Source organism: Enterococcus aquimarinus (assembly GCF_001885765.1).
GTDB lineage: Bacteria > Bacillota > Bacilli > Lactobacillales > Enterococcaceae > Enterococcus_I > Enterococcus_I aquimarinus.
On the sequence record NZ_JXKD01000002.1, the window covers coordinates 57672 to 173014 of the forward strand.

Below are 115343 nucleotides of genomic sequence, written 5' to 3' on the forward strand. Positions count from 1 at the left end.
TAATGGCCAAGCCAGCGCTACTGATTTTAGACGAGCCTTGTACGGGACTTGATTTATTCGCTCGAGAAGAATTATTACAGCGGATTGAACAATTAGCCAGCGAACCCCATGCTCCTACAATTTTATTTGTAACCCATCATACGGAAGAGATTATGCCCTTTATCTCTCATGTCGCATTACTAAAAGAGGGACACTTTTTTAAGCAGGGTCCCCGCGAGGAGTTATTGCAATCTGCGCTCTTACAAGCATTCTACCAACGCGCCATTGAAGTGACTCCTTATACTGAAGAGCGACACATGATTACGCCAAAAGCATAAAAAAGAATCCTGATCAAAAAAATCAGGATTCTTTGCAGTCGTTTGAATAAATGATTATCAAAAGTCCATACGTTTGCTTTTCTAGGACTGCATGTTACGGCTTTTTTGAGCAGCAGCTTGAACTGCTTGGATAACGGTACTACGAAAATGATTATCTTCTAAAACTTTAACCGCTTCAATCGTCGTACCTCCAGGTGAACAAACTTGATCTTTTAACTCTCCTGGATGTTTTTTTGTCGATAAAACCATTTGCGCACTCCCTAAAACGGTTTGAGCCGCAAACTCATAAGCAGCTTCGCGTGGCATCCCTTCTAAAACGGCACCATCGGCTAATGCTTCAATAAATAAATAGACATACGCTGGAGCGGAACCGCTGACGCCAATGAAAGCATCAAATAACTGTTCCGGTAGCACACGCGCTTTTCCGACATGGTTGAATATGGCTAACACTTCTTGTAATTCATCCTCCGTGACGCGCTCATTCGTGACGACAGCCGTCATCCCTTCTAAAACGGCTAATGGTGTATTTGGCATCGCCCGTAGCAGCTTGGCCGTCCCTAGCCCATTTTCTAACTCACTTAATGAAATACCCGCTGCTAACGAAATGAGTAGTTGATCGCTTGCCAATTGCTGTTTGATTTCAGGATACAACGACCGTAAGACTTGTGGTTTGACCGCTAAGACGATTACCTGTGCTTGTGCAAAAAGTTGCTGTGCATCTGTGATAGGAGTAATCCTAAATTGTTGGACCGTCGCTTCTAACGTTGGTGCATCGCGGCGATTGTAAACCAAAATCGCTTCTTTTGAATACACACCTTTTGCTAGAAGACCTTGAATCATCCCTTGCGCCATATTTCCTGAACCATAAAAACCTATTTTTTTTGTCATGTGTGCACTCCTATTCTTCAAAAGTATAAAATTCGCCTTTCGATAACACTAACTCGCCCCTAGTTGGGGGTTGCAATTTAAGATAGACTTCCAGCGGACACGTTACTCGCCATTCTTGCTCTCCTTGTTGAAAAACAAGATAATACTGGGAATCGTGTTGATATTTTTCCACTAATAAACAATAGCCGATGCGTTGACGCGCTAACTGCTGAAAGAATTGGCGCGAATGGCGAATGATGAACACGAAAAACACTAGTACAGTGACCATTATGATGATATAACCCATTATTGATCACCCGTTCGCAACGATAAGGCCAAACTGACTTTTAGAGCTTGATCAACAGCGGTCATCATTTCAAGTGGTAACTGACAAATTTTTTCTTGCATCCGAGATTTATCGATTGTTCGAATTTGCTCAACTAAAAGCGTAGAATCTTGTTTTAAACCAGTCATTTCTTTTTTTAAGTGAATGTGTGTTGGCAAGCATTTTTTGACTTTCTTGGTCGTAATAGCCGCAATAATAATCGTTTGGCTATAGCGATTCCCCAAATCATTTTGGATAATCAAAACCGGACGAATTCCTCCTTGTTCAGACCCTCTAACAGGTGACAAATCGGCGAAAAAAATAGCCCCTCGTTTCATTCGAATATCCCCGTTGTATTCAAGTAGTGTCGGGGAATTCGTTCAGCTAGCAAACAGAGAACTTCATAATTAATCGTGCCTAAATGTTCCGCAATCGCTTCGATGGTAATGACCTCTTCTTGATTCTTTCCAATTAAAGTCACTTTAGTCCCCGTTTCAAACGAATGTGGCAGACGAATCATCAATTGATCCATGCACACACGGCCAATAATTTCACAACGTTGGCCTTCTACTAACACATAAAATCCTTGCATCCCACGAACAAACCCATCCGCATAGCCAATTGGAACAGTCCCGATCCATTCACTTTGTTTTGTCTCATAACTTTTCCCATAACCGATTCCTGCACCTGCTGGAACTTTTTTCACTTGGACGAGTTCCGATTCTAAAGACAATGCTGGTTTGAGAGTCGGACTCATGGGCAATAGCCCGCCTGATGGATTATGTCCATACATCGCGATGCCTAAACGGACCACATTGCCCACGTCTTCGCGCCAAAGCGTCGTGGCACTGTTACTTGTATGAATGTACCGAGGAACCCTAGGTAAAGTAGCAATAAGGGTATTAAACCGCTCATTTTGTTTTTTCCAATAGGCGGTATCCGTTTCATCCGCAGTAGAAAAGTGTGTAAAAATTCCTTCCCAGACAAAAGAGGGATGGTTTTCTAACCAGTGAACGGCTGCTAACACCGCCTGATTTTCTTGAAAACCAATTCGCCCCATCCCAGTATCAATCGCTAAATGAAGGTAGACTTGGCCGCTTAATCGTTCGTTTTGATAAACAGACCACGCCTCTTCTAACCATTCTTGTGTCGCTACAGGAATCGCTAAATGATACTGGATAATCAAAGGAAGCCACTGAACATCGACAAGTCCTAAAATCAAAATCGTTTGCGTAAGCCCCGCTTCTCGCAAGGCAATTCCTTCATCAATGGTTGCGACACAAAGTCCTGTTGCCCCTGCAGCAATTGCGGCTTTGGCAACAGGTACAGCTCCGTGACCATAGCCATTTGCTTTAACGGCTACAAACACGTCACGTTTTCCTTGTTGTTGAAGAACTGCATGTGCGACATTTTCTTTAATCACTGCTAAATCAACAAAAATAGCAGTTGGACGATGATAAGATATAGCCATGTTAGTTCTCCTCATTTCCTTCTAAAATAATTTGGGCAAATGCTAACGTGTCCGTATGCGTAATACTCACAAAGACAGGCCCTTCGCTAAAGGGTGATTTCGTTACAATCGGTGCCCCCTTTTCATTCACGAGCACTTCAATATCTTGAAACGTGACTTTGCCAATACCCGTACCCCAAGCTTTCGAAAAGGCTTCTTTACACGCATAGCGTCCGCCAAGAAATTCAATTTGTCTTTTTAGCGGCAAGCCATCAAACAACTCTTTTTCACGTACCGTTAAAATACGTGTAATCATTTTTGGTTTTTCTTCTATTATTTTTTTCATGCGGGGGAGTTCCACCGCATCAATCCCTATTCCTCGAATCATCTGCTTCTTCTCTTTTCATTTGAATTACTTTCATTCTACCAAAAAAACCAAGAAAAACCATCTACAAAGCAAAAGAGTCCCAAAAAGAGTCGCTAAAACTCAGATAAAAACGGTACTACCATCCTTTTAATCGGAAGTATCGCCTACAGAATCTTATGAGATGACTTTTCCTTCGCTTGGATATCGACATGATTGTCGCAGAGCCCTTTGAAAAGTCAACCAACTCAATTAAAAAAGAGCCAAAAAAAGATCAAGCAGCAAAATTAGCTACTTGATCCAAAGACTCTATTTTAAAGAGTATCGAAACTTTTTAGAGGTTAATTGTTAAAAAATAATCAATTGGTTTAGTCTTGGTTGTTACGAATCACAAAACTACGGCTCTTGTCGTTATTGCTGCGACGTTTTGGCTTACTTGCCTCTTCGTTACTGCGCGTACGACGGTCATCGCGTCCACGGTTACTACTTGCTTCACCTGAACCACTTGAACGACGATCATCACGACTACGGTTGCCGCCTTCACGGTTCCCACCACGACGGTCATCACGACCGCGGTTGCTTCCGCCACGAGGACCACCGCTACCACGACGGTTCCCACCGCCACGATTGCCACCAAAACCTTTTTTACCGCCGCCTGCTGGCAATGGTCTTTCAGGAGTGATGTTTACCGGTGCCATATCTGATGGATCTTTCGCAAGTGTTTTAAGTAATAATGCTACTAAATCTTGCGGATTGTGTGATTCTAATAATTGATCAGCACCTTCTAAGTAACGGTCTAGACCATTTTCAGCTAATTTGCTTTCTACTTGTTCTAAAGCTGCACTTAATTGTCCTTTGAAAGCTTCCATTTCACTTGGTGGACGAAGTGGTGTCATGCGTTTTTTCGTCAAGTTTTCAATAACATGTAAGTAACTCATTTCATTTGGTGTTACAAATGTCACAGAAACGCCTTCTTTACCAGCACGGCCGGTACGACCAATACGGTGAACATAGCTTTCTGGGTCTTGAGGAATATCGTAGTTGTAAACGTGAGTAACGCCTGAAATATCTAATCCACGAGCAGCCACGTCTGTCGCAACTAAGATGTCTAATTGACCTGTTTTAAATGCGCGTAAAACACTCATCCGTTTTTGTTGCGTTAAATCGCCATGGATTCCTTCTGCGCGATAACCACGAGCTTCTAATCCACGAGATAATTCATCAACACGACGTTTTGTACGACCAAAGACGATTGTTAACTCTGGTGTTTGAACATCTAATAAACGCGTCATCATATCGAATTTTTCGAAGTCTTTTGCACGTAAGTAGAATTGATCGATTAAATCAGCGGTCATTTCTTTCGTTTTGATTGCTACGTGTTCTGGGTTTTTCATGAAACGGACACCAATGCTCTTGATTGCTGGAGGCATTGTTGCAGAGAATAATAAGGTTTGGCGTTTTTCAGGGACTTGGGCAATGATTGTTTCAATATCTTCTAAGAAGCCCATGTTTAACATTTCATCCGCTTCGTCAAGGACTAGCGTTTCAACTGTTGCTAATTTTAAAGTGTTACGTTTGATATGGTCTAACATACGACCTGGTGTTCCAACAACAATGTGTGGATTGTCTTTTAATTGACGGATTTGACGGCTGATGTCTGCTCCGCCATAAACCGCTGATACACGAATGTTTTTGTCTTTACCTAAACGGTGTAATTCTTCTTGGGTTTGGATTGCTAATTCGCGTGTTGGTGCAATGACTAATCCTTGGATTTGTCTTCTTTTTGCATCAATTTTTTCTAACATTGGTAGTCCAAAGGCTGCTGTTTTACCAGTACCTGTTTGAGCTTGACCAATCACGTCTTTGCCTTCTAAAGCCAATGGAATAGTTTCCGATTGGATAGGTGTTGCTTCTTCAAATCCTGCACGTTCAACGGCTGCTAATAAATCTGGTGATAAGTTTAAATCTTTAAATTTCAAATAAATCCTCCTAGTGATGATTGAATATCAAGTCTTCCTTCATATTCATCGCTTTTTTTTTAGGGATAATCCCCCGTCAGAACGTCGTTGTTCTGACAAATTTGAAGCGTTGAGATTTTATAATGAAAGAAAGTGGTCGTCCCTGAACCAAACTTTATTTCATTTTCACACCGAAAAACCGCTTCTCGAAGGCCATTAGAAAAGACTAGGACAAATGTGATCTTGCTTTTTGTCTTAGCCTCATTTCAAATATCAAATCATTCTGACTTAAAAAAGCCATTATATGTTTATTTTTATCTTCATTGATTAATCATTCAAAGAATCATTAACCATTCACTTCATCTTTCGGTACCTGAATATTCTAACACAGATAAATCATTTCAGCAAGTTTCACGTTTCTTTTACAGAAAGTTTTCTCACTGTTTTTCATTGTAAGGCTTCTACGATTTCTGCTAACCCCATTCCGTTACTGCCTTTGAGTAATAAACTATCCGTCGGTTGGAGTGCCTCTTTAATGGCCGCAATCAGTTGTGGCTTCGCTTCTTTTTCAAAATAATGAACGGTTACAGGTCCTTCTTTGATCTTTTCATATAGGGCTTGCATATCCGACCCATAGAGAAAGACTTCATCATACGCTTCAGTCAAAAAGGCTGCCATGTTCGCATGCATCGCTTTTGAATCAGGACCCAACTCTAACATATCAGCTAGTACAGCCAATCGTCTGCCATTTAACGTTAATTGCGCGAAACTTTCTAATACTAAGCCCATTGCTGTGGGATTAGCATTGTAAACGTCACTGAGTAGATCCGCACCATTTTTTGCTTTTAACCACTGTGTCCGATTTTTAGTTAGTTGAAACGTCGCTAAACCGCGCGCAATTTGAGTGGTTGTCAAACCAAAATAGTTCCCTAAAGTATAGGCAATTAACGCGTTCATGACATTGTAACTTCCTAAAACTGGAATCGTAAACTGTTCTTCGCCTACTTTAAATTGTGTTTGTTCTTTTTCTTCAAGAATAATCGTCCCTTGAATATCTCCTTGCATGAAGCCTACTGTTTGGATTTGTTGCGTCAATGTTGTGACAAGTGGTTTTAAGAGTATTTCTTGTTCAGGGATAACCAATAATCCGTCTGCTTTAAGTCCAGCCGTGATTTCCATTTTCGCTTGTGCAATGCCTTCTCGAGAACCTAAATTTTCTAAATGAGCTTCGCCAATCATCGTAATGGCAGCGGCATCTGGTTGCGCTAAACGCGATAAAAACGCAATTTCGCCCGCATGATCCATCCCCATCTCTAAGACAAGCATTTCTGTATCATCTGGCATATGCAAGATCGTGTACGGCATCCCTAAGTCATTGTTGTAATTTCCTTGCGTTTTATACGTCCGATATCGTTGCGACAATACGCTCGCTGTCATATCTTTTGTGGTTGTTTTCCCATTGCTACCAGTAATCGCCACCACTTTCGGTGCAATCTGTGCTTGGTAATAGACCGCCAATTGTTGAAACGCTTTGGCCACGTCTGCCACCGGAAAAACAATCAAATCGCTTGGTGCTTGACTAAGCGGTCTACTCCAAAACGTCGCGACTGCGCCCTTTTCTATTGCTTGTTGGCAAAACTCATGACCATCTCTGACACCTGCTAATGGTACAAAGAGGCTTTGCGTTTGGACGAGTCGACTATCAAATTCGACACTAGTAATCACTGTATCATCGTAATTTCCTGGTATGTTCAATGCCGTAGCAATTTCTTTTGCTGTTACTCTCATAATTGCGTCTCCTTTAATTAAAAATGGAAGACATCTAAAAAGCATCTGTGCTTTTTAGATCCCCTCCGACTTTTTTTATAGCTTAACTAAAAATTTTTGACGTTGCTCGTAGCGATTCAATCCTAATTGAATCAACTCTTCAATTAAATCACCATATTGTAAGCCCGTCGCTTCCCACAGTGCCGGATACATACTAAATTGTGTGAACCCTGGCATGGTGTTTAATTCGTTTAAGAATAACTCGTTCTTACTTGTTAAGAAGAAGTCACAACGACTTAATCCACTACCACCAATCATGGTGTACGCTAACTTCGCATATTCTTGTGCTTTTACTTGAACTTCATCTGGGATCTGCGCTGGGATAGCCATTGTAATATTATTATCAATATACTTTGAATTATAATCGTAAAAAGCTACATCTTTAACAATCTCACCCGCCATTGTCGTCCGGACATCTTCATTTCCTAAGATGGCCACTTCAATTTCACGTGCTTCAATCCCTTGTTCAATCACGGCACGTGTGTCGTAGCGATACGCTTCTTCTAAGGCTAACTGTAACTCCTCACGATTCTCCGCTTTCGAAATCCCCACACTCGACCCCATGTTTGCTGGTTTAACAAACATCGGATACAATAATGACCCTTCGCATTGTTCAAAGATTTTTTTAGGATTTTCTTTCCATTGATTCTTTAAAACCGGTACAAATGGCACTTGAGGAATTCCTGCTGCTTGTAATAAGTACTTCGTCGTAATCTTATCCATGCCACAAGCACTTGTTAAAACACCCGCCCCAACATAAGGCACATCAATCGTTTCTAAAAAGCCTTGAATCGTACCATCTTCTCCATTTGGTCCATGTAACAACGGAAACACAATCGCATTTGTTTCTTTAATTTGACAAGGCATGATTAACTCACCATAAGTCTCACCTGGCTGTCCTCCATTTGAAACCGTCAACGATAATACTTCTTTTGAAGCCGGTTTTTCAGTCAGTAATGGTCCTTTAAGCCACTGCCCTTCTTTCGTAATGTAAACGAGTTGTACTTGATAGTAGTTGTAATAAATAGCATTTAAGACAGAAAAAGCCGATAAAATTGAGACTTCATGCTCTGCACTTTGCCCGCCATATAATAAGATAATTTTCAAAAACGCGTCCTCCTAATAGTTCCAACAATTTCATGAACTTGCGTGTTTAATCCTTACACATTTTATCATAGATTTAAGTTCACGAACATAGTTTAACGAAAAAATAATGATAGGGCTTTCACAAGTTGATTTTTATTCTGTTTTTTGCAGAATTTGAGATACTATTTCATAAAACTGCTCTCGATCTTGCTGCGTAAAAGCTTTTGGACCTTTCGTCCGTTTGCCCGCACGTCTGGTTTCGGCACTCAAATAACGTTGCATCAGTAACGTATCAATCGTTTCTTTTAGATACTCTTTCCCTGAGTGATGAAAAACACGTGCTTGCTTGGGTAAAACGAGCGAAGCAAGACCATAATCTTGTGTGATTAAAATGTCCCCTGGCAAGATTTCTTTTACAATTTGATAATCGGCACGATCGGCTCCTTTATCAACATACACCAATCGCACGAAAGGAGGATATTCTTTTGTCGTATAGTGATCCACACTCGTAATGATGATCACAGGCAACTGGAATCTCTGCCCTAAACGAATGACTTCTTCTTTGACTGGTGAGCCATCACCATCTACCATTAAGCGCATTTGCATTCTCCTTTATTTTATTTTTCGATTATTTCTCTACCAAACGAATAAAAGTACCACTTCCATCGTATCCTACCAACATGATATCATATTGGTAGGATACCGCGAAAGAAGGGATTATGTTGTTACGAGAAGTTCGCATAGAAGATGCAGAGGCATTACACCAGCTGAATAAAAATCAATTAGGTTATGATGTCTCGTTGACCTTTACAAGAAAGCAGTTGACGAAACTCCTAAATGATTCTGAAGAACATTTTTTCTTAGCTTGGCAAGACACAAATTCCGGTGAGCTTTGTGGCTACGTTCATGCACATAGGTATGAATCTCTTGTTGTGAGACCAGCATGTAATATTTTAGCTCTGGCCGTCTCTAAGGAACATGAAAAGCAAGGTATTGGTCGTTTACTCATGCAGGGCATTGAAAATGAAGCTACAAAAAGAGGATTCGATGTGATCCGCCTAAACTCTGGTACTTTACGGATACAAGCTCATCATTTTTATGAAAAATTAGGCTATGTTTCGCATAAAACACAAAAGCAATTCATCAAAGAACTCAAATAAAAGGATGGTATAACTTTTAGTGTTGAAGACTGATATTCGTGTCCGTCTTCAACACTTTTTTCGGATATGTTATTTTATGGAGCCTTCCTTTTACCGAAGAGCCAATAAAAGAACCTTAGAAAACAGATTTGTTTTCTAAGGTTCTTTCATTCTTCCTATCATTAATCAACATACGTCGACTTGGTATTATTTAACCAAGCGTAACCTAAACCAATAATCAATCCGCCACCTACATAATTTCCGAGCAAGGCAAATGTTAAATTATGCATCACACTTCCAAAGTCCATGCCAGCAATAGTCCCATTTGAAGCAAAATATGCTAAGGTAAAGAAAGGGAAATTGGCGATAACGTGTTCGAATCCAAGGTAAGCAAAAATAAAGATAATAAAAATAATGGCTAAAATCTTTCCTGCATCATCTTTCATCCGCATACTAACGAGTACAGCTACATTTACGACAATATTCGCAAAAATCCCTTCAATAAAAATTTGAAGTGTCGATTTACTTAATTTCGTAACCGCTGATTCAAATAAATAGCTATTATGTGGAAGATCTTGGAACGGCCCTGTTAATGAAAGTAAATAAGCAAAAATAATACCACCAATTAAGTTAAATAAAATACATGTCCATAAAATCTTTGCAGCTTTTAAAAAATTTAAACGACGACGATAATACCCAACTGTCATGTAAAGCATATTCGACGTACCGAGTTCAGCGTTCATATATAAAATCATGACAAGAGACCAACTAAACATAAAGGCATATAACATCTTTCCTAATCCTGGTACAATATGCTCACCTTTTATCGCAATACCATAAGCGACACCGGTTCCGAGCGTGAGAAAAGCGCAGGCCATAATCGAGCGCAAAGCATATCGAGCATAACTCGATTCAATCAAATCAACTTTTTTCCCGATTGAAGCATCAATTTTTTCAAATAGCGGTGAAATTGGATTCATTTTTCAGGTTACTCCTTTTTAAAATCATTTATTTTCTGAAACAAATCTGTCTTTTTCATTTTAAATAGATTTGTTCCATTTGTAAAGCAATCTTGTGAAAAAAAATATTAATTTAATAAAAGCTTTTTTCTTCATTTTCAAATTCTTATTTGACACTAAATATTAAATAATGCTATACTGTAAGTTGTGTAAAATAATGCAGCAGAAAACAAGTTCCTCGTCCCCAGTTCATCGCTTTTTCGAAAGTTCAATTGCGTAGCCACGGCTGCATAGGTGAAGATTGAAGAATGAACTACACGAAGAATAACACTTTCATCGGATTATTTTACTCCAAAAAAATCATATTTATTGGAGGAATCTCATTATGTCACGTTATACTGGACCATCTTGGAAAATTTCTCGTCGCTTAGGTATTTCATTATCTGGCACAGGAAAAGAATTAGCTCGTCGCCCTTACGCACCTGGTCAACACGGACCAACTAGCCGTGGAGCACGCTCTGAATACGGACTACAATTAAACGAAAAACAAAAATTACGTCACATGTACGGCATGAACGAACGTCAATTCCGTACGTTATTCGTACAAGCAAGCAAAGTCAAAGAAGGAACTCACGGTGTGAACTTCATGATTTTACTAGAACAACGCTTAGATAACGTTGTTTACCGTTTAGGTTTAGCAACTACTCGTCGTCAAGCACGTCAATTAGTAAACCACGGTCACATTACTGTCGATGGCAAACGCGTTGATATTCCATCATACCGCGTACAACCTGGACAATTAGTATCTGTTCGTGAAAAATCTAAAAATGTTCCTGTAATCAAAGCAGCAGTTGAATCAACAATTGGTCGTCTACCATTCGTAACATTTGATGACGAAAAATTAGAAGGTTCATTCTCTCGTTTACCTGAACGCGACGAATTACCACAAGAAATTGATGAGTTATTAGTCGTTGAGTACTACAAAAAATTAATCTAATACTGATTAAAAAAGAACGAATCCTTCTTTCGAGAAGTGTTCGTTCTTTTTTTGTTCCGCACAACTACTTTACGACTGACGATCAGCCATCGCTTGATACTCGCGATCTTCTGTCACTTCTTGATATGCTGGTCGAATGATTTTTTGAGCATTAACTAATTCTTCCATGCGGTGGGCAGACCAACCAACAATGCGCGCAATAGCAAAAATCGGTGTATAAATTTCTGGTGGCAGATCAAGCAAGTTGTACACAAATCCGCTAAAGAAATCGATATTGGCACTCACACCTTTAAACATTTTTCGTTTATTCGCAATAATTTCCGGCGCGAGACGTTCGACTAACGTATACAGTTGATATTCTTTCCAAGCCTCTTCGCCTTTTTCTTCCGCTAATTTTGAAACATAGCGTTTGAAAATGGCGGCACGCGGATCATTATCACTGTAAATCGCATGGCCCATTCCATAAATTAACCCTTTTTGATCAAAGGCTTTTTTATCGAGTAAATCTTCTAAATATTGCGCAACAGCCGCTTCATCGCTGTAATCCGTTAACTGCGCTTTTAAATCTGTCATCATTTGGGTGACTTTAATATTCGCCCCACCATGCTTTGGACCTTTTAATGAGCCTAATGCTGCTGCAATGGTTGAATATGTATCCGTTCCACTAGAAGTTACCACCCGTGTCGTAAAGGTCGAGTTATTCCCGCCACCATGCTCCATGTGTAAAACAAGCGCCATATCTAATGTTTGTGCTTCTTGTTTCGTATAAGAGCGATCTGGACGCAACATTTGTAGCAACGCTTCTGCAGTACTTAAATTTTCTTCTGGTAAATGAATATACATACTTTCTTCTTTATTATAGTGATTGTAGGCATGATACGCATAAATCGCTAATAACGGAAAAACACTAATTAACATGATACTTTGAGATAACACATTTTCCAACGAAATATCATCCGAAGCCTCATCATAACTCGCTAGCGTCAACACACTACGAGACAAACTGTTCATCACATCTGCCGAAGGGGCTTTCATAATGACGTCACGAACGAAATTCGTGGGTAACGTCCGATTACTCGCAATCAACGCTTGAAATTCAGCCAACTCCTCTTGGTTTGGTAGCTCACCAAATAACAGTAAGTACGCGACTTCCTCAAAACCAAAACGATCTTCTGAAACAAATCCTTCGACTAAATCATCAATTGAAATCCCACGATAGCGCAACTCACCGCAACCTGCAACGACTTGTCCATCGACCATTTTCTCTGGATAGACCGTTGAAATCGTGGTTAGACCCGCAACGACGCCCTTTCCTTGATCATCTCTCAATCCACGTTTTACCTCGTATTTCGAATATAACTCATTGGCAATTTGATTATTTTCTTCGATTTGCGTTAACATTTTTTCGCGATCCAAAAACATCGACTCCTTTTTATATCTTCTAACATGATTATGTTAGATTACACATTATTTGTATTTATTTCTTAAAATGTATTATAGCACGGTAAGACTAAAATGAAAGAATTTTTCATTTACTATTGGCTTTTTTTCATTTTGAACGTATAATTATGCCATATCTCTAATATTTTATAGACTGGAGGACCACCTATGAACTGGCATAAAGAACTTGTACTGTCGAATAAAACGTACAATTACCTTGATCTAGGCGCTGTCGCAGAAACTTATCATTCAAATTTAACGAATCTTCCTTATTCAATCCGAGTATTATTAGAAAGTGTCGCTCGTCAGATGGGAGAAGATATCACAAAAGACGACGTTGCTTCCTTAGCCAACTGGCAAGCGGATAATCCTCAAGGTGTCGTGCCCTTTAAGGTCGCTCGGGTTATTTTACAAGATTTTACTGGGGTTCCAGCTGTTGTCGATTTAGCTGCCATGCGTGACGCGATGGTTGCATTGGATGGGAAAGCCGCAGATATCAATCCAGATATTCCGGTGACCTTAGTGATTGACCACTCCGTCCAAGTCGATCAATATGGCAACAAAGGTGCTATTGCCTTCAATACGGCCAAAGAATTCGAGCGCAACAATGAACGCTACGAGTTTTTAAAATGGGCACAATCTTCTTTTGAAAACTTTGATGTGGTGCCGCCAGAAACGGGGATTATTCACCAAGTCAATTTAGAAGTGTTATCTGAAGTTATTTTAACGGAACATAAAGCTGGGATTGATTGGCTATTGCCAGATACTTTGCAAGGAACAGACTCCCACACAACCATGATTAACGGCTTAGGCGTGCTCGGTTGGGGTGTTGGTGGAATTGAAGCCGAAGCTGCTCTTTTAGGCGAAGCGTCCTTCTTCCCGACTCCTGAAGTAATTGGTGTCCGTTTCGTCGGAACTTTATCACCAGGTGCGACTGCCACGGATTTAGTGTTATCCATTACTGAAACGCTACGCAAAGAAAACGTTGTCGGTAAATTTGTTGAATTTTTTGGTCCAAGTTACCACGAATTAAGCTTAGCTGACCGCGCAACCATCGCCAACATGGCTCCTGAATATGGTGCGACGTGTGGTTTTTGTCCGATTGACGACGAAACATTACGCTATTTAAAAATTACTGGACGCTCAGAAACTGTCATCGAACGTGTTGAAACTTACGCAAAACAAAATCACTTGTTCTACGATGACACTATTGAGCCCACTTATACAAAAGTCATCACGGTAGACTTAGCAACAATTCTACCCGCCTTAGCTGGACCAAAACGGCCACAAGATCGCATCTTATTAACCGAGGTCGCTCAAGACTTCCATGATAGTTTAACGGCACCTGTCGGACCAAAAGGTTTTGGTTTAAGCACGGAAGAAACTGAAAAGCAAGTCGTTATCGAGTGGGATAAAGAAGACAAAGTCATTCAAACTGGTGATTTACTGTTAGCGGCCATTACAAGCTGTACGAATACAAGTAATCCATTCGTCATGCTTTCAGCCGGTTTACTTGCAAAAAATGCGGTTGAAAAAGGATTAAGAGTGCCTGACTACGTTAAAACATCCTTAGCTCCTGGTTCAAAAATCGTTACCAGCTATCTCGAAGCAAGCGGACTCATGCCTTATCTCGAAAAACTCGGTTTCTACTTGGTTGGTTACGGCTGTACAACCTGTATCGGTAACTCTGGACCATTGGCAGATGAAATTACCGAAGCTTTGCAAAAAGAAGAGATGCTTGTATCTTCTGTCCTGTCTGGAAACCGTAACTTTGAAGGACGGATTCATCCATTAATTAAAGCGAACTATCTTGCTTCTCCACCACTCGTGGTTGCCTACGCTCTTGCTGGGACTGTCACAAAAGACTTAACGACGGAACCAATTGGCGTTGATGCAAGCGGTCAAGCCATTATGCTAAGCGATATTTGGCCTGATAAAGAAGAGGTTCAACGCTATATCGATCAATTTGTTTCTCCTGAAGCTTTCCGCCTTGCTTACGGTGATTTATTTAGTGCCAATGAGCGTTGGAATGCGATTGATACCACGCACAGTGATTGCTATTCATGGGATGAACTTTCAACCTATATCGCTCACCCACCTTACTTTAAAGGTCTGACAAGAGAATTACCTGAACAAGGCGTCTTAACAGACTTGCGAATTTTAGCAAAACTAGGAGATTCTGTTACCACCGATCATATTTCTCCTGCCGGCAGTATTGCGTTGCACTCGGCCGCTGGAAAATATTTAAAAGAAAAAGGCTTGCGTTACAGTGATTTCAACTCGTACGGTTCACGTCGCGGGAATCATGAAATTATGATGCGTGGGACATTCGGAAATATTCGTCTCCAAAATCAACTCGTTCCTGAAATTAGTGGTGGTTACACACGTTACTTACCAACAGGTGAAGAAATGTTTATTTACGATGCTGCTTTGCGTTACCAAGAAGCAAACATCAATTGTATGATTTTAGCCGGTAAAGATTACGGTATGGGCTCTTCCCGTGACTGGGCGGCAAAAGGGACGCAATTACTCGGAGTGAAAGTCGTTTTAGCCGAAAGTTTCGAGCGGATTCATCGTAGCAACTTAGTCATGATGGGGGTTGTCCCATTAGAATATTTAGCAGGTGATACCGCAGAGTCGCTTGGACTTACTGGAACGGAAACTTTCCAAGTCTTGCTCCCAGAAGAACCAACTGTCAACCAACTCGTTCAAGTCATCGCGACCGACGCGCAAAATCATGAAACATCCTTTATGACACGTCTGCGTTTTGACGCGCCTGCAGATATCCGCTACTGGAAACACCAAGGGATTTTACCAATGGTTATTCGTAAAAAATTAAGTGAAAGCGCAGGTAGCCTATAAGATGACACATATTGAAGAAAAAATCGTTCCCTATATTCCTGGCGATGGCGTCGGACAAGAAATATGGCAAGCTAGTCAACCCGTTTTTGATGCCGCCATTCAAAAAGCCTATCAAGGACAAAAAAAGATTCTTTGGCAAGAAATTTTAGCCGGGGAAAAAGCGTTTGACCAAACAGGCGAATGGTTGCCAGAAGCGACACTCGAGGCCATTCACGAGGCCAAAATCGCCATCAAAGGACCATTAACGACACCTGTCGGCGGAGGCATTCGTTCCATTAATGTGACATTGCGTCAAAAATTAGATTTATTCGCTTGTGTGCGTCCCGTTCGTTACTTTAAAGGCGTTCCTTCGCCGGTGAAAGAACCTGAGAAAACCGATATGGTCATTTTCCGAGAAAATACGGAAGACGTCTATGCCGGTATCGAATTTGCCATTGACGATCCGAAAACGAAAAAAATCATTGACTTTTTACAACAAGAATTAGACGTTACATCGATTCGTTTCCCTGAAACGTCTGGTATTGGGATTAAACCAATCTCAAAAGAAGGAAGCCAACGCTTGGTCCATTCGGCAATTGATTACGCAGTCAAACAAGGCCGTAAAAGTGTGACGCTTGTCCATAAAGGAAATATCATGAAATTTACCGAAGGCGGTTTTAAAAACTGGGGATATGACCTCGCTGAAAGCAGCTTTAAAGAGACAACCTTCACGATGCGACAATTTGATAAGATAAAAGCTGACAAAGGTGCTGACGCGGCTCAAACGGCCTTAAAAGAGGCTCAAGTATCAGGTAAAGTCATTATCAATGATGTGATTGCCGATAATTTCTTGCAACAGATTCTCCTTTATCCAGAACGCTATGATGTCGTGGCAACAACCAATTTGAATGGTGACTATATTTCTGATGCATTAGCAGCCCAAGTTGGGGGAATTGGCATCTCGCCTGGTGCTAACATCAATTACCATACAGGGTATGCCATTTTCGAAGCGACTCACGGTACTGCTCCAGATATCGCCGGTCTCGGCAAAGCCAACCCATCCTCGCTCTTACTTTCAGGTGTGATGATGCTAGAGTACTTCGGTTGGCAAGAGGCCGCAGATCTCATTACACAGGCGATTGAACAAGCACTTGTTCGCAAACAAGTGACGAGTGATTTTGCTCATCAACTACCCGATGCTACTTTGCTTTCAACTCAAGAATTTGGTGAGTATCTTATCACCCTCTTAAATCATTAATTTCGTTAACTTTCTATTTACAAATTGGTTAACGTAATGGTATACTCCTCTCACAGCTATTATTTAGAGAGGAGTTTTTTTATGCGTTTAGCGTTACGAGAACAATTATTAGCAGCAATGTTTGCGGGGGTGATTGCCGTTAGTGCCCAAATTGTCATTCCGTTAGGTTTTATTCCGTTAAGTCTCCAAACGTTTACAGTCGGTTTGACTGCTACCTTATTAGGCCGTCGAACAGGATCATGGGCCATCACGCTTTATCTATTATTAGGTTTTATCGGCTTACCGGTCTTCGCTGGTGGAAAAAGTGGAATTGGCGTGCTCTTTGGACCAACAGGTGGTTATCTGATTGGCTATCTCATAGCAAGTCTCTTGATTGGAAGCCTCCTAAAAAAAGGGGCATGGTCTTACTGGTACGTTATCGTCATTAATTTTCTTGGTTTTATTCTTGCCTTGATTATTGGTAGTTTTTGGTTAAGTGCCGTCGCTAATTTAACGATTACTCAAGGATTTTCGAGCGGATTTCTTCCTTTTTTATTACCAGAGATGATTAAAGCTGTCGGTGTCGGAATACTCGCCGTGTGGTTAAAAAGACGTTTACCAGAGAAGTATTTCTATTTTATCTAGGATTTTTAGCTGAGGATGCCTTCAAGGGTTAGAGGACTCATACAAAAAACACAAGTAGCTGCGACAACTTCGTCATAGCTACTTGTGTTCCTTTTTTTCATGAGTTTAGGAGATTATTTTGTTGCTTCTTGTTCCTTTAAGATGGCGGTCACGCCACCTTCTATCACGATCGCATCATAGCCTTCTTTATTTAAAAAAGAGGCTACCGTCGTGGCACTATTCCCCGATCCACACAAGGTATAGATTTCTTTATGACGATCGAGCGACGAGTGATTTTCAGCAATATTCGCTAATGGAATAACGATTAAATTCTTTTCAGGCGCTTTTTTTGTGACGGTTTCTGGTTCACGCACATCTAGCAACACATAATCTGACTCTTGCGCCAAAAATGCTTTTGCAGAAATGGTCTTGGTTAGATGCATCTGGTCTGTCGGGATATCGTCCACCAATACGTAACCGAGAATCGACTGGAACCCTTGTTGCTTCGCTTGTGCTTCTAGCAATTCTAACGCTGCCTGATCTTCTTTGGCTAGAAGAAAAACAAGGGGCGTTTGCGGATCAAGTAATTTCTTCGCCACTTTTTCGAATTTCGCTAACGGGACATTCAGAGCCCTCTTAGTAGAACCGGATTGAAAAGCGTGTTGTAACCGTGTATCAATCACTTGAGCCCCTTTTAATTCCTCAAATGTAACGTGTTTCAAAATATCACTCCTCTATCATTATTTGTTATGATTATAATACAGAATCGTCGTTTAAGAAATGATTTAGTATTTGTCGCCAAGAATAGAAGTGATACAACCAAAGAAAAAGCCGAAGAATCACTCGATTCTCCGGCTTTTTCTTTTCGGTTTTTCATAATTAGTGAGGCGGATTCCTAGAAACAAAAGCCCAAAGACTTTTTCTATACCCTAGGCGATCCCTGGAGCTCCTTCCAGTTCTGCGACTTATTCGTACGTAAGTTCTTTCCCGTACCATTCAGCCTTGTATTCTAACTTCTTTAGAAACATTTGCCAATCTGCTTTAGAGAAATAGAGTGGTTGATCTGGTAACGTTTCAAACAGCAACTCTTTTGTCACATGAATAAAATCAAATTGACGAACAATCGCATATGAAACTTGATCAAAATAATTTTCTTTTTTCTCTCGGCAAGAAAGTTGCAAGCGACCAAGTTTTTCTTTTTGTTTTTGATAATTTTTAGCATACGCTAGAGGAACTCGGCGTTTTCGTGCGATCTTCCCACGAACTCTCAGCTTTCGCTGCGCGCGATCGATTTTATCAAGCAATTGTTCTTGATTGCATAAAGTCGGCGGTGTATATTCAGAACTTTCTAATAATTTATTCGGTGAATAGACCAAATGAATGGTCTTTAACGTCTTCGGTAGTGGTTCTACCTCTTCCACACATAAAAAAGAGACAAAGAATTCTTCGTTATTTCTCGAAGAAATTGTAGCAGATTTAATCGTTCCTTTGATTTCACGATGGCAATTCACTGCAACCAAACTTTTTAATTTGGGTAATTTTAAATAACCATCGGAAAGACAAATCGTTTGTCCTTGATTGTTTGTCGTATAAGATTGTAGAGGATTCGATTTATTCTTTAAACTCGGATAGTCACTTTTCCCCGTATAGTATCGGCGAAAAGCTTTCTCTAGATTGCGTTGGGCATTGGCTAAAGCGAGACTATCCGTCGCTTTTAAAAACGGATAGTCTTTTTTTAAGGCCGCTGGGGTTAGTTTTCCCCCTTCTGACTGTTGCCTCGCAACAAGTAAATGATTATACGTAAATCGAACACAACCAAACGTCGTCACGAAAAAATGTTTTTGTTCTTCATTTGGATAAATTCTAAAGCGATACGCTTTTAAGACACTCATTTCTCGACCTCAATTCTTGGACGAAGGCACCCTTACGAGCGAATGGTTTGGCGATATCCTTCTAATTCTTTTTCATTTCCATAAACAAAATGACCTGGTTTTACTTCACTAAAGGTTGGTTTATCGACCGAGTAATCATGCATTTCTGGGTCGTAAACAATCAGTTCTTTCTTACGCGCTAAGATCGGATCTGGAATTGGCACCGCTGATAATAAGGCTTGCGTATAAGGGTGTAACGGATTACGGAATAGTTCTTCCGTTTCAGCCATTTCGACAATGCGTCCAGAACGAATAACAGCAATTCGGTCAGAAATGAAGCGAACAACAGATAAATCATGTGCGACAAAGAAATAGGTTACGTTGTTTTGAATTTGTGATTCTTTCAGTAGGTTTAAGACTTGTGCACGAATCGAAACGTCTAACGCAGAGATTGGTTCATCGGCAATTACTAAGGAAGGTTCCATAATTAACGCACGCGCAATCCCAATCCGTTGACGTTGACCGCCTGAGAATTCATGGGGATAACGATACATATGTTCCGGTAACAAACCCACTTGCTCAATAATTTTTTCTACTTTTGCGAGGCGGTCTTCTTCCGAGTCGAATAAACCAAAGTTGTATAATCCTTCAGAGATAATATACTCAACTGTTGCCCGTTCATTTAATGAAGCAGAAGGATCTTGGAAGATCATTTGGATTTTACGGATTTTATCTTCCATCTCTTCTTTTGATAACTTCGTATTAATTTTTTTACCTTCAAAAACAATGTCACCGTTACTCGTTTGATTTAAGCCAACTATCGCACGTCCAATTGTCGTCTTACCAGAACCAGATTCTCCTACAAGCGAGAAGGTTTCTCCTTTATAGACATCAAAGTTCACATCTTGCACCGCGACGAATTTCTTTTTGCCTTCGCCAAAGGTGATCTCAAGATCTTTAATGGATAATAAAACTTCTTTATCTTTCGACATCTTCAATTCCTCCAGCTTGTGCTTTTAGTAAAGCAACCATTTTTTCATGTAAGTTTTGGATGATTTCTGGTTTCTCTGATTTAGGCGCTCTTGGGTCTAGCAACCATGTTTTGGCAAAGTGCGTTTCGGATACTTGGAACATCGGTGGTTCTTCCGCAAAGTCAATTTCCATTGCGTAAGAACTACGTGGTGCAAAGGCGTCTCCCTTAATATCTTTATATAAAGAAGGTGGTGTTCCAGGAACAGAATACAACTGATCCCCACGGTTTCCTAATTGCGGCAATGACGATAACAAGCTCCATGTATACGGATGTTGTGGATTATAGTAAATATCTTCCACAGTACCGGTTTCAACGATTTGCCCTGCATACATCACGGCAACCCGATCGGCAATCGATGCCACGACACCTAAATCATGCGTAATAAAAATCGTTGTAAATTTATATTCTTCTTGTAATTCACGAATTAAATCTAAAATTTGCGCTTGAATCGTCACGTCTAATGCGGTTGTTGGTTCATCACAAATTAAGATCTTTGGACGACACGCTAACGCAATGGCAATGACAATCCGTTGACGCATCCCACCTGAATATTGGAAAGGATAATCGTCATAGCGTTTTTCAGCATAGGGAATGCCGGTGCGATTCATTAAATCAATTGCCATTTGTTTTGCTTCTTTTGGTGATTTTTTTTGATGCTTAATGATGACTTCTGAAATTTGCGAACCAATTGTTTTAATTGGATTCAATGAGGTCATCGGATCTTGGAAAATAGTGGCAATTTCTTTCCCACGAATGCCATCCCAATCAGAATCTTTTTTCAAATCACTTAAAATTTTATCTTGATAACGAATCGTGCCGCCAGTAATTGCTCCGTTTGATTCTAACATTCCAGTAAAAGTCTTAGTCAATACAGATTTACCTGAACCAGACTCTCCTACGATTGCTAACGTTTCTTGTTCTTTCAATTCAAGAGAAACGTTACGAATGGCACGTAATTCACTACTACGAACTTTAAAGCCAACGGAAATATTTTCAGCACTTAAAATTGTTTTTTTCGCCATTTTAACTTATTCCTCCTTTTACATGTGTGTTCTTGGGTCAGCGGCATCGGCCAATGTCTGTCCAACAATGTAAAGAGAAACAGAAACTAAGGCTAAAACGGTAACTGGAATCCAGAATAAATATGGATAGTTCCCCATATTGTTTGTATATTGTGAAATCAAACGGCCTAACGACGGTACATTCGCGCTCAGACCAACCCCTAAGAACGATAGGAATGTCTCATAAGAGATGAAAGCCGGAAGTGAACGAGACACGTCTGTTACGATAATAGATGTTAAATACGGTAAGATATTTCTAAAAATCATCCGTACTTTTGGTGTTCCTAATGTTCGTGACGCTAAATTGTATTCGCGATCACGCATAATCATGACTTGTACACGGATAAAGTAAGCTGGTGCTAACCATCCTGTCACACACATGGCAAAGATTAAATTCCAAAATCCATTTCCAAATGTATAAGACATAACAATGATGATCAATAATTGAGGAACGTTTGAAATGACATTATAGATTTCTAACATGACTTTATCAAACTTTTGTGACACACCCCAAATGGCTCCTAAAACGACCCCAATGGTAGTCGTAATAATTGTTGCGATAACAGAAATCGAGATTGACGTTTTCGCTCCTGCCCAAACAGCGTCAAACAGAGACATCCCGTTTGCATCCGTTCCAAACCAATACTGTAAACTTGGTGGATTGTACCGTTTGGAGAAATCATTAATATCTTCTACGTTTAAAAAATCATAACCACTAAAGATTGGTTGGATAAAAGACATTAATAAAATTGCGGTCATTAATACGAGCATCGCGATCGCGGTTTTGTTCGAAAAGAACTTGCGACCGACTGAACGCCAGTAGGAATACGTTGGTGTATCAATTTTTTCAGAAGACAAGGAGTCAATGGTGACGAAAGTAAAGCCATCATTTATTTTTTGATTCGTTTTTTCCATTTTATTCTCCTCTTTCTGCTAAGTTAATTCGTGGATCAACCATTGCCATCGTTAAGTCTCCTAATAGAACAGACGTCACGGCAACTGTTGTAAAGATAAAGACAACTGCAATCACGATCGGATTGTTGTTGGCCATAATGGCATCCGGTAACATTTTACCCATCCCAGGTGCTGCAAAGACTGTCTCGGTAATTGTCGCACCAGTAATTGCACCAATGATACTCATTGGAATTTGGTTCGCAATTGGAATTGCGGCATTTTTAAAGATATGTTTGCGCGCGATTTCGCGTGTATTCAGACCTTTTGCTTTCGCAAATTTCACGTAGTCGGCTGATTGTTGGTCAATCATATAACGACGAATCCAAATGATAATGTTCGAAACCGATAGTAACCCTAAGATTACGGTTGGTAAAACATAGGAACGAATATCACCTGCGCCAAAGGTTGGGAATGAATCGGGTAATCCAAACCAATTACTTCCAAGGAAACGGAAGAAATAAATAAACGCTAAACTCGGTACAGAAATTAAAACGGTAACTAACCCAATTCCTAATTTATCTGGGAAGCGCCCTTTGTAGCGTGCCATTAACATCGCGAACGGAATGCCGATGCCATAAGCAAGTAAGACCGCAATGACACCCATTCTAAATGAAATACCAATCATTGAAGGATCTTGATAAATGTTATCGGTAATCGCATAGTTATCATTGAATAATTTTTTCTCTTGTGAGGATAATTTCTCTGTTGCTTGGTATTGTCTTGAATAAAGATTTGCTGCTGATTTCGCAGTAACCCCTGTTGGGAATGTTAACTCACGGCTATCTGTTTTCCCTTGTCCACCAGTGATGACTTTCATCACGTCTTGACCGGCAAACGTTGGATATGATACGCCTAAGTTTAAGTGCACGATATTTTGATGGATATACGGGAACTGTTTATTGAAATACACTTGGTATTTAAATTGTGTCCCTGAACCAACTAAGGCCCATCCAATTGTCTCGTCTTTTTCGAAACGTAGTGACCGCTCTAGATCCGGATTTGACGGATCATTCACCTTCCATGGATGATCAATCTGTATCATATTGGCATAAAAACGGAACACACGCGTTGGTAATGGGATATCTTTCGTCGTATAAAAGGCTTTACTGATTGGCAATTGATGTAATTCCCAACCGTTCGTGTCTGCCCACTCTTGCAAAATTGCCTTGTTCTCTGCAGTTGGCTCCCCAGTTAATCCTTCATGGTCTTGACTTACGGTATCAATTAATTCCTTTGAAGATAAATATTCAATATATCCCATTTTGCTAAAGGCAGTGTTCTCATAGTTCGCCAACTCATCTGGTTTCCCTTTAAGTTTCCCATAGTTAATATCGTCTTTAAAGACATTTCTACGAGGAACTAAGGTATAAATCACACCATAAGTGATTGTCGTTACCAGAAAGATACTGAGGATTGATCTTAGTATTCTAAATGAAAGGTATCGCTTCAAAATTTGTCCCTACTTTCTATATGTAAGTAAAAAAGGCTAAAGATTAGCCTTTTTTACTTTGAATCCATTATTTTGCTGCTTCTCTGTCTGCAAGCCATTTTTCATGTGCTTCATCAAACTGATCAACAGTAACGATGTCATCTTGTAATTCAACGTATTTCAATTTATTTGCTGCAATTCCAGCCCAGCCATCTGGTGCTGTAAATGGTACAACTTTTGTCACACGTGGTAATCCTTCGTCAGAGTTGACTGGGATTTGAATAACATTATTCAATAACCATGCTTCTGCTTCTGCGTAAGCTGCATAACGCTCATCTGTATTTTCAAAGATTGCGTTCGCTTTGTCTAATAACGCGTCATATTCTGTTAGACCAATTGCTTCTTTTGCTTCTTTTGATGGATCTTCCCCTTCAACAAGGGCTGAACCTTCAAGACCTAATGTTTTTAACATATCCCCAGTACGAGAATCATAAATATTCAAGTAGCTTGATGGATCAACGTAGTCAGGTCCCCAACCAGATGCATTCGAGATATCAAAGTCTCCAGCAGCTCCGGTTGTCGCTTGGTAAGTTGCTTGTAAGTATTGATCTTCACTCAACATTTGAATATCCACTACAACATTGTCTGTTCCTAAAGAAGACTCAATTGTGCTCTTTAATGATTTCACTTGGTTGACGGATACTTCTGCTTTTGCATTCACTGGAATATCTAAGTGAATTGGGAATGTTACGCCATCAGCCTCTAAAGTTGTACGTGCTTTTTCGATGTATTGTTTTGCTTTTTCAGGATTGAAGTAACCATCTTGTCCTTCTGCCAATACAACATCGCCAAATGCTTCTGTGTCAAGTGCTTGTAAGTTTGTTTGAACGCTATCACCAAAAGGCTTGCCTTCAATCGTTACAAATTGTGTTGGTACTAATGTATTACGTAAGCTGTTGTCTGCGCCTTCTTCACCAACGTTTTGTGCACGGTATGAACGCGTATCAAAACCAAATAAGATTGCTAGACGGAAGTCACGGTTACGAATTGCTGCTTGCGTATCCGCTTTTTCAGCATCTGTTGCTTTAGAAGTCGCACCATATGTACCACGGTTAAAGTTGAATGTTACGTTAAATGTTGATCCGCCAGGGAGTGACCATGTCACGCCATCTGGGTGAGCTGCTAACACATCTTTGTAACCTGGTGAGTTTGGATAAACACGTGCTGCACTTAACGTTCCTTCTTCAAAGGCTTTAAATAGGCCATCTGGATCTGAACCGTCGTTATATGTCCATTTTACCGTATCGTAATTCACATTTTCTGCATCCCAGTAGTCTTCATTTTTCTCGTATTCAATCACAGATTTCGCTGTATTGTTTTTCAAGATGTAAGCACCGTTATAAAGAATTGAATCTGGTGATGGTTGCCCAAAAGCATCGCCTTTTGATTCTAAGAACTCCGCATTGATTGGGTATAAAATCCCGTAAGTTGTTTTTGAATTCCAGAATGATTCTGGTTGGTTTAACGTATATTCGAGTGTGTAATCATCGATTGCCTTCACGCCAACTGTTTCGAAGTCACTTGTTTTTCCTTCAATATAGTCACTTAAGCCGACGATACTATTTGCTACGATGTATAATGTTTCAGATTTCTTTTCTACGGCATGTTTGATTCCAGTAACCCAGTCATGTGCCGTTACTTCTGCGCCATATTCGTTACCTTCACTATCAAGCCATTGAACACCTTCACGGATTTTGTACGTATACGTTAAGCCATCTTCGCTTACTTCCCACGATTCTGCTAACGCTGGTACTAAATTACCTAATGAATCATTTTCTAATAATCCGTCAACAAAGTTCGTGAAGTGATCACTATTTGTTTTACGTTGTGACACCGTGTAGTCTAATGTTTCTAAATCTGTTGCAAAGACCGAATTAAATGCAACGGGTGCAGTACTTCCTTCTCCTTTGCCCGCAGAATCACCACTACCGTTGCCGCCACTACAAGCCGCAAGTACAAATGTACTAACCAATACAGTTGCTAAAACCTTTCTTACTTTCATGTATACTCCTCCATTTTCCTTTTTCTTTTGCACTCCCGTTTTTCATTCCTCTTCCATCTTTAAAAAATTCTTTCAAAAATTTGAATTGTCTGAAAAATTAGATAAGCATGAGAAAATAATACACGATTTTATTTTATTCGTCAATCTCTTTTTTTAATAATTAATTAGAAAAAACGTGCGACCGAAATGAAATTTCGTTTAAAAAGCTGATATAATAGCTTTTTTGATGAAAATTATTTTAGGTTTTTCAGACCTATTTTCTTTTCGTTTCTTCTTTTTTTTAAGTGTTTCTATCCTTTTTTCAAGCAGATTCTTTGAATTCGTTAAGAACGTTTCAACGTCTTCCATTTTAATACGGGATGAACGTGAGACTTCTTTGGAATTCATCTAATAAGAACCGTTCTTTTTGTTGCATAAATGCCGTTTGATTTTTTCTTAAAATCGTGCGTAATTTCGTCGGTCGATATTTTTCGACTAAATGATGCTCAAAGACAAAGTCCCTCGTCAATTGCCACTCATAGTAATAGCCAAGTGGCCTGCAATGATACCACGTCTTTTCAATTTGTTGGGATGCGAAACGACGATGCGTATGGCCAAACACAACATCTGTTACTTGTGGGAACTGATCGATGACGTTCCCAAAGCTTTGCGAGCCTAAAAAGGCATTTAATTGGTTCCACCGTTGATGCTCCCCTTCATGGTGGATAATAAATTCTTTTTTTGGAACAAAATGTGTCGCAAGTATAATTCGCTTGTCACGCGGGAGTTGTTTTAGCGTTTGTGCTAGGCGTTGATTAATGGCCTCGCTGATTTGAGGATCACTCGCAGACCGTATAATCTGACGGTCGTACCAAAAAAGATCTTTCAAGCGACGAATTTCACGCTCATTCTGTAAATCAGAATACCCATAGTCATACCAACCGTTAACCCCAAGTAAAAGCGTTTCTTGTGAAAGGGCAATGGTTCGAAAATTTAAAAAAGATTCCGCTGAAAAATCTTCAATTTCAGCTTCACCGGTTAAATCAATCATTTCATGATTTCCCCAATGAAAGGTAGTTGCTATTTTCTCTTGAAAAAAAGCGACGGTCTGTAACGTCTTTTGATGCGTGTTCGCAGTATCACCCGCTAGATGAAGATGCGTGACGCCTTGTTCGAATAAAAAATCACGTAGACGTTGGAGAGAGGCACCCTCTAATCCATTGATGTCGACGTGAAGATCACTTATAATCGCTAATATTCCCACGCAAATCCTCCTTCGTTTAGCTTAGAATTTGTTTGATCGGTAGATTTGCGACCAATACACCCGCTTTGGAGCGTAATTGCAATCGTTGATAATTCGGTTCAAGCACGAGTTCTACTGATTGATCTAGCAGCATGGTGGATTGTTCCTTCATATAAATTGGACCGATTTCTGTTTCAATGATTTTATTGTAATCAGACAATGCTTCCTCTGGATAGGTTTGAGGAACAAACAGCAGGCGAAAGGCTGGGTATAATTGACAAGAGACCGAGTCGTCGGCAAAAGGACCGATGGCATCTTCAAAATCAAGTAACATTCGGGCATTACTTGGGCGTTTCTCTTGAATCACTGCTTGTGCTTGTTTGGATATCCGTAATTCCATCTTGTTCATCTCCTTCTGTTCTTCTTTTATTAGTGTACACTTTTAGGCAATATTCTTCACTTAAAGCAACTTTTTTACAGGCATTACTGTCTTTGATTTGTGGACTAGTTGTTTTTCTCTGCGACAGTCCGTTTGGTAAAATCAATTCCCTTACCTTTTACATAGCCTTTTTGATAAGCGGCAGACACTTCAACAGCGGGCGCTTTAAGCGAGCTCTTCCCCCATCCTTGCGTGTAGTCGTGATACGCCAGTTCTACGGCTTCTGGCACTAAGACAAGGAGTTCATAAACTTGACGAAGCGCGGAGACTTGTTCGGCAAAGCGTTCCTCTAACCCTAACAAAAAACCATTCATATAACTAGATTTGACGTTTTCCGTCACGTAACGCGTGCGTTTTAGTTGAGGATTGTCTTTATACAGTTGATCCACAAACACCTTAGCGTGAAAGACCAATACTTCATACGCTAACAGATACATTTCTTTCGCCAAGGCTAAATCACGGCCGAAACCATAAAAGACAATGCGTTTCTTCTGTTGTTGCTGACTAGCGACTGTTTTCAAAAAATACTTTACGCGAAAGTTTTGGGAAATAATTTGCGCTAAGCGTCGTTCCCACCAGTACAAGCGTTTCGCCACTGTGACGCTCTCTTCGTTAATCTGATCGGCCTCACTGATAAAATTGTCATCCTCGACTTCTGTGGCGTCGATGCCGTATTGAAGCATGATTTTTTGGGCTAAAATAAACGCCGACTGACTTTCTTCATCATTATGCTGATCGCGCGCAATGGCGAGCAAGCCTTTTACTTTACGGATGATTTTTTGCTGTTCCATCAACACGTCTCCGTTCTTTTAGAGTTTTAACCATCGCTGACTATGAAGTCCTTCGCTAACGGCGAATGCTCATCTCTTAGATTCGCCGATTAATGACGTCGTTTACTGCGGTTTTTTTCATTTATGGTATAATCATTGTAACAAACTTTATAGGAGATTTCATATGGCAGATAACTTACAACAACGCATCGACCAAGCCGCTTCTGGCACCCCCTTATTAAAACCAGACGAACAGCGCATTTATTTAGGTACTTTCCGCGAACGTTGCTATGTCAGTATGACAATTGCGCAAATGAAGAAAACGTCCAATCAAACCGCCTTAAAGAAAGCCTTAAAAACCTATCCTGAAGCTTCTATTTTAATGAACGGTTGTCTTTCGACCGTCGTACAATCAACGTATATGCAAATTGCCACCAAAGAAAACATTCCATTTAAAATTGTGACAACCACGAACGACTGCGATGATCAATCAATCGGGTTGCTCGTCATTTCTGACAAGGCGGTCCATCAAGAGATCCTTGATATTGAAGTCCTTTTCCCGAGTGAAAAACCTGTCCCCTCGATTCAAAAAAAGAAAGAAAAAGAACCATTTTGGCGGAAAATCTTTTAATTTTTAGCACCAAAAAATAGAAGGGAGTTTTGTATATGCCAACCTATCGCGATTTAAAAGAAGAACTCGTCTACGCCCTCGACCAACACATTGACTTATTGAAAGACACTGCCACAATCGACCAAGGTTCCTTAGACGGGGTCATGTTTATGATGCGTAGTTTCGGGTTCATCTTCGACCGCGCGCCGCAAGTTTTATTAACCGACGATCCGGAAGAAATGAATTTCTTAATGTTTCAGTACTATAGTTTGTTAAGCGAGTTGAAATATAACTTACTACTGAATTATTCCTATGCAAAAATTCATCAAAAAACCTTGCTTGAAATCGTGCAAGAGTTCCCAACAACTTATGAAGACGATCTAAAACAGTGGTGGGAGAATCTCACTGGCTTACATGTCGATGAAACGAAGCAAACGATTTCTGTCAAAGATCTATAACATCGCTTCATGCGTTGAGATCGTGGATTCAGGCTCTTCGACAAGTAGAGTTGAAGAATGATAGGAATAGCACTCATCAACAATAACCATTATATCGCCAAATAAAAAAGGGAGAAGTTGAATGGCACTCAACTCCTCCCTTTTTTTGCCTTGCGTTGGGTCTAAATTGATCGAACACAACGCAAGCAGTATCTTTGCCCGTACCTTCCTGTTAAAACGCCTGCTTGATTGAACTTACTCAAAAAGCCATTGTTTTTAATACGAGTCATTTTTTTCAAAAGAAACCAAAATCATTAAAATTAGTAGACAGACAATGGCACCGACTAATGAAATAAACTGGTACCCTTCATTAATGGGGCCTAACACCGAGAGGCCAATAAATATCGCCGTGATCGGATACAACAACCGACGGACTAGACGTACCACCCAACATACCCTCCCTTAATTTTGTCCACCTTCACTAAGGTTTTCCCGTTATACGTTTGTGGTGGATAGGAAATAAAGTTATAAGCAACATAAGAAGCGCGTTGACTCTCGACATCCACAACTAAAAGCGTGTCTGCTTGGACAGTTGGCGTGTAACCCGCAGTCATTGAAAGTAATAAAAATAACATCAGTGTTATCCGTTTTCTCATCTTCTCTTCACTCCTTGGTTTCTTTTGTTTCATTGTACTCGAAAATAACATCAAAAAACCATTTATTGCCTAAACGTCGCTTATTCGATCCTGAACGTACGCTCAAGATACTTAATTTGACGATTCGACACGACACAAGTCTCTCCGTTCGTAAAAGTAATCAAACGCTGCTTACGATCGACGTGAACCATTTGAGGTAGATTCGCAACGATCGATTTATGTACACGTAGAAATGTTTCCGAAAGTTCCTCGATCAGCGTTAGCTTGCCGTAAAATTCTAACGAGCCATTTGCAAGGTGTAAAATGAGTTTGTGGGAGTTGGGCGACGTTTCAAAAAACATGATTTCGGATAGTTCAAATAAACGGACTTGATTGCCCACGTCAATGCGGATCCGCTGTTCAGAATGCTTACGTTCTGAATGATAGTGCCGATACGCTTGATCTAGCGCTTCTTTCGTCCGCTTTTCGATTGCTTCTGGATAATCTTTCAAGATATAATCCATTGCTTCGACTTTGTATTGAAAGGTTATCGGTAGCATTTCATGATGCGTGGTAATAAAAATGATTTTCCCATCGATACAAAGATTGCGAATGTGGGAACCCAGTTGGATACCGTTAATCGTAGAGCGCAAATCCACATCCAAGAAAAAAACACCAGCCGTTTGAGGATGTTCATTTAAATAGGTCAGAATTTCAAAAGGATCTGCCGTGCTCAGCTGTAATTGCATATCTAATTCTTCGATTAAAATATAACGCTGAATGATCCGTTCGAGCTTTTTGCGTTGTATCGTGTCATCTTCACAAATAAAAATCCTAAGCACTCGTTCCTCCTCCTAATAATGTCAGTTTTTGGACAAAAAGGTGTTGACTAATCGTTGTTTCCAATAACAAATCAGATGTTTGACTCATCAGTTCATCGACTGTTGACAAGCCGTACCCACGTCCTTTCCCTTTCGTCGAAAATCCTTGTTTTTTCAATTGATACAACGGTTCAACTGGATTTCTGACGGTGTTTTGAATTAAAATTACGAGCGCATCCTTTTCCTGAAAAAACGCCACGGCTAATTCACCTTTTCCTAAGGCATCAACTTCTTCGATGGCATTATCTAATAAAATACCGAGGATTCGAATCAGATTTAAATCAAAGACATGCTTTGGAAAGATGATTTTTCCAGTCATTTCTAAGTGAACCGAAATCCCTTTTTCTTGTGCGAGCAGAAGTTTGGTCATGAAAATTCCTCGAATAGCAGGATGGTCAATTTTTTGTAACGCTGATAACTTAGAAGCATTCGCTAAAAACAACGTCCGTGTCGGCTGAATCGTCTGTTGGTAATAGACTGTTAGAGCTTGAAGATCCCCTTCTTCTAAATAACTTTCTAATGAAGATAAAATATTTAAGTAGTCATGGCGAAACTGATTAATTTCTTCATTTTGTTTACTGATCTCATCGATATATAACTGCATCGCTCGTTGCTCGATGACTTTTTCACGCGTCGCGAAGGCTAATTTTTGATTATTGGAAAAAATATAGATGCTAATGCCCCCTAGCGTGACGACAAAAACTAACGTGATGACAAACATTTTAATGAGTGTATCAAATTGGGTTTCCGCGGGACTCGCTAACAAATATTGATACAACGCATAAACCTTATTCGTGAAAAAAAGCATAAACAGAATCGGACCCGAATATTGTTGCCATTTTTGTGGCAGGCGGGTAAAGACAAAGCGCCGGATAGCGAGACTCGCGAGCACGACCATGAATAACGTAAAAAGAAAATATAAAAAAATGACGAATTCACTTGCTTGTGTCGCAATATAGAATAAGACCGCGCTAGGCGATAATAAAAAGACGGCGAGATTTTGTACGATAAAGGCAAAAGATAGATGAAATAACGTCACGCCAACTGCTTGCCTTTGATGATTCATAAAAGAAATCGTCAACAATAATGCACTTAAGACAAGTTCATCCAGACTGGCTAAACGTAAATTCAAGTGAACACTGCTGACTAAAAATAAAATAAAAACAGAAACAATCAGATTCGTTCGTTTTTTTAACGAAATTTGGTCCAATAATATAAAGGAAAAAAAGATTTGGAAAATATTAGAAATAACGATTAAATAAAACACGTCATTAGGTCCCTTCTCAACGCTTATTTTGTCTAAATTATAGCATGTTTCTTGCTTGTTACTAGTTGGAATCAGCGTTTTTTAATCCGAATATTTGAGCAACATCGATCACTATGAACTAAAAAGCACCTCAAGCCTCACAAAATAATGAGGTTGAGGTGCTTTTGGCCTTAATTATAAATGAGAAAGATGGAAAGCAAAATGTTCTTCTAAGAACGTTGAGATAAAGAAATAGCTATGATCATAGCCTTCCTTCATTTGATACTGAATGTTATTCCTTGCTTCTTCAGCATTTTTTAAGAAGGTCGTCTCTTTTAACTGTTTTTCATAAAAACCATCCTTGCTTCCTTGCGTAATTAAAATCGGCAGCGAGGTCGTTTCTTTGATTAATTCAGTGGCATCCCACGACTTCCAAGCGTTTGTGTCTGCGCCTAAATAAGTCGTGAAGGCTTTGACGCCCCACGGCACTTGCATCGGATTTAAGATTGGCGCAAAAGCCGAGATGGCGTTGAATCTTGCCGGATTTCTTAATCCAAGCACTAACGCACCATGACCACCCATGGAATGGCCCATCACACTTTCTTTCCCCGAAAAATTCGGCACAAGCTGGGCAGCAATCGCCGGCAATTCTTCCGTTAGATAATCGTACATTTGATAATTTGTTGACCACGGCGCTTGGGTTGCATTCACGTAAAACCCTGCCCCTTGTCCTAGATCCCAACCTTCATCATCCGGCACGTCTTTTCCTCTTGGTGATGTATCGGGAATCATCACGGCAACTTGATAGTGATCGGCTAAACGTTGAAAACCACTTTTTTGACTAAAATTATCATCGGTACACGTTAATCCAGAAAGCCACCAAATCAGTGGGATTTTTTTCCCAGCTTGATTAGATGGAAGGTAAAGACTAAAGGTCATTTCACATTGCAATACTGCTGAATCATGACGATACTTGCGTTGTTCGCCACCAAATGCGATGGCTGTTTCAACTAATGTCAGTGTCATTTCCTCACCCCTCATACGTTAAGATTGTTCGAATCGATTCTCCTTTGTGTAACAAGTCAAAGGCCTCATTAATATCGTTGAAATGCAATTGATGCGTGATAAAAGAATCTAAATCGATTTTATCATTCATATAATCGGCAATCATCCCTGGTAATTCCGTTCTCCCTTTGACACCGCCAAAAGCGGAACCTCGCCAAACGCGACCGGTTACGAGTTGGAATGGACGGGTACTGATTTCTTTTCCAGCACCGGCTACACCAATGATAATACTTTCGCCCCAACCTTTATGACAGCATTCCAAGGCGGATCGCATCACATCGACGTTCCCAATACATTCAAAGCTATAATCGACACCGCCGTCTGTCATTTCAATAATGACTTCTTGTATCGGTCGATCAAATTTTGAGGGATTAATACAATCGGTTGCTCCCATTTTTTTCGCTAAAGCAAATTTTTCTTCATTTAAATCAATGGCGATAATTCGTTTTGCTTTGGCTTGCACGAGTCCTTGAATTGCGGCTAACCCAATTGCTCCCAAACCAAAGACCGCAGTCACAGCCCCTTCTTCTACTTTGGCTGTCTTATGAACCGCACCAATTCCTGTCGTAACGCCACAACCAAAAAGACACACTTTGTCTAGCGGTGCTTCCGGATCAACTTTAACGAGCGAGATTTCTGGCACAACCGTATATTCGCTAAACGTACTCGTACCCATGTAATGATAAATTGGCTCACCATTATAAGAAAAACGGGTCGTCCCATCTGGCATTAAGCCTTTTCCTTGGGTTTCTCGAACCGCACTACATAAATTGGTTTTGCCGGAAAGACAAAATTTACATTTGCCACATTCTGCTGTATAAAGTGGGATCACGTGATCACCTGGTTCAACCAACGTCACACCTTCTCCTACAGCGACAACAACACCCGCGCCTTCATGTCCTAACACGGCTGGAAAGACACCTTCTGCATCATCACCGGATAAGGTAAAGGCATCTGTATGACAGACAGAGGTATAAAGTATTTTGACTAAGACCTCATTGGCTTTTGGTTCTTCTACATCAATTTCGACAATTTTAAGGGGTTCTCCTGGGTTAAACGCTACGGCTGCACGACTCTTCATAGGAATCACTTCTTTCTTTTTTATAAGGTATTTATTTTTTTTGCTTCGTCATCGATCGAACAGATGAGACTCTTTAAAACATCTCCGGGAATAACAATTCTAAAACATCCATCGTTAAACGAGGACCGATGCCTTTGTGGGGATAAATGTGCATCATCATCGCCGGATTAAAGTTCCCTTCGATAATACCGTACGCATCTTTCTCGGATGCTGGAATTGTATGATCAGGAATAATTAAGTCAATCCCACAAATCACAGCACCAAGCGCTTTGACGGCTTTGACAGCCACTTCTTTATAGTCTTCATTAAACATTTCTGTGACTTCAATAGAATCCCCGCCACTACTAATGTTGGAGTTGTCTCGTAAATAGACGATTTCGTCTTTAGCTGGAACATCCGTGATGTCATAGCCTTGTGATTTCAAGGCGATTTTTTCCAAATCACCTAATTGAATTTTTTCTAACGGCGACCGGTGATTCGTTCCCCGTAAAGGATCACGGTTTTTCTCGGCAACAAGTGCTTCGATCGTCCGCTCGCCATCGCCTTTGACATTGGCTGGCACACGCAATAATATGCCTTTGACTTTGCCATCGATCACAAAGAAACGATATTCCGTTCCACTAAAGAATTCCTCCACCAAAACATCTTCATCGGCTTCAAAAGCGACTCTTAAGGCCGCTTGATAGTCTTCTAAGCTCGCACCTTCTTTAAAAATCGAAATCCCAATGCCGTAATTCGTGGACTTTGGTTTCACAACAATCCCCTGTCCAGCAAATTCAGGATAGGCAGTAACGGCTTCTTCAAGACTTGAAAACTCACGCCCTTTTGGCACCCGGAAACCTGCTTGGTCTAATACTTTTTTCGTCACGGTTTTATTGGCCATTAATAACGGGACAATATAACTGTCTTTACTTGTCATATTCGCATTTTTCACGTACTCGACATGATTGCCTACTGATAACTTCAAGAACTGATCACGATCATCCAGCACTTCGACCTGAATCCCTTTTTGAATCGCATCGAACATAAAAATTTGAGTTGATAATTCCATCTGAGTAAAACCAGCCAGTTGATACGGTTTCGCCCACGCTCGCGCATGATTTTCGAGTGCTATTTTGGTTGCCACTTCTTTTTGTGACGTTTTTTGGCTTTGGGTATACAATTTACCAGCCACAGTTTCTGCCGGTGTTTTGACCATTTCAATGTACGTCCCCATTAATCCGTCCGAAACGCGCAATCCTTGTTCTTCAATAAATGCTTGTAATGCGATTAACGTCTCAAGCGCTTCTTCTTGATATCTTGTCGCTTGTAACGGGTGTTCGAGTGCAACTTCTTCATTTTTACGCTCGCCATCGGTTACCCAAATATGAGCGGGCGCTTCTTCTTCTTTCCACAATAGGAATAATAAGAAGAGGTGCAGAAATTCCGCTTGTTCCTCGCTAATGCCACAAGGTGCAAATGGATTTAAATCCAGATTACGCAACTCGATATAGCGAATACCAGCCTCTGCTAGATCGGCCATTTTTTTCCCACCTCGGAAACGTACCACGGAATAAAACTCTTTTTCTTCTGAGAGTTTCCCTTCATTTACCATCCGTTCTAAATCCACAATATATTGTTCAAGACTCTCGTAGGAAACCTTTACGTCTGGATGATTTTTGTAGCCATGCGAACTATTACGGATGCTACGCACGGGCTCGTTTGGCCGCTCATCTCCTTCAAAGTAACGTGCTTCGCTAACCGGTGTTGCACCAAATAAATAGGTTACTAGCCAGCTATAATGCAAATAATTTCTGGTGACTTTTAAATAGACGGCTGTTTTAAAGGCTGTATATTCCTTGATTTCGGACTGTAAAGCAAACATTTTTTGGAGCAATTCATCGCTAAATTCAAAATTATAATGAATGCCACTGACCATCTGTTTACGACGGCCATATGATTTTGCCAAATAACGGCGATATAAGACATCTTCAAAATTATCCAATTGGGCGATGAGAATATCTTCTTCTTTTTCAGGCAACATTGGCGGCATGCTTAAGGGCCAAATCATTTCTTCAGGATTCATCGAACGATACGCAACTTCATGAATCGCCGTTAAAAAATCAAAGAGTTCTGAAATACTTTGCGCAACGGGTGTGATTAACTCTAATTGCGTTTCTGCAAAATCCGTTTGGATGTACGGATGATATTTCCGATTGCCTAAGGTTGTCGGATGCAGCGTATCCACTAAATCCCCTGCTAAGGTCACACGTTGCCCTTCTCGTTCCACACCATAACGGGCTTTTAATAAATAAGGTTGTAACTCCTTGTTTTCAAGGAGGGTTTTAAAATTCATAGTAAGACTCCTTTGGTTTACGTCATTGCTCTTATTATAGCAAACATCACGCTAATTGTGAGTCATTTTGTTTTCCAAAAATAACAGATTTCATAAATAAAAATAGCCTGGCTCATTAGGAGAATGATGGGTTTTCTAGCACTCTCCTCGTCAGTAGCAATTTTGTAAAAGCGAGTCATGAAAAAACAACTACGACCGGCGGCCAATCCGCTTCTCTTTTTCTTTATTTCGTGCACGCATCACCAATTAGCTCAGGATAACTAAAATTGCTAGGTTAAATAATATTTGTTGTCTTTTATGTTATCTTTTAGATAAAAAAAATTGAGACACCTGAGTGCCTCAATTTTTTTAAAGAAACAGGATGAGTTGAAAGTAACCCCTCTGTTCTTTATTAATACAATCCTATGAACGACTTAAGTCTTCCCCATTTGTTGCAATCACTTTTTTGTACCAATCAAAGGACTTTTTCTTCGAACGTTTTAACGTGCCATTTCCTTGATTGTCACGATCGACATAAATGAAGCCATACCGTTTTTTCATTTCGCCTGTTCCAGCTGAAACCAAATCGATACATCCCCAACTTGTGTATCCGAGTAAATCCACGCCGTCTAACTCAACGGCATCACGCATCGCACCAATGTGAGCAGCCAGATAGTCAATGCGATAATCATCGATGATTTCGCCTTGTTCATTCGGTGTATCAACCGCGCCTAGCCCATTTTCTACAATAAATAATGGTTTTTGATAACGATCATATAAATCATTCATCGTAATGCGCAGTCCTAAGGGATCAATTTGCCAACCCCATTCGCTCGCTTCTAAGTAGGGATTTTTCACGGTTGGAAATAGATTTCCAGCCGTTTTTGCTAGTAATGATTCATCTGCCGTTGCGACTCTAGAAGCATAGTAAGAAAATGAAATAAAATCAACCGTATGCTGCTTTAATAGTGCTTGATCTTCTTCACTCATTTCAAGATGAATGCCTTCTCGTTCTAACCGTTTTAAGGCATATGCAGGGTAGGCGCCGCGCGATTGAACATCGATAAAGAAATAATTTCCGCGATCTTTATTTTTCCCTTCCCAGACGTCTGCTGGATTACAGCTGTATGGATAATAACTTGCAGCGGCTAACATACAACCGACTTGATTATTCGGATCAACTTCATGAGCAATTTTGGTTGCTAACGCACTTGCAACTAATTCGTGATGCGCTGCTTGGTATTTCACTTGCTCTTCGTTTTCTCCTTCTTCAAAATAGATTCCCGCACCTAAAAATGGCGCGTGTAAAATCATATTTATTTCGTTAAATGTGAGCCAATACTTCACTAACCCTTTATAACGATTGAATAACACACGGCATAACCGTTCGTAAAAGACAATCATTTCACGATTTCGCCAGCCGCCATATTTGATAATGAGATGCATTGGACAATCAAAATGGGTAATGGTCACTAATGGTTCAATGCCATATTTATGGCATTCTTTAAATAAATCCTCATAAAACTGAAGACCCGCTTCATTTGGCTCTAACTCGTCTCCTTGAGGGAAAATCCGACTCCACGCAATTGATAGTCGATATGTTTTAAAACCCATTTCACCGAACAAAGCAATGTCTGACTTAAATTGGTGGTACATATCAATTCCTTCTTGTGCAGGATAGTAGTATCCTTCTTCAAAAGAAGTCATTTTTCTTTTGCCAGTAATAATCGCTCTTCGCTCAGATCCTGTTGGAATCACATCGACATTGGCTAAGCCGCGCCCGCCTTCTTGATAGCCACCCTCACATTGATTGGCAGCTGTTGCTCCGCCCCATAAAAAATCTTTTCTAAATCCCATTCGTAGTCCTCCTCCATTAATGAATAATTTTGATTACTTGCGAACCAACTTCGATTGGTCCTTCATTAGCCACAATAATGTCACCCACTTCGGCTGAGTTGGTAATCACAAAGGGTGTAATCGTTTGGTATCCTTTAGCCGCGATTCCTTCTAAATCAAACTGGATTAACGGAGTCCCAATTGCAATTTTTTGACCCTTCTCAACGAAGTATTCATACCCTTCGCCGGCCAATTGAACGGTATCGATTCCGACATGAATTAATAATTCCACTCCTTGATCGCTTGTAATGCCAATCGCATGCTTCGTCTCAAATAATGCCGTTACTTCACCATTCACAGGTGAGAAGACTTTGCCTTCTTCTGGTTGAATCGCAATTCCTTGACCTAGAATTTCTTCTGAAAACATCCCATCTTCTACCGCTTTTAATGAATGTAAACTTCCTTTTATTGGTGACACAATTTCGATTCCTTGATGCGTGAGAGGACGTGTTGGTTCCATGACTTCTTCTGTTTTTTCAGAAGTTGTCGTTGTTTCGACTTCATCTTTAAATAACACTAATGTCACAATAAATGTGACCACGATACTAATAACTGCTCCAATACATGCTGAATAAAAATAGTTAAGCGTATTGTCACCAATATAACTTGGTAATGTTAATAAACCAGGTGAACCACCAGAGAAATTACGGACACGAGAAATCCCCATGAACAATCCTCCCAAGCCACCACCAATCATCGCTGCATATAAAGGGGTTTTAAAACGTAAATTCACACCATATAAAGCCGGTTCTGTAATCCCAAAAAGTGCAGTTAGTCCAGCAGAAAAGGCTAATTGTTTTGTTGCGGCATTTTTACTTTTTACGCCAACACCAATCGCTGCTGCACCTTGACTGACGTTCGATGCGAGCATACCAGGATAGATCACGGTGTCATATCCTGCAGTGACGCGATTGTTAATGCCAATTGGAACCAATCCATAATGGGTACCAGTTGCTACAAACAATGGCGTGAACGTTCCAATTAACATCGGCACAATCCAAGGACTAACGGTTTCTAATGTCTTGATTCCATTAGAAATGGCATCACTGATGATATAGCCAATGGGGCCTAATACAATTAACGCCGCCATGCCAACAACGACAATGGTAATTAACGGTTTGCTGAAGAATTTAATCGCTTTAGGAGAAATTTTATCGGCAATCGGTTCTACATAAGACATTAACCAAACGGATAAAATAATCGGGATAACCGTTGATGAATAGGTAATCGCCGTAATCGGTAGCCCAAAGAGTGCAATCGTTCCGCCGCCTTCTTTTACCGCAGCGACCATCCCAACAAAATTCGGATGAAGTAAAATACCACCCACCATCATCGCCAAGTACATATTTGTTTTAAATTTTTGAGCAGAAGAAGCTGCTAGTAAAATAGGTAAGAAATAAAATGCCGAATCCGCCATAAAATTAAGGATTTGATAACTTTGACTTTCAACGCTCAACCAGTTAAACACGACAATTACCGATAAGACTGCTTTTAACATTCCGGCCGCTGTAATTGCTGGTAAAATTGGTGTAAAGATGCCAGTGATCGTATCAATCACTTTGGAAATACGAGACCGCTTATCATCCTCATTGTTCGTTTCGCTTTCGCTAAAGTTCGTTTGTTTCACAATTTCTTTGTAGACATTCCCAACGTCACTTCCGATAATGACTTGATACTGACCGCCTTTATTGACAACTCCCATCACACCTGCTGTATCTTTTAATTGTTGCTCATTCGCTTGTTGATCATCTTTTAAATTAAAACGTAGCCGTGTCGCACAATGCGTCAAACTGCCAATATTTTCTTCTCCACCGATATTCTCAATGATGATTTTTGCTAAATTTTGATAATTCATTGCAAATCCTCCTACTATTGATTTCATTAAAATAAAAAAATACCCAAATGAGAGTGCACAATTGCGCAACTCTTCATTTAGGTATAGCCTGCTTTACCAGTAACAATCCTATGAATCTTTTGTTATTCGTCGAATATGAATCGTTAAATAAATCAATTCATCTTCTTTTAATGTCCGACCAAACTCTTTTGAAATATATTCGCTGATTTTCAATGCACATACATATTCTTCGCTATATTTTTCTTTTAGCATAAACATAAAACTAGCGGTTTCATCTTGCTCTAACGTAATATCACTATAAAGTCTTTGAATAAAGAACTTTAAATGGGTGACAAAGCGTTCATAGTTTAACGAATACTCATCTAAGTCTGTCTTAAATTGATATTTGACAATGTTTAAAATCGTTTGAATGATTTTTGCCATTTCAGACACTTGACTTACTTGTTCCATGTCTAATTCAGCATTGACAATGTGCAAGGCAATAAAACCCGCCTCATCTTCAGGCAACTCAATGCCTAAACGATTTTTAATCATACTTAATGCTTCTTTTCCAATCAGAAATTCATGGTTATAAAAACGTTTGATTTCCCAAAGGAGTGCATTTTTGATTTCCATTCCCGTTTGGTGTCGTTCCACTGCATAGTTAATGTGATCTGTGAGCGTTAAAAAAATCTTCTCGCTTAATTTACGCCCTAGCGATACTTTCGCAAAACCAATAATCTCATTGGCAACTTGAGCGTGTTCTAAGGGAATAGCTGAGAGCATATCTGTTAACTTATTGACATTCCATTCTTTAGAACTCGTATAGATTTTTTCGATTTTACTTTCATCGATGATCTCGTTGACTTGTTTTTTAAAGCCTAACCCTTTACCCATCACAACAGTTTCTTGACCGTCACTATTGGAGGAAATCACTATATTATTGTTTATCACTTTTAATATTTTCATCGTTAACCCTTTTTTCTTCGATTGACAATCTAACTTCTTCAGAAAATGGTATAGCCCACTCTTCGTGGTAACAATCCGATTCTACGAGTATGGAGTCATGATAACGTATTTTAAAAGCGATTGCAAGCAGTATTTATGTACGTTCAAATTTATCGCTAGGCTCCTAATCGCTCCGCTGTCCGCAAGATTCTTTTTGATTTGACCCTTTATTTGGCAAAAGAGACCGTCACAAAAGGACCATTAACGCTGAAAAAAATCATACTTCCGCTGTTTCCATCAATACTAAAAAACACGTTCACAAAAAAGTGTTGACGAATGATACGAATATCACTCGTCAACACAATGCGTTATATTATAGCATGCACAAATCTTTGCGCTTACGAAACCTTTTAGTCCCTACCATTTCCTAGCACAAAAAAATATTTGTCATACCTTATACTTTTACTCTTCTTCCAGTAGTCCTTTGAATAAGCCGATCACGAAATCATTCGGATTGAAAACCTCTAAGTCCTCAATGCCTTCCCCTAGTCCAACAAGTTTCACTGGTAAATGAAGTTCGTTGCGAATCGCTAAGACAATTCCACCTTTGGCTGTTCCATCCAATTTCGTTAAGACAAGCCCCGTAACATCCGTGGTTTCTTTAAATTGTTTGGCTTGGCTCATCGCATTTTGTCCGGTAGTAGCATCGAGTACGAGTAGAACTTCATGTGGCGCGTTTGGTTCTTCTCTTTGAATAATACGTTTGATTTTATCTAATTCTTGCATTAAGTGCGCTTTGTTTTGTAAGCGTCCTGCCGTATCGACTAAAAGGATATCGGCTTGTTTTTCTTTGGCTTTGACCATCGCATCGAACACGACCGCCGCAGGATCGCCACCCGCTTTTCCGCGAATCACTTCAACGTCCGCTCGTTCGCCCCAAACCACTAACTGATCAATCGCGCCAGCACGGAACGTATCTGCTGCAGCGAGTAACACTTTTTTACCCGCTTGTTTATATTCATATGCTAATTTCCCGATACTCGTTGTTTTTCCGACGCCATTTACCCCGACAAATAACATAACCGTGAGGCCGTTTGGTTGCAGATTCAGCGCGTTTACTTCCCCGACACCTTCTGCTTCGTATAAATCGACTAATTTCTCAATGATGAGATTTTGCACAGCTGCCGGTTTCTTTACATTGCGTAATTTAACTTCTTGGCGTAATTCATCGGCAATCTTCATGGACGTTTCAAAACCGACATCGGCCCCAATCAAGGTTTCTTCGACTTCTTCAAAGAAATCTTCATCGACACTTCGGAAGTTAGCGAATAATTCATTCATCCGTTCTTTAAAGGTTTTACGTGTTTTGGCTAATCCTTTATCGTACTTCTCTTGAACCGTGACTTCCTCGGCAAGTGGCTCGCTTGCTTTTGTTGCTTCGACTTCATGCGTCTCTTCCACAACAACTGCTTCTGGCAGCCGCTCTTCCTGCTGGCTCGCTTCTTCTGCCAGCTCCTGTCCGACTGTTTCTTCTGCTAACTCAGTCATCGTTTCCGTTTCTAACGGAAGCATTTGGGACTCGATTTCTTCAGATGATAGCTCAGAATCAGGACTTGTTGTTGCCGTCTCAGTCGATACGGGTGCTTCGTCAGAAAGGCCATCTTCGTCTTCTTGCCCAGTTCGTTCAACCGATTCTTCTACTTCAATTGGCGTTTCTTCTTTTTCTTTAGTAAACGCTCGTTTTAATTTATCGAATAAGCCCATTTTAGTCACTCCCTTCTTGTAATATGTATGTTTCGACCACTTTTGCTACGCCGTCTTCTTCATTTGTAGCTGTCACAATATCCGCGACTGCTTTGACTTGTGCGACCGCATTGCCCATCGCGACACCCATTCCGGCGTATTCAATCATCGATAAATCATTTTCTTCATCACCGATACTCATCACTTCGGTTTGCTTCAGACCTAAATCTCGAACGAGTAACGATAGACCGTAAGCTTTTGTCACACCTTTAGGCATAAATTCAAGCAGCATGTCGCGGCTCTTAATCACTTCAAAGCTCTCACGAATTTCTGATGGAATTTTTTGGATTTGAGCATCTAAAAATGCTTGGTCAAAACCAATGACAGCTTTGTTATATACGCGGTCTTCTTGAAGTTCGGAAATGAGGGTCGGAAGATGGGTTAACAATGGATTCATCGTAGAATACAGTGATGGATGGTCAGTTGAAGTAGCCACATTAAACACTTTTTCTTCTGATAACAGGTCAAGCGGTAAATCGAGGCTTTGCGCAAGCGTGATTAATTCTTGAACTTGTTCAAAGGTTAATACATTTTTTTCAATGATTTTTCCGGTATCATTTTGTTGGACTAACCCACCGTTAAACGTGATGCTATAATCGCCCGCCTCTTCTAAATTCAATTCTTGTAAAAATGGATGGATGGCACGTAACGGGCGTCCCGTACAAATAACCACTTTGACCCCTTTGGCTTTGGCTGCGATTAACGCGGCTTTATTGCGTGGGGTAATTTCTTTTTTCCCATTTAATAAGGTCCCATCTAAGTCAATAGCAACTAATTTAATCATTTCGTTCTCCTTCTAACACTTGTATTTGACCATTTTGAGCGATTTCTTCTAAACGGACCGACACTAGTTTCGAAACACCTGATTCGGCCATCGTTACGCCGTAGAGCATATCAGCCGATTCCATCGTCCCTTTGCGATGCGTCACCACAATAAATTGCGTGTCTTTTTCAAACGTTCTTAAATAACGACCGAAACGTAAAACATTCGCTTCATCAAGTGCCGCTTCCACTTCATCCAATACACAAAATGGCACCGGACGGACTTGGATAATCGAAAACAACAACGCAATCGCCGTTAATGCACGCTCGCCTCCAGAAAGTAAACTTAAATTTTGTAATTTTTTCCCTGGTGGTTGTGCTTCAATCTCAATTCCGGTATGCAGTAAATCAGTCGGATCCGTTAAGATTAACTCTGCTCGACCGCCACCAAACATATTCGGAAAAACAGTTTGAAATTCATTCCGAATGCCCTCAAAGACTTCTTTAAAACGACTCTTGACTTCCTCATCCATTTCAGACATTGTCTCAAACAGTTGATCTTTTGCCGAAATCAAATCTTGTTGCTGCCCCGTTAAAAAGTCGTAGCGTTCTTTGACTTGTTCGAACTGATCAATGGCTTGTAAGTTAACAGGTTCTAGCGCAGCCATTTCTTGGCGTAACGCCTGAATCTTTTCTTTTTCTTTCTCAGGATGTTCTAACACTTCATACATCGCCTTCGCTTGGTCAAAACTTAACTGATAGCTCTCTTGTAAATAGTCTAAACGATTATCGAGTAACATGCCCACTCGACTGTTTTCAACTTCCACGGCTGTTTTTTCTTCAAGTAATGCTTTTTGTTGTTGATTGGCTTGACTAAGAAGTTGTTCTTTTTCACGAATCGTTGTTTGAATCTCACTGCGCTCATCCCGCATGTTTTTCAAGGTCGTTTGCAACGTTTCTTTTTGCAGCAAGTATTCTTCAATTTGTTCGTTCAAGCTTTCTTCCGTCACACCATTATTTGAAAAATCGGTTGTCAAATGAGCAAGATGTTGTTCGATGAGCCGTTGACGATTTTCTTGTTCTTCAATATTCCGATTCAACGCTTCGATTGTTTGGCGTAGATGAAGTCCTTGCTCTTTTGCCACAGCTAGGCGAGCTTGGTAAGCTGCTACTTCTTGTGCCATTTTTTGGCGATTTTCTTCAAAATGATCTTCTTGCGTCGTTAATAATTGAATTTCTTCATTAATCGTAGCGAGTTGGTGTTCAATCTCTTTTTGACTCGCTTTCCCTTGTTCTTTTTGCTCTTCATACGTCGTTAAAAACTCTTGAAGATGTTGGTTTTCATAAGTGAATACTTTCAGTTCTTTTTTCAAACGCTCGATTTCTAGACGCAATTGTTGTTCTTGATTTCGAATGTCTTGTTCTGTCATTTTGCCTTCTTCGCCCGCATGACGAAGGCTTTCAAGTTGTGTTTTGCTCTCTTCTATCATTGCTTCAAACTGCTTCACTTGCTTTTCAACAACGAGTAACCGTTCGCTTAGACGCGCCACACTGTGTGTTAATTGTTGTAATTCATTGGTTTGACTAAACAAACTTCCTTGTTGTCCTCGTCGTGTCGCACCACCTGTCATCGACCCTCCAGCATGCATCACATCACCTTCGAGTGTTACCACGCGATAACGATAGTGCAGTTGTCGTGCTAAAGCATTCCCACTTGCCAGATCTTGGGCAATGAAAGTCGTACCTAACAAATTCGCGATGACTCCCGCAATCGATTCTGGATACGCCACAAGTTGACTTGCAACGCCCACGTAGCCTTCGACCTGCGCCGCTTGTTGTTGGACCATATCCGAAATTTGACGCGGTTGAATGGTCGTAATCGGTAAAAAAGTCCCTCTGCCGCCTTGATTGCGTTTCAAAAAGGCGATTCCCTGGCGTGCATCGGCTTCTGTTTCCACAATCAAATGTTGCGCAGCATTTCCTAGAGCCGTTTCAATTGCTAACGTATAGTCACTTGGCACGTTCACTAATTCCGCCACCGCACCCACAATCCCTGTGAGTTCTTTACGATGTTGTAAAATCGTTCGCGTCCCTTGATAAAATCCGCTATAGTTTTCTTTAATTTCTTGCAAACTCTTTTCTCGTGCTTTTGCTTGCTGTAATTCTTTGATTAATTGGAACATCTTGCGCTGACTTTCCGAAAATTCTTGTTGCCTTTGCATCAGTTTTTCCTTCGTTTGTGCGTATTGCGTTCGTTGCTCGGCCAATTCCTCTTGCTTCAACTGCAGCTGTGTTGCTACGACTTGATAACGCGCTTCTTTATCGGTCAATTCTTCTTTTAAAGCAGCTTGCTTTGTGACAACGTGCTGGTTTTGAATCATTTCTTGTTGATATTGTCGTTCTAAGTACTTTAATTCGTTACTGACACTTGCTTGTTGCTGCAAATAATCCACGTACTTACTGCGAAGTTCTTCAATCAATTCCTTCGCCGTTTTTTGATAAAGCGCGAGATTTTTCTCTCCATCTGCTAACTCTTTTTCAAGTTGTTGGACTTCGCGATTTTTTTGCGAAAGATTGGCTAAACAAGTTGCTTTCTCATGGTTTAAAGACAGTAATTTTTCTTCAATACTTTCTAAATTCTCTTGATATTCTGTCGTACTTTTTTCGGTATGCTTCGAACGTTCTAATAAAACTTCTCGTTGCCCTTGGGCTTGCTTTAACGCTTCAACCAGCGCTAAATGATGTTCGTTTTGGCTTTCAAGGGTATCGTCTAAACGCGTTCTTCGCTGACGCAACGTGTCAATTAACGATTCTTCTCGTACGAGTTTTTCAGTCATCTGGTGCAATTGTTGTTTGACGGTCGTTAATTGCTGCGTCGTATGATCATAAATGGTTTTCGCCTCAATCATTTCAGTGACGATATACGCAACTTCTAACTGGGTGAATGTTTCTTTCAATCCAAGATAAGTACGAGCATCCGCACTTTGACTAGCTAAAGGTGCTAATTGTTCTTCCAGTTCATACACAATATCTTGGACGCGATTTAAATTATCTTCTGTTTCAAAGAGTTTTTGTTCGGCTTGTTTCTTGCGTTGTTTATACTTCAAAACGCCCGCAGCCTCTTCAAAAATGCCACGCCGATCTTCTGGCTTACTACTAAAAATCGCTTCGACTTTCCCTTGGGAGATAATGGAAAAAGACTCTTTTCCTAATCCTGAGTCCATAAAGAGTTCTTGAATATCTCGCAAACGACACGCCTGCTTATTTAAAAAGTATTCACTCTCGCCACTGCGTGAAATTCGTCGAGTGACACTGACTTCATTATAATCTAACGGTAAATAATGATCCTCATTGGCTAAAACAATCGTAACCTCTGCCAAATTCAAGGCTTTTCGAGAATCCGATCCTGCAAAAATAATGTCGGGCATCTTTCCACCACGTAAACTTTTGACGGATTGCTCGCCTAAGACCCAGCGAATCGCTTCGGTAATATTACTTTTCCCACTACCGTTTGGTCCCACAATCGCCGTAATATTTTCTTCAAAATCAATCACCGTACGATTGGCAAACGATTTAAAACCGGCTAGTTCCATTCGTTTTAAATACACTAAATTCCCTCACTTACTTCTCAAGTCGCCTCAACGCATTGGCTGCGGCCGCTTGTTCTGCTAATTTTTTTGATTTTCCGTAACCCTCACCGATTTTTTCACCGTTACAAGAAACTTCTGTCCAGAATTTTCTTTCGTGGGCCGGACCTTCTTCTCTCAATAATTGATACTCTATCGCAACATCGCCCGACCGTTGTAGTACTTCTTGTAGGCGTGTTTTGTGATCCATCTCATGTGAAAAAGCACCTGCGATAATTTTTGGGAAAACGACCTTCGCTAAAAATTGGTCGACCGCCACTAAATCATGATCTAAGTAAAGCGCACCTAAAAAAGCTTCAAATAAGTCACATAATAAAGCAGGACGGGTTCTTCCACCCGAATGTTCTTCGCCTTTGCCTAATAAGACATATTGGTCAAAATGACATTCTTTCGCAAATTTTGATAAACTATCTTCACAGACAATCGCCGCTCGTAGTTTCGTTAATTTTCCTTCTGGTACTTTGGGAAAATTCCGATATAAAAATTGGGAAACGAGCAATTCTAAGACGGCATCGCCTAAAAACTCTAAGCGCTCATTATCTGATAGCTGTAAATAGCGATGCTCATTCACATAAGATGAATGGGTGAAGGCTTGTTCTAACAAAGCTTCGTTATGAAAGACAAGGTGATACGTTTCTTTTAATTCCTTTAATAACCGTTGATCCATCTAATCCATTCCTTTCTTACTTTGGTGCACCTTCTCCTATTATAATGGTTTTTGCCAAATTATGAAATACAAGTCCTTCTTTCCTCATGATTTCTTTGTGTTTTACCATTTAACACCCGCATTTCGCTTGTTCCTCGTTCAGGATTGCTCAATAAAAGAAACCATCGACAAGAGACCGCTGATTTGTTATGATAAATGCTAAATTTGAAGCAGGAAGAGGCGATTTTATGACGTTTGTGTTTAGAGAAATCCAAAAAGAAGATTACACCAGTTGTGCTGATAGTCTAATCGCCGCCTACGCAAATGAGCCATGGAATAATCCTTGGACACTAGAAGAGGCACTCCTGCGAATTGAAGCGACGATGAGTGGCTTTAACGCCCGAGGATACGTTATCGAATATGAGGGTAATATCATCGCGATGTGTTTAGGCCGAATTGACTATTACTTTCAAAATTGGCGCCAATTTTGCATCGATGAATTCAACGTGACACCGCACTATCAAAGGCAAGGGCTCGGCAGACAATTATTCGCTTTTGCCGCCACGCAACTAAAGAAAGAAGCGATTCAGCAACTATTCCTCCTTACCGGTGGCGCACAAGCCGTGACATTTTATGAAAAAAATGGTTTCCTCACCTCTAATGAAGGCACGATGATGGTCTATCCACTCACCGAGGCGTAACAAAAAACTGTGACTACCTCGTACCAAACAAAAAAGACAATGGATTATTCGAAAATAATTCATTGTCTTTTTATTTACGCTAAATGACTAACAATATAATCAACTGCTCCACCCACAGTTTGAATTTGTTCGGCGTCTTCATCTGAAATTTCAGTTGAGAAGTTTTCTTCTAATTCTAGAACAAATTCCATCACACTGATCGAGTCAGCATTCAAATCTTCTTTAATTCTCATTGTATCGGTTACTTTATCTGCATCAATTTCAAAATGATTTGCGATAACTGTTGCTACTTTTGCAAATACTTCTTCACGCGTCAATTGCACTCACCTCCACGAATTTTAACAAGGTCAAAAAAGAACTATTACAATAGTATCGATTAATGTTCTTTTTGTCTAGCTTTTTTTCAATTTTGTTGCACCTATGACACTCGCTGTCATAAAAAAAGGTTATTCTGGACTATTTTCTTCAAATTGTTTCACCAATTTATCAACCACTTGCGTTTCTAACATGGTATGAATTTGACGAATGGTTGCCGCTACGGCTTCTGGTCCCGTTGAACCATGCGTTTTAACAACCGGTGCTTTTAAGCCAAATAAAACAGCCCCACCATATTTCGCATAATCCATTTCGTTTTTCAAGTTCTTTAAAGCATCTTTTAGCAATAAGGCGCCAATTTTCCCTTTAACTCCAGAATCTAAAATCGATGTTTTTAAAAGATTCACAATATTTAAGGCCGTTCCTTCAATTGATTTTAAGACAGCATTCCCGGTAAAGCCATCGGTTACCACTACATCGGCAACACCCGTTAAGATATCACGTGCTTCAACATTGCCGACAAAATGAATACTGGTTTCTTGAGAAAGCAATTCAAATGCCTTTTTCGTCAACTCACTACCTTTTGAGGCTTCCGTTCCATTATTCAATAGACCGACGCGTGGTTTGGTAATGCCACGAACATTTGCTGCGTAAAAGGAACCTAAAATGCCATATTGGACTAAATGTTCCGGTTTGTTTTCGGCATTTGCTCCAAGATCGAGCATATCAAAACCCGTCTCACTCCCAATAACAGGCATCGTAGAGAGTAACCCTGGACGTTCAATGCCTTTAATCCGTCCCACAATAAATAAACCCGCAGCCAATAAGGCACCCGTGTTCCCTGCTGAAAAAATGGCATCAGCTTCTCCATTTTTCACGGCTTGCGCGGCCAAGACCATGGAAGCTTGTTTTTTCCGACGAATCGCTTTTACCGGTTCATCGTCACTATTAATTTTTTCATCGGTATGAATCACTCGGATATTGATTTCACCATTTAAATATCGTCTGATTTCTGTTTCTTTTCCATAAAGTTGGAATTCAATGTCGGGAAATTCTTGATGAGCCAATAAGACACCTTCTACGATTGCTTTAGGTGCATTGTCTCCTCCCATTGCGTCAACGGCAATTCTCATCGAACGTGGCACTTCCTTTCGTTTGTCTTGAATAGTATAGCACATTTTTACTAGTCGAAAAATGGTTTTTCTTGTTGAATGGTCTTTAAATACGTCACTAATGGCGCAAAATCAGGCAGGACTTCCCATCCAACTTGTTGCCAAATAGCCGCGGCTTCTTGTCTGGCTACTTCTAAAATATGTCCGTCTGCGACTAAATCAGCCATCGCAAATTCCGGCAATCCTGATTGACGAGAACCAAAGACTTCTCCTGGACCGCGTAGTTCTAAGTCTTTTTCACTCACAACAAAGCCATTCGTCGTTTCCGTCATAATTTGCATCCGTTTTTGACCCGTTTCATTTTTAGGATTGGCGATTAAAATACACGAAGAAGCGACTGCGCCACGTCCCACACGCCCCCGTAATTGATGCAGTTGGGCTAACCCAAAACGATCAGCGTCAATAATGAGCATCATGGTGGCGTTAGGTACATTGACACCCACTTCGATTACCGTCGTCGAAACAAGAATTTGACTTTCGTTTTGTTTAAAAGCCTCCATAATGGCTTCTTTTTCTTGATTTTTCATTTTCCCATGAAGAAGACTGACCTTATAGTCACTTCCATAAAAGTCTTGAAGTTCTTCATAGATCGCCACAGCATTTTGAACGTCCAACATTTCCGACTCTTCAATTAACGGACAGATGACATACATTTGATGCCCTTTTTGAAGTTGAGTCAGACTTCCTTTTAAGACTTGTGGCATCTGCGGCGGCCGGACCCACCGTGTTTCGATTGGAATTCGTCCTGACGGTAGTTCATCAATGATCGAGACATCCATTTCACCATAAGCAGTAATCGCTAATGTTCGCGGAATTGGTGTTGCCGTCATAAAGAGTACATCCGGGCGCCAACCTTTTTCGCGTAAAATTTTGCGTTGGTTCACCCCGAAGCGATGCTGTTCATCCGTAATGACGAGCCCGAGATGAGAAAACTCGACATCAGCTTGAATTAACGCATGCGTACCAACAAGCACATGAATAGCACCACTGGCTAGTTGACTAAGAATTTCGCGGCGTTCCTTGGTTTTCGTTGAGCCCGTCAGTAGCGCGACGTTCACATCAAACCCCTCAAATAGCTGCACTAAACTTTCCATATGTTGCTGAGCTAAGATTTCAGTGGGAACCATAAGTGCCCCTTGAAAGCCTGCCGTCATCGTGGCATACAGTGCAATCGCAGCAACGACCGTTTTCCCACTTCCAACATCCCCTTGCAAAAGTCGTTGCATATGCTTTTGACTCCGTAAATCCCGACATATTTCATTCGTAACACGCTTTTGTGCCGTCGTTAACTCAAAGGGCAATTGTTGCGTAAAAGCCTTTAAAGCCGCAACATCGTAGGCGATTGCCAGCCCATTGCTTTCTGCTCGCTGTTGTTGTTTTAAGCCTTGAATTTGCATTTGAAACAAGAAAAATTCTTCAAAGACTACGCGACGTTTCGCTTGATGGTGTTCTTCAATATTCTTAGGAAAATGCATACTATACATTGCCTCTTTGCGTGGCATCAAACGATACTTTTCGAGTAAAGACAATGGTAAATTCTCTTCAATTTGATCATAATAACCATCAAAGGCCTGTTTAATCAATTGAACCAAGGACGCTTGGCGAACGGCTTTATTAACCCGATAGATGGGCGCAAAGTCTTCTTCTTGCTTCGGTGCTAAAATCTTCATCCCCGTCAGACTTTTACGCTTGGCATCCCATTTGCCATAGACCGCAATTTCTGTGGAGACTTCGACTTTATCTTTTAAATACGGTTGATTAAAAAAAGAGACCGCAAAGACATCATGATCTTGCATCATCCGAAACTGTAGTCGCGTTTTCTTATAGCCAAAACGACTCATCACAGCGGGTGAAACAACGAGACCTTTAATCGTCACCTTTTCTTGATCTTGAATTTCTGCGATTTTTCTTTCTTGAATATCTTCATAGCGAAAAGGATAGTGTTCGAGTAAGTCTTCAACCCTTTCAATTCCTAAAGTCGCTAAATTTTCAGCTCGTTTGGCTCCTACCCCACTTAACTTGGTAACCGAGTCTTTCACACTCATCGAACGCCCTCCATTCTTTAAAAAAAGCCTGGGACAAACACAATGTTCGCGCCAAGCTTTTTCTTATTTTATTCTTTATTCTGCTGCAAACAGATACGGATAGACTGGTTGATCGCCATGGTGAATTTCGACTTCTAATTCCTCATTCATTGCGAGTAACGCAGCTTCCATTTGCTCTGCTTGTTCTTGTGTTCCCTCTTCACCAATGATAATCGTCACGATTTCCGTTTCTTCATCCATCATTTGTTTTAAGGTTTCGAATGCTACTTCAAGCGCATCTGTTTTTGACACGACAATTTTCCCGTCGATCATTCCTAAGAAGTCGCCTTCTTTAATCGTGATACCATCAATTGCGGTATCGCGAATCGCATGTGTGAGTGAGCCACTCACCACGCTTGTTAACATTTCGGTCATCGCTGCTTGGTTTTGTGCTAACCCAACTTGATCGTTGAAAGCTAGCATCGCTGTCATTCCTTGAGAGATTGTTTTACTTGGAACCACAACGACTGGAATGTCCGCAACTTCTGCGGCTTGGTCTGCTGCCATGAAAATATTTTTGTTATTTGGTAAAACAATCACTTGATCTGCATTGACAGCATCGATTGCTTTCAAAATATCTTCCGTGCTCGGATTCATCGTTTGACCACCACTAATGACATAACTTGCTCCTAAACTCTTAAAGAGTTCTTGAACGCCATTGCCCGCCGCAATTGCAATAATTGCGTAAGGCACACGCGGTTTTTTCACCGGTGCACTATCATTTTCTAATAGTGTTTCGTGTTGCACACGCATGTTGTCGACTTTCACTTTCATCAATGAACCGAATTTTTGCCCATAATTCATGACTTCGCCAGGATACTCTGTGTGAACGTGAACCTTAATGATTTCATCATCATTCACCACTAACAAAGAATCCCCTAGTTCATTTAAGTAATTACGGAAAGTATCGTATTCAAAGGCCGTGTCAGCCGTAGGTCCATCGCCAATTTTTACCATAATTTCAGTACAGTAACCAAACGTAATGTCTTCTGTTGCCAAATGACTGTGAACACTACGGTGATGTTCCGCATTGATCATCTCGTCCATTGCTGCTGGCGTTTCAAAATCATTTTCGGGTACATATTCACCATTTAGGACACTTAAGAATCCTTCGTAAATAAATAACAGACCTTGACCACCACTATCGACTACACCGACTTCTTTTAAGATTGGTAATAAATCGGGGGTCTTCGCTAACGCTTTTTTCGCGCCTGAAACGACCGCAGTCATTACTGCCACACAGTCATCCGTCTCAGTCGCCTTGCGCTCACCGAACTCCGCTGCAACACGAGCCACAGTTAAAATCGTTCCTTCAACAGGTTTCATTACTGCTTTATAAGCGGTATTAACGCCATGTGTAAAAGCGGCAGCTAATTCCTTGCCAGATAATGTTTCAACATCTGGAATTTGTTTGGCAAAACCACGGAATAATTGGGATAAAATAACTCCTGAATTTCCACGTGCGCCCATTAGCAATCCTTTTGATAAATGCGTCGCCAACTCGCCCACCTTGTCTGAAGTTGAGTCACTGACGGCTTTTGCACCACTGATCATTGATAAATTCATATTTGTTCCGGTATCGCCATCGGGAACAGGAAACACGTTTAATGAGTTGACATACTCTGCATGCTCCTGTAGACGATCGGCGCCAGCTTGAACCATTGACTGGAACTGACTAGCACGAATATTCGTTACTTCCACTGATAAATCCTCCTTAAAAATAAACCGTCATCAAAACGGTTCTCGCCTCTAATCTGGTAATACGCGCACACCTTGAACAAATACATTCACAGAGTTTGCCGTTACACCTAACATTGAATCAAGATTGTACTTCACTTTCTCTTGGACATTGCGAGAAACTTCTGAAATCTTTGTCCCGTAACTTACGATGGTGTAGACGTCGACTGCGATTTCGTTATCTTCTTGACGGACAACAACACCACGTGCATAATTTTCTTTGCGCAAAATTTCATTAATATTATCTTTGATTTGATTTTTACTTGCCATTCCAACGATGCCAAAGACATCCGTTGTAGCACCCCCAACAACGGTTGCAATTACTTCATTAGATATTTCAATTAAGCCAGATGATGTTTGAATTTTAACTGCCATAATAAAGCCTCCTTAACAGACAAATGGTCTTATTTCTATCTTTAATATTTTAACATAGCCTCGCCCCAATTAAAAGAAGGAGTCGTTGTTATTTCGCAATTCTAACGCATTTATTATCGTTATTACGATTAAAGTTACTCTTTTTAACAGAAGAAGTCAAACGAGATTAGCGAAAAACACTTGCAATCAGTTGCCATTTATGATAAGTTATTTTAGTATGAGCGAAAAAAATAGTGCTCCAACAGAACAGCCAAAGGGGGAAATCAATAATGTCTAAAGTATGTTACTTCACTGGTCGTAAAACAAGATCTGGAAATAACCGTTCTCACGCTATGAACGCAACTAAACGTACAGTTAAACCTAACTTACAAAAAGTTCGTGTCATGATCGACGGTACACCGACAAAAGTTTGGGTGTCAACTCGTGCATTGAAATCAGGTAAAATCGAACGCGTTTAATTCCATTCTATACGACATTTGACAACCGTTTCTGTCAAGAAGCGGTTTTTTTATTTGTCTAAAAAACAAACATCGTTAACTCCAAGAAGACCCCTAAAGTAGACACTGTAAAAAGTAAACCGACTTTAGGGGTTTTTCGTGTGTTTAATCGCTACTTTATCTCCTCAAGAACGAATAAAGCAACTGACTAGAATTTCAGCGTTACACCTCTGTTCTGAGTAGCTAAATGCGCTTGCGAGATCCTATAACAGACGGCGAAGATCACGTAACGAATCGGCTACTCCTCCACTCGCAACAAGAACATCAACCAAGAAACGACTGCTTTTAGCATAAGAATAAGGGGCTGTGACATCCGTCACACCCCCTCTGATTTTTAGAAACGTTTAAATTAGTGACGCACATCGTTCATAAAAAGAGTATTATTTAAGGCTAGTTCTCCCTTTCGCTCTCATCTTTTGATAAGACGTTCACTATTTCCTCAGTATTAACGACATTACAATACGTATTATTAAGAATGGTCAGTTCGTTATCTCTTAGTTCAAAGGTTCCAGCCATTGTGGCATCTTCAACCACCCAAACTCTAAAATTATGGTCAGATAATCCTCTAACGGTACTGGAGACACATTGATCGGTTACCAATCCCGTCGCAATGATGTCAGTAATGCCGAGGTTGTTAAGCAGTAAAACTAAAGAACTATCGACCGCGGAATGGGCCGTTTTTTTAATCATCACTTCATTTTTTTGAGGAGTAAGTGGTTCAATAATTTTACTTTCATAAGTATTCGGAGCGATAATAATATTATTAAAGGTTGGACGACGATGGGATAATGAGCGCTCTCTACCATCCTCAAAACTGGATTCAATCACAGCATGTACAACAAGAATCTCGTTTTCTCTGGCGAATGTTAATAACCGCTCATTATTGGGGATAACTGTTTCATGGATATAGCGATACATTTCTTCCCATTCATGCGCTTCTTGCTCCGAACCAAAATCAGGTCGATCGACAAAATAATTTTGTAAGTCAATCAGCATGAGTGCGGTTTCATTCGGACGATAACTTATTTCCTGAGTGACGGGATCATTTCGGTAATAAAATGAACAATATCTGTTGTTTACTTTCATTCTAGATGCCTCCTTTACACTATACGTTATCATAAAATACTGCTTTAATAAAATGATAAGGATCAGAAAAAAACTTTTTATTCGTTAATTCTACCCGTTTTACGCTTTATAAAATAGTATTCGTACAATAAACATTTGCTCGAGTTAAATTTAGCATTAAGTCATGACATTTGATAAAATGTGTCTCGTAAATATAGAAAAACAACAAAACTTCTTAGATGGCAGAAATTTCGTTGTTTACTTTCATTGGAAATACTCATTTCTGATTTCATCTGTTAATATTTTCAGATGATAATCATCTATTATATAAAGTTCGTCACAAATAGCATCTAAATCCTGCTGATGATGACTGGTGAGTAAAATGGTTTTCCCTTCTTGAATCAGTTCTCCTAAGATTTTTTTCACTTCCAATACAGAAGAAAAATCGAGTCCGTTAAAAGGTTCATCTAACAAAATAATTGATTGATTTTCCATGATTGCTTGGCAAATTGCTAGCTTTTTTTTCATTCCAAGAGAATAATTTTGTACTTTTGTTTGATTTTCTGGGTCTAACCCGACAGACTTCATATAACTTTTTACTGTTTTCTCATCAACAGTATTGTTAATTTCAGCTAAAAGCATTAAATTCTTTATCCCACTATAAATAGGGATGAATGCGGGCTCATTAATCAAAATCCCAACATCTCTCGGGAAATCTTCTTCTCTTCCAACTTCAACATTGTTAACAAGTACTCTCCCTTGATTCGGACGTTCAAGTCCACAAATTAATTTAAAAAGAACAGATTTCCCCACACCATTAGCACCCAAAATCCCAATTGTCTGGCCTTTATCTACTTGGAAATTTAAATCTTCAAAAATAGTTTTCCCTTTAAAACGCTTTTCAACATGTTCTAATACAATATTTAGCAACAAACTCATTCCTTTCCATACCCATTCCTTTGCTTTCCTCTACTAATAATCCAAATTTCTAACAATAGAATTGTTCCAAAAATAAGGATACTTTTTCCGTAACCAACCTCATTGATCCTAGTAGTTGAAGATAGTCCAAATGGAAGCCATTTAGTCCAATCAAATGGGAACAATAAAAATAAATAACCTATAAGACACAATAAAAATGAAACACTTGTCTGTTTTAATATAAAATAAAACATTAAATAGCTCGTTGTAATCAATATTAGTTCCAAAAAAATAAATAATAATGATATTAGCTCATCCAAATAAAATGAATAACCTGTTAGCAGCATAGTCACAGATAAAAAAATACTCGTTAACATAAAGTAAACAGCGAGGTAGCGATAGACCGTTTTAAGACATTTTATTCGCCAATATTTTATACGATAGTGTCGAACAATTAGTGAATCAATATTTTCTTCTAACTCCGAAAAACGTATTGATAATATAAAAGGGGAAAATAAAAAGTAACAAATGAGCCATAAAAATGGAATTGGCGTCAAAGAGCCATAGTGATACATTGTAAAAAACTGTTGGACTCTCGTTTCACCATAGTAGATTGAGAATAATGTGAAATATACCACCATAAATAAAAATGTAGCCATGATTATTTTTCTAGAGATAAACAATCTATCAAAAAAATGAACACGAAATAGATTTTTTGGCGGAAAGTAAAGCAACAAGATAGAAAAAAAGACGAAAAGTAAAATGACTAATTTAAAAAATACGTACTGGAATATCGGTGTCTGTGTTTCATAAATACTCGATATCGGTAATAGCAAATACGTACTCAAATTAAAGACATCATACTCCCCAGAAAATTGTTCAAAAAAAACAGTTCGACCAGACCACATTATCAAAATATAAAAGATACTATAAGAAATATAACCTATAATTTTACCTTTCGTATAACCTAGTAAAACAATTATCGCAATAATTATTGAAAAATTAACAAGCATATAGAGTCCAGCGATAAACGTAGTGAAGTTAATTGTCCCAAATATAGAATGTGCACTGCTATTTAAAGTGGCGATATTTTGAGCGGTAATTGATGTATTGCTATTTTTTGAAAATAAAATTGAGATCCAACTAATAATAAAAAAAATAAGACTCATCAGAATGATATTGAACAAAACGATGTTAAGCAAATTTGCAAGGTAATATCGTTTCTTCTTAATTGCTCTAATTTTTAAGAAATCCTGTTCCCTAAAGAATACAGAGAAAAAAAAGATGGAATACATTGGTAAAAATAATAAGGAGAGATAAAATGTATCCTGTATCTGAACCAATCGTCCTAATGGAGCCGTTAATTCTGGGTCAATTGTTAATGTGAAATAGAATGATGTTATGACTAAAAACAAAAAAAGCCGTCTACTATATAATTGTTCTTGATACAATTTAAAGAAATATCGAATCATACTAACTTCTCTCCCGTTTCAAATATATTGCAACCCATATAAAGGTTACTATTAGGAGCATTATTGGACCCACGAACATATTAAATATTGTATAATACTCATCATTTAGCCTTCCTAAAATATTACTCGTCGCAATACTATATTCATCGAATCCAATACTTGCAGTTAGAATATTTTCAACAATAACGTATGCGAAAACACCAAATAACACGATAAACAAATTACGAGCAGTTAGTGCTAATACACTTGCTGAAAAGACCAGTACACTTGCAACTACTGCTTTCCATAAACTTGCTCCAACGGAAAATACCAATATGGAATCCGTCCGATACGCAAACGGTAGAAACGGTATTTGAAAGATTGAGGGGTCTGTGTCGATGTCAAAAGGAATAATAAAAATAGCCAATAAAATGGAAATAAAATTCACTAAAAACACTAAAGTAAAGACAGACATAACAATCGTCATTATTTGAGTGCATAAATACTTTTTAAAGTTCATTCTGACGCTAATATACTCTAGAAAACGACTTTTTTTCTTATAATACAAACCCCAAACAAAAGGTGCTGTTAAGAATAATGGGGACAAAAAATCAATGATATCCATTGAATAAACCCATAATTCAATCCCTTGTGAAATTGCAGAGTTGGAGCCTATAATAGTCATATTCAGTATTTGAAAAAACAAATACACGATGAATATCATGACAAATATTACTTTCAGTTCTTTAAAAGCATCGATTACATGTTTTTGCATTGAATGATCTCCTTACTAAAAATAATGGGTAGTGTTATTATTTATTTAGCTAATTACTTTTCCAACTACCATTTTTACTGTCGGTTGTCGCATTCCAATTAGAAGAGATAGTTAATTTCATTTTATCTCCTTTTAATTGATTCGAATTACCTGGTAGGCCTGCAGTATCTCCCTTACTTATTTGTTTTCTCCAATCACCACTATTTCCTTGTTCATCTGTTTGTCTGGCATCAAATTTCTGCTTCGATACTGTAACAAGGATTTGTCCGTTAGCCCCACTAGTGGCCTTTGATTGACCTAATCCGGTTGAAACACTTTGATTTAATCCCGGTAAACTTAAAGAAAATGCTGATAATATGTTGCCGCATATGTAACACTTGGTACAGTTAACAATGTTATGCCTAATAGAGCTACTTTCATTAGTTTTTTCATACAATTAACCTCCATTATTTAAGTTTACTACCCACTATTTTTAATAAGGATTTTTTTAATCTCTAATGCGATATCTAGACTTGCAATTTTGAGAATCTGTAGAATATTTCTTATCCCCTTACAGGAATGTTCTGCCACTCCCCATAAGGAAACATAATCTCATCCACTTCCCCTCCTCCTCCGGACAATATATTTAGAAGTAAACAATACTACCTAAAAATAATTGATTATTTTCAACTCCAATTATACATGTTTCAATCAAAACAAGTTGAATTTGACTGAAAATACGTCGGAAAAAAGAGGGGTTTTCTAAAATGAAACAAGGACAACTATTTCAGAAGCTACGTAAAGAAAGAAACATTTCTCAAGAAACTTTGGTCCAAGGTATCTCTTCTAGAAGTACTTTATCATCTTTTGAAAATCGCAACACACTGCTTTCTTCTGAACTATTATTTCATTATTTAAACCGCTTAAATATCACACCCAATGAATTTCAACTCTTAATAAATGATGGTGCCCCGACTAAAAAACAAATATTCTCAAAAGAACCTCACACTCGACACTATGAGCGAACACTAACACCCGATTTCTTACAGTCACTATTTCTTGAGTACGAACAAACCGATGACGTCTTTTATTTAGTACTCTATCTGCAAGATTCCCTTGAAAATACCTGTCAAGCGGGTGATTTCGATCCTGATTTTCGATATTTTTCTAAAACGATTTCTAATGCATCAGCGATTTCCAACGTCCCATCAACATATGCATCTACCAGTTTCATTGTATCTTTTGAAGGTTCTAGTGCATCCAAGGTAGAATAACTTAAAGGACGCTACGTAACTTTTCACGTTCTAATTTAGTCGTATTTTTGACAGAGTATTTATATTCAGCCATATATAGCCCCTCCTTTAATAAAAGTATACCTAGGCTCCCCCTATGTTAGGCTAGTTGTCGTATAGGATAATAAATTTATAATAAAGACTATACGGAGGATGATTACCATGACAAATAAAAACAATGAACGTTACTCTACCGAACTGAAAGCGACAGCCGTCAAGAAAATGATGCCACCCGAAAATAAGGGGATTCGCCAATTAAGTCAAACTTTGGGCATTCCAGAAGCGACTCTTTATTCTTGGCGTAAAAAAGCTAGAATTCAAGGGAATGCTACACCCGGAACGAAAAAAAATGTCGAAAAATGGTCAAGTGAAGATAAATTTTTAATTGTGATGGAATCATTCTCAATGAACCAAGTAGAACTTGCGGAATATTGCCGAAAGAAGGGCTTATTTAAAGAACAAATTGAGGCTTGGAAGAAAACGTGCTTATCTGCGAATGAACAGGAAGAAAATCGAACGAGAGAACTTGCAACTGAACTAAAAGAAGAGAAAAAACAAGCGCGTCAATTAGAGAAAGAATTACGTCATAAGGAAAAAGCATTAGCGGAAGCCGCTGCTCTCTTATTACTAAGAAAAAAAGCACGCGCGATTTTGGGGGACCAAGAGGAAGAATGATTTCATCTTCAGATCGCAAACAAGCTGTTGAACTTATTCAAGAAGCCAATCGCAATGGGGCGCGTCTCACCTATGCCTGTAATGAGCTGAATATTAGCGTTCGAACCTACGAACGATGGACGCGTGAAGGTACGATAGCGCATGATCAACGCCCTTTGGCGAAACGTCCTGTACCCAAAAATAAACTGACGGATCAAGAACGCGAAAAAATAATAGAAACCGTTTCAAAAAAAGAATTTATGAATTTGCCACCTAGCCAAATTGTGCCAAAACTTGCGGATCGCTCGATTTACATTGCATCAGAGTCTAGCTTCTATCGCGTACTGCGAGAAAAAAACATGCAACATCATCGTGGCCGAAGTCAAGTTTCACAAAAAACGAATCCCGCCAAGTCATTTTGCGACGAAGCCAAATGACGTTTGGACTTGGGATATTACTTGGCTAAAAGGGCCAATAAAAGGTCTCTTTTACCGGTTATATCTCATCATTGATTTGTTTAGCCGTAAAATGGTAGGCGGGGAGATTTGGGAATCAGAAGAAGCTCGTCATGCCGAAAAATTTATTAAACAGACGGTGCTTAAGGAACGTATCCAAGGACAGCCGTTGGTTTTACACTTCGATAATGGCAGCCCTATGAAAGCCGCGACTTTTCAAGTCTTACTCGAAAAATTAGGAATTCAGAGTTCTTATTCAAGACCACGAGTGAGTAATGACAATCCTTATTCGGAAGCGGTTTTTTGAACGTTAAAATATCGACCAGAATACCCCAATAACGGCTTTAAAACAATAGATGATGCTCGAAAATGGACGAAAGAGTTTGTCGATTGGTATAACGATTCTCATTTGTATAGTGGGATTCAATTTGTCTCTCTTGCAGCGCGTCATGAAGGCCGACATTTCGCTATTTTAGAGAAACGAAAGTAGGTTTATGAAGACGCTAAAAAGCGACATTCTGAACGCTGGTCAAAAGGTATTCGAAATTGGACTCCACATCAATCGGTGACGTTGAATCCTTTAAAAGAAACAGAAAGTTAACAGGAGCATAATCTTTCAAGATTATCAAATAACCCTCGTCACCCAATAGGGGAAAAAGTTATTCTTCCCCTATTGGATGACGAGGCCAACCGACCATAGGGAGGTTCTGCTTTTTGATAGGTGGAAAATAAAAATACGACAACTATATTGACAAACACCGTTTACGAGTATCTCTCTTTCCAGACACCTTTAAAACTAAATTTCAACTACCTAATCATATGTTTTTGTTATAATTCATGTTACAATTTAAACAATAAATGATTTAGGTTTCTAGAAGAGGAGCAATCTTTTTTTTGCTTTCTATTTTGTCAATATCACTTTCTCGGAAATACTGGCCACCATAAATCAAAAAAAGAAATCATTATATTCACTTCCTTATCAAGACTTTCTACATGTTACTTAAGTAACATGTAGAATATATCATCCAAAATGATTTAATTAATTTCTTGCGCAATATTTACGCAAAAAGGAGCTAAAAATAATGAATAATGGCAAATTAATGAGGAAACTAAGACAAGAACGGAGTATTAGCCAAGCATCTTTAGCTGGAAACTTATATTCTCGCGACAATATCTCTCGCTTCGAAAGAAACAACTCAAATATTAACTTAGATATGTTTTTTCACTCGATTGATCGGATGAATCTTTCTTTAGAAGAGTATGCTATTTTCCAACAACTGGAGGAGCCTTCCCTTAAAGAAATCCTTAAAAATGATTTTAAAAAAGCATTAGATACAGAACTTGGAGAAAGTTACCTACAAGAGCTATACTCTGAATATGAGAAATCTTCGGATATCTATTATCTCTACCTCTATTCTTTGGGTCGCATCCTTCGGCATAAAATTCAGAACCTCCCACTTGATTTATCAAAAGACATTCAAATAATTAAGCAACATTTAGATAAAGTTGAGTCTTGGGGATTTTTTGAATTCACGATGTATGCAAATACTTTTTTTTTATTTGAAGACAACTATATCCAACAAAACTATCCATTAGTTATTCAAAAATTCAATGCTTTCTCTCACTCTGCTAAATTTCAACATCTCAAAATTCGTTTTCTTTTGAACTCTTTAACATTAGCATTCGAAAGAAAACAGTTTGAAATAATCGATTCCTATTTAACTGAATTATTTAATAGCACGGAAAATAGCGATTATATACTCGGTCGTATTTTCTGGAAATTTTTTGATGGTCTCAATCGTACCGTCCAACACGGGCAACCTTTTGATACGGAAACAACTTATAGTTGGCTTCGTTCACTTGGCTATACACAAGTTGCTGAAAACTTATTAGAAATCGAAAAATTTATTCAGTAATTTTTGTTTTATCTTTTAAAAACTGCCTCTCTCGGTAGTTTTTTTTGTTTTCTTTCTTCCTTTGCTTTCGTCTATGGTAAAATAGTGACAAGACAAAAATCGTTTTAAAGGAGGTCTTTCTTTGCAACAGATTCGACCATTTATCAAAGAAAATAAACGCTATTTACTGGCAAGTTTTTTCATTCCTTTTGGGATCATGGCGCTGATTTATTTAACGATGGGGATTTATCCTGGCAGTAGTCGCAGTGTGTTAGCCAGTGATGCTTTTTCCCAGTTTTCGAATTTCCATGCGAGTTTTCGCAACGCGATGCTTGGTAAGCAAAGTTTCTTTTACACTTGGAATGCATCGCTTGGCCTGAATTATTGGGCACTAATGTCCTATTATTTAGGTGGTTTCTTTACGCCCATTGTTTTGCTTTTTCCGAATCAATGGATGCCTGATGCGCTCTATCTGATTACCCTGCTTAAAATCGGAAGTGCTGGTTTAGCCTTTTGGTTTTATGCCAAGCATACCTTCAAGATTGGGCGTTGGAATCATGTCGCCTTAGCCGTCTGTTATGCGCTGATGTCGTTTGTGACGGCCCACTCGGAACTGGTGATGTGGCTTGACGCGTTCATCTATCTTCCACTCGTGATTTGGGGTATCAATCGATTACTGGAAAAACAAAAACCGGTTCTCTTATTCGTCAGTTATTTATTACTCTTTTTATCCAATTACTACATGGGCTTTATGATTGGCGTTTTCTCTTTCTTGTATTTCTTTTTACGTGTCTTCAGACAATGGCAAACAGGGAAAAAACAAATCTTGCCTTATCTTGGAACTTCACTATTAGCTGGTGGCGCGTCGATGGTCATGATTTTACCGATGTTTCTTGATTTGCGTTCAAACGGTGAAGCCTTAACTGAGATTACCAAATTTAAAACGGAAGCAACGGGTGCACTCGATTTCTTCATTAAAAACATGATTGGTGTGTATGATACGACCAAATACGGTTCGATTCCCTTTATTTACGCCGGTGTTTTACCATTGGTCTTTGTGCTTTTATATTTTGTTTCAAAACGCATCGCCTTAAAAGATAAATTACTTTCACTCGTTTTATTCGGTACCATGATTGCCAGTTTCTACATCGTGCCACTGAATCTTTTCTGGCATGGGATGCATGCGCCAAATATGTTTTTATTCCGCTATGCTTTTTTACTTTCGTTCTTTCTCTTAATGCTCGCCGGTTACGGCTGGGAACAACTAACCAAAGACGATTACGGGCTTTTCTTAGGTTTAATTTTGACACTCATCATCGCTTTTAGCATCGCCTATGGTTTAATTCCGAAAGATCAATACACTTATTTAAATGTCCAATCTTTTTTATTAACGATTGTTTTCTTAATCGTGTATCTCTTACTATTCAGCTTGTATCAACTCAAGCTATTCTCCTTGAAGCGCTTTACGATTTTCTTATTACTATTTGTTTCATGCGAAATGGCACTCAATACACATGGTATGGTGATGGGGATTTTAGAGGATTGGAATTATGCTTCACGTAGTTTGTATACCGCACCACATCAACCCATTAAGACACTGGTTAATCAAGCGGCCGCAGAGAGCGACGGATTCTATCGACTAGAAAACTTAGATCCCGTCTCAGCCAATGATGGCCTCAATTACAATTATAGTGGTGTTAGTCAGTTTTCCTCCATTCGCAATCGGAATTCATCGAGTCTTTTGAATAAACTTGGCTTCCGTTCGCGAGGGACAAATTTAAACATTCGCTATCCGAATAATACGTTATTAATGGATAGTTTTGTCGGTATTGAATACCTCATTTCTAAAACAGATGTGCAAAAATACGGGTTCCATAAAATCGGCGAAGAAGAGAATTATCGACTTTACAAAAATGATTATGCCTTACCCCTTGCTTTTCTTGCACCAAAAGAAAGTTTAACGGTTTCCTTAAGCGAGAATGATAATCTAGGGAATCAAACAGCGCTTTTTAATAGCCTAAGTGGGTTAAATGAGAACTTCTTCAATTTCCACCCAATTTCGGTAATCAATAGTAAAAATACAACGATCAATGATGCTGGGAACAGTACAACCTTTACCGAAATTGAACCCAATATTGCCAAAGAAATAACTTGGGAAGTCACCGTTCCCGCTAACAGCCAAGCTTACTTGAGTTTGTATCCTTCCAACTTTGGCAAATTAAAAAGCTCGAACGTAACGATTACCGTCAACGGCGAGCAACGAAAAACACAAATCAATATTAACGGTCAATATTACAACTTAGGTTACTATCCGGAAGAGACGACTTTCCAGTTTACTGCAAGTTTTTATGGAACGTCAGACGTTTCCTTCCAAACGCCACAAGTTTTAACACTGGATACGGAAGCTTACAGTCGCACAATGAATCAACTCCAACAACAAAGTACCAATCTAACCGTCAGCAATCGTAAAGTCAAAGGCAGCGTAGATGTCAAAGAAGCCCAACAACTTGTGACAACCATTCCTTACGACAAAGGTTGGAGTGCCAAAGTCAACGGTAAAAAAGTGGACATCGAAGCCTTCCAAGGCGGATTCGTCAGCATTCCTCTTGAATCCGGTACTAATAACATTGTTTTAAGCTTCTTACCACAAGGCTTCTTAATCGGCTTGTTCCTATTCATTAGCTGTATCGCCCTCTTTATCTTTTGGCAACGATGGGAGAAACAACAAAACTTAAAACAGATTAACTAAAAAATTCGTGCATCGAAAATCTCAAATGATTTTTGATACACGAATTTTTGTTTAGAAAAATGAATGACAGTCAACTCTTTATTCTGTTGTTCTCGTAATCATTAATTTGAAAATTAATCCTTTGTCTTCTTCTTGACCTTCACCTTCTTCAACAATCAAAATTACATTCTCTGTGATTTTATACTCTCCTTGTTTTTTTGGATTATAATTGATGACCATTTCGAGTGGCTTATTCGTGATTTGAGCATCCATTAAGAAATTACTCACCAAGTTAAAAGCCAATTCAGCAGGCGTCACATTGGTGTTCGCTATTTTTTCAGAAGTCCCAATAACATCCACGCTATAAGAAATCGGATAATTCTCATCTACTTTAGCAGTAATATTTTCGATAACATCACCACCGGCATAGATAATACGATACTCATCAAATCCATTGTTACTTCTCTTCTCCATGCTTATAGAAGAATCTTTTTCAATAAACTTTAAGTACTGTGAGATATTGAATTGAAACACGCCAGACGTCAACATTAACTCGTCCTTAATTGCTTGATCTTCTTCACTGAAGCGTTCTCGATTGGCTTCATCTTCTAACGACACAATACGCTGTGCTTCATTTATTTCTTCTTTTATACTACAACCGGTGACTATTGATAATACAATCATAAGAAAAACAACTGTTTTAAATTTCATGTATTAAACCTCCTTTAATCTCAAAAACACTGTCACATAAGGTTTGAATATCCTTTTCGTCGTGACTTGTCAAGAGAATCGTTTTACCTGAACGCTTTAATTCTTGAATGATTTGATAGACCTCTTGTACCCCGTGCTCATCTAAGCCATTAAACGGTTCATCTAAAATATAATAGGCAGGATTTTCCATAATCGCTTGCGCAATTCGTAGCCGTTGTTTCATACCTAAACTAAAATACTTATACTTTTTATGAATCGCCTCTCCCAATCCAACTTTTTCTAAAGTAGTTAAGATCTCTTCTTTATGAATTTTTCTTTGAATCTCGGCTAAACAAGTTAAGTTTTCTAGTGCCGTAAAATGGTTGATAAAATTAGGACTTTCAATAATAATCCCCATATTATTCAAGAATGTACCTTCCATTACTCGATGGCTATCAATCCATATTTCCCCTGTTTGTATTGGAATAAAACCCGCAATGGCTTTAAATAAAACTGATTTACCAGAACCATTTCGACCAATAATACCATAACATTTCCCATCGATAATCGAGAGGTTGATCTCTTTTAAAATACTACTTTTGTTCATCTCAATTGAAACATTTGTCAATTTAATCATTATAACTCTCCTGTCTTATCTTCATTCGACTTAAGTACATCACTTCTATCATTAATAAAACCAACCAAAAAAAGAAACTATCTATAAAGAAAAATTGCCCATCGAAAAGGATAAGATTCACCGCAGTGACGACTCGATCGAGAACGTTTAAAGTTGTTAAGATACTTACTGTAATAAGCAAAAATAGCAGTGCTTGATTTTGTATGTACCCGATAAAAATAAACACACTCGCAACGATTAGCATGATAAAAAACAGTACTGCATACGTAAATAGTTTTAATTTAAAGTTTCCTTCTTGATAGTTAAAAGAACTTTCGGTTGAGAGTATAGGTGATGTATAGAGAATCACACTCAAACTTATGATTAGCGAGATCGTGTAAATGACGGCATCAAACATCATTTTCTTGAAAAAAAATAAGAAATAATCCCATTTACTCGATGCTCTTTGTTTGATAAAGAGATGAAACGATAGCGGATAGCGTAAAAATCGAATCGTCGCAATAATACCTAATATTTGAAAAATCACAGGTAAAAAAAGTTGTTGCGTATTTGTTAAGTCAAGATAAGTATGAGTCGCGTCCACAGAAGACGAATAGAATCCTAGCAAGAGATGCATGACATCCCAATTATTCACCGTAACATCCCAGTTATAGATCATATCAGAGAAAATGTTGTTGGGTATATTAAAAGTCATCAATAACAAGATCCCTGTGATTAATCCAATATTTTTCATAAAATAGTTAAGTTTAAACGTCATGTTGTGTTCCCCACTTAAAGTACCCAATGAATCCAGTCCCTGCTAGCACTAAAGGAAGAAAGGTATACTTCCAGATCTCCGTAATTTTACTATAGTAGCCTAAAAAAGGAACAGATAGATCCATATAAGGAAGCTCAAAATTCGTACTCATAAAATAATAGAGATAACTAAACACCAATGGAACCAAAATAAAAGCGTACATGCTTTCTTTCGTAAATAACGTAAACACGGAGAATAAGATCGAAAATGAAAAAATAATCGGTAAATCATTCAATAATGTGATGGATAAATAATAATAAAGCGGGTGCCCCTCAAAGAAATCACTTGGTAATAAAAAATTAAAAATATAAGCCGTTGACTCTAAAGTGATATCGTGAGTCACTGGCGTAATCAGTGAGTAAAGAAAATATGTCAACAAATGACTCACTGTCACGGTTAGAGCAATGATAGCTGAATAACTAACGATGGCTTGAAGCAACTTCACAGGATAGTTTTTAAATCGGTGTCGCCCGATAATAAAATAAGACATTAAATCTTCTTTGAAATTCATTAAGCCTATTAAAATCAAAAAAGGATACACGACCGTTAAATTAGCTGCATGATTATTAATATTTCCCCATCGTAAACTTGCAATGATAAATTGTTGCCTCAAACTATAATTTTTCTCCGCATTGTATTGATCGGGTCCCGTTAAGACGTCCCAAACTGGAAGAATATCAAAAATGATGTAGCAAGTAAATACGAATAGTGGAAATCCTACTAAGATTAAAAGTAACTTTTTATTAAGAAAAATTCGTTTATTGTACACAAAGACACATCCTTATATTTCAATGAAAAACTAGAAGGATGGTTGACTGTATCCACCTTCTAGTGCTTGTTTCTATTAATTTGAGTCCGGGCTCCACGAACCGTAAATAGTGAAGTTATCTTGAAACAATTTTTTATTAAATAGCTTTAAATAATAAGATCTACCAGCTGCTGAATCAGCATAAAACGAGCCTCTAGTCGCTGTCCAAACTTGTGCTGACCCCACACTTTTTCCGGTATTTGAGTTATAATTTGTTACATCCTCTCTTTTTCCTCCGACAGTATCCATTAAATTCAAAATTGTATTTGTACTATTCATTTTTTTTAATGTTGATGTTGCGTTTCTATTACTCGTTACTCTAAAATTAATTCATTCACCTATCTGTCTAGCACCAACGATTTCCGCCGATCCCCCTGCAATGACGGTGGCAGCAAACGCACCTAATAATAATTTTTTCTTTGTTTGTTTCTTCATTTTATAAACACTCCTTTTCCTTATCCATACTAATAAATGTTGATTTCATATTCTACTTGCTTACAATCTTTATATATTTTAAAATAAAAACAAGAAAATAATATTCCGAAATTAATCTCTTGGGTTAATAAGAAACCAAATAGCTAAATAAGAATCCATCTAACTCATCTCTTTCCATATTTTCTTAAAAAATCTAACGCAACCCAATTATATCGATTCGAAACATTTTTCTTTCAATTTGTTCGATAATTGGACAAAAAGGAGTCTTATATGATAAAAGATGGTAAATTAATTAGAAAATTACGAAAAGAAAGAAATATTACACAGGAAAAACTAGTTGGCATGCACTATTCTCGTAGCACTTTAGCTAGGATTGAAAGCGAAGATCTCGATATGAGGACTGAAATGCTAATTAATTTACTCAATCGAATGAATGTCTCTCTCGAAGAATATCAATTTTATAAACATGAAAATCTCCTATCTAAAAAAGATGAAGCAAGAAAAAATTTTATAGACAAAGTACTCAACCTACAAACGGGTGATTCTTATTTACAAAACCTCCATGATGAGTATCTGCAATCGAATGATTTTTACTATCTGTATCTTTATTGCTTAGGAAAAATCCTTCAACATAAAGTCAATAAAAAGGCGATTGATCTAACCAAAGAAAGTCAAATTATTAAAGAATATCTAGCAAAAATCGAAACGTGGGGTTTTTTTGAATTTGCATTGTATGCAAATAGTTTATATCTATTTAACGACGAATTTATTGAACAACAGTATAGCTTCGTCTTACGTAAAATGAATCAATTCTCTCACATTGATAAATTCAAACATCTTAAAATTCGTTTTTTATTAAATTCCATTATTTTATGCTTTGAACGAAATAAATTATCGTTATTAGACCAATATTTATCAGATTTATTTGAAAGCACAATGGATTCTGATTATATATTAGGAAGAATTTTCTGGAGATTTTTTACAGATTTAAAAAATAATCACCAGCTTTTTGATACTACGCTCACTTATAATTGGTTACATTCTCTCGGTTATGATGATTTAGCAAATAATTTTTTAGAAATTGAACAAATGTTTCGTAAATAATTTCTTCAAATAAGAGATAAAGTTCCGTTCTCAAGTGATTGAATCGTTTCGATTTATTGGTGAAACCCGCTATGCTGATGTGTTGCAAACTTTTTGTGAAAATGGCAGAAACAAAAAGATCTTAAAAAAAACTAAATAAAAAATTCGTGCATCGAAAATCTTAAATAATTTTTGATGTACGAATTTTTATTTTTAATTACACTTCACCATAATCAGAAGCAAAGTTAAGCCAAATTTTTTGTTCCACTTTATAAGTCACTAAATGACCATTTGTCGCTTTTTCAACCGGATCTTGATTGACCTGATAAAATAACGACGTGACTTCATTATTTGGCCGTTCAATCGCAATGATTCCTGAAGTCAGTGCCTCTTTAAAATACCCATCAAAGAAAAGATTGGTTCTGAGTGCGATTGTAGGTGTGCAATGTAGCACAACAAAAAATAGGAGTATTAGGAGATAAAACGCGTACCACCTTTTTCAAAGGCTGTCAAACAGATTAAAATCAGCAAACAAATAAACAACTCCATCAAAAACACTAACTAGTAACGATCTTCTTGCGGACCAAAAATCGTTAAAATAATTAATAGCGCCGTAACAATATAGAGGATTACACGTACCATCCTCTATAACCTCCAGAAATTTTCTCAACTTTAATTAACGTCATTCCTTTGTATGTTTTAGGAGGTTAATTTTCAAATAAAGCGCTCATCGGGCTAGCTCGAGTCTGTAACTCCTCTTTATGTACATATTCTGTTGTGTAGCCAACTTGTGCGCTACCTAATCCAATCGATAATACTAACGCTGCTAAAATGAATCTTTTGCATGAACGACACCTCTTATATTTTTATCTCATCATACAACAAAAGATTCCATCGAAACGAATTTATCCCTAAACGGTTGAATTTCACCCCTGAACGGTCAAATTAGTTGTTTCAATTGTTTTCTAGCAACGAGACACCTTTCTCCATTATTAAAAATCAATTCGCGATTCTTTTGATCAATCTCAGCAACATTCTGTTTATTTGCAATAAAAGATTTATGAACCCGGTAAAAAGCAGGTGAAAGTTGTTCGATTTCTTTTAAATTCCCCAGAAAACTGACTGACCCATTTCTCAAATGTAAGATTAGTTTGTGAGAATTTCCGGGAACTGTCTCAATGAACATTACTTCAGACAATTCAACCCAACGAATTCGATTGCCTATTTCAAATCGGATTCGTTCATCTACAGACTCCGCTACTAACAGATGATGCTGATTGGCTTGTCGCAAAGCTTCCGTCACTCGCAGCTTGGTTTCTTCTCGATTATCTTTCGCAATATAATCCATTGCTTCCACTTTATATTGAAACGTCAATGGCAATAACTCATTGTGGGCCGTAATAAAAATAATTTTCCCATGTGGATTACGATTACGAATTTCCGCACCTAATTGAATCCCATTCATTTTGGTATTTAAATCGACATCTAAAAAATAAATTCCTTGCGTTTGTGGATGTTTTTCCAGATAAGCCAATATTTCTAATGGACTCTCTGTACTCAAACGCAACATCATCTCCCAATCGTTCAAGACAATTGCTTGTTGAATCAACTGTTCAAGATGGGCTCTTTGCGCTAGATTGTCTTCACAAATAAAAATTTCAAGCATCGCTTCCCCCTACAATCGTTAAATTTTGCAAGAAATAATTGGAGTCAATCGTTGTTTCAAGAAAGAGAATCGATGATTGATTGACTAATGTTTCGACTGTCGAAAGTCCCAACCCTCGGCCGTCACCTTTCGTTGAAAATCCCGGTTCTTTTAATTGATAAAGTGGCTCAATGATTGTTCGCACTGTATTACGAATCATCAATTGGATTTCATTTCCCTTAGAAAAAAACGCGATATCTAATCTTCCTTGTCCGAGCAATTCTAACTCTTCAATTGCATTGTCTAATAAAATCCCGACGACACGAATCAAAGCAATCTCATCGACCTTAACTTGCCAACTCATCGCTTCGATTTCTAAATGGACTTGTACACCTTTTTCTTGGGCTAATAAGAGTTTTATTATCAATAAACTACGCAGTCCTAAATGGTCCATTCTTTGTAAATCTGCTAATCGAGTACTGTCGATATCAAGTAATTGATCGGTTGATTGAATTGTTTCTTCATAATATACCTTCAAATCAGCCATATCACCCGCTTCAATGTAGCATTCTAATGAAGATAAAATATTGATATAATCATGTTTAAATTGACGACTAACCTGATTTTGCTTACTGATGTCATGAATATATAATTGCATCGCCCGTTGTTTGATTTCCTTTTCTTTTGTCTCAAAAGCTAATTTTTGATTACTTGAAAAAATTAGAACACTTAAGGTAAAGATGCCCATCAACAAGATAGAAAAAGAGATCGTCATCTCTATTAAGATATACCTTTCAGATTCTATCGGGATTTTTGTTAAATATTGAACAAGAATGACAAATTGATTGATTAATAGTGCTGCAAATAACAGATACCCCATTCGTTGTTTCCACAACTGATTCATTTGTTGAGTAATATATTTTCGAACGAGGAGACTTGTAGCAACGCCTATCCCGATTGTGAACAACGCATACAACATTATTTGCCATTCACTCGCTTTTAATCCTAAAAAAATTAAGACTTCTCTTGGATAAAATAAGAAGTTGTTTAATTTAAAAACACCAAAAGCGATAGCAAAATGAAATAAAGTAATCCCTATCGGTTGTTCTCGTCGATTCATATAAGACAAGGAAACTAAGAGTACCACAAAAAAAAGTTCTGAAACGACGGGGATAACTAGTTTAAGCTGCAAACTAATAACAATAAATAATAAAATGATCGCACCTATACTTACCTTCTTGTTTCTCATTGACAAACGATCGAGTATGGTAAACGCCACAAACGTATCAATTATATTCAAAAGATCAATGGCATAAATCACAGCTACAACTTCTTCCTTAAATGATATTATTGTTTTTATTATATCATATTCGCTTCTTGAATAATAAAAACCCTCTTAACTTTTACCGTTTAGGTGTCATTTTCGACCGTTCAGGTAAAAGGGGTATTTTTATTATTTTTTTGATATATAGTCTATTCATATAGAAGAAATGGGGATAAAATATGATTAAGAAAAGAAAAAAATCAAACGTTTTACTTATCGCAACATTGGCTAGTATCCTTTTAATGGGAATCGGAACTGCCTTAGCAGATACCATTGATAAAAGCTATACTTTTTCGTCCTCTGGTCCTTTAGCAATGACTTATACAGCAGCTTATCCAAAAGATACTAAATCATCGATGTATATCAGTGTAACCTCTACATCTGATTCTAGCCGCAGTAGTTTTAAGATAAAACCCCAAGTTTTTAATGGGGATAAATATGTTAATACTGGTAGTGGAGGCACCGTTGAAAAAGGAAAGTGTTATGAAGTTTATAATTATGCTGTTGAAAATTTTGGCGAGCGAGTTCCTGTACGCTTTAGAGGTGAGCGTTCAACAGCATCCAAACTAACATTTAAAGGTAAATGGTCACCTGACTATACCTATGAAAGTGGAGTAATCGTCTTACCTTAAATACTAAATAACACTTACTCTTCTTCTATTATTTGTATAGATTTTAAATATTTGGAGGTTCCTCTCATGATTATATTTCGTATAAAACAAGTACTAAAAGAAAAAATACTCCTCTTTTCTTTTTTGATTTTAATGTTAATTAGTCTCGGTCAATTTTTCAGTAATATTTGGTCGGAACAGTTAATCAATCCTAACGCTTATCCAACGAGTTTGTACTATGCTTGGATTTTATCGAATGATGGGAACTCTTTCTTTCCCTTTCTCTACTTATTTTCTGTTTTCCCGCTAACAGCTTTACCTATGGGTTTTTATTTAAATCGTGAAGGTCACAGTCAATACGACTACATACAAATCATTCGAAAGAATAGAAAAAAGTATCTCCTCTCACTTTTAAGTGTGAACAGTTTATTAGCATTTGGCTTAGCAACGATTCCATTACTATTCAATGTTTTTTTTAATGCACTGCGCTATCCTGCATTAAAACCGTATCGCTTTGCCGATTATATGCGTGCTTATCCTAGAGAAAATGGCACAATCGCTAAAAACTTGTTCCTCGAACATCCCTTTCTAAATATTATTGTATATGTTTTATTAACAGGTATTATAGCCATATTAATTAGTAACTTGATTTTACTACTCGGACTATTTATCAAAAAAACAATTTATCTGTTTGCTTTATCTTTGTTGATTCCTTTAGTTTTATTTTTAATTCCGGGTGATTATTCGCTCTCTCCACTTGGTTTTCTCGTTGTATCTTCTGGTAGTAATAATGTTTATTTCTTCCCAATATTAGCCCTAATAGCTAGTTTCGGATTATTAGCTCTCTTTCTTTTCATGTACTACGTAAAAAAAAGAGGTCAAATATCATGAGTCAGCAATTTTTAGTCTTACTTCGTCATGAGAAGAAACTTCTTTTATTATTACCGTATTCCGCTATTTGTTTTTATTTTTATCTAATAATCAATCATTATACTTATTTTTCTTTTTTAGAAGACTCATTCATTTTTGCAGTATTCATCTATCCTATCTATTTAATCTATCATTATGCTATTACTGAATACCACTATGGCTCTTTTACTCAAATTCGCATGAAAAAACGAATAAAAGATGAATCCCGTTTTTTTTATGCTTTATTTACTAGCTCTACTTTTTTTATTGTCTTTTATTTAGTAGGACTGCTGTTTGCAATTTATCAAAATAATTGGAAAAATACATCGCTTGAAACACTTTTTCAAATTTTGATAAATCAATGGATATTTTATTTTATATTTAGTTATGTTTTACTACATCTAAAAAAATCTTGGCACACAACCATCCTGCAATTCACACTTATCATACTATTCATCATCGATTTTTATTTGTTTGATGAATGGATCTTTAAAATGATTGGACTCAAACCAACCTACATTACGCTTGATTACTTTAGCTTTTACACGTTATCATATTTAATAATTTTTTTAGCTATATGGTTGCGCACTGTTATTTCTACTATTGGAATCGCGTTAATTGATAGGGACTTACGCATTCGAATAAAAGAATGGAGAGGATTTCTACTTTTCTTTTCTGTTCTGTTTGGTTTAATGCTTTACTTTTACTTTCAGCAATCAGATATATCACCCCTACGTTGGTATTTATTATATTTTTTTCAAGGTATCAGTCGAGAAGGATTTGACGCTATCTTCCAAGGAGATTTCTACTCTTTTCCTTTAATCTGGTTTTGTTTTCTACTAAGCTATCTTGTATTGTTATCCTCGGTTCGTTCAGACGACTGGCGTCTCTATGGGCAATTTATTCGTATGCGAATTAGTAATCATTGTTTTCAAAAAAGCAAAGATCTTTCCTTACTCATTTGGACAATGCTTTTCTTTATGGTATTCATCTTTATTCCAATGTTGTTCGAACAAACATGGTTGATTAAAAATATCTTTGGAACTCCACAAAATCTTCTCTTATACATGATGCTATTTTTCAGCCATCTTTATTTAACCGGACTTTGCTATGAATATTTGTCTATGTTCTTTTCCGGAGCTGTTAGTTTTTTGGTCATTACTATGGGACTATTAATCCTTCTCTTTACTGGTAAAGGAACATTTGTTGGTATCACAATGTTGAATCAATGGATTTCAAGTGAACAAAACAGTTGGTTAGAAGTATCACTCATCATTAGCGCTTATCTCACTTTATTTGGTAATTTAACTATTTTTCGAAGAATCATAACAAAGAAAGGAACATACTGATGGAGATTATCATTACGAATTTAACAAAAAAATTATCCGGGCGTACAATTTTATCAAATATTTCTTTAACCATTCCTAAAGGTCAGGTTACTGGAATCGCTGGAGTCAACGGTTCTGGAAAAAGTGTTTTACTCAAGTGTATTGCAGGTTTAATGCCCTATAACAATGGAGAAATCAAAGTCGGGGATCAAGTCATTGGCAAAGACATCGAACATCCCCATCATACTGGTGTTTTAATTGAAACACCACAATTCATCGGTGAATTTTCAGGAAAAGAAAATTTACAATTTTTAGCAGCCATTCAACATTTAATCGGTGAAAAAGAAATTCAAGCTGTTCTAGAAACTGTTGATTTAGTTGCAGCCCAAAATGATAAATTTAAACGATACTCACTAGGAATGAAACAACGCCTGGGAATTGCTCAAGCCATCATGGAAAATCAAACACTACTACTACTGGATGAACCTACTAACGCATTGGATGAAAAAGGGATTCATATAATTACAGATATTATTAAAAAGGGGAAAATAGAAGGGAAGACAATTATTGTTACCAGCCATGATAGGGATTTTCTTGATGATGTTTCTGACATCCAATACCGTTTGTATGAAGGAGTGCTCGAACAATGAAGGATAAAAAATATTTCTTCTTTTTCATTAATCTCTTCTTTATTGGACTTGGAATATTTGGCGGTGTAAAAATCTATCAAATGAATCAAGATAATTCCAAATATAAAATAAATGAAGTGGGCGCGGAACCTGGACAAGTAATAACAATAGGACCTTTCGAGCTTATACTGGAAGAAATCAAAACTTCTTATGATGCTTATGATGAAGAGTTTTCAATTAATAAACTTTATACGCCTATTGTTTTTTCTGTTAAAAATATTTCAGACGAAACCATTGATCTTTCAAAAGATCAAACCTTTGCATTTTATGAAGAAGTAAAAGATTTTAATAACTTAGTTCTAAGTCAAATAGAAGGTATATTAAAGCCTGGTGAATCAATTCGCTTACAAGTCACTGCGGATATTGTTTCCGATGATAGCGATCCTTATTATCCTTCTTATCAACTTGGTGATTCCTTTTCATTATTTCTATCACCCATTTTTTCTGTACAAGGCGGTGACCCTATCGAAGGTTATTCTGTTTATCGTTATAACATAAAAAATGATTCTCCCATGTGATTCCGTTCCTGAGTTGGATATTATTATTCGTTTTTAACAATATATTTATTTTATTTTCTAAAGCTCCTATATTTTAGCAGCTTTACTCTTATTTAAAGGTAGGTACTTATATGTTTACAATTGAATTAAAGAAAAATCGACACTTGCTCTACCCTTGGCTTCTTTTATTATTTATTTGCATTATCACATTGGCTGATATTTTTTTATCTTCTAAAAGTACTTTAGGCTTATCTTTTATTGCCCAAAAAATGATACTGGCTTCCAATAGCCGTGGGCATGTCGCAGCGATTTTGTTATTTTGGGTTTTCCCACTTTATGCCTTCTTACTATTCGCTGAACGTTTCATTAAAGAGCGCACTTCGAATGCTTTTTTAGTTGAGCAAATTCGAACCCCTAAGAAAAAAGGGCTTCTAACAAAATGCATCACGAATGCGAGTCTGTTAACTTCTTTTTTTGCTTTGGGTTTTCTTGTAAATTCGTTAATCGTTTTATTATTAATTCCTAAACCAACAGCGGTATTTGATCAGCGTTATGCAGAAATGCTAGAAGTTTTCACTTCTTGGGAAAAAGTAGGGACTTGGGTTTACGCCCACACGAATATTACTTATATGATTTATGTCCTTTTTGCTTGTATTATTTTTTTCCTGATGTGTCTTTTAATTGGATTGCTAGCACTTGTCTTTCCAAATCGAAAAGTTGTTTATTCTTTTTCGATGATTTATTGGTTGATTTGGTGGTTCATTCCCTATGACTTATCAATGGCCATCCAACCCTTTACAGAGTATGGTTTAAGCTATGCCATTGTTGCTTTACTCATTTTTACGATTCCAACAATTTTAATCATTTATCTTTTAATCCGGAGGTACGCAACAAATGACTACTTATAACCGAAGACAAACACGTTTTGCTCTTTTACTTATTGGATTAATTGCGGTGATTCTTATTTACAATTTATGGAATTCCATTGCTCTCACAGCCTTTAACCCATTTTCTGAATTTGCAGACCAAAAAGACCAATTCCTCGGTTCCACTACATTGTACCTATTACTTGGAGGAGCTGTTGAAGCACGAATGCATGGTATTTTCTTTTCTATTATCTTTTCCACTGCTCTCTATATTAAAATGCGTCCATTAAAAGACAGTTGGCTTTATCGCAGCTCAAAGAAAAAGATATTATGGGATAACACACGTGCAGCAATTAATATGAGTCTAATTTTATCCTCTGTAATGGTTCTTATCACAATACTTTTCACTACGTTATTTTTACCAGAAGCATTGGCTTTCCCACAACGAATGCTTTTTTATTTTAGTGCACAGCTATTGATTGTTTTTTTATTTTATTTAACCCTTGCGCAAATTTTCCAAACTTTTTACGGACTCTTTTTATCATTCGGTAAGGCGATAATCGCTTCATCTCTTTTAGGAATATTCAATTACTTTGCACCGATTACCTTGCATCTTACGTACTGGGAACCAGCGAATGCACTCGGCGCATTGGGTATTAATATTTTCCACGAAGCGGTTTATTATTACGATTTTGCCGTTACTTCAGAGATGCTCTCAATCCTCGTTACTCAAAGTTTGTATCTAATCGTCTTGATTCTAGTCTTAGAAGTTATGAAACGCCTACTCTTCCTAAGAAAGGACTTTATCTTAAATGCCAAAGAAAAGTAACCGTCTTTATTACTATAGCTTAGGTTTGATTTACCTATTTATCTTAAATATCACGCATTACGGCGAACCCGTCTTTGATCAAACGATTCAAGGCCTCCCGCTTATCCTTGCGAATCCATTATCACTGCTTTATACGTTATTTTTTCAAATGATTTTTTATTTACTTGTTTTTGATCAAGCACGTGATAACTTTTACTTTAAACGCGTCGTCTTTTTGATTCGTCAAAAGAATCGTCAAAAGCAGTACCTAATTTGTTTATGGGATAATTTTCGAAGTATTATTAGCATGAATGCACTCATGTTGGGAATTGCATCGCTGTATTTCCGTCATTTTTCAATTAAGGTCCTTCCTTTCTTTATCTTACAGACTTTAGCGATTTACGGTTTTATTATTTTACAGACATTTATCGAAATAAAAATGAGTGCAACGATTTCTCTCTTGCTCATGGTTATTCTGTTTGTGCTCCTAAATTCTTTTGATACACAGTGGATGAGCTATATCCACACGATTCGTTTAACTGGTAATGTTTATCTAGCAATTGGTATCACCCTAGTCGTGGATTTACTCTTAATCTTATTGACTAGCCACTTTATAAAAAAACAGGAGATTCTATTATGACAATTACATTCAAACACTACACCAAAAAAATTCGCAACAAAACCATTTTAGACGACATCAACCTTGAGCTGACTCCTGGAAAGATTTATGGTCTTTATGGTGAAAATGGCAGTGGTAAAAGCATGCTCCTTCGTGCAATATCTGGTTTGATTTATCCTACTTCTGGAAGCGTTGAAATTAATGATAAGATTATTACCAAAGACATCGATTTCCCCGAAAGCCTCGGTCTCATGATTGAAAATATTAAACTACAAGAAGCCTTTAACGCGAAACTCAATCTTCAAATTTTACGCGATATTAAAAAGACAGCAACCGATGCCGATATTGATTGGGCTTTAAATGCTATTGGATTAAAAGCCGATGATCCAACAAAAGTGAAAGACTTCTCCTTAGGAATGAATCAAAAACTCGCTATCGCTCAAACCATTTTTGAAAAACCTGAAATCATCTTAATGGACGAACCAACTAACGCACTCGATTTTGCCTCGATTGAACGCTTTCGAAAACTCGTACTCGAATTAAAAGCCCCCAATCGAATCATAATCATCGCTTCACATAACCACGACGATTTATCCGTATTATCCGATACCTTCTTGGAAATGTCAGAAGGACGGTTAAGTCATCGCTCGGAGTTCGTTAAGCGTGAATAAAAAAATATCGAATGGTGATTGTCGTCACCCACGATGAGGAAATCAAAAAACGTGCAAAGCGAGTGATTCAATTATGAAGAAAAAAACAAAAATTTTACTAAGCCTATTATTCGGAGCCATTCTCCTCTTTCATCTTGCATGGGCTGGAAATTATTTCTTAAATTATCGTCCTTATACCAAAACGGTACCCATGCATGAGAGTGGCGAGTACTTTTTGATGACGGATAATTATGATTTGAGTGTAGCGATGCCTAGCTATCCAACCTTCACTGGGAATTTAGCGATTACAAATAAAAATGATGATTTATCCTTTATTATTTGGCCATCAGTCGGCGCTACACCTGAAATCGGACTTCAAATTTTAGGTCCTGATGGTGTCACTTATTCCGTCATTCTTGATCAATCCTTAAATTATGACAGTGGGAAAAATCCATCTGACATGCCTAAAGAACAAATTAATCAATTAATCATCGATCGTCGTACCGAAATGGACGAAATGTACGACTATGCAAAAAAGAGCTGGAATTTGTAAATTCCCAGCTCTTTTTTTGGCATATAAATGAAATGCTTTTTTATTACTCTTATCAAAGCGCTCACCAATTCACCTGATTGAACGGGAATGGGCGAGCTGATACTCGGTAATAAGCTGACTTTCAATAAAAATCAAAAAACGATTTTTTTGTAAGTTTTACTTATTACTCGTATCAAAGCGCTCGCCAATTCACCTTAATAGCGTACTTCTTTTAAATAAAGTCCTTCAGGGTGTGCAGTCGGTCCCGCTAAATTACGATCTTTACCCGCAATAATCCCTGGAATCGCATCGACTGGCATACGGTCATTGCCGATTTTTAATAGCGTACCGACAAGAATCCGAATCATTTTATATAAGAAACCATTGCCACTAAAAGTAAAAATCAACTCATCACCATCTGGACTAACCGTCAGGCTTGCCTCATCAATCGTTCGAACGTGATCTTCAACCGAGCTGCCAGATGCACAAAATGAGGTGAAATCATGTGTCCCTAGTAAATCCGGTAAGGCTTGTTGGATTTTTTTCACATCGATAGGATACGGGAAATAACTGGCATAGTAACGACGGAATGGACTCCGTGGCTTACCGATATCAACGCGAAATTCATATGTCTTACCTGTTGCTAAGTAACGCGCATGAAAATCATCCGCGACAATCTCCACACTACGACACGCGATATCATCTGGCGTTTGCGTATCAAGTCCATAACGCATCCGTTCAAGCGGACGTTCATATGGAAAATCAAAATGAATCACTTGTCCAATCGCATGTACACCCGCATCCGTTCTGCCTGACGCATGGACTTCAATTGGTTGACTGGCCATCTTACTTAATGTTACTTCTAATTCGCTTTGAACTGTCCGTCCCTTTGGCTGCCGTTGAAACCCGCTAAAATTCGTTCCATCATAGGAAATAATTGCTTTATAACGTACCATTTTATTGATTACCCTTCTTTCCTCAAAAAAAGACCATGACCGAAGTCACAGCCTTTTGATTATGATTCTTACTTTTTTATTCTGATTCATTCACTATCCTCGGATAATATCAGCTCGAGGCGGTATCTCGGAGCATACCGGACAAAAAATCACCTTAGTTGAACGGGATTTTCGTATCTATCCTTCGGCAATTTCAATAATGGTCGCCGTCGAAAGTGCCGACTCTGCCCATTCTCTCCAATTGCTCAGGATAAAGCGATTCAAAAATCACCTTAATTTCTGATATACATTAACACTGCTGTTAGGACTGCAAATGTCACAATAACGATGGTGTCTTTTGTGCTCCAATGTAGGACGCGGTATTTTGTTCGTCCGTCGCCGCCTTGGTAGCCGCGTGCTTCCATTGCAGTTGCTAAATCGTCGGCACGGTTAAAACTGCTGACAAAAAGCGGAATCAACAACGGAATAACAGCTTTCATTTTCTGGACTAAGTTTCCTTCGCCAAAATCGACGCCGCGAGCTCGCTGCGCGTTCATAATTTTTTCGGTTTCATCCATCAAAGTTGGCACAAAACGTAAGGCAATTGATAACATCAACGAAATTTCGTGAACAGGAACTTTTAATGGTTTTAATGGACGTAATAAATATTCAATCGCATCGGATAACGCTAGGGGTGGTGTCGTTAGCGTTAAAAGAGTTGACATGAAGATAATTAAAACAAAGCGACAAAAGATAAAGATTCCGTTTTGAATCCCAAATTCAGTCAGTTGAAAAACGCCCCATTTCCAGTAGACCTCGCCACCGCCTGTGAAAAAAATCTGCAATGCTACCGTAAACAAGATTAACCAAATTAAAGGTCGTACTCCTCTTAAGAAAAACCCAAAGTCTATTTTCGATAATAATAGACAACATAAAGTGAATATTCCAAGCATCGCATAACTGACAAAGTTATTGGCTAAAAAGATAATCCCTATGAAATAGAAACTAGCGATCAATTTTGCACGCGGATCTAAACGATGAATGAGAGAATCACCAGGTAGGTAGCGGCCGAGTATTAATTTATTCATCATAAGGCAGCCCTCCCTTTGCAATTAGCATTTCAGCTAATTCTTTTGACGTCAGTGGTAAAGAATCAAAATGGATTCCACGTGTCACCAACTTTTGGGCAAAAGCCGTTGCAGTTGGCACCCCTAGTTGCTTCGCCTGTAGCCATTCGACTTCTTGGAAAACTTCCCTTGGTGTTCCTTGTTTCACCAATGTTCCTTTTTCTAAAACGTATACGTAATCAGAAAAATCAGCCACGTCATCCATTAAGTGGGTAACTAAGACGATGGTAATCTTATTTTCGTGATGTAAACGGGCAAACATTTCCATCATTTCTTTTCGACCTTGTGGATCGAGTCCTGCAGTTGGTTCGTCTAGAACTAAGACTTCAGGCTCCATTGCTAAAACCCCTGCAATTGCCACGCGACGCATTTGGCCACCCGATAAATCAAACGGTGAACGTTGCAGATAGCTTTCATCTAACCCAACCATTTCTAATGTTTTTGCCGCTAAGCGATTCGCCTCTTCTTCTGGAACGCCAAAGTTTTTTGGCCCAAACGCGATATCTCGTTCGACTGTTTCTTCAAATAGTTGGGCTTCTGGAAACTGAAAGACGATTCCAACTTTTTGACGGATTGGCTTGAGATTTTTATTGTTTGTTTCAGCAGTAATGACACGGTCGCCAATCGTGACGGTCCCTGATGTTGGTTTTAACAAGGCATTCAGATGTTGGAGTAAGGTCGACTTGCCACTTCCTGTATGTCCCACAAGAGCCGTATAAGAACCTTCTTTAATGGCTAAATCAATGTCAAAAAGGACGCGTTGCTCAAAAGGAGAGTTTGGTTGATACGTAAAACCTACTTGTTCAAACCGGATGTCCATAACCACTCCACCATCCCTTCTTCAGTTAAGTATTCTTCAGGGACTTGAATCCCGCGTTTTTGTAGTGAATATTTTAGTCGTTCTGGGAAAGGTAAATCTAACCCAAGTTCGATTAATTTAGGGCCTGCTGAAAAGATTTTTTCAGGAGTGCCTTCATCAATCAATTTTCCTTGACGCATGACTAGAATACGATTCGCATTTGCTGCTTCATCAATATCATGGGTAATGGATAGAACGGTTAAATTATTTTCTTCTTTAATTTTTTTGATTGTTGCGATGACTTCTGCACGTCCTTCTGGATCGAGCATACTAGTCGCTTCATCTAAAATAATAATATCTGGTCGTAATGCGACAACTCCTGCGATCGCGACTCGTTGCTTTTGCCCGCCAGATAGTCTTGCAGGTTCTCTGGTAGCAAATTCATTCATTCGTACTTGTTTGAGAGCTTCTTGAACCCGAATGACCATTTCTTCTCTAGGAATCCCTTGGTTTTCTAATCCAAACGCCACATCATCTTCCACAGTTGCGCCTACAAATTGGTTATCGGGATTTTGAAAGACCATCCCCACCATACGACGGATCGACCATAAATGTTCTTCCGTTAATTGGTACTCGCCAACTTGAACTTTCCCACTTTCTGGTGCAAGCAAGCCATTAATTGTTTTGGCTAATGTTGATTTTCCAGAACCATTATGGCCGATGATCGCAATCCATTCACCGGGATAGACTTTTAAAGAGACATCCTCTAAAGCTGGACGTTCGTCATTTTTTTGATATCGAAATGTTAGATTCTCTAACTCTATAATTGGTTTCATTCTAGCTCTCCTACTCGTTGATTTCTAAACTAACACTACCAAATAATGTTACTTTTTTCAATTACTGGGAACCTTTTCATGGAATTTTCTGTTTTTTTCATCATCCACTACCTGTCAAGACAGATATTCGAGGATAAAAAAAACACTTTATGATGAGTGCTTACCCCTTGATTAAAAACCAAGGGGCCAGCGACGAGCTAGACTCGGAAGTTGCCTTCCAACATCATAACACTCTTAAAGTAATCATCTATAAAGTGATGGTAGAAGATTGTCCACCGAAATTTTCAATCTTCTATTAAGTGTGATTTTAAACTAGTTCAATAATAACCATAGGTGCAGCATCTCCGCGTCTTGGTTCTGTCTTCAAGATACGAGTATAGCCACCTTGGCGATCTGCATAACGAGGAGCAATATCACTGAATAGCTTTTGTAAAGCTGATTCAATAACGATTTCTTCGTTTTCTTCACGCACACTAGCAACTTCATTACGTACGTAAGCAGCTGCTTGACGACGTGCATGTAAATCACCACGTTTACCTAAAGTGATCATCTTTTCAGTCGTTGAACGAATTTCTTTCGCACGAGCTTCTGTCGTAACGATACGTTCGTTAATGATTAAATCAGTTGTTAAATCACGCAACATCGCTTTACGTTGTGATGATGTGCGTCCTAATTTACGATAACTCACGTGGTTTCCCTCCTTCGTAAAAATTAATCGTCTTTACGTAATTCCAAACCAAGATCTTCTAACTTAGCTTTCACTTCTTCAAGTGATTTACGTCCTAAGTTACGTACTTTGATCATTTCTGGCTCAGATTTATTTGTTAATTCTTGTACAGAATTAATTCCAGCACGTTTCAGACAGTTGTATGAACGTACAGATAAGTCTAATTCTTCAATTGTCATTTCTAACATTTTTTCTTTCTGTGTTTCTTCCTTTTCAACCATGATTTCAGCGTGTTTCGCTTCGTCAGTCAGATTCACAAAAATATCTAAATGTTCAGTCATAATTTTTGCAGCTAAACTCATTGCATCTAATGGCTCAATTGAACCATCTGTCCATATTTCAATCGTTAATTTATCAAAATCATCTCGACGGCCAACACGTGTATTTTCAACTTGATAGTTTACACGGCGAACGGGAGTGTAGATAGAATCAACCGGTAGCACGCCAATTGGCATGTCATCTTTTTTGTTTTCGTCTGCTTGAACATAACCACGACCCGGGCGAACCGTTAAGCGCGCATGGAAAGTAGCTCCTTCAGAAACAGTACAAATATACATTTCTTTATTTAGGATTTCAACATCACTGTCAACGATAATATCGCCTGCAGTTACTGTAGCTGGTCCTGTAATATCGATTTCTAACGTTTTTTCTTCTTGACCATACATTTTTAATGCAAGGCCTTTAATATTCAAAATAATTTGTGCGACATCTTCTCGAACACCTTTAACAGTTGAAAATTCATGTAACACTCCATCAATTTGGATATTAGTAATGGCTGCACCTGGTAAAGAAGATAACAAAATACGACGTAGGGAATTTCCTAAAGTAGTTCCGTAGCCTCTTTCTAGAGGTTCAACGATGAACTTGCCATAATCTTTCTCTTCATCAATTTTGGCAATTCTTGGTTTTTCGAATTCAATCATTATTATCTCTTACCCCTTTCTTAACGAAAAGTGTCTTGTTCAATGACGTGATTGTTAGACTCAAAATGAGGGGCACTCATTAAACACGACGGCGTTTTGGAGGGCGACATCCATTATGAGGAACTGGAGTTACGTCACGGATTGCAGTCACTTCTAAACCTGCTGCTTGTAATGAACGAATTGCTGCTTCACGTCCTGAACCAGGACCCTTTACAGTTACATCTACAGTTCTTAATCCATGTTCCATTGCTACCTTAGTAGCTGCTTCTGCTGCCATTTGAGCGGCAAAAGGTGTTGATTTTCTACTTCCTCTAAAACCTAATGCACCAGCTGATGACCATGCTAACGCATTACCATGAGAATCAGTGATCATCACGATTGTATTGTTGAATGTTGAATGGATATGTACAATCCCAGTTTCAATATTCTTTTTCACGCGGCGTTTACGACTCACTTTTTTTGCTGCCATGAAGTTTTAACCTCCTTCACTTAGGATTTTATTTTTTCTTACCAGAGACTGTCTTAGACGGTCCTTTACGAGTGCGTGCGTTATTCTTCGTGTTTTGTCCACGAACAGGTAACCCACGACGATGACGGATTCCACGGTATGAACCGATTTCCATCAAACGTTTAATGTTTAAGTTCACTTCACGACGAAGATCCCCTTCAACTTTTAACTTATCCATTTCAGCACGGATAGCATCTACTTGTTCGTTCGTCAAATCGCGAACGCGAACTTCTTCAGAGACACCAGCATTTGCTAAAACTTTTTTTGCAGTTGTATTCCCAACCCCATAAATGTAAGTAAGGGATACAACGACACGTTTATCACGAGGAACATCTACTCCTGCAATACGAGCCATATTCGTTACACCTCCGTTTATCCTTGACGTTGTTTATGTTTTGGATTTGCTGGGCAAATCACCATAACTCGTCCATTACGACGAATTACTTTACAATGTTCACACATTGGTTTTACTGATGGTCTTACTTTCATGATCTTACCTCCTGTGATTTTACGGAGTACAATTATTTAAAACGATACGTAATACGGCCACGAGTTAAGTCATATGGTGAAAGTTCAACTGTCACCTTGTCTCCAGGTAAAATTCGAATATAATGCATACGAATCTTGCCAGAAACTGTTGCTAAAACTTGATGCCCGTTTTCTAATTCGACTTTAAACATTGCATTCGGCAAAGTATCGACGACTGTACCTTCGACTTCAATCATATCTTCTTTTGCCACGCACAGTACCTCCTTGTAATTGTTTCGCATTTTCACACGATAAAACGGCGGAAACCAGTGCTCCCACCTTAGATTCTCAATACAATCTTCTGAAATGCTTCAGAAGTCGGACTGATACATTATAGCATAATGCATCTTACTAAGCAAGAGAAGTTTCACATTTGCAAGTCAGTTACGGGCAAACGATATTATTCGATGATTTTTTTTACGTCTTCAAAGACAGTATCGATTTCACGATTACCATCAATAGACTGCAATAAACCTTCTTCTTTATAGTAAGCTAAAATTGGTTCACTATTCTTAATGTTAATTGCAAGACGATTTTTGACCGTCTCAGGTTTGTCATCTTCTCGTTGATAGAAATCATGGCCACCACAACGATCACATGTACCTTCAACTGTTGTTGGGTTAAAGATTTTGTGGTACGTTGCGCCGCATTCACGACACATGTAACGGCCTGCTAATCGGTCAACCAGAATGTCTTCAGGGACATGGATATCGATAACAGCATCAATTTTCTTTCCAAGCTCGGTCAGCATTTGATCTAACGCTTGTGCTTGTTCCAAGGTACGGGGGAAGCCATCTAATAAGAAGCCTTTCTCTGTATCGGATTCGGCTAAACGCTCTTTCACAATACCATTCGTTACTTCGTCAGGAACTAATGCTCCTTGGTCCATGTATGATTTTGCTTTTAAGCCTAACGCAGTTTCATTTGCCATAGCGGCACGAAACATATCGCCTGTTGAAATGTGCGGAATGTTGTATTCAGCAATAATTTTCTCTGCTTGCGTTCCTTTTCCAGCACCGGGTAATCCCATTAAAATGATGTTCATTTTAATAATTCCTCCCAATAAGTGTTTGAATGATGTTGAGGAAAACCTCAACATCCTACAAAACTTTTTAATTCATGAAACCAGTATATTGACGTTTCAACATCAATCCTTCTAACTGTTTTGCAGTTTCAAGAGCGACACCTACGACGATTAATAAACTTGTTCCACCTAAACCAATTGATTCCGGTAAGTTCCAAAGCATTTGGGCAATGATTGGTAGTATCGCAACTAAACCAAGGTAAAGTGCTCCTACTGTACTTAACCGCATTAACACACCTGAAACGTAATCTTCTGTTCCTTTACCAGGTCGCACACTTGGAATATAACTTCCTTGCTTTTGTAAGTTTTCCGCTAATTTCTCAGGGTTCACTTGGACAAAGGCATAAAAGAAAGTGAAAGCAACAATCAATGTTGTATATAAAATTGCCCCAGGGACCGTATTATAATTAAACAATGTTTGGATGGTTTCAAACCAAGGCTTCCCTCCTAATGATCCACCAAAAGCTTGAATAATCGCATTTGGAGTAGTGATCATGGAGCTGGCAAAGATAACTGGAATCACACCTGCTGCATTTACTTTCAATGGAAGGTAAGAGCTTGTTGGTGCACCCACTACTCGTTTTGTATATTGAATCGGTAATTTTCGTTCTGCTTGTTGGAAAAATGTCACAAAAGTTACAATTAACAACACCGCAATTACTAAAACGACCATGAAAATAGCCGATTGCCAAATTCTTGAAGATTCAATATTAATAAAGTAGTCTTCGATTAGTCCTTTGATGTCAACTGGTACACGCGAGATGATACCGGCAAAGATGATCATCGACACGCCGTTCCCAATTCCTTTTTCAGTAATTTGTTCTCCCAACCATGTCACAACCATCGTCCCTGTTGTCAGAATAATTCCGATTAAGATAAATGTTTGTGCATTTGGATTTGGAACAAATCCATATTCTGTCCACATATTAAACCCAGCAGTCAACGCTAACGATTGTACAAATCCTAAGACTAGTGTCAAATAACGTGTTGCTTGATTTAATTTGCGACGACCGACTTCCCCTTGTTTTGACCATTCAACAAATTTCGGCACGATATCCATTTGCATCAACTGAATAATAATTGAAGCAGTGATATAGGGCGAAACTCCCATGGAGAAAATAGAGAATCGTTGCATGGCACTTCCGCTGACTAAATCTAACATGTTTAGAAATGGTAAGTCAGAAATACTTTGCAGACGAGAAGCGTCTACTCCCGGAACAGTAATATGTGTTCCAAGGCGGAAGACAAAAAGAATGAATATAGTAAAAAATATTTTTGAACGAATTTCTTTTACTTTAAAAGCATCCTTTAAAAGTCTCAGCATTAAATCACCTCAACTGATCCACCGTTAGCCACAATTGCTTCTTCGGCTGTTTTTGAAAATTTGGCTGCTTTCACAGTTAATTTTTTCGTTAATTCGCCATTTCCTAATACTTTGATTCCAGACTTTTCATCTTTTACGATTCCAGCTTCAACTAAAGTTAATGGTGTAACTTCAGTTCCATCTTCAAAGCGATTTAAAATGTCAAGATTAACTACTGCGTATTCTTTACGATTCACATTTGTGAATCCACGTTTTGGTAAACGCATGAACAATGGTGTTTGTCCACCTTCAAATCCTAAACGTACGCCACCACCAGAACGGGATTTTTGACCTTTTTGTCCACGTCCAGATGTTTTACCATTACCAGATGAAGATCCACGACCAACACGGTTACGTTCTTGGCGAGAGCCTTCTGCAGGTTTTAATTCATGAAGTTTCATGCTTTCGCACCTCCTTAGTCAAAATCAATCTATCTCTATTTACTATTTAACTTCTTCTACTTCTACTAAGTGAGCGATTGTATTAACCATGCCATTGATTGCATCATTGACAGGTTTTACAACAGAGCTGTTCACTTTGTTTAAACCTAACGCTTTAACGGTATCCTTTTGGTTTTGAGGACGTCCGATAACACTGCGTTTTAAAGTAATTTTTAATTCTGCCATGTTTTTGTCCTCCTTAACCGATTAATTCTTCTACCGATTTGCCGCGAAGTGCTGCCACTTCTTCAGCGCGTTTTAATTGTTTTAATCCATCAACAACTGCGCGAACAACGTTGATTGGTGTGCTTGAACCTAGTGATTTAGTTGTGATGTCATTGACACCTGCTAATTCTAGTACGGCACGAACCGTTCCACCAGCAGCAACCCCAGACCCCTCTACAGCAGGCTTCATTAAGATGCGGCCGCCACAGAATGTTCCAATAACATCATGAGGGATTGTTGTTCCTACTACAGGGACTTCAATCAAGTTTTTCTTTGCACTTTCAACGGCTTTGCGGATTGCTTCTGGAACTTCTTGTGCTTTACCAGTACCAAATCCTACGTGTCCATTTTTATCTCCAACGATGACTAAAGCTGCAAAACGTAAACGGCGTCCACCTTTAACAACTTTTGTTACGCGATTGATCGCAACAACGCGGTCTTCTAATTCCAAATGTTTTGGATCGATATAAACCATGAATGGTGTTCCTCCTTTTCTTAAAATTCTAGTCCATTTTCGCGAGCTGCTGTTGCTAATGCTGCTACGCGGCCATGGTAAAGGTATCCACCACGGTCAAAGACTACTTCTTTAATACCTTTTGCTGCTGCACGTTCTGCGATTAATTTACCGACAGCTTGTGCTTGTTCAACTTTGTTTCCACCTGAAATCTCTTTATCTAAGGCAGAGGCACTTGCTAGCGTCACACCCGCTACGTCATCAATAATTTGAGCGTAGATGTTTTTGTTAGAACGGAAAACGTTCAAGCGTGGGCACTCAGCAGTACCAGAAATTTTATTACGTACACGTTTATGTCTATTTTGACGTGTTTTATTTCTAGCTGGTTTTGTAATCACAATTGTCACCTCTTTTAAATTGCTAGCCTAAGCTGCGCTTCGTAAAACAAAAGCTTTACGAAGATTATTTACCAGTTTTACCTTCTTTACGGCGTACAAATTCACCAACATAGCGAATTCCTTTGCCTTTATACGGTTCTGGAGGACGAACGCCACGAATATTCGCTGCTAATTCACCTAATACTTCTTTATCAATCCCTTTAACGATGACTGATGTGTTTGATGGAACTTCAATAGTAGTTCCAGCTGGTGCTTCGATTTCAACTGGGTGAGAGTAACCTACGTTTAATACAAGTTTTGATCCTTGTAATTGTGCACGGTACCCAACCCCAATTAATTCTAGTGTTTTTTGGAATCCTTCGCTTACGCCAACAATCATGTTGTTGAAGTTTGCACGAGTTGTTCCATGAATTGTTTTCATGTCTTTGCTATCATTTGGACGAGTGAATGTTACTTCGTTACCTTCGATATTCATTGTAATGTCTGAAGAGAAAGTACGAGTTAATTCCCCTTTAGGTCCTTTAACTGTAATGTCATTTCCGTTTTGTGTTACTTCAACACCTGCAGGAATAACAACTAATTTATTACCGATACGACTCACTTAGAGACACCTCCTTGTGTATTAAATTTCAAATTACCAGACGTAAGCGACTACTTCGCCACCAACGTTTTTAGCTCTTGCTTCTTTATCAGTGATGACACCTTCTGAAGTGGAGATAATTGCGATACCTAAACCGTTTAATACTTTTGGTACTTCGTCAGCTTTGACGTAAGCACGTAAGCCTGGTTTAGAAATACGTTTTAAGTTTGTGATAACGCGCTCACCTGTTCTTCCGTATTTAAGGAATACACGGATAACGCCTTGTTTATCATCTTCGATATATTCAACATCACGAATGAAACCTTCTTTTTTCAAGATTTCTGCGATTTCACGTTTAATTTTTGAAGCAGGTACTTCTAATACATCGTGTTTTACCATATTGGCATTACGAATGCGTGTTAGAAAATCTGCAATTGGATCTGTCATGACCATTAGATGTTTTACCTCCTTTATGCGAGTTTCTTGTTTACCAGCTTGCTTTCTTCACGCCGGGAATTTGACCTTTGTAGGCAAGTTCGCGGAAGCAAATACGGCAAAGTTTAAATTTACGATAAACTGAATGTGGACGTCCGCAACGCTCACAACGAGAATTTTCTTGTGTTGAGAATTTTGCCGGACGGTTGTGCTTAGCAATCATTGACTTCTTAGCCACGTAGTTCGCCTCCTTTTTTTATTTTTGGAATGGCATGCCTAATTGAGTTAACAATTCACGAGATTCTTCATCTGTGTTGGCAGTTGTCACAATAACAATATCCAGCCCACGTACTTTGTCTACTAAATCGTAATCAACCTCTGGGAAGATTAATTGTTCTTTTACACCTAAAGTGTAGTTTCCACGTCCGTCGAAAGCTTTTTTGCTTACGCCGTGGAAGTCACGTACACGAGGTAAAGAAACTGTAACTAATTTATCTAAAAATTCGTACATTCTTTCTCCACGTAAAGTAACTTTAGCTCCGATTGGCATTCCTTCACGTAAACGGAAGCCAGCGATTGATTTCTTAGCTTTTGTAATTAAAGGTTTTTGACCTGTAATAATTTGTAATTCTTCAACAGCTTTGTCTAAGGCTTTCGCATTAGAAACAGCCTCACCCACACCCATGTTGACAACAATTTTCTCAACTTTTGGTGCTTGCATTACTGATTTATATTCGAATTTCTCGATTAATGCTGGGACAACTTCTTTATTATATTTTTCTTTAAGGCGGTTCATTCAATAAGCCCCTCCTTCCTTAATTTGTAATTATTTATCAATAACTGCTCCGGATTTTTTAGAAACACGGACTTTTTTACCGTCAACTTCTTTATAGCCTACGCGAGTTGCTTCGCCAGTTGATGGATCAATCACCATTACATTAGAAACATGAATGGGTGCTTCCATCTCAACGATTCCACCTTGTGGGGCTGTTTGAGAAGGTTTTTGGTGTTTTTTCATAATGTTAACACCTTCAACAAGAACCTTATCTTTCTTAGGCATCGTTTCTAAAACGATTCCTTCTTTGTTCTTGTCTTTTCCAGTGATAACTTTAACTTTATCGCCTTTTTTAACAAACATTATTGTTTCGCACCTCCTTTGATAATGAGTAAGAATTATAAGACTTCTGGTGCTAGTGAAACGATCTTCATGAAGTTGTTTTCGCGTAATTCACGAGCAACTGGGCCAAAGATACGTGTTCCACGAGGGCTCTTATCATCACGGATAATTACCGCAGCATTTTCGTCGAATTTAATATATGAACCATCTGTACGACGTGCGCCTGATTTAGTACGTACGATTACAGCTTTAACGACTTCACCCTTTTTGACAACCCCACCTGGCGTTGCTTGTTTAACAGTAGCAACGATGACGTCACCGATATTAGCTGTTTTACGGCCTGAACCGCCAAGGACTTTGATCGTCAAGATTTCACGTGCGCCTGAGTTATCTGCGACTTTTAAACGACTTTCTTGTTGGATCACGATGTGTATCCTCCTTTCAGATTTTGCAAGTCAATCTATATAGGAAAATCTCCGGTGATTATAATTAAATAATCACTGCTTTTTCAACGATTTCTACTAGACGGAAACGCTTTGTAGCTGATAATGGACGAGTTTCCATAATTTTCACGATATCACCGATTTTTGCTTCGTTGTTCTCATCGTGAGCTTTGTATTTCTTAGAGTATTTCATTTGTTTGCCATATGTCTTGTGATTACGTTTTGTCTCTACAACAACCGTAATTGTTTTGTCCATTTTATCAGACTCTACTCGACCTTGGTAAACTTTGCGTTGATTTCTTTCCTCAGTCATACGCTAAACGGCCTCCTTCCAAATATTACTTTACTTGTTCACGCAATACAGTTTTAATGCGTGCAATCGATTTACGTACTTCTTTAATACGTGCAGTGTTTTCTAGTTGACCTGTTGCTAATTGGAATCTTAAGTTAAACAATTCTTCTTTTAATTGTTTTTCTTGATCTAGCATTTCGGCAGTGGTTAATTCTCTGATATCTTTAACCTTCATTCGATTCACCACCCATTTCTTCACGTTTTACAATCTTAGTCTTGATAGGTAATTTGTGTGATGCAAGACGTAATGCTTCACGCGCTACTTCTTCAGAGACACCGGCAATTTCAAACATGATTTTACCACGTTTAACTGGTGCTACCCATCCTTCAGGAGCCCCTTTACCTTTACCCATACGAACGCCGATTGCTTTACTTGTATATGATTTGTGAGGGAAAATTTTAATCCATACTTTCCCACCACGTTTCATGTAACGAGTCATAGCGATACGAGATGCTTCGATCTGGCGGTTAGTAATCCAGTGTGATTCTACAGCTTGTAAGCCATATTCACCGAATGCTATTTCTTTTCCACCTTTAGCTTCTCCGCGCATTTTGCCACGGAATTCACGACGGTGTTTTACACGTTTAGGTACTAACATGCTTATTTCCCTCCTTTCTCAGTGTTCTTTTTAGTTGGAAGAACTTCTCCACGATAGATCCACACTTTAACTCCTAGTTTTCCGTATGTTGTATCTGCTTCTTCCCATGCGTAATCAATGTCAGCACGTAATGTATGAAGTGGAACAGTTCCCTCAGAATATCCTTCGCTACGAGCAATATCTGCACCGTTTAAACGACCTGATACTTGAGTTTTGATTCCTTTAGCGCCAGCACGCATTGTGCGTTGGATCGCTTGTTTTTGTGCACGACGGAATGCTACACGGTTTTCTAATTGACGTGCAATTCCTTCGCCGACTAATTTAGCGTCTAAATCTGGTTTTTTGATTTCCACGATGTTGATGTGTACTTTTTTACCAGTTAATTTGTTTAGTTGGTTTCTTAGGTTTTCTACTTCAGAACCACCTTTACCGATAACCATACCTGGTCTAGCTGTATGAATAGATACGTTGACGCGGTTAGCAGCACGTTCGATTTCTACAGTTGACACAGCGGCATCAGCAAGTTTTGTTGCAATATATTTACGGATTTTTAAATCTTCGTGTAAAAAGGCTGCATAGTCTTTCTCAGCATACCATTTCGCATCCCAGTCACGGATGATGCCAACACGCATTCCAATTGGATGTATTTTTTGACCCACTGAATGTCCCTCCTTATTTTTCTGATACGACAACCGTCACATGACTTGTGCGTTTGTTGATTGGAGAAGCCGAGCCTTTTGCACGTGGACGGAAACGTTTCATTGTTGGTCCTTCGTTAACAAAAGCTTCAGAAACTACCAGGTTTTCAACATCTAAGTCGAAGTTGTTTTCTGCATTAGCTACTGCTGACATCAATACTTTTTCGATGATTCCAGCTGCTTTGTTTGGTGTAAATTTTAAAATTGCAATTGCTTCTGCAACGCTTTTCCCTCTTATTAAATCAATGACAAGGCGTGATTTGCGAGGAGAAACGCGAACTGTTTTAGCAGTTGCTTTCGCTGATGTAATTTGTTCTGCCATCTGTATATCCTCCCCTCAGATTAACGTCTTGTTTTCTTATCGTCAGCAACGTGTCCGCGATAAGTTCTTGTTGGTGCAAATTCACCTAATTTATGTCCTACCATATCTTCTTGGATGTAAACAGGTACGTGTTTACGTCCATCATAGACAGCGATAGTAAAACCGATAAAACTTGGGAAGATTGTTGAACGACGTGACCAAGTTTTAATAACTTTTTTCTTTTCAGCGCCAGCTTGTGCGTCGATTTTTTTCATCAAATGATCATCAACGAATGGCCCTTTTTTTAGACTACGACCCATGGTGAACCTCCTCTCAAAATGTGCAACACATGGTTAGTGCGATTATTTTTCATTACGACGACGAACAATAAGTTTGTCTGATTGAGCTCTCTTATTACGCGTTTTGTATCCAAGAGCTGGTTTGCCCCAAGGAGAAAGCGGTGCTTTACGTCCGATTGGTGCTTTACCTTCACCACCACCGTGTGGGTGATCGTTCGGGTTCATTACGCTACCGCGAACAGTTGGGCGTTTACGCATCCAACGAGAACGGCCTGCTTTACCAATGTTGATTAATTCGTGTTGTTCGTTACCAACTGAACCGATTGTTGCACGGCAAGTTGCTAAGACCATACGAACTTCTCCAGAGTTTAAACGGATTAAAACATATTTGCCTTCTTTACCAAGTACTTGTGCACTTGTTCCAGCTGAACGGATTAATTGTCCGCCTTTTCCAGGTTTTAATTCGATGTTGTGGATAACAGTACCCACTGGAATGTTTGCTAATGGTAATGCATTTCCTACTTTGATATCTGCTTCTGGACCAGAAACAAGTCTCATGCCTACTTCTAAGCCTTTAGGTGCTAGGATGTATGCTTTAACTCCATCTTCGTAGTGTACTAATGCGATATTAGCAGAACGGTTTGGATCATATTCAATCGTTTTAACAAGTGCAACAACGTTATCTTTGTTACGCTTGAAGTCGATGATACGGTATTGACGCTTGTGTCCGCCACCTTGATGGCGTACTGTAATGCGTCCCATATTGTTACGACCGGCATGGTTTTTTAATGGTGCTAATAGAGTTTTTTCTGGAGTTGCTGTAGTAATTTCAGCAAAGTCAGAAGTTGTCATATTACGACGACCATTTGTAGTAGCTTTATACTTTTTGATTGCCACGTCATTTTCCCTCCTATGTTGATAGATTGCGTCTCAGCTTTTACTCAGCTGAGAAAAATTCGATTGCTTTTGAATCTTCAGTTAATGTCACAATTGCTTTGCGACGTTTTTTAGTATATCCTGCATATTTTCCTACACGTTTAAATTTCGGACGGACGTTAATGACGTTTACGTCTTTCACTTTAACATCAAAAGCTGCTTCAACAGCTTGTTTCACTAGAGTTTTATTCGCACGCGTATCGACGTCGAAAGTATATTTCTTTTCGTCCATCGCTAGCATTGATTTCTCAGTGATTACTGGGCGTTTGATTACGTCTAATAAGTTCATTATGCAAGCACCTCCTCAATTTGAGTAAGAGCAGTTTGTGTTGCTAATACTTTATCGTTTGCTACGACGTCTAAAACAGTTACGTTGTTAGATGCGATAACAGAAACGTTTGGTAAGTTACGAGCAGACAATGCTGCAAAGTCATTACCTTCTTCTAATACGATTAATACTTTCTTATCAATTGATAAGTTTGCAAGAACTTGTTTAAATTCTTTTGTTTTTGGTGCGTCAAAGCTTAATGCATCAACGACAACTAATTTATTTTCAGCAACTTTTTCTGATAATACAGATTTAATTGCTAAGCGACGAACTTTTTTAGGAAGTTTGTAGCTGTATGAACGAGGTGTTGGTCCAAAGACAACTCCTCCTCCACGCCATTGTGGTGAACGAATTGAACCTTGACGCGCACGTCCAGTTCCTTTTTGTCTCCATGGTTTGCGACCACCACCACGAACAGCACTACGATTTTTAACCGCGTGGGTTCCTTGTCGTAATGAAGCACGTTGCATGATAATTGCATCGTAGACAACTGATTCATTTGGTTCGATTCCGAAGATTTCTTCGTTTAAAGTAACTTCGCCAATTTGGCTTCCATCTTGTTTAAATAATGCTACATTCGGCATTCCTTAGTTCCTCCTTTCTTCCTATCTAGTTTATTTAGCTTTCACAGCTGATTTAATAGTAATCAATGATTTTTTAGATCCAGGAATGTTTCCTTTGATTAGGATTGCATTGCGTTCTAAGTCAACGCGTACGATTTCCAAGTTTTGGATTGTCACGCGATTGCCACCCATACGGCCAGCAAGTTTTTTGCCTTTGAACACGCGGTTGGCAGCAACAGCTCCCATTGATCCAGGACGACGGTGGTAACGAGAACCGTGAGACATTGGTCCGCGAGATTGTCCATGACGTTTGATAACACCTTGGAATCCTTTACCTTTTGAAGTTCCTGTTACGTCAACGATATCGCCTGCTTGGAATACGTCAACTTTGATTTCTGATCCTACTTCTAAGCCCGCTAGCTCAACATTCTTGAATTCACGAATGAAGCGCTTAGGAGCCGTGTTTGCTTTTGAAACATGACCTTTCGCAGGTTTGTTACTTAATACTTCACGTTTGTCTTGGTAACCCACTTGAACAGCTTCGTAACCATCAGTCGCAACTGATTTTACTTGTAAAACAACGTTTGGCGTTGCTTCGATTACTGTTACTGGGATTAATTCGCCAGATTCCGTGAAGATTTGAGTCATTCCCACTTTTTTCCCTAAGATTCCTTTGGTCATGATTACACCTCCACTTTACTTAAATTATAATTTGATTTCGATATTCACACCAGATGGTAAGTCAAGCTTCATTAAAGCGTCAACTGTTTTTGGTGTTGGGTTCACAATGTCGATTAGACGTTTGTGTGTACGCATTTCGAATTGTTCGCGTGAATCTTTGTATTTATGTGTCGCACGGATTACAGTGTAAAGACTACGTTCTGTTGGTAATGGAATTGGACCAGACACGCTAGCACCAGTTCTTTTTGCAGTTTCTACAATTTTGTCCGCTGATTGATCTAAAATACGGTGTTCATACGCTTTTAAACGGATACGAATTTTTTGTTTTGCCATTTTTTTCCCTCCTCGCCTATTTCATAAGTAGACATAGCTCCACGAAAATTTTTCCGTCACACTCGTCCATGGCAAAGCGTCCGGGCGTGTCGCAACCTCTCGTTTCCTAGCCGGTAAAAATCTCTTTCTACCAATGCGTTCACCTCTTAATGTAAACAGCACCTGTATGATTATATTACGGATGAAGCATAATAGCAAGCCTTTTTGTCGCTTTTTTTGAAAAAAGTTGAAAAAAGTTGTAAAGCGCGGTTTTCATTCCTAAAAAAGGAAGAAAAAGAGGAATCCCCACGCTATTCTCCCTCTTTTCATCCTCACTCATACTGCTGAAATATGTTCTTTAATGGAAAATACAAGACAGACACTATTATCATGGTCGAAAGCACATTAATGACACTTGCTGGTAATTTGATTAGCGCACCCGTAAAAGCTGTGGACCAATCACTTCCCAATACATATAACATTACCGTATTTTTGGTTTGCGTCATCAGTAATTTACCGATACCCGTTAGGCCCCCAATGACTAAAAGTTGCCAAACCTTTGTCGGATGCTTTTTAAATAGAAGAAAGCCCGCAAACGCAAAACCACCCACAATGAAACTTTCAAAGAAAAAATAGGGCGCTTCTGTTAGATAACCATTTAACAGATCAAATAACAAAAAGCCTAAACCGCCTGCTAAGGAGCCTTTCTTATAACCTAACAGTAAGACTGCTAATAATAAAACCGCATTTCCTAAATGAACAAAGGCACCTGTTGGCATCGGAATCTTAATCATCGTCCCAATGACAGTCATTGCCGCAAACATTGCGACAAACAAAACTGATTTAATAGAAGACGCTCTAGTCATGGTTACTCACCTTACCGATCCGGTTTTCCGCTTGATGATACGCACCATGCCAAACATGGCCAACGTGCGGATTAATTGCGACCCCTTGTTTAATGGCTGCTGCAACGAAATCCTTCGCTAAAACGACGGCCTCTAGGACTGGCATCCCTTTTGCAAGTCCTGCCGTAATGGCCGCTGCAAACGTGCATCCTGCGCCATGGTTGAAATCTGTAGCAATCATTTCCCCTTCTAACACTTCAAAATCTTTGCCATCATAAAAAACATCAACCGCTTTTTCTGAAGCGAAACGGCGACCACCCTTCACGACGACATTCTTCACACCTCGTTGATGAATTAAGCGCGCCGCTTCTTTCACTTCGTCAAGCGTCGTCAAATCGCCCAATCCAGACAAAATCCCTGCCTCAACAAGATTAGGTGTCGCGATTAAACCATGCGGCAATAAATGATTTTTAATTCCTTCGACGCTTTTTGGTTGTAAGATTTGCGCCGTTCCTTTGCAGGCAATCACCGGATCAATCACCACATTCGTCACCTTCATTTTCTGAATCCATTCACTCGCGAGGATGATATTTTTTTCATTTCCCATCATTCCTGTTTTTAAGGCATCGACAGGACCACCGGCAAACACCGAAATTAATTGTTTCTCAAGGAGCGTGGTGGATAGTTCCGTTACTTCATGTGACCACCCTGCTGCAGGATCCATTGTCACAATCGAGGTTAGACTCGAAAAACCAAAGACACCATACTCTTGAAAGGTTTTTAAATCCGCTTGAATTCCTGCACCACCTGTTGAATCTGAGCCTGCAATAGTTAATACTTTCTTCACGTGATCTCCTCCAATTACTTTATGCCATAGTATACACAAGATGCCACTTGACGAAAACAGCCAATTGGACTATTTTTAAACCATCCACTTTTAAAAAAGGAGTGACTCGTCATGTGGCTACCCAGTAAAGAAAAAAAAGAACCACTATACCAACAAATTATCGAACATCTCATTCAACAAATTCAAATCGGTGAACTCCTCCCTGGAGACACTTTATTAGCTGAACGAAAACTTGCCAATCGATACCACGTCAACCGTTCAACTGTTGTCAGAGCGTTAGATGAACTGAATAGTATCGGCTGGATTGAACGAAAACATGGTAGCGGGACGATCGTATCAGAGAATCTGCCTTCTGCCAGACACATTCCGACTCCCTTAATTCGTTTACTTGGTCGCTCGCATTTTCAAGAAGATTACTACACTACCACAATCAAAGAACAACTAAAGGATCCACACACCCTTGATTTTTTCACAGGCGATTTGCCACTTGATTTAATTCCCGATTTTGAATTTCCCGCGATTTCTTGGGAACATTTGATTACGGAAGAAAAAAAAGTGACTGCGAGCGGCTATGAACCTTTAAAACAATACATTCGCAAAAAATTAATTGAAGAAATGGCGCTTCCTAGTAAAAACCAAGAAGTCTTAATCACTTCTGGGTCTACACAAGGGATGATTCTTTTACTGCAAAATCTCTTGAAACCCGGTGATTGCGTCGCAACAGAAGATCCTTCCTTTTTATTTTCCTTGCCTATTTTCGCGCCATTAGGAATTGAATTAGTCGGAATCAAACAAGACGAAGAAGGCATGAGTTGTCGTGAACTAGAAAAAAACATTCTTCAAAAAAGAATTAAACTATTGTATTTAAATCCCAATTATCAAAATCCGACGAGTCAAACGATTTCATTATCTCGACGAAGAGAGCTCATCGAACTTTGTAAAAAATATGAAATCCCCATTATTGAAGACGATGTGTTTGCGGACTTTGACTTCACAACACCGCTACCCACCCTGAAACAATTAGCGCCCGAACAAGTCATCTATTTAGGTTCTTTTTCAAAACTATTTAGCTCACGCATTAAAATCGGTTGGATTTACGCAAGCGACCCCTTAATCAAGCGCTTAACGTTAACAAAACAACAAACCGAACAAGAAACTGAACTTTTCCCACAACTGTTAGCAACTTCTGTTTTAACGGCTAATGACTATCCAATGAAACACCAACAGTTGCGCAATCAGTTGATACAACGCCGTGATTATTTTGTTGAAGGGATGGAGTCACTAAAAGAATTCTGGTCCTATGAAGCAATCCAAGGTGGGCTTTATTACTGGGTCACTTGGCGAGGTGGTCCTTTATCCCGAACTCAATGGGGACTTTTCCTTGAAGAAAACCTCGCCGTCGCCCCTTCCTTTTTATTTGGTCGTGACAGCCAACACTTTCGGATGAATTACACACGACTAAACGAAGAGAACCGCATGCTGTTTTTTGAGAAAATGAAAAAAATTACAGACATTTTGAAACAACAAAAAAAAGAGCGTTAAAAGTACGAATACTTTTAACACTCTTTTCATTTTTTTAGCGACTATTATTTAGTAATAGTAGTTACAACGCCTGAACCAACAGTACGTCCGCCTTCACGGATTGAGAAGCGAGTTCCTTCTTCGATCGCGATTGGGTGGATTAAAGTAACGTCGATTGTTACGTTATCGCCAGGCATTACCATTTCAGTACCTTCTTGTAAGCTAACAACACCAGTTACGTCAGTTGTACGGAAATAGAATTGTGGACGGTAGTTAGTGAAGAATGGAGTGTGACGTCCGCCTTCTTCTTTACTTAATACGTAAACTTCTGCTACGAATTCAGTATGTGGAGTGATAGTTCCTGGTTTAGCTAATACTTGTCCACGTTGGATTTCTTCACGAGAAACTCCACGTAATAAAGCACCGATGTTATCGCCTGCTTCAGCATAGTCTAATAATTTACGGAACATTTCAACACCTGTTACAGTAGTGTTTTTAGTTTCTTCTTCGATACCAACGATTTCTACAACGTCTCCAACGCGAACTTGTCCACGTTCAACACGGCCTGTAGCAACAGTTCCACGACCAGTGATTGAGAATACATCCTCAACTGGCATCATGAATGGTTTGTCTGTATCACGAACTGGTGTTGGGATATACTCATCAACAGCAGCCATTAATTCAAAGATTTTCTCTTCGTAGACAGGATCGCCTTCTAATGCGCGTAAAGCAGAACCCGCAACAACTGGAGTGTCATCGCCTGGGAAATCGTAGTCAGATAATAAATCACGAACTTCCATTTCTACTAATTCTAATAATTCTTCATCATCAACCATATCCATTTTGTTTAAGAATACAACGATGTATGGAACACCAACGTTACGAGATAATAAGATATGCTCGCGAGTTTGTGGCATTGGACCATCAGCAGCAGATACTACTAAGATAGCGCCATCCATTTGTGCAGCACCAGTGATCATGTTTTTAACGTAATCCGCGTGACCTGGGCAATCCACGTGAGCGTAGTGACGGTTTTCTGTTTCGTACTCTACGTGTGAAGTAGAAATTGTAATTCCACGTTCGCGCTCTTCTGGAGCACCATCGATTGAAGCGTAGTCAGAAGCTTTAGCCCAACCTTTTTTAGATAATACAGTTGTGATTGCTGCTGTTAAAGTAGTTTTACCATGGTCAACGTGGCCAATAGTACCAATGTTTACATGGGGTTTAGAACGGTCAAATTTTTCTTTTGCCATTTTAAATGTTCCTCCTAAAATAGATAATTTTTATTTTTTATTCTGATAAGTAAGCAATCTTCGTAAAGAATACTTGCCCATATCATCGCTAACATTGTACACGAAATTTCGTAAAAAACATAGTGATTTACGAAATTTCATGTTTCAAAAAGATTACTCGGCTGATTTGCCGCCGTTTTTCTTAATGATTTCTTCTTGAATTGATTTAGGTACGTCTTCATAGTGATCAAAGACCATCATGAACGTTCCGCGTCCTTGTGTTGAAGAACGTAGAGTCGTTGCGTAACCAAACATTTCTGATAATGGAATAATCGCGTTAACGATTTGTGCATTACCATGTGCTTCCATTCCTTCTACACGTCCACGACGCGCAGTTACGTGACCCATGATGTCTCCTAAGTTATCTTCAGGAGCTGTAATTGTTACTTTCATCATTGGTTCAAGAATTGATGGATTTGCTTTTTTAGCAGCCGCACGTAACGCTAATGAAGCCGCAACACGGAAGGCTGTTTCACTTGAATCGACATCATGGTAAGAACCATCATAAAGTTTCGCTTTCACGTCAACTAATGGGTAGCCCGCTAGGACACCATTTTCCATTGAGTCTGCTAAACCTTTTTCAACTGCAGGGATGAATTCACGAGGAACCACACCACCGACAATCGCGTTTTCAAATTCAAAGCCTTTTCCTTCTTCATTCGGTGTAAATTCAATCCATACGTGACCGAATTGACCTTTACCACCAGATTGACGAACGAATTTACCTTCAGCTTTTGTTGCTGCACGGAATGTTTCACGGTATGAAACTTGTGGTGCACCAACGTTCGCTTCAACTTTAAATTCACGACGCATACGGTCTACTAAAACGTCTAAGTGAAGTTCTCCCATACCAGCGATAACTGTTTCCCCAGTTTCAGGGTTTGAAGTTACGCGGAATGATGGATCTTCTTCAGCAAGTTTTTGTAAAGCCACACCCATTTTATCTTGGTCTGCTTTTGATTTAGGTTCAACAGCAACTTCGATAACAGGTTCTGGGAAGACGATTGATTCTAAGATAACTGGATTTTTTTCATCACATAAAGTGTCTCCAGTTGTAGTATCTTTCAAACCAACTGCCGCTGCGATATCTCCAGAGAAAACTTCTTGGATTTCTTCACGAGAGTTCGCATGCATTTGTAAGATACGACCAACACGTTCGCGTTTGCCTTTTGAAGCATTCAATACGTATGATCCAGAGCTTAAAACACCAGAATAAACACGGAAGAATGTTAAACGACCTACGAAAGGATCCGTCATTACTTTAAATGCTAGAGATGAGAATGGTGCTTCGTCTGTTGATGCACGTTCTGTCTCTTCGTCTGTCTTAGGATTGATTCCTTTAATTGAAGGAACGTCCGTTGGAGCAGGCAAGTAATCAATTACTGCATCTAAGAGTAATTGAACACCTTTGTTTTTGAAGGCTGTTCCACATAATACTGGGAAAAATTCAACGGTTAACGTTGCATTACGAATCGCTGTTTTTAATTCAGCTTCTTCGATTTCTTCGCCGTCTAAGAATTTCAACATTAATTCTTCGTCAAAATCTGCTACAGCTTCGATTAATTTTTCACGGTATTCTTGTGCTTGTTCTAGAAATTCGGCTGGAATATCTTCTTCAACCATATCTGTTCCCAAGTCATTCGTGTAAATTTCAGCTTTCATTTTAACTAAGTCAATGATACCTGTGAAGGTATCTTCTGACCCAATTGGTAATTGGATTGGGTGTGCATTTGCTTGTAAACGATCGTGTAAAGTCGATACAGAATATAAGAAATCAGCACCTGTTTTATCCATTTTGTTACAGAATACAATACGTGGTACTTTGTAGTCTGTTGCTTGACGCCATACTGTTTCTGTTTGGGGTTCTACACCTGATTGTGAGTCCAATACAGTTACAGCTCCGTCAAGTACACGTAATGAACGTTGTACTTCAATTGTGAAGTCCACGTGTCCAGGAGTATCAATGATGTTTACGCGGTTACCTTTCCATTGGGCAGTTGTTGCCGCAGATGTAATCGTAATTCCACGCTCTTGTTCTTGCTCCATCCAGTCCATTTGTGAAGCTCCCTCATGGGTTTCACCAAGTTTGTGGATTTTACCAGTATAATACAAGATACGCTCAGTTGTTGTTGTTTTACCAGCATCAACGTGGGCCATGATACCAATATTACGAGTGTTTTCTAAAGTAAATTCTCTTGTTCCCATACTAGGTCTGTTCTCCTCTCAAGTTCTTACTTTTAAGCTAAGGTTGCAATATACCTTCTACTAAATAAAGTAGGGAGGATCTTACCAACGATAATGAGCAAACGCACGGTTAGCATCTGCCATTTTATGAACGTCTTCACGTTTTTTAACAGAAGCGCCTGTGTTATTCGCTGCATCCATAATTTCTTTAGCTAAACGCTCTTCCATTGTGTGCTCTCCACGTAAACGTGCGTAGTTAGCAACCCAACGAAGACCTAAAGTTGTACGACGTTCAGGGCGAACTTCAACTGGTACTTGATAGTTAGATCCCCCAACACGACGAGCTTTTACTTCTAAGACAGGCATAACATTCTTCATTGCTTGTTCGAAAACTTCCAATGGATCGTTACCTGTTGTTTCTTTAATAATGTCAAATGAGTTGTAGATAATGTTTGCAGCAACTCCACGTTTTCCATCAATCATGATACGGTTGATTAAACGAGTGACTAATTTTGAGTTATAAATCGGATCTGGTAAAACGTCACGTTTTGCAACTGGTCCTTTACGAGGCATCCATAACTCCTCCTTTACGAAAATATTTTTTTAGTCGTTTATATACTGTTTCAATTATTGCTTATTTAGCCGCTTTAGGGCGTTTTGTTCCATATTTAGAACGAGATTGTTTACGGTCGTTAACACCAGCTGTATCTAGTGCTCCACGAACTACGTGATAACGTACCCCTGGTAAATCTTTTACACGTCCTCCGCGTAATAAGACAACACTATGTTCTTGTAAGTTATGGCCAATCCCTGGGATATAAGCTGTCACTTCAATTAAGTTAGATAAACGAACACGAGCATATTTACGTAACGCCGAGTTAGGTTTCTTAGGTGTCATTGTTCCCACACGAGTTGCAACCCCACGTTTTTGAGGTGAGTTCACATTTGTTTGTGCTTTCTTGAAACTGTTATATCCTTTGTTTAATGCAGGTGAATTTGATTTTTCAACCTTAGATTTACGAGGTTTACGTACTAATTGGTTAATTGTAGGCATTCCTTGTATTCCTCCTTCCTTAATTCGCTTTTATAGTCCCACACATCCAGGTGGTTCTTTTTATGCGATAAAAAATAATGCAAAGATTTGCATTTTCATCTAATTGTACTTTTCAACAGTCAGCATGTCTAAAAAAGACCTGTATATAAGCACCTTCGAAATCATAACACGACAGAACATTTGTGTCAACCGTTAACACGAGTATTTTTTTATTTTTTTTACGAGACTATTCTTTTTTTTCAAACCACTATATACTAAGACTATATAATGAAATAAAACGTTATCGACGAGAATCTTAAAGGTGGGAAAACAATTGAATTTAAAAGAAATGGTCGGAATTAAAGCAGCAAGTTATGTCACAGATGGAATGACAGTCGGACTCGGCACGGGTTCTACGGCGTATTATATGATTGAAGAACTCGGACGGCGTGTGAAAGAAGAAAATCTCAAAATCGTCGGGGTTCCGACTTCTTACGCATCAAAGAAACAAGCAGAGGCATTGAATATTCCGGTAAAAACAATTGATCAAGTCAATTATGTGGATTTGACGATTGATGGTGCGGATGAAATTAGTCATGACTTCCATGGCATCAAAGGCGGGGGTGCCGCCTTGTTATTTGAAAAAGTGGTTGCGACTTATTCAAAAGAAATTATTTGGATTGTCGATGAATCAAAAATGGTCGACAAACTAGGGAGATTCCCATTACCTGTAGAAGTTATCCCGTATGGACAAGATCAACTTTTCCGTTTGTTCCAAGAAAAAAATTATCACCCTTCTTTCCGGATGGAATCAGAAGAAGTTTTAAAACAAACCGACTCAGGAAATTCGATTATTGATTTACAGTTAGATTGTATCGATGACCCAATTGCACTTGCAAACGAGCTCGATTCACTCGTCGGTGTTGTTGAACACGGTCTCTTTTTATCCATGGTTGACAGAGTCATCATTGGAAAAGAAAGTGGTCCCGAAGTGCTTGAAGTAACCCGTTAAGTCAAACGCTTTTAACCAAAGATTACCATGTACGATTGACTGGTCGTCTACTCCCTAACGATAAAAACGGCACTCGAGAGGATGTCGTTTTTATCGTTTTTTATTGTTCCTTGAAGAAGCGGATTTGGTGGCGTTTGTTTTTATTCGCATTTTCTATAAAGAAGGAGTACTCTATAAGTATGAAATAAATAAGGATGCACTAAAAACGAAACGAGGAGGATCAAGATGCCAAAATTAGTATTTGTACGTCACGGATTAAGCGAGTGGAATAAACTGGATTTATTTACGGGTTGGACAGACGTGGATTTAGCTCCTGAAGGTGTGCAAGAAGCCATTGAGGGCGGACGAAAAATTAAAGAAGCGGGTATTGAATTTGATATTGCTTTCACCTCGGTCTTAACGCGTGCTATCCGAACCTGTAACTTTATATTAGAAGAAAGCAACCAATTATGGGTTCCTCAAGTGAAAACCTGGCGTTTAAACGAACGTCATTACGGTGCTCTCCAAGGACTAAATAAGCAAGCGACGCGCGAAAAATACGGCGAGGAACAAGTATTAATTTGGCGACGCTCCTACGATGTCTTGCCTCCATTGTCTGATAGTGCGATTGATCGGCGGTATCAGTTATTGGACCCAAACGACATTCCAAAAGGCGAAAATTTAAAAGTGACTTTGGAACGTGCCTTACCTTTTTGGCAAGACGAAATTGCGCCCGCGCTGCTGGCTCAAAAAACAGTACTCGTTGCAGCCCACGGAAATTCCTTACGAGCCTTAGCAAAACATATCGAAGGCATTTCGGATGCTGATATTATGGCATTAGAGATTCCAACCGGTTTGCCTCTTGTTTATGAGTTAGCTGATGACTTGTCCGTTATGAAGAAGTATTACTTATAACTAAACAATAAAAAAACGCTTCATGTAGCATCCCTCGATGGTTTGCTACATGAAGCGTTTATTTTTTCGTATTATGCTCGAATCGCGGCTTCTAATCCGACTTGAATCATTTCGTTGAACGTGGTTTGACGTTCTTCAGCCGTTGTTTCTTCTCCAGTGATGAGATGATCACTAACGGTACAAATTGCCAGTGTTTGGACATTGAATTTTGCTCCTAAATAATAAAGAACCGCCGCTTCCATTTCAACACCTTTGACACCATACTCTGCTAGCTTCAATGTTTCTGCAGTGTAATCTTTGTAGAAACTATCTTCTGAGAGGATGTTCCCTACGTGAGTCGTCATTCCCATTTCCATCGCCACTTCATACGCGGTTTTCATTAACTGAAAATCAGCAATCGGGGCAAATTCAAAATACGGGAAGTTACGTTTGATAATCCCTGAAGTTGTGACCGCTCCTTGCGCAATAACTAAGTCTCGCACGTGAACATCGGTCGACAACGCGCCACATGTTCCGACACGGATGAGGCGTTTCACATCATACGACTGAATCAATTCATGGATATAAATTGAGGCAGAAGGCATCCCCATCCCTGTTCCTTGAACAGAAACACGCTCTCCTTTATACGTTCCCGTGTAACCTAACATCCCGCGAACTTGATTGTAACAAACAGGATTTTCTAAAAATGTTTCGGCAATATATTTCGCCCGTAATGGATCTCCTGGCAATAAAATTTTATCTGCAATTTCGCCTTGTTTCGCTTCAATATGAACACTCATGTTTCGTTTCCTCCCTTATTCCTGGTCTACTTCTTATTATAGTACTGCTAATGTTTCTTTAATTAATGCTTTGAATTCTGCTTTGACGCGTTGTGTTGTTTCCACGACTTCTTCATGGTTTAAGTTCGCTTGCATGCCCGCTGCCAAGTTCGTAATACAAGAAATCCCTAGAACTTTCATCCCACTATGCGCTGCCACAATCACTTCTGGGACCGTCGACATGCCGACAGCATCTGCACCAATTGTGCGCGCAAAACGAATTTCAGCAGGTGTTTCGTAAGTTGGTCCAGAAAAGCCCATATACACGCCTTCTTTTAAGTGAAGTCCTTTCGCTTCAGCTACTTTCTTAGCAGCCTCACGATAGCTAAGCGTGTACGCTTGACTCATATCTGGGAAACGCGGACCCATCTCTTCTTCATTTTCACCCATCAATGGATTATCACCCATAAAGTTAATTTGATCGGTAATCAACATCAAGTCCCCTGGTGTAAAGGTAATATTCACACCACCACACGCGTTCGTCACAATCACAGAGTGTGCAGCTAAAGCTTTCATCACACGTACGGGATACGTCACCGTTTGCATTGAGTGACCTTCATAATAATGAAAACGCCCTTGCATCGCGAGTACTTTTTTACCTGATAACGTCCCATAGACTAATTGTCCAGCATGTCCTACGACCGTCGAAATAGGGAAATGTGGAATTTGATCATAAGGAATCACGATGGCTTCTTCAATTTCTTCTGCCAATTCGCCTAACCCAGAACCTAAGATTAGTCCAAATTCAACGTCTCCTACGCCTTGTTCTTTCATAAATGAAACTGTTGCTTCTAATTTTTCTGTTAATGACATTTTTGATGTCCTCCTTTTATTTTAAACGTGTTAAAAAGCTCTTGCCATTTTCCGTTTGAGGAACATTGAAATTTTCAGCAATGGTTGCCGAAATATCCGCAAAGTATCCTTGTGGTAATGCTCCAGATGCTTTCATATTTTTGCTGAATACTAAGAGCGGCACGTACTCTCTTGTATGATCGGTTCCTGGGAACGTCGGATCATTCCCGTGATCAGCTGTAATGATAAGTAAATCATCTTCTTTAAGCGCAGCAAGGATTTCTGGTAGCCGTTGATCAAAGTCTTCAATCGCTTGAGCATAGCCTTGGGTGTCTCGGCGATGGCCATATAGCGCATCGAAGTCAACTAAATTGGTAAAACTTAGGCCCGTAAAGTCTTTGTCCATCACCTTCAATAGTTGATCGACACCATCCATATTACTTTTCGTCCGAACGGTTTCAGTAATCCCTTGACCGTTAAAGATATCGTTGATTTTCCCAACAGCAATCACGTCTTTTCCGTTGTCTTTCAAGGAATCTAGCACTGTCTTGCCAAAAGGATCTAGCGCATAATCATGACGATTACTTGTTCGTTTGAAGTTCCCTGGTTCACCTAAGTATGGACGGGCAATAATGCGACCAATCATATACGGTTCGTCTTTCGTAATCTCACGAACGTATTCACAAATGCGATACAATTCTTCTAAAGGAATCACTTCTTCATGTGCGGCAATTTGCAACACCGGATCAGCAGAGGTATAAATTATTAAATCGCCTGTTTCCATTTGCCCTGGCCCATAATCATCGAGAACCTCTGTCCCAGAATAAGGTAAGTTGCAGACCACTTTACGACCCGAGAATGTTTCAATTTGTTGTAATAATTCTGGAGGGAATCCTTCTGGGAAGACGCGGAATGGTTTTTGAATATTGAGTCCCATAATCTCCCAATGTCCGGTCATTGTGTCTTTTCCAACGGATACTTCCTCTAGCTTTGTCGCGTATCCTTGATGATCTGCGACTGCCTCAACACCCGCTAACGGACGAATCGTCCCAAGTCCTAGTTGTTCTAAGTACGGAATCGTTAAGCCCGCTGTTTCCGCGATATGTCCTAAGGTATCCGATCCAACATCGTTAAATTGAGCCGCATCGGGCGCCTCTCCAATTCCAACAGAATCCATCACAATTAAATGTACACGTTTAAACATTTCGTTTCCCTACTTTCTTATTCTTTTATTGATGCTACACAAAAGGGCAGGACAAAGCGTACTGCGCCCTTAACCCCACCCTTACGTATTCTTTATTTTGATTTAATGTAGTTACGACCATTTGCTTTAGGACCAGACGCTTTTCCTAAGAAAGCGACCAGCACGATAATCGTAATTAAATATGGTGCAATTTGCAATAATACAGGAGGAATCGAAGAAATGACTGGTAGTTGTGCCCCAATAATACTTAAACTTTGAGCAAAGCCAAAGAATAATGCTGCGCCTAGTGCGCCGATTGGATTCCATTTACCAAAAATCATTGCCGCCATCGAAATAAACCCTTGACCGACAATCGTTCCTGCTGAGAAGTTTCCTGAAATGGCTTGGGCAAACACTGCGCCCCCCATTCCGCCTAATAAACCAGAAATCAACACTCCGGCATAACGGAATTTGTAAACATTGATTCCGAGCGTATCCGCTGCTTGTGGGTTTTCACCGACTGAACGTAAGCGTAAGCCAAAACGGGTTTTGTACAAGACAAACCAAGCGACAATGGCAATCACAACCGCTAAGTAAGCCGGTAAAAAGGTGTTTTTAAAGAAAATTTGGCCAAGGACTGGAAGTTTATCTAATCCAGGAAATGAGTAATAACCCAAGTTGTATTGAATATTATCCGTTTGACCTTTTTGGTACCAAACTTTGATTAAGAAAACACCTAACGCGGGCGCCATCAAATTAATCACGGTCCCACTAATAATGTGATCTGCACGGAAAGTAATCGTTGCAACGGCATGAAGTAAGGAAAACAACACTCCGACAGCCCCACCGACTAAAATCGCTAACCAAGGGGTCCACGCTTGAAAAGTATCCGCCATTTCCAAGTTAAAAACGACAGCACTAAACGCTCCCATCACCATGATTCCTTCTAAACCAACGTTGACAATCCCACTACGTTCAGAAAATGTGCCGCCCAGTGCCGTCAAAATCAACGGTGTGGAATAAACCAATGTTGAAGTGACAATTAATGCAATAATTCCTACTAGTGTCATTAGATTTCGCCCCCTTCTTGACTTTGGTCATTTGGTGTCGACTCAATCACCTGAACGATTTCTAATTCTTCTTTGGAATCTGGCATCCATTTTGTTAACGCCACGCGAATCACATAACTAATACCGACAAAGAAGATAATTAATGCAATCGAGACATTCACGATTTCAAACGGAATATTTGCTCCTGTTTGCATGCCCAAACCACCGATTTTCAAGACACTAAATAATAGCGCGGATAATAAAATTCCTAGCGCACTACCGGAACCAAGTAAGGAGACGGCCATCCCGTCAAATCCGATTGATAAGGACGTTGTTTGAACGAAGAAGTTTTGATATGTTCCAAGTCCTTCAACGACACCACCTAAGCCAGCAAGCGCGCCAGAGATTACCATCGACATTACGATTGTTCGTTTACTGCTCATCCCTGCATATTCAGAGGCAAAAGGATTTAAACCGACCGAACGAATTTCATAACCTAAGGTCGTTTTCTTCATTAAGAACCAGACCAGAACTAACGCAATTAGTGCTAGGATTAAGCCGGCATTCACCCGTGAGCCACCAAATAGTTGCGTCAACCATGGGAGTCGTAAACTTGCATTGGCACTAATTTGGTTGGACGAGTCTAAGCTTGTTCGTAATGATTCAGACATGACACTCTGAAGCATGTATGTACTCACGTAAAGCAAGATGTAGTTCATCATAATCGTCACAATGACTTCACTTGTACCGAAGTAGGCACGAAGTAAGCCAGGAATTGCTGCAGCAACTGCTCCAGCTAACGCTCCTAACAATACTGCTAGCGGTAATAACACGAGTTTCGGTAATTCAGGTAACAACAGCGCGACCCACACACTTGTTAACCAACCTGCTAACGCTTGTCCAGAAAGACCGATGTTAAAGAATCCAGCTGAATTAGCCACGGAAAAACCTAAAGCCGTAAAGATTAACGGCGTCGCTTGACGTAACGTTTCACCGATACTTCGTTGATTTCCTAAAGCGGCATCCAGCATCGATCCGTAACCAGTAATCGGATTGTAGCCAAAAGACAACATTAAGATTGCGCCTAAGACTAGACCAATAATAACCGATAGGATTGGGACCAAAATATTACGGATTTTTTCATTACGATTATTCATTTTCTGCCACCCCCTGTTGTTCTAATTCTTGACGCGCTTTTTCTAAGGAAGAGCCAGCCATCAATAATCCTAATTCTTGTTCAGAGGTTTCATTCGCATTGACAATTCCGACAATTTCCCCATCATGTAAGACAGCAATTCGGTCAGAAACATTTAAGATTTCTTCTAATTCGAAACTCACAAGGAGAACGGCTTTAAAGTTATCGCGTTGTTCAATAATCCGTTTATGGATGAATTCAATCGCACCAACGTCTAACCCACGCGTTGGATTGGCGACAATTAGTAACTCTGGATCACGACTAATTTCACGGGCAATAATCGCTTTTTGTTGATTCCCACCTGATAATGCTTTTGCTGGAACAACCTCACTGACGGTCCGCACATCGAATTCTTTAATTAAGTCGCGGGCATGATCATTGATTTCACCGTAATTTAATACGCCCATTTGACTCATTGGTTCTTGATAGTACGTTTGTAAGGCAATATTTTCAGCTAAGGTCATTTCTAAAATCAAGCCATACTTATGACGATCTTCCGGAACGTGTCCCACGCCTGCTTCGGTAATTTTTCTCGGACGTAAATTCGTAATCTCATCGCCACCTAAGTAAATATGGCCACTTTCGACTTTACGTAAACCGGTTAACGCTTGAATCAACTCAGACTGACCATTCCCGTCGATCCCAGCAATCCCTAGAATCTCCCCTGCGCGAACTTCTAAACTTAGATTCTTCACAGCTTCAATGCCGCGATTTTCTTTGACGACAATGTTTTCCACCGACAACACGACCTCTTGTGGATTGGCCGCTTTTTTATCCGTTTTAAAGGAAACTTCGCGCCCGACCATCATATCGGCTAATTGTTGGGAAGAAACATCTGCGACATCAACGGTTCCGATGCCTTTACCACGACGAATGACCGTACAACGATCGGCAACTGCTTTGATTTCATCTAATTTATGGGTAATCAAAATAATCGATTTCCCTTCTTTGACTAGGCCGTGCATAATATTGATTAATTCGTCGATTTCTTGTGGCGTTAATACAGCCGTCGGTTCATCAAAAATCAGGACTTCTGCTCCACGATATAAGGTTTTCAAAATCTCGACCCGTTGTTGCATCCCTACAGAAATGTCACGAACGTAGGCATCAGGATCTACCTGTAAGCCGTATTGTTCAGAAACTCTCAAAATCTCCGCTCTTGCTTCTTTACGATTTAACATGCCAAATTGACTCGGTTCATTCCCTAGAACAATGTTTTCTGTCACCGTAAAAGCATCCACTAACATGAAATGTTGGTGAACCATCCCAATTCCTAATTGATTTGCTTTGGTGGGACTCGTGATATTAATAACCTCACCGCTCATCAAAATTTCACCTGATGTCGGTTCTAATAAACCCGATAATACATTCATCAAGGTTGACTTTCCGGCACCATTTTCACCTAGTAATGCATGAATCTCACCTTTTTTGACCTGTAAGTTAATTTGATCGTTTGCTTTAAAGGTACCAAAACTCTTGGTAATATTCCGCATCTCGATGACAAATTCTTCTTCCGTCACAATGCTCACATCCTTTTTATAATCACTCATATAATGGCAGTATCTTCAGAGAGCTTTTTCTCTCAATTAA

The 115343-nt window shown here is 39.0% G+C and carries 127 protein-coding genes (1 of these 127 only partly in view); 30 read left to right on the top strand and 97 right to left on the bottom strand.

Going from position 1 to position 115343, the window contains the following annotated elements:
- Window positions 1-317, top strand: the final stretch of a protein-coding gene (locus RU93_RS01910; protein WP_071873929.1) for an ABC transporter ATP-binding protein. The gene continues 466 nt to the left of window position 1, outside the view; the window shows 317 of its 783 coding nt (coding positions 467-783); its start codon lies off the left edge, out of view; the stop codon is at window positions 315-317.
- A gap of 81 nt (window positions 318-398) precedes the next feature.
- Here RU93_RS01910 and proC read toward each other — a convergent pair whose 3' ends face one another.
- The 9 genes from proC to RU93_RS01955 all read right to left on the bottom strand — a co-directional run bounded on the left by proC (window position 399) and on the right by RU93_RS01955 (window position 8794).
- Window positions 399-1205 (bottom strand): pyrroline-5-carboxylate reductase, encoded by an 807-nt coding sequence (proC, locus tag RU93_RS01915; RefSeq protein WP_071873930.1) that lies wholly within the window; start codon window positions 1203-1205, stop codon window positions 399-401.
- A gap of 10 nt (window positions 1206-1215) precedes the next feature.
- Window positions 1216-1473, bottom strand: a complete 258-nt coding sequence (locus tag RU93_RS01920; protein WP_211272542.1) for a hypothetical protein — start codon at window positions 1471-1473, stop codon at window positions 1216-1218.
- A 17-nt stretch (window positions 1474-1490) separates the two neighbouring features.
- Complete coding sequence (locus RU93_RS01925) at window positions 1491-1847, bottom strand: type II toxin-antitoxin system PemK/MazF family toxin (protein ID WP_071873932.1); 357 nt, start codon at window positions 1845-1847, stop codon at window positions 1491-1493.
- Window positions 1844-2980: an alanine racemase gene (gene alr, locus RU93_RS01930; protein WP_071873933.1), complete on the bottom strand. Its 1137-nt coding sequence runs from the start codon at window positions 2978-2980 to the stop codon at window positions 1844-1846. The genes RU93_RS01925 and alr overlap by 4 nt, the downstream gene beginning before the upstream one ends.
- A gap of 1 nt (window position 2981) precedes the next feature.
- Window positions 2982-3347 carry a holo-ACP synthase gene (gene acpS / locus RU93_RS01935; protein WP_071873934.1) on the bottom strand — a complete coding sequence of 122 codons (366 nt, stop codon included), beginning with the start codon at window positions 3345-3347 and terminating at the stop codon, window positions 2982-2984.
- Between the two features lie 344 nt (window positions 3348-3691).
- Entirely contained in the window at window positions 3692-5302 is a 1611-nt protein-coding gene (cshA, locus tag RU93_RS01940; RefSeq protein ID WP_071873935.1) for a degradosome RNA helicase CshA, read from the bottom strand.
- 426 nt (window positions 5303-5728) lie between these two features.
- Entirely contained in the window at window positions 5729-7069 is a 1341-nt protein-coding gene (locus RU93_RS01945) for a UDP-N-acetylmuramoyl-tripeptide--D-alanyl-D-alanine ligase (protein ID WP_071873936.1), read from the bottom strand.
- A 75-nt stretch (window positions 7070-7144) separates the two neighbouring features.
- Window positions 7145-8215 (bottom strand): D-alanine--D-alanine ligase, encoded by a 1071-nt coding sequence (locus RU93_RS01950; RefSeq protein WP_071873937.1) that lies wholly within the window; start codon window positions 8213-8215, stop codon window positions 7145-7147.
- A 132-nt stretch (window positions 8216-8347) separates the two neighbouring features.
- On the bottom strand, window positions 8348-8794 hold the full coding sequence (locus RU93_RS01955; RefSeq protein WP_071873938.1) for a YaiI/YqxD family protein: 447 nt from the start codon (window positions 8792-8794) through the stop codon (window positions 8348-8350).
- A gap of 122 nt (window positions 8795-8916) precedes the next feature.
- On the opposite strand from RU93_RS01955, the gene RU93_RS01960 reads away from it, so the two are divergent.
- On the top strand, window positions 8917-9354 hold the full coding sequence (locus RU93_RS01960) for a GNAT family N-acetyltransferase (RefSeq protein ID WP_071874122.1): 438 nt from the start codon (window positions 8917-8919) through the stop codon (window positions 9352-9354).
- Between the two features lie 161 nt (window positions 9355-9515).
- Here RU93_RS01960 and RU93_RS01965 read toward each other — a convergent pair whose 3' ends face one another.
- Window positions 9516-10313 carry a formate/nitrite transporter family protein gene (locus tag RU93_RS01965; RefSeq protein ID WP_071873939.1) on the bottom strand — a complete coding sequence of 266 codons (798 nt, stop codon included), beginning with the start codon at window positions 10311-10313 and terminating at the stop codon, window positions 9516-9518.
- Window positions 10314-10677: 364 nt separating this feature from the next.
- On the opposite strand from RU93_RS01965, the gene rpsD reads away from it, so the two are divergent.
- Entirely contained in the window at window positions 10678-11289 is a 612-nt protein-coding gene (gene rpsD, locus RU93_RS01970) for a 30S ribosomal protein S4 (protein ID WP_071873940.1), read from the top strand.
- A 69-nt stretch (window positions 11290-11358) separates the two neighbouring features.
- Here rpsD and RU93_RS01975 read toward each other — a convergent pair whose 3' ends face one another.
- Entirely contained in the window at window positions 11359-12711 is a 1353-nt protein-coding gene (locus RU93_RS01975) for a citrate/2-methylcitrate synthase (RefSeq protein ID WP_071873941.1), read from the bottom strand.
- 186 nt (window positions 12712-12897) lie between these two features.
- On the opposite strand from RU93_RS01975, the gene acnA reads away from it, so the two are divergent.
- The 3 genes from acnA (at window position 12898) to RU93_RS01990 (ending at window position 17452) form a co-directional block, all read left to right on the top strand.
- Complete coding sequence (gene acnA / locus RU93_RS01980; protein WP_071873942.1) at window positions 12898-15591, top strand: aconitate hydratase AcnA; 2694 nt, start codon at window positions 12898-12900, stop codon at window positions 15589-15591.
- A 1-nt stretch (window position 15592) separates the two neighbouring features.
- Complete coding sequence (icd, locus tag RU93_RS01985) at window positions 15593-16828, top strand: NADP-dependent isocitrate dehydrogenase (protein ID WP_071873943.1); 1236 nt, start codon at window positions 15593-15595, stop codon at window positions 16826-16828.
- Between the two features lie 81 nt (window positions 16829-16909).
- The gene (locus tag RU93_RS01990; RefSeq protein ID WP_071873944.1) at window positions 16910-17452 is read left to right on the top strand and encodes a biotin transporter BioY; all 543 of its coding nucleotides are present in this window, start codon (window positions 16910-16912) and stop codon (window positions 17450-17452) included.
- A gap of 113 nt (window positions 17453-17565) precedes the next feature.
- Here RU93_RS01990 and RU93_RS01995 read toward each other — a convergent pair whose 3' ends face one another.
- The 10 genes from RU93_RS01995 to RU93_RS02040 all read right to left on the bottom strand — a co-directional run bounded on the left by RU93_RS01995 (window position 17566) and on the right by RU93_RS02040 (window position 28293).
- The gene (locus RU93_RS01995) at window positions 17566-18153 is read right to left on the bottom strand and encodes a rhodanese-like domain-containing protein (RefSeq protein ID WP_071873945.1); all 588 of its coding nucleotides are present in this window, start codon (window positions 18151-18153) and stop codon (window positions 17566-17568) included.
- 243 nt (window positions 18154-18396) lie between these two features.
- On the bottom strand, window positions 18397-19323 hold the full coding sequence (locus RU93_RS02000; protein ID WP_071873946.1) for an RNA-guided endonuclease TnpB family protein: 927 nt from the start codon (window positions 19321-19323) through the stop codon (window positions 18397-18399).
- A gap of 32 nt (window positions 19324-19355) precedes the next feature.
- On the bottom strand, window positions 19356-20294 hold the full coding sequence (locus RU93_RS02005; protein WP_071873947.1) for an ATP-binding cassette domain-containing protein: 939 nt from the start codon (window positions 20292-20294) through the stop codon (window positions 19356-19358).
- Window positions 20281-21357, bottom strand: a complete 1077-nt coding sequence (locus RU93_RS02010) for an ABC transporter ATP-binding protein (protein ID WP_071873948.1) — start codon at window positions 21355-21357, stop codon at window positions 20281-20283. The genes RU93_RS02005 and RU93_RS02010 overlap by 14 nt, the downstream gene beginning before the upstream one ends.
- A gap of 18 nt (window positions 21358-21375) precedes the next feature.
- The gene (oppC, locus tag RU93_RS02015) at window positions 21376-22311 is read right to left on the bottom strand and encodes an oligopeptide ABC transporter permease OppC (protein ID WP_071873949.1); all 936 of its coding nucleotides are present in this window, start codon (window positions 22309-22311) and stop codon (window positions 21376-21378) included.
- Window position 22312: 1 nt separating this feature from the next.
- Window positions 22313-23800, bottom strand: a complete 1488-nt coding sequence (locus RU93_RS02020) for an ABC transporter permease (protein WP_071873950.1) — start codon at window positions 23798-23800, stop codon at window positions 22313-22315.
- Window positions 23801-23867: 67 nt separating this feature from the next.
- Window positions 23868-25841 carry a peptide ABC transporter substrate-binding protein gene (locus RU93_RS02025; RefSeq protein ID WP_071873951.1) on the bottom strand — a complete coding sequence of 658 codons (1974 nt, stop codon included), beginning with the start codon at window positions 25839-25841 and terminating at the stop codon, window positions 23868-23870.
- A 349-nt stretch (window positions 25842-26190) separates the two neighbouring features.
- Window positions 26191-27084, bottom strand: coding sequence for a metallophosphoesterase (locus RU93_RS02030; protein WP_071873952.1), 894 nt, complete (start codon window positions 27082-27084; stop codon window positions 26191-26193).
- A 16-nt stretch (window positions 27085-27100) separates the two neighbouring features.
- A complete protein-coding gene (locus RU93_RS02035) occupies window positions 27101-27463 on the bottom strand; it encodes an iron-sulfur cluster biosynthesis family protein (RefSeq protein WP_071873953.1) in 363 nt (120 codons plus the stop codon).
- A gap of 104 nt (window positions 27464-27567) precedes the next feature.
- Window positions 27568-28293, bottom strand: coding sequence for a DUF2786 domain-containing protein (locus tag RU93_RS02040; RefSeq protein WP_071873954.1), 726 nt, complete (start codon window positions 28291-28293; stop codon window positions 27568-27570).
- 163 nt (window positions 28294-28456) lie between these two features.
- Between RU93_RS02040 and RU93_RS02045 the strand changes: the two genes are divergently transcribed.
- The gene (locus tag RU93_RS02045) at window positions 28457-28903 is read left to right on the top strand and encodes a YueI family protein (protein ID WP_071873955.1); all 447 of its coding nucleotides are present in this window, start codon (window positions 28457-28459) and stop codon (window positions 28901-28903) included.
- A 35-nt stretch (window positions 28904-28938) separates the two neighbouring features.
- Window positions 28939-29340, top strand: a complete 402-nt coding sequence (locus tag RU93_RS02050; RefSeq protein WP_071873956.1) for a hypothetical protein — start codon at window positions 28939-28941, stop codon at window positions 29338-29340.
- A 255-nt stretch (window positions 29341-29595) separates the two neighbouring features.
- Here the strand turns inward: RU93_RS02050 and RU93_RS12030 are convergent, their stop codons facing one another.
- From RU93_RS12030 to rnc, 14 genes are all read right to left on the bottom strand, one after another.
- Entirely contained in the window at window positions 29596-29766 is a 171-nt protein-coding gene (locus RU93_RS12030; RefSeq protein ID WP_169818076.1) for a hypothetical protein, read from the bottom strand.
- Window positions 29754-29975, bottom strand: coding sequence for a hypothetical protein (locus tag RU93_RS02060; RefSeq protein ID WP_071873958.1), 222 nt, complete (start codon window positions 29973-29975; stop codon window positions 29754-29756). The genes RU93_RS12030 and RU93_RS02060 overlap by 13 nt, the downstream gene beginning before the upstream one ends.
- A gap of 80 nt (window positions 29976-30055) precedes the next feature.
- A complete protein-coding gene (locus tag RU93_RS02065) occupies window positions 30056-30796 on the bottom strand; it encodes a LytR/AlgR family response regulator transcription factor (RefSeq protein WP_071873959.1) in 741 nt (246 codons plus the stop codon).
- Complete coding sequence (locus RU93_RS02070; protein WP_071873960.1) at window positions 30789-32102, bottom strand: sensor histidine kinase; 1314 nt, start codon at window positions 32100-32102, stop codon at window positions 30789-30791. Before RU93_RS02070 ends, RU93_RS02065 begins: the two co-directional genes overlap by 8 nt.
- Before the next feature lie 174 nt (window positions 32103-32276).
- Window positions 32277-33107, bottom strand: coding sequence for an S-formylglutathione hydrolase (gene fghA, locus RU93_RS02075; protein ID WP_071873961.1), 831 nt, complete (start codon window positions 33105-33107; stop codon window positions 32277-32279).
- 4 nt (window positions 33108-33111) lie between these two features.
- A complete protein-coding gene (locus RU93_RS02080) occupies window positions 33112-34227 on the bottom strand; it encodes an S-(hydroxymethyl)glutathione dehydrogenase/class III alcohol dehydrogenase (RefSeq protein WP_071873962.1) in 1116 nt (371 codons plus the stop codon).
- 73 nt (window positions 34228-34300) lie between these two features.
- Window positions 34301-36562: a bifunctional glutamate--cysteine ligase GshA/glutathione synthetase GshB gene (gshAB, locus tag RU93_RS02085; RefSeq protein WP_071873963.1), complete on the bottom strand. Its 2262-nt coding sequence runs from the start codon at window positions 36560-36562 to the stop codon at window positions 34301-34303.
- Window positions 36563-36964: 402 nt separating this feature from the next.
- Window positions 36965-38398 (bottom strand): 6-phospho-beta-glucosidase, encoded by a 1434-nt coding sequence (locus RU93_RS02090; protein WP_071873964.1) that lies wholly within the window; start codon window positions 38396-38398, stop codon window positions 36965-36967.
- A 16-nt stretch (window positions 38399-38414) separates the two neighbouring features.
- Window positions 38415-40292, bottom strand: a complete 1878-nt coding sequence (locus tag RU93_RS02095; protein WP_071873965.1) for a beta-glucoside-specific PTS transporter subunit IIABC — start codon at window positions 40290-40292, stop codon at window positions 38415-38417.
- Window positions 40293-40400: 108 nt separating this feature from the next.
- Window positions 40401-41240, bottom strand: coding sequence for a BglG family transcription antiterminator LicT (gene licT / locus RU93_RS02100; protein WP_071873966.1), 840 nt, complete (start codon window positions 41238-41240; stop codon window positions 40401-40403).
- A gap of 441 nt (window positions 41241-41681) precedes the next feature.
- Window positions 41682-42983 (bottom strand): signal recognition particle-docking protein FtsY, encoded by a 1302-nt coding sequence (gene ftsY / locus RU93_RS02105; protein WP_071873967.1) that lies wholly within the window; start codon window positions 42981-42983, stop codon window positions 41682-41684.
- Between the two features lies 1 nt (window position 42984).
- The gene (locus RU93_RS02110; RefSeq protein ID WP_071873968.1) at window positions 42985-43806 is read right to left on the bottom strand and encodes a Cof-type HAD-IIB family hydrolase; all 822 of its coding nucleotides are present in this window, start codon (window positions 43804-43806) and stop codon (window positions 42985-42987) included.
- A complete protein-coding gene (gene smc / locus RU93_RS02115; protein ID WP_071873969.1) occupies window positions 43799-47392 on the bottom strand; it encodes a chromosome segregation protein SMC in 3594 nt (1197 codons plus the stop codon). Before smc ends, RU93_RS02110 begins: the two co-directional genes overlap by 8 nt.
- Before the next feature lie 13 nt (window positions 47393-47405).
- Window positions 47406-48098, bottom strand: coding sequence for a ribonuclease III (gene rnc / locus RU93_RS02120; protein WP_071873970.1), 693 nt, complete (start codon window positions 48096-48098; stop codon window positions 47406-47408).
- A 188-nt stretch (window positions 48099-48286) separates the two neighbouring features.
- Between rnc and RU93_RS02125 the strand changes: the two genes are divergently transcribed.
- On the top strand, window positions 48287-48778 hold the full coding sequence (locus RU93_RS02125; RefSeq protein ID WP_211272543.1) for a GNAT family N-acetyltransferase: 492 nt from the start codon (window positions 48287-48289) through the stop codon (window positions 48776-48778).
- 74 nt (window positions 48779-48852) lie between these two features.
- Here RU93_RS02125 and acpP read toward each other — a convergent pair whose 3' ends face one another.
- The 5 genes from acpP to RU93_RS02150 all read right to left on the bottom strand — a co-directional run bounded on the left by acpP (window position 48853) and on the right by RU93_RS02150 (window position 54461).
- Window positions 48853-49095, bottom strand: a complete 243-nt coding sequence (acpP, locus tag RU93_RS02130; protein ID WP_071873972.1) for an acyl carrier protein — start codon at window positions 49093-49095, stop codon at window positions 48853-48855.
- 129 nt (window positions 49096-49224) lie between these two features.
- Entirely contained in the window at window positions 49225-50226 is a 1002-nt protein-coding gene (gene plsX / locus RU93_RS02135) for a phosphate acyltransferase PlsX (RefSeq protein ID WP_071873973.1), read from the bottom strand.
- 50 nt (window positions 50227-50276) lie between these two features.
- Complete coding sequence (gene recG, locus RU93_RS02140) at window positions 50277-52310, bottom strand: ATP-dependent DNA helicase RecG (RefSeq protein WP_071873974.1); 2034 nt, start codon at window positions 52308-52310, stop codon at window positions 50277-50279.
- 75 nt (window positions 52311-52385) lie between these two features.
- Window positions 52386-54050 carry a DAK2 domain-containing protein gene (locus tag RU93_RS02145; protein ID WP_071873975.1) on the bottom strand — a complete coding sequence of 555 codons (1665 nt, stop codon included), beginning with the start codon at window positions 54048-54050 and terminating at the stop codon, window positions 52386-52388.
- Between the two features lie 48 nt (window positions 54051-54098).
- Window positions 54099-54461: an Asp23/Gls24 family envelope stress response protein gene (locus RU93_RS02150; protein ID WP_071873976.1), complete on the bottom strand. Its 363-nt coding sequence runs from the start codon at window positions 54459-54461 to the stop codon at window positions 54099-54101.
- A 269-nt stretch (window positions 54462-54730) separates the two neighbouring features.
- Between RU93_RS02150 and rpmB the strand changes: the two genes are divergently transcribed.
- Window positions 54731-54919, top strand: a complete 189-nt coding sequence (rpmB, locus tag RU93_RS02160; protein WP_071873978.1) for a 50S ribosomal protein L28 — start codon at window positions 54731-54733, stop codon at window positions 54917-54919.
- Window positions 54920-55348: 429 nt separating this feature from the next.
- Here the strand turns inward: rpmB and RU93_RS02165 are convergent, their stop codons facing one another.
- From RU93_RS02165 to RU93_RS02185, 4 genes are all read right to left on the bottom strand, one after another.
- Window positions 55349-56044, bottom strand: coding sequence for a cysteine hydrolase family protein (locus RU93_RS02165; protein ID WP_071873979.1), 696 nt, complete (start codon window positions 56042-56044; stop codon window positions 55349-55351).
- A 243-nt stretch (window positions 56045-56287) separates the two neighbouring features.
- Window positions 56288-56953, bottom strand: a complete 666-nt coding sequence (locus RU93_RS02170) for an ABC transporter ATP-binding protein (RefSeq protein WP_071874123.1) — start codon at window positions 56951-56953, stop codon at window positions 56288-56290.
- A gap of 1461 nt (window positions 56954-58414) precedes the next feature.
- On the bottom strand, window positions 58415-59167 hold the full coding sequence (locus tag RU93_RS02180; RefSeq protein WP_071873981.1) for a hypothetical protein: 753 nt from the start codon (window positions 59165-59167) through the stop codon (window positions 58415-58417).
- A 49-nt stretch (window positions 59168-59216) separates the two neighbouring features.
- Window positions 59217-59603, bottom strand: coding sequence for a hypothetical protein (locus RU93_RS02185; protein ID WP_071873982.1), 387 nt, complete (start codon window positions 59601-59603; stop codon window positions 59217-59219).
- A 310-nt stretch (window positions 59604-59913) separates the two neighbouring features.
- Between RU93_RS02185 and RU93_RS02190 the strand changes: the two genes are divergently transcribed.
- The 6 genes from RU93_RS02190 (at window position 59914) to RU93_RS02215 (ending at window position 66191) form a co-directional block, all read left to right on the top strand.
- The gene (locus tag RU93_RS02190; protein ID WP_071873983.1) at window positions 59914-60420 is read left to right on the top strand and encodes a helix-turn-helix domain-containing protein; all 507 of its coding nucleotides are present in this window, start codon (window positions 59914-59916) and stop codon (window positions 60418-60420) included.
- Window positions 60421-60600: 180 nt separating this feature from the next.
- Complete coding sequence (locus RU93_RS02200) at window positions 60601-61113, top strand: transposase (RefSeq protein WP_071873984.1); 513 nt, start codon at window positions 60601-60603, stop codon at window positions 61111-61113.
- Window positions 61110-61529 (top strand): helix-turn-helix domain-containing protein, encoded by a 420-nt coding sequence (locus tag RU93_RS11895; protein ID WP_084131128.1) that lies wholly within the window; start codon window positions 61110-61112, stop codon window positions 61527-61529. Before RU93_RS02200 ends, RU93_RS11895 begins: the two co-directional genes overlap by 4 nt.
- Window positions 61465-61854, top strand: coding sequence for a DDE-type integrase/transposase/recombinase (locus RU93_RS11900; protein ID WP_169818077.1), 390 nt, complete (start codon window positions 61465-61467; stop codon window positions 61852-61854). Before RU93_RS11895 ends, RU93_RS11900 begins: the two co-directional genes overlap by 65 nt.
- A 775-nt stretch (window positions 61855-62629) precedes the next feature.
- The gene (locus tag RU93_RS02210) at window positions 62630-63463 is read left to right on the top strand and encodes a helix-turn-helix domain-containing protein (protein ID WP_071873985.1); all 834 of its coding nucleotides are present in this window, start codon (window positions 62630-62632) and stop codon (window positions 63461-63463) included.
- Window positions 63464-63584: 121 nt separating this feature from the next.
- A complete protein-coding gene (locus RU93_RS02215; RefSeq protein ID WP_071873986.1) occupies window positions 63585-66191 on the top strand; it encodes a YfhO family protein in 2607 nt (868 codons plus the stop codon).
- A 78-nt stretch (window positions 66192-66269) separates the two neighbouring features.
- Here the strand turns inward: RU93_RS02215 and RU93_RS02220 are convergent, their stop codons facing one another.
- From RU93_RS02220 to RU93_RS12035, 5 genes are all read right to left on the bottom strand, one after another.
- Window positions 66270-66881 carry a hypothetical protein gene (locus tag RU93_RS02220; RefSeq protein WP_071873987.1) on the bottom strand — a complete coding sequence of 204 codons (612 nt, stop codon included), beginning with the start codon at window positions 66879-66881 and terminating at the stop codon, window positions 66270-66272.
- Entirely contained in the window at window positions 66871-67497 is a 627-nt protein-coding gene (locus RU93_RS02225) for an ABC transporter ATP-binding protein (protein ID WP_071873988.1), read from the bottom strand. Before RU93_RS02225 ends, RU93_RS02220 begins: the two co-directional genes overlap by 11 nt.
- Complete coding sequence (locus RU93_RS02230; RefSeq protein WP_071873989.1) at window positions 67490-68254, bottom strand: hypothetical protein; 765 nt, start codon at window positions 68252-68254, stop codon at window positions 67490-67492. The genes RU93_RS02225 and RU93_RS02230 overlap by 8 nt, the downstream gene beginning before the upstream one ends.
- Window positions 68244-69062: a hypothetical protein gene (locus tag RU93_RS02235; RefSeq protein WP_071873990.1), complete on the bottom strand. Its 819-nt coding sequence runs from the start codon at window positions 69060-69062 to the stop codon at window positions 68244-68246. The genes RU93_RS02230 and RU93_RS02235 overlap by 11 nt, the downstream gene beginning before the upstream one ends.
- A gap of 75 nt (window positions 69063-69137) precedes the next feature.
- Entirely contained in the window at window positions 69138-69350 is a 213-nt protein-coding gene (locus RU93_RS12035) for a hypothetical protein (RefSeq protein ID WP_169818078.1), read from the bottom strand.
- A 456-nt stretch (window positions 69351-69806) separates the two neighbouring features.
- On the opposite strand from RU93_RS12035, the gene RU93_RS02240 reads away from it, so the two are divergent.
- On the top strand, window positions 69807-70640 hold the full coding sequence (locus tag RU93_RS02240; RefSeq protein ID WP_071873991.1) for an Rgg/GadR/MutR family transcriptional regulator: 834 nt from the start codon (window positions 69807-69809) through the stop codon (window positions 70638-70640).
- Window positions 70641-70836: 196 nt separating this feature from the next.
- On the opposite strand, the gene RU93_RS02245 is transcribed toward RU93_RS02240, so the two are convergent.
- The 3 genes from RU93_RS02245 to RU93_RS02260 all read right to left on the bottom strand — a co-directional run bounded on the left by RU93_RS02245 (window position 70837) and on the right by RU93_RS02260 (window position 73585).
- On the bottom strand, window positions 70837-71073 hold the full coding sequence (locus tag RU93_RS02245) for a hypothetical protein (protein WP_071873992.1): 237 nt from the start codon (window positions 71071-71073) through the stop codon (window positions 70837-70839).
- Window positions 71074-71559: 486 nt separating this feature from the next.
- Complete coding sequence (locus RU93_RS02255) at window positions 71560-72285, bottom strand: LytR/AlgR family response regulator transcription factor (RefSeq protein ID WP_071873993.1); 726 nt, start codon at window positions 72283-72285, stop codon at window positions 71560-71562.
- A complete protein-coding gene (locus RU93_RS02260; protein WP_071873994.1) occupies window positions 72278-73585 on the bottom strand; it encodes a sensor histidine kinase in 1308 nt (435 codons plus the stop codon). The genes RU93_RS02255 and RU93_RS02260 overlap by 8 nt, the downstream gene beginning before the upstream one ends.
- A 182-nt stretch (window positions 73586-73767) precedes the next feature.
- Between RU93_RS02260 and RU93_RS02265 the strand changes: the two genes are divergently transcribed.
- From RU93_RS02265 to RU93_RS02310, 10 genes are all read left to right on the top strand, one after another.
- A complete protein-coding gene (locus tag RU93_RS02265; protein ID WP_071873995.1) occupies window positions 73768-74220 on the top strand; it encodes a hypothetical protein in 453 nt (150 codons plus the stop codon).
- 66 nt (window positions 74221-74286) lie between these two features.
- On the top strand, window positions 74287-75090 hold the full coding sequence (locus tag RU93_RS02270) for a hypothetical protein (RefSeq protein ID WP_071873996.1): 804 nt from the start codon (window positions 74287-74289) through the stop codon (window positions 75088-75090).
- Window positions 75087-76457 (top strand): hypothetical protein, encoded by a 1371-nt coding sequence (locus RU93_RS02275; protein ID WP_071873997.1) that lies wholly within the window; start codon window positions 75087-75089, stop codon window positions 76455-76457. The genes RU93_RS02270 and RU93_RS02275 overlap by 4 nt, the downstream gene beginning before the upstream one ends.
- A complete protein-coding gene (locus tag RU93_RS02280) occupies window positions 76457-77086 on the top strand; it encodes an ABC transporter ATP-binding protein (protein WP_071873998.1) in 630 nt (209 codons plus the stop codon). Before RU93_RS02275 ends, RU93_RS02280 begins: the two co-directional genes overlap by 1 nt.
- Window positions 77083-77643, top strand: coding sequence for a hypothetical protein (locus RU93_RS02285; RefSeq protein ID WP_071873999.1), 561 nt, complete (start codon window positions 77083-77085; stop codon window positions 77641-77643). Before RU93_RS02280 ends, RU93_RS02285 begins: the two co-directional genes overlap by 4 nt.
- Before the next feature lie 110 nt (window positions 77644-77753).
- Complete coding sequence (locus RU93_RS02290) at window positions 77754-78530, top strand: hypothetical protein (RefSeq protein ID WP_071874000.1); 777 nt, start codon at window positions 77754-77756, stop codon at window positions 78528-78530.
- Window positions 78517-79317: a hypothetical protein gene (locus RU93_RS02295; protein ID WP_071874001.1), complete on the top strand. Its 801-nt coding sequence runs from the start codon at window positions 78517-78519 to the stop codon at window positions 79315-79317. Before RU93_RS02290 ends, RU93_RS02295 begins: the two co-directional genes overlap by 14 nt.
- Complete coding sequence (locus RU93_RS02300) at window positions 79301-79936, top strand: hypothetical protein (RefSeq protein WP_071874002.1); 636 nt, start codon at window positions 79301-79303, stop codon at window positions 79934-79936. Before RU93_RS02295 ends, RU93_RS02300 begins: the two co-directional genes overlap by 17 nt.
- The gene (locus RU93_RS02305; protein WP_071874003.1) at window positions 79933-80586 is read left to right on the top strand and encodes an ATP-binding cassette domain-containing protein; all 654 of its coding nucleotides are present in this window, start codon (window positions 79933-79935) and stop codon (window positions 80584-80586) included. The genes RU93_RS02300 and RU93_RS02305 overlap by 4 nt, the downstream gene beginning before the upstream one ends.
- Window positions 80587-80659: 73 nt before the next feature.
- Window positions 80660-81118 (top strand): hypothetical protein, encoded by a 459-nt coding sequence (locus RU93_RS02310; RefSeq protein ID WP_071874004.1) that lies wholly within the window; start codon window positions 80660-80662, stop codon window positions 81116-81118.
- 194 nt (window positions 81119-81312) lie between these two features.
- Here the strand turns inward: RU93_RS02310 and truA are convergent, their stop codons facing one another.
- From truA to thiD, 35 genes are all read right to left on the bottom strand, one after another.
- Window positions 81313-82053, bottom strand: coding sequence for a tRNA pseudouridine(38-40) synthase TruA (gene truA / locus RU93_RS02315; RefSeq protein ID WP_071874005.1), 741 nt, complete (start codon window positions 82051-82053; stop codon window positions 81313-81315).
- Window positions 82054-82325: 272 nt separating this feature from the next.
- On the bottom strand, window positions 82326-83123 hold the full coding sequence (locus tag RU93_RS02320; protein WP_071874006.1) for an energy-coupling factor transporter transmembrane component T family protein: 798 nt from the start codon (window positions 83121-83123) through the stop codon (window positions 82326-82328).
- Entirely contained in the window at window positions 83113-83979 is an 867-nt protein-coding gene (locus tag RU93_RS02325; RefSeq protein ID WP_071874007.1) for an energy-coupling factor ABC transporter ATP-binding protein, read from the bottom strand. The genes RU93_RS02320 and RU93_RS02325 overlap by 11 nt, the downstream gene beginning before the upstream one ends.
- Window positions 83955-84794 (bottom strand): energy-coupling factor ABC transporter ATP-binding protein, encoded by an 840-nt coding sequence (locus RU93_RS02330; protein ID WP_071874008.1) that lies wholly within the window; start codon window positions 84792-84794, stop codon window positions 83955-83957. The genes RU93_RS02325 and RU93_RS02330 overlap by 25 nt, the downstream gene beginning before the upstream one ends.
- Window positions 84795-85101: 307 nt before the next feature.
- The gene (gene rplQ / locus RU93_RS02335) at window positions 85102-85482 is read right to left on the bottom strand and encodes a 50S ribosomal protein L17 (protein ID WP_071874009.1); all 381 of its coding nucleotides are present in this window, start codon (window positions 85480-85482) and stop codon (window positions 85102-85104) included.
- A gap of 23 nt (window positions 85483-85505) precedes the next feature.
- Window positions 85506-86444: a DNA-directed RNA polymerase subunit alpha gene (locus tag RU93_RS02340; protein WP_071874010.1), complete on the bottom strand. Its 939-nt coding sequence runs from the start codon at window positions 86442-86444 to the stop codon at window positions 85506-85508.
- 79 nt (window positions 86445-86523) lie between these two features.
- On the bottom strand, window positions 86524-86913 hold the full coding sequence (gene rpsK, locus RU93_RS02345; protein ID WP_071874011.1) for a 30S ribosomal protein S11: 390 nt from the start codon (window positions 86911-86913) through the stop codon (window positions 86524-86526).
- A 28-nt stretch (window positions 86914-86941) separates the two neighbouring features.
- Entirely contained in the window at window positions 86942-87307 is a 366-nt protein-coding gene (gene rpsM, locus RU93_RS02350) for a 30S ribosomal protein S13 (protein ID WP_071874012.1), read from the bottom strand.
- 17 nt (window positions 87308-87324) lie between these two features.
- The gene (gene rpmJ, locus RU93_RS02355) at window positions 87325-87441 is read right to left on the bottom strand and encodes a 50S ribosomal protein L36 (RefSeq protein ID WP_010742772.1); all 117 of its coding nucleotides are present in this window, start codon (window positions 87439-87441) and stop codon (window positions 87325-87327) included.
- A gap of 32 nt (window positions 87442-87473) precedes the next feature.
- A complete protein-coding gene (gene infA, locus RU93_RS02360) occupies window positions 87474-87692 on the bottom strand; it encodes a translation initiation factor IF-1 (RefSeq protein WP_071874013.1) in 219 nt (72 codons plus the stop codon).
- Between the two features lie 188 nt (window positions 87693-87880).
- On the bottom strand, window positions 87881-88525 hold the full coding sequence (locus tag RU93_RS02365; RefSeq protein WP_071874014.1) for an adenylate kinase: 645 nt from the start codon (window positions 88523-88525) through the stop codon (window positions 87881-87883).
- A gap of 67 nt (window positions 88526-88592) precedes the next feature.
- The gene (gene secY / locus RU93_RS02370; protein ID WP_071874015.1) at window positions 88593-89888 is read right to left on the bottom strand and encodes a preprotein translocase subunit SecY; all 1296 of its coding nucleotides are present in this window, start codon (window positions 89886-89888) and stop codon (window positions 88593-88595) included.
- Complete coding sequence (gene rplO / locus RU93_RS02375) at window positions 89888-90328, bottom strand: 50S ribosomal protein L15 (RefSeq protein ID WP_071874016.1); 441 nt, start codon at window positions 90326-90328, stop codon at window positions 89888-89890. The genes secY and rplO overlap by 1 nt, the downstream gene beginning before the upstream one ends.
- 42 nt (window positions 90329-90370) lie before the next feature.
- Window positions 90371-90553: a 50S ribosomal protein L30 gene (gene rpmD, locus RU93_RS02380; protein WP_071874017.1), complete on the bottom strand. Its 183-nt coding sequence runs from the start codon at window positions 90551-90553 to the stop codon at window positions 90371-90373.
- 13 nt (window positions 90554-90566) lie between these two features.
- Entirely contained in the window at window positions 90567-91067 is a 501-nt protein-coding gene (gene rpsE, locus RU93_RS02385) for a 30S ribosomal protein S5 (RefSeq protein WP_071874018.1), read from the bottom strand.
- 20 nt (window positions 91068-91087) lie between these two features.
- Window positions 91088-91444: a 50S ribosomal protein L18 gene (rplR, locus tag RU93_RS02390; RefSeq protein ID WP_084131134.1), complete on the bottom strand. Its 357-nt coding sequence runs from the start codon at window positions 91442-91444 to the stop codon at window positions 91088-91090.
- Window positions 91445-91508: 64 nt separating this feature from the next.
- The gene (rplF, locus tag RU93_RS02395) at window positions 91509-92045 is read right to left on the bottom strand and encodes a 50S ribosomal protein L6 (protein WP_071874020.1); all 537 of its coding nucleotides are present in this window, start codon (window positions 92043-92045) and stop codon (window positions 91509-91511) included.
- Window positions 92046-92078: 33 nt separating this feature from the next.
- On the bottom strand, window positions 92079-92477 hold the full coding sequence (rpsH, locus tag RU93_RS02400) for a 30S ribosomal protein S8 (RefSeq protein ID WP_071874021.1): 399 nt from the start codon (window positions 92475-92477) through the stop codon (window positions 92079-92081).
- A gap of 34 nt (window positions 92478-92511) precedes the next feature.
- On the bottom strand, window positions 92512-92697 hold the full coding sequence (locus RU93_RS02405; RefSeq protein ID WP_071874022.1) for a type Z 30S ribosomal protein S14: 186 nt from the start codon (window positions 92695-92697) through the stop codon (window positions 92512-92514).
- Window positions 92698-92715: 18 nt separating this feature from the next.
- Window positions 92716-93255: a 50S ribosomal protein L5 gene (gene rplE / locus RU93_RS02410; protein WP_071874023.1), complete on the bottom strand. Its 540-nt coding sequence runs from the start codon at window positions 93253-93255 to the stop codon at window positions 92716-92718.
- Between the two features lie 30 nt (window positions 93256-93285).
- Window positions 93286-93597, bottom strand: a complete 312-nt coding sequence (gene rplX / locus RU93_RS02415; RefSeq protein WP_071874024.1) for a 50S ribosomal protein L24 — start codon at window positions 93595-93597, stop codon at window positions 93286-93288.
- A 35-nt stretch (window positions 93598-93632) separates the two neighbouring features.
- Window positions 93633-94001 (bottom strand): 50S ribosomal protein L14, encoded by a 369-nt coding sequence (gene rplN / locus RU93_RS02420; protein WP_010766218.1) that lies wholly within the window; start codon window positions 93999-94001, stop codon window positions 93633-93635.
- Between the two features lie 64 nt (window positions 94002-94065).
- Complete coding sequence (rpsQ, locus tag RU93_RS02425) at window positions 94066-94332, bottom strand: 30S ribosomal protein S17 (protein ID WP_071874025.1); 267 nt, start codon at window positions 94330-94332, stop codon at window positions 94066-94068.
- A gap of 25 nt (window positions 94333-94357) precedes the next feature.
- The gene (gene rpmC, locus RU93_RS02430) at window positions 94358-94546 is read right to left on the bottom strand and encodes a 50S ribosomal protein L29 (protein ID WP_071874026.1); all 189 of its coding nucleotides are present in this window, start codon (window positions 94544-94546) and stop codon (window positions 94358-94360) included.
- Window positions 94536-94970 (bottom strand): 50S ribosomal protein L16, encoded by a 435-nt coding sequence (rplP, locus tag RU93_RS02435; protein ID WP_071874027.1) that lies wholly within the window; start codon window positions 94968-94970, stop codon window positions 94536-94538. The genes rpmC and rplP overlap by 11 nt, the downstream gene beginning before the upstream one ends.
- A gap of 2 nt (window positions 94971-94972) precedes the next feature.
- Window positions 94973-95629, bottom strand: coding sequence for a 30S ribosomal protein S3 (gene rpsC, locus RU93_RS02440; RefSeq protein ID WP_071874028.1), 657 nt, complete (start codon window positions 95627-95629; stop codon window positions 94973-94975).
- A gap of 13 nt (window positions 95630-95642) precedes the next feature.
- The gene (gene rplV / locus RU93_RS02445; protein WP_071874029.1) at window positions 95643-95990 is read right to left on the bottom strand and encodes a 50S ribosomal protein L22; all 348 of its coding nucleotides are present in this window, start codon (window positions 95988-95990) and stop codon (window positions 95643-95645) included.
- Between the two features lie 20 nt (window positions 95991-96010).
- The gene (rpsS, locus tag RU93_RS02450; RefSeq protein WP_071874030.1) at window positions 96011-96289 is read right to left on the bottom strand and encodes a 30S ribosomal protein S19; all 279 of its coding nucleotides are present in this window, start codon (window positions 96287-96289) and stop codon (window positions 96011-96013) included.
- A gap of 42 nt (window positions 96290-96331) precedes the next feature.
- Window positions 96332-97165: a 50S ribosomal protein L2 gene (gene rplB / locus RU93_RS02455; RefSeq protein WP_071874031.1), complete on the bottom strand. Its 834-nt coding sequence runs from the start codon at window positions 97163-97165 to the stop codon at window positions 96332-96334.
- A gap of 40 nt (window positions 97166-97205) precedes the next feature.
- A complete protein-coding gene (locus tag RU93_RS02460; RefSeq protein WP_071874032.1) occupies window positions 97206-97493 on the bottom strand; it encodes a 50S ribosomal protein L23 in 288 nt (95 codons plus the stop codon).
- Window positions 97493-98116 (bottom strand): 50S ribosomal protein L4, encoded by a 624-nt coding sequence (rplD, locus tag RU93_RS02465; protein WP_071874033.1) that lies wholly within the window; start codon window positions 98114-98116, stop codon window positions 97493-97495. The genes RU93_RS02460 and rplD overlap by 1 nt, the downstream gene beginning before the upstream one ends.
- A gap of 30 nt (window positions 98117-98146) precedes the next feature.
- Complete coding sequence (rplC, locus tag RU93_RS02470; RefSeq protein WP_071874034.1) at window positions 98147-98776, bottom strand: 50S ribosomal protein L3; 630 nt, start codon at window positions 98774-98776, stop codon at window positions 98147-98149.
- Window positions 98777-98800: 24 nt separating this feature from the next.
- On the bottom strand, window positions 98801-99109 hold the full coding sequence (gene rpsJ / locus RU93_RS02475) for a 30S ribosomal protein S10 (protein ID WP_005880808.1): 309 nt from the start codon (window positions 99107-99109) through the stop codon (window positions 98801-98803).
- A 311-nt stretch (window positions 99110-99420) separates the two neighbouring features.
- Window positions 99421-99954: an ECF transporter S component gene (locus tag RU93_RS02480; protein ID WP_071874035.1), complete on the bottom strand. Its 534-nt coding sequence runs from the start codon at window positions 99952-99954 to the stop codon at window positions 99421-99423.
- Window positions 99947-100780 (bottom strand): bifunctional hydroxymethylpyrimidine kinase/phosphomethylpyrimidine kinase, encoded by an 834-nt coding sequence (thiD, locus tag RU93_RS02485; RefSeq protein WP_071874036.1) that lies wholly within the window; start codon window positions 100778-100780, stop codon window positions 99947-99949. Before thiD ends, RU93_RS02480 begins: the two co-directional genes overlap by 8 nt.
- A 111-nt stretch (window positions 100781-100891) precedes the next feature.
- On the opposite strand from thiD, the gene RU93_RS02490 reads away from it, so the two are divergent.
- Window positions 100892-102322: an aminotransferase-like domain-containing protein gene (locus RU93_RS02490; RefSeq protein WP_071874037.1), complete on the top strand. Its 1431-nt coding sequence runs from the start codon at window positions 100892-100894 to the stop codon at window positions 102320-102322.
- Between the two features lie 44 nt (window positions 102323-102366).
- On the opposite strand, the gene tuf is transcribed toward RU93_RS02490, so the two are convergent.
- The 4 genes from tuf to rpsL all read right to left on the bottom strand — a co-directional run bounded on the left by tuf (window position 102367) and on the right by rpsL (window position 106831).
- Window positions 102367-103554, bottom strand: a complete 1188-nt coding sequence (tuf, locus tag RU93_RS02495) for an elongation factor Tu (RefSeq protein ID WP_071874038.1) — start codon at window positions 103552-103554, stop codon at window positions 102367-102369.
- A 153-nt stretch (window positions 103555-103707) separates the two neighbouring features.
- The gene (gene fusA, locus RU93_RS02500) at window positions 103708-105798 is read right to left on the bottom strand and encodes an elongation factor G (protein WP_071874039.1); all 2091 of its coding nucleotides are present in this window, start codon (window positions 105796-105798) and stop codon (window positions 103708-103710) included.
- Window positions 105799-105879: 81 nt separating this feature from the next.
- Window positions 105880-106350, bottom strand: coding sequence for a 30S ribosomal protein S7 (gene rpsG / locus RU93_RS02505; protein WP_071874040.1), 471 nt, complete (start codon window positions 106348-106350; stop codon window positions 105880-105882).
- A 61-nt stretch (window positions 106351-106411) separates the two neighbouring features.
- Window positions 106412-106831, bottom strand: coding sequence for a 30S ribosomal protein S12 (gene rpsL / locus RU93_RS02510; protein ID WP_071874041.1), 420 nt, complete (start codon window positions 106829-106831; stop codon window positions 106412-106414).
- A 313-nt stretch (window positions 106832-107144) separates the two neighbouring features.
- Between rpsL and rpiA the strand changes: the two genes are divergently transcribed.
- Together rpiA and gpmA are read left to right on the top strand one after the other, a co-directional pair.
- Window positions 107145-107822, top strand: a complete 678-nt coding sequence (gene rpiA, locus RU93_RS02520; protein WP_071874042.1) for a ribose-5-phosphate isomerase RpiA — start codon at window positions 107145-107147, stop codon at window positions 107820-107822.
- 225 nt (window positions 107823-108047) lie between these two features.
- Window positions 108048-108716 (top strand): 2,3-diphosphoglycerate-dependent phosphoglycerate mutase, encoded by a 669-nt coding sequence (gene gpmA, locus RU93_RS02525; protein WP_071874043.1) that lies wholly within the window; start codon window positions 108048-108050, stop codon window positions 108714-108716.
- A gap of 71 nt (window positions 108717-108787) precedes the next feature.
- Here gpmA and deoD read toward each other — a convergent pair whose 3' ends face one another.
- The 6 genes from deoD to RU93_RS02555 all read right to left on the bottom strand — a co-directional run bounded on the left by deoD (window position 108788) and on the right by RU93_RS02555 (window position 115303).
- Window positions 108788-109495 (bottom strand): purine-nucleoside phosphorylase, encoded by a 708-nt coding sequence (gene deoD / locus RU93_RS02530; RefSeq protein WP_071874044.1) that lies wholly within the window; start codon window positions 109493-109495, stop codon window positions 108788-108790.
- 36 nt (window positions 109496-109531) lie between these two features.
- Window positions 109532-110347, bottom strand: a complete 816-nt coding sequence (locus tag RU93_RS02535; protein WP_071874045.1) for a purine-nucleoside phosphorylase — start codon at window positions 110345-110347, stop codon at window positions 109532-109534.
- A 16-nt stretch (window positions 110348-110363) separates the two neighbouring features.
- Window positions 110364-111530, bottom strand: a complete 1167-nt coding sequence (gene deoB, locus RU93_RS02540; RefSeq protein ID WP_071874046.1) for a phosphopentomutase — start codon at window positions 111528-111530, stop codon at window positions 110364-110366.
- Between the two features lie 92 nt (window positions 111531-111622).
- Window positions 111623-112579 carry an ABC transporter permease gene (locus tag RU93_RS02545; RefSeq protein WP_071874047.1) on the bottom strand — a complete coding sequence of 319 codons (957 nt, stop codon included), beginning with the start codon at window positions 112577-112579 and terminating at the stop codon, window positions 111623-111625.
- Window positions 112579-113715: an ABC transporter permease gene (locus RU93_RS02550; protein WP_071874048.1), complete on the bottom strand. Its 1137-nt coding sequence runs from the start codon at window positions 113713-113715 to the stop codon at window positions 112579-112581. The genes RU93_RS02545 and RU93_RS02550 overlap by 1 nt, the downstream gene beginning before the upstream one ends.
- Window positions 113708-115303 carry an ABC transporter ATP-binding protein gene (locus RU93_RS02555; protein ID WP_169818081.1) on the bottom strand — a complete coding sequence of 532 codons (1596 nt, stop codon included), beginning with the start codon at window positions 115301-115303 and terminating at the stop codon, window positions 113708-113710. The genes RU93_RS02550 and RU93_RS02555 overlap by 8 nt, the downstream gene beginning before the upstream one ends.
- Window positions 115304-115343: the final 40 nt, after the last annotated feature.

Coding starts and splice junctions, on each gene's coding strand:
- RU93_RS02045 (WP_071873955.1), top strand. CDS start 28,457: ATGGCAGATAACTTACAACAACGCATCGACCAAGCCGCTTCTGGCACC.
- RU93_RS02275 (WP_071873997.1), top strand. CDS start 75,087: ATGAGTCAGCAATTTTTAGTCTTACTTCGTCATGAGAAGAAACTTCTT.
- RU93_RS02310 (WP_071874004.1), top strand. CDS start 80,660: ATGAAGAAAAAAACAAAAATTTTACTAAGCCTATTATTCGGAGCCATT.
- RU93_RS02325 (WP_071874007.1), bottom strand. CDS start 83,979: ATGGACATCCGGTTTGAACAAGTAGGTTTTACGTATCAACCAAACTCT.
- licT (WP_071873966.1), bottom strand. CDS start 41,240: ATGAAAATATTAAAAGTGATAAACAATAATATAGTGATTTCCTCCAAT.
- RU93_RS02190 (WP_071873983.1), top strand. CDS start 59,914: ATGAAACAAGGACAACTATTTCAGAAGCTACGTAAAGAAAGAAACATT.
- RU93_RS02025 (WP_071873951.1), bottom strand. CDS start 25,841: ATGAAAGTAAGAAAGGTTTTAGCAACTGTATTGGTTAGTACATTTGTA.
- rpsD (WP_071873940.1), top strand. CDS start 10,678: ATGTCACGTTATACTGGACCATCTTGGAAAATTTCTCGTCGCTTAGGT.
- truA (WP_071874005.1), bottom strand. CDS start 82,053: ATGGTACGTTATAAAGCAATTATTTCCTATGATGGAACGAATTTTAGC.
- fusA (WP_071874039.1), bottom strand. CDS start 105,798: ATGGGAACAAGAGAATTTACTTTAGAAAACACTCGTAATATTGGTATC.
- gshAB (WP_071873963.1), bottom strand. CDS start 36,562: ATGAATTTTAAAACCCTCCTTGAAAACAAGGAGTTACAACCTTATTTA.
- RU93_RS02210 (WP_071873985.1), top strand. CDS start 62,630: ATGAATAATGGCAAATTAATGAGGAAACTAAGACAAGAACGGAGTATT.
- rplC (WP_071874034.1), bottom strand. CDS start 98,776: ATGACCAAAGGAATCTTAGGGAAAAAAGTGGGAATGACTCAAATCTTC.
- secY (WP_071874015.1), bottom strand. CDS start 89,888: ATGCTGAGACTTTTAAAGGATGCTTTTAAAGTAAAAGAAATTCGTTCA.
- acnA (WP_071873942.1), top strand. CDS start 12,898: ATGAACTGGCATAAAGAACTTGTACTGTCGAATAAAACGTACAATTAC.
- fghA (WP_071873961.1), bottom strand. CDS start 33,107: ATGACACTGACATTAGTTGAAACAGCCATCGCATTTGGTGGCGAACAA.
- RU93_RS02300 (WP_071874002.1), top strand. CDS start 79,301: ATGCCAAAGAAAAGTAACCGTCTTTATTACTATAGCTTAGGTTTGATT.
- ftsY (WP_071873967.1), bottom strand. CDS start 42,983: ATGGGCTTATTCGATAAATTAAAACGAGCGTTTACTAAAGAAAAAGAA.
- RU93_RS02050 (WP_071873956.1), top strand. CDS start 28,939: ATGCCAACCTATCGCGATTTAAAAGAAGAACTCGTCTACGCCCTCGAC.
- RU93_RS02490 (WP_071874037.1), top strand. CDS start 100,892: ATGTGGCTACCCAGTAAAGAAAAAAAAGAACCACTATACCAACAAATT.
- RU93_RS02535 (WP_071874045.1), bottom strand. CDS start 110,347: ATGTCATTAACAGAAAAATTAGAAGCAACAGTTTCATTTATGAAAGAA.
- RU93_RS02460 (WP_071874032.1), bottom strand. CDS start 97,493: ATGAACTTATTAGACGTAATCAAACGCCCAGTAATCACTGAGAAATCA.
- rplD (WP_071874033.1), bottom strand. CDS start 98,116: ATGCCGAATGTAGCATTATTTAAACAAGATGGAAGCCAAATTGGCGAA.
- RU93_RS02095 (WP_071873965.1), bottom strand. CDS start 40,292: ATGAATTATCAAAATTTAGCAAAAATCATCATTGAGAATATCGGTGGA.
- RU93_RS01925 (WP_071873932.1), bottom strand. CDS start 1,847: ATGAAACGAGGGGCTATTTTTTTCGCCGATTTGTCACCTGTTAGAGGG.
- rpmJ (WP_010742772.1), bottom strand. CDS start 87,441: ATGAAAGTAAGACCATCAGTAAAACCAATGTGTGAACATTGTAAAGTA.
- RU93_RS02125 (WP_211272543.1), top strand. CDS start 48,287: ATGATAAATGCTAAATTTGAAGCAGGAAGAGGCGATTTTATGACGTTT.
- RU93_RS02010 (WP_071873948.1), bottom strand. CDS start 21,357: ATGGCGAAAAAAACAATTTTAAGTGCTGAAAATATTTCCGTTGGCTTT.
- RU93_RS02000 (WP_071873946.1), bottom strand. CDS start 19,323: ATGAGTGTCTTAAAAGCGTATCGCTTTAGAATTTATCCAAATGAAGAA.
- RU93_RS02270 (WP_071873996.1), top strand. CDS start 74,287: ATGATTATATTTCGTATAAAACAAGTACTAAAAGAAAAAATACTCCTC.
- RU93_RS02225 (WP_071873988.1), bottom strand. CDS start 67,497: ATGATTAAATTGACAAATGTTTCAATTGAGATGAACAAAAGTAGTATT.
- RU93_RS02545 (WP_071874047.1), bottom strand. CDS start 112,579: ATGACACTAGTAGGAATTATTGCATTAATTGTCACTTCAACATTGGTT.
- RU93_RS02340 (WP_071874010.1), bottom strand. CDS start 86,444: ATGATTGAATTCGAAAAACCAAGAATTGCCAAAATTGATGAAGAGAAA.
- RU93_RS02090 (WP_071873964.1), bottom strand. CDS start 38,398: ATGGGATTTAGAAAAGATTTTTTATGGGGCGGAGCAACAGCTGCCAAT.
- RU93_RS01990 (WP_071873944.1), top strand. CDS start 16,910: ATGCGTTTAGCGTTACGAGAACAATTATTAGCAGCAATGTTTGCGGGG.
- RU93_RS01975 (WP_071873941.1), bottom strand. CDS start 12,711: ATGTTTTTGGATCGCGAAAAAATGTTAACGCAAATCGAAGAAAATAAT.
- RU93_RS02320 (WP_071874006.1), bottom strand. CDS start 83,123: ATGATGAATAAATTAATACTCGGCCGCTACCTACCTGGTGATTCTCTC.
- rplP (WP_071874027.1), bottom strand. CDS start 94,970: ATGTTAGTACCTAAACGTGTAAAACACCGTCGTGAATTCCGTGGCAAA.
- acpS (WP_071873934.1), bottom strand. CDS start 3,347: ATGATTCGAGGAATAGGGATTGATGCGGTGGAACTCCCCCGCATGAAA.
- RU93_RS12035 (WP_169818078.1), bottom strand. CDS start 69,350: ATGGATACTGTCGGAGGAAAAAGAGAGGATGTAACAAATTATAACTCA.
- RU93_RS02285 (WP_071873999.1), top strand. CDS start 77,083: ATGAAGGATAAAAAATATTTCTTCTTTTTCATTAATCTCTTCTTTATT.
- rpsK (WP_071874011.1), bottom strand. CDS start 86,913: ATGGCAGCAAAAAAAGTGAGTCGTAAACGCCGCGTGAAAAAGAATATT.
- RU93_RS01920 (WP_211272542.1), bottom strand. CDS start 1,473: ATGGTCACTGTACTAGTGTTTTTCGTGTTCATCATTCGCCATTCGCGC.
- RU93_RS02165 (WP_071873979.1), bottom strand. CDS start 56,044: ATGAAAGTAAACAACAGATATTGTTCATTTTATTACCGAAATGATCCC.
- rplE (WP_071874023.1), bottom strand. CDS start 93,255: ATGAACCGCCTTAAAGAAAAATATAATAAAGAAGTTGTCCCAGCATTA.
- RU93_RS02035 (WP_071873953.1), bottom strand. CDS start 27,463: ATGGAATTACGGATATCCAAACAAGCACAAGCAGTGATTCAAGAGAAA.
- RU93_RS02295 (WP_071874001.1), top strand. CDS start 78,517: ATGACTACTTATAACCGAAGACAAACACGTTTTGCTCTTTTACTTATT.
- RU93_RS02005 (WP_071873947.1), bottom strand. CDS start 20,294: ATGTCGAAAGATAAAGAAGTTTTATTATCCATTAAAGATCTTGAGATC.
- gpmA (WP_071874043.1), top strand. CDS start 108,048: ATGCCAAAATTAGTATTTGTACGTCACGGATTAAGCGAGTGGAATAAA.
- alr (WP_071873933.1), bottom strand. CDS start 2,980: ATGGCTATATCTTATCATCGTCCAACTGCTATTTTTGTTGATTTAGCA.
- rpsL (WP_071874041.1), bottom strand. CDS start 106,831: ATGCCTACAATTAACCAATTAGTACGTAAACCTCGTAAATCTAAGGTT.
- RU93_RS02255 (WP_071873993.1), bottom strand. CDS start 72,285: ATGCTTGAAATTTTTATTTGTGAAGACAATCTAGCGCAAAGAGCCCAT.
- RU93_RS02060 (WP_071873958.1), bottom strand. CDS start 29,975: ATGAGAAAACGGATAACACTGATGTTATTTTTATTACTTTCAATGACT.
- RU93_RS02550 (WP_071874048.1), bottom strand. CDS start 113,715: ATGAATAATCGTAATGAAAAAATCCGTAATATTTTGGTCCCAATCCTA.
- rplV (WP_071874029.1), bottom strand. CDS start 95,990: ATGGCAGAACAAATTACATCAGCGAAAGCAACTGCTAAAACAGTTCGC.
- RU93_RS11895 (WP_084131128.1), top strand. CDS start 61,110: ATGATTTCATCTTCAGATCGCAAACAAGCTGTTGAACTTATTCAAGAA.
- rpsM (WP_071874012.1), bottom strand. CDS start 87,307: ATGGCTCGTATTGCAGGAGTAGATGTTCCTCGTGATAAACGTGTCGTT.
- proC (WP_071873930.1), bottom strand. CDS start 1,205: ATGACAAAAAAAATAGGTTTTTATGGTTCAGGAAATATGGCGCAAGGG.
- rpmB (WP_071873978.1), top strand. CDS start 54,731: ATGTCTAAAGTATGTTACTTCACTGGTCGTAAAACAAGATCTGGAAAT.
- rpmC (WP_071874026.1), bottom strand. CDS start 94,546: ATGAAGGTTAAAGATATCAGAGAATTAACCACTGCCGAAATGCTAGAT.
- RU93_RS02080 (WP_071873962.1), bottom strand. CDS start 34,227: ATGAAGAGTCGTGCAGCCGTAGCGTTTAACCCAGGAGAACCCCTTAAA.
- rpmD (WP_071874017.1), bottom strand. CDS start 90,553: ATGGCAGAATTAAAAATTACTTTAAAACGCAGTGTTATCGGACGTCCT.
- rpsS (WP_071874030.1), bottom strand. CDS start 96,289: ATGGGTCGTAGTCTAAAAAAAGGGCCATTCGTTGATGATCATTTGATG.
- RU93_RS01955 (WP_071873938.1), bottom strand. CDS start 8,794: ATGCGCTTAATGGTAGATGGTGATGGCTCACCAGTCAAAGAAGAAGTC.
- RU93_RS02200 (WP_071873984.1), top strand. CDS start 60,601: ATGACAAATAAAAACAATGAACGTTACTCTACCGAACTGAAAGCGACA.
- RU93_RS01965 (WP_071873939.1), bottom strand. CDS start 10,313: ATGAATCCAATTTCACCGCTATTTGAAAAAATTGATGCTTCAATCGGG.
- rpsE (WP_071874018.1), bottom strand. CDS start 91,067: ATGGTTTATATCGATCCAAAACATTTGGAATTAGAAGACCGCGTTGTT.
- RU93_RS02555 (WP_169818081.1), bottom strand. CDS start 115,303: ATGAGTGATTATAAAAAGGATGTGAGCATTGTGACGGAAGAAGAATTT.
- recG (WP_071873974.1), bottom strand. CDS start 52,310: ATGAGTGTGAAAGACTCGGTTACCAAGTTAAGTGGGGTAGGAGCCAAA.
- RU93_RS02040 (WP_071873954.1), bottom strand. CDS start 28,293: ATGGAACAGCAAAAAATCATCCGTAAAGTAAAAGGCTTGCTCGCCATT.
- RU93_RS02110 (WP_071873968.1), bottom strand. CDS start 43,806: ATGATTAAATTAGTTGCTATTGACTTAGATGGGACCTTATTAAATGGG.
- RU93_RS02150 (WP_071873976.1), bottom strand. CDS start 54,461: ATGGCAGTTAAAATTCAAACATCATCTGGCTTAATTGAAATATCTAAT.
- RU93_RS02220 (WP_071873987.1), bottom strand. CDS start 66,881: ATGAAATTTAAAACAGTTGTTTTTCTTATGATTGTATTATCAATAGTC.
- RU93_RS02240 (WP_071873991.1), top strand. CDS start 69,807: ATGATAAAAGATGGTAAATTAATTAGAAAATTACGAAAAGAAAGAAAT.
- RU93_RS02265 (WP_071873995.1), top strand. CDS start 73,768: ATGATTAAGAAAAGAAAAAAATCAAACGTTTTACTTATCGCAACATTG.
- rpsG (WP_071874040.1), bottom strand. CDS start 106,350: ATGCCTCGTAAAGGACCAGTTGCAAAACGTGACGTTTTACCAGATCCG.
- plsX (WP_071873973.1), bottom strand. CDS start 50,226: ATGAGAATTGCCGTTGACGCAATGGGAGGAGACAATGCACCTAAAGCA.
- deoB (WP_071874046.1), bottom strand. CDS start 111,530: ATGTTTAAACGTGTACATTTAATTGTGATGGATTCTGTTGGAATTGGA.
- RU93_RS02180 (WP_071873981.1), bottom strand. CDS start 59,167: ATGCAAAAACATGTAATCGATGCTTTTAAAGAACTGAAAGTAATATTT.
- oppC (WP_071873949.1), bottom strand. CDS start 22,311: ATGGAAAAAACGAATCAAAAAATAAATGATGGCTTTACTTTCGTCACC.
- rplO (WP_071874016.1), bottom strand. CDS start 90,328: ATGAAACTTCATGAATTAAAACCTGCAGAAGGCTCTCGCCAAGAACGT.
- RU93_RS02305 (WP_071874003.1), top strand. CDS start 79,933: ATGACAATTACATTCAAACACTACACCAAAAAAATTCGCAACAAAACC.
- RU93_RS02480 (WP_071874035.1), bottom strand. CDS start 99,954: ATGACTAGAGCGTCTTCTATTAAATCAGTTTTGTTTGTCGCAATGTTT.
- deoD (WP_071874044.1), bottom strand. CDS start 109,495: ATGAGTGTTCATATTGAAGCGAAACAAGGCGAAATTGCAGATAAAATT.
- rpsH (WP_071874021.1), bottom strand. CDS start 92,477: ATGGTCATGACAGATCCAATTGCAGATTTTCTAACACGCATTCGTAAT.
- RU93_RS02280 (WP_071873998.1), top strand. CDS start 76,457: ATGGAGATTATCATTACGAATTTAACAAAAAAATTATCCGGGCGTACA.
- rpsJ (WP_005880808.1), bottom strand. CDS start 99,109: ATGGCAAAACAAAAAATTCGTATCCGTTTAAAAGCGTATGAACACCGT.
- RU93_RS02230 (WP_071873989.1), bottom strand. CDS start 68,254: ATGACGTTTAAACTTAACTATTTTATGAAAAATATTGGATTAATCACA.
- RU93_RS01945 (WP_071873936.1), bottom strand. CDS start 7,069: ATGAGAGTAACAGCAAAAGAAATTGCTACGGCATTGAACATACCAGGA.
- rpsQ (WP_071874025.1), bottom strand. CDS start 94,332: ATGACTGAGGAAAGAAATCAACGCAAAGTTTACCAAGGTCGAGTAGAG.
- icd (WP_071873943.1), top strand. CDS start 15,593: ATGACACATATTGAAGAAAAAATCGTTCCCTATATTCCTGGCGATGGC.
- RU93_RS02290 (WP_071874000.1), top strand. CDS start 77,754: ATGTTTACAATTGAATTAAAGAAAAATCGACACTTGCTCTACCCTTGG.
- rnc (WP_071873970.1), bottom strand. CDS start 48,098: ATGGATCAACGGTTATTAAAGGAATTAAAAGAAACGTATCACCTTGTC.
- tuf (WP_071874038.1), bottom strand. CDS start 103,554: ATGGCAAAAGAAAAATTTGACCGTTCTAAACCCCATGTAAACATTGGT.
- RU93_RS02330 (WP_071874008.1), bottom strand. CDS start 84,794: ATGAAACCAATTATAGAGTTAGAGAATCTAACATTTCGATATCAAAAA.
- RU93_RS02365 (WP_071874014.1), bottom strand. CDS start 88,525: ATGAACATCATTTTAATGGGATTACCCGGTGCTGGAAAAGGAACGCAA.
- rplX (WP_071874024.1), bottom strand. CDS start 93,597: ATGTTTGTTAAAAAAGGCGATAAAGTTAAAGTTATCACTGGAAAAGAC.